The organism is Pseudomonas sp. JV449, assembly GCF_032424295.1.
Classification (GTDB): Bacteria; Pseudomonadota; Gammaproteobacteria; order Pseudomonadales; family Pseudomonadaceae; genus Aquipseudomonas; species Aquipseudomonas marginalis.
Genome location: NZ_VYKD01000001.1, coordinates 115344 through 230686 on the forward strand (window position 1 = coordinate 115344; position 115343 = coordinate 230686).

Below are 115343 nucleotides of genomic sequence, written 5' to 3' on the forward strand. Positions count from 1 at the left end.
TGCATGAACTGGCGCTCTTGATCAGGCAACGAAAAGCCCTGGAGCCCAAGCCTGGCCCATCAAAAGCCCCCCCGACACCCAAGCGCAAAGTCATCAAGACACGCTTTAACGGGGTGGTGGTGGGCGAGCCCCGTGAAGCCGAAAGCGGCCTGGTGGACGTCAAGGCCCCAGTGACGGGCAAACTCATCGCGACCTTTCACGAAAAAACCCCTGGGGTCTGGGTCGAACGCCAGAGCACACCCTCAAGCCCGCGTGAGCCCCAGGTGATCGACCTGGGTAGCAGCATCGACGCCGCCCAGAGCCTGCTGGATGAAGAGCCCGCCGCCACCGTGCGCACCCTGGGCCACGCGAAGAAAGCCGGGCGTATTCCGGTGGAAATCGAAGAGATGTTCCACCAGTACGCCGCACGCCTTGAACACGCAATGGCCACGATCGAAGAGGCGCTCACCCGGCTCAACCTCACGGAAAGCGACCGTCCGCCCGCCGCCGCCCTGAACCGCCGGCTCAATGACGCCGCACAACGGCTATACGAACTGGGCACAAGCACCCGCATCAGCATGACCAAACAACAACCACCCACGGCGGCACGGGTGGAGTGGCTGCACAGCCAAGGCCTGGTGAAAATCGCCAAAGTGGTCACGCGGCGGCGGCTCAAGGGCCCCGGCAAAAACTACCTTGACGAATACGAGGTGCGTGATCACCAGACCCATGCGGTGCTCTGGTATGCGCACTTTCACTATGAGTCTCCCCAGGCGGCGCTGGAGCACTACACCGCCGGCCACCTCAAGACCCGCGACCAGCAGAAGCTGGGGGGTGCTGTACACCGCACGGGCTTGAGCGACCGTGACCAGATCGCGATTTATCGCAGTGAAATCAGCCCGATCCTGGCCCGCTCGTTGTTTTTCCAGGCCTGACCGTCAATCGTGCTGCCAGGCCCTGCGCAACGTTGCCAGGGCCTCGGCAACGGCCGTCTCGGGTACGGCGGCAAACCCCAGCACCAGGCCGGCGCGCTGGTCTGCCGGAGTGGTGGAGTGCGCCAGCCAGTAACTGCTTAAACCATTGACTTCGACGCCCACGGCACGGGCCTGCTCAAGCAGCTGTTGCTCGCGGGCCAGGCTGTCCACGCGCACGGTCATGTGCAGCCCTGCGGCGATAACGGGCAACTCGCCCACCCCCGGCAGACCACGCGGCCACCCGGCGAGCAAGGCATTGCGCCGGCTCAATGCCGCGCGCCGCATCCGGCGGATATGCCGCTGGAAGTGCCCGGCCGCCATAAACTCGGCCATCACCGCCTGGGTACTGACTTCCGAGTGGCGCATATCCACCGCACGGCGCCGTGAGAAAGCATCAACCAGGCCTGGCGGCAATACCAGATAGCCCAGGCGCAAGGCCGGGAATGCGACTTTGCCGAAGGTACCGACGTACAGCACGCGGCCGCTGCGGTCCAGCGCGGCCAGCGGCGCCAGGGGTGCGCCGCTGTAGCGGTATTCGCCGTCATAGTCGTCCTCCACGATCCAACCGCCGGTGCGCTCGGCCCAGGCCAGCAACTCCAGGCGCCGCGCCAGGCTCATCACCACGCCCAGCGGATATTGGTGGGAGGGCGTGACATAGGCCAGGCGGCAATCACCCAAGGTATTCAGGACCTGGCAATCGATGCCGTCGCTGTCCACCGGCACGCCCTGCAGGTTGGCACCGGCCAGTGCGAACGCGTGCCCGGCGGCCCGATAGCCCGGGTTTTCCACCGCTACCCCATCGCCTGGCTCTACCAGCAGCTGTGCACAAAGGCTGATTGCCTGTTGTGCACCGCTGGTGATCACTATTTGCTCAGCCGTACATTGCATGCCCCGTGAGCTGCGCAGGTAAGCGGCGATCAGGCCGCGCAGGCGGCTGTCACCCGCCGGGTCGCCATAGCACAGCTGCGCCAGGTCCGGCTTGCGCCAGAACGCCCCGTTGAGCTTGGCCCAGACCTCGAAAGGGAACAGATCGAAGGCTGGCACGCCCACGCGAAATGCCTTGGGCGGCCCCGACGGCGGCTGTGGCAAATGGTTACTTTGCACGCGCCCCAAGGCCGGCCTGTGGATAACTTCGCCGTCGAGATCTTGCGGCAAATCCATCCACTTTGTGGATAAGGCTGGGGATAACCTTGTTGATAAGCCTGTGGATACTTTTGTGGATAGTTTTTTTGCCGTGGGCAATTGGGCGACATAGGTGCCATCACCCACACGGCCTTCGACAAACCCCTCGGCGTACAACTGATCGTAGGCGCGCACGACGCTGTTGCGGGAAATCAACAGCGCAGCGGCCAGGTCACGGCTGGCGGGCAGGCGCGTACCGCTGGCCAGGCGCCCATCCAGCACGCGCTGACGCAGGGCTTCATAAAGCTGGCGCGTCAGGCCTTGGCGCCGATCCAGCTCGATACCGGCAGGGTTGAAGGACAGCGGCGGCGAAATGGGCGACATCATATTGGACCTATGAAATTGGCCGAAGATGGCTCTTACAACGAACCATTAGCCTGCCTAGGATGCAGGCATTCGCCAAGGAAAATATTCATGTACACACCACGCGCTTTTGCCCTCGACGACTTGCCCGAAATACAGCAACTGATCCAGCACACACGCCTGGCGCAGTTGGTCACCTTTGGCAAGCAAGGCCTGCAGGCCAGCCACTTGCCGCTGCTGCTCAATCCCGACGAAGGCCCCAACGGCACGCTGTACGGGCACCTGGCCAAGGCCAATCGGCAGTGGCAAGACCTGCAAGACGGCAGCGAGGCTTTGGTGATCTTTGCCGGCGCCGAGGCCTATGTCAGCCCGGGGTTTTACCCGGCCAAGGCTGAGCACGGCAAAGTGGTGCCCACCTGGAATTACATCGCGGTGCATGCCTATGGCAAGGCCGAGGTGTTTACCGATGCCGAGCGCCTGCTAGGCGTGGTCAGCGCCCTCACTGACCGCCACGAGGGCAATCGCGCCCAGCCCTGGAAAGTCAGCGACGCCCCGGCTGATTACATTGACGGCATGCTCAAGGCCATCGTCGGCTTCAGCCTGCCGATCGAACGCCTGATCGGCAAACGCAAACTCAGCCAGAACCGCAGCGCGGCGGACATCGCCGGCGTGCGCGACGGCCTGGCCGCCAGCGCCGATATACGCGACCAGACCCTCGCGCGCTTTATTCCCCAAGGAGTTTCAGAATGAGCCAGATCGAGATCCGCCCGGTCACCGCAACCGACCACGCCGCCTGGCTGCCGCTGTGGCAGGCGTACTTGACGTTCTACAACACCGAACTGCCGGACGCCGTCAGCCAAAGCACCTGGCAGCGTCTGATCGATGCCCATGAGCCGACCCACTCCGCGCTGGCCTGGCAGGATGGCAAGGCGGTGGGCATGGTCAACTTCATCTACCATCGTTCCAACTGGAGCATCGAGAACTCCTGCTACCTGCAGGACCTGCTGGTGGACCCGGTCCAGCGCGGCACCGGTGTCGGCCGTAAACTGATCGAGTTCGTCTACGCCACTGCCAAGGCCGACGGCTGTTGCAAGGTGCACTGGCTGACCCACGAGACCAATACCACCGCGATCCAGCTCTACGAGCGCATCGCCGAACGCCCTGGCTTCATTCAATTTCGCAAAGGTCTTTAAGGAGCGCAGCATGTCCACTTCTCTCGCCGACTGGAAGGGCGCCCCGGCGCCCACCGCGCAACTGCTTGAAGGGCGCTTTATCCGCCTGGAAAAACTCGACCCGGCCCGCCACGCCGCTCAATTGTGGCAAGCCCTCGAAGGCCCCGGTGCCGACCCCAAGTTGTGGGATTACCTGCCTTACGGCCCGTTTGCCGAGCGCGCCGCGTTTGATGCGTGGTTGAACAACCATGCGACGAACAGCGACCCGTATTTCTTCAGCGTGGTCGACCGTGCGTCCGGCCAGGTGCAGGGCATCCTCAGCCTGATGTCCATCGTCCCGGCCCAGGGCCGTATCGAAATCGGCCATGTCACCTTCGGCGCGCCGATGCAGCGCTCACCCAAAAGCACCGAGGCGGTGTATCTCTTGGCCAAATACGCGTTCGAACAGGGCTACCGCCGCCTGGAGTGGAAGTGCAACAACGGCAATGCCCGCTCCAAGTATGCGGCTGAGCGGTTGGGGTTCAGTTTTGAAGGGGTGTTCCGCCAGCATATGGTGGTGAAGGGGCAGAACCGCGATACGGCGTGGTATTCGATCCTGGATTCGGAATGGCCGACGGTGGGTGCGGGGTTTGAGGCGTGGTTGTCGGAGGCGAACCAGGCAGGTTCCGGGCAGTTGAAGGGCCTGGCGGAGTGTCGCCGCCAGGCGCTTTAAGGCTTACCCCAGCTTCTGGGCCAGCACCGCAATGTGCTCCGGCCCGATCCCGCAGCACCCGCCCAAGTGGCTGGCACCGCGCTTTTTCCAGTCCGCCGCCCACTGCAGGTAGCCCGGTGGGTCGAGATCCTCGCGCAAGGGGTCCAGGCCGTCGTTGGCCGTGGCTTCCTTGGGCTGTGGCGGGAAGGCGTTGGCGTAGGCACCGATCTGAATCGCCACGCCCAACCGTTCGAAGGTTTGGCGTGCGGCATCGATCGCCGCGCCGATTACTTCCGGCTGGCTGCAATTGAACAGTAACACTTGCACACCCAACTGCGCCGCCGCTTCGGCCGCGTCCGCCACCGGTTCGCCGGAACGCAGGCGCGGTACTTCGTCGGTGTCTTCGTCTTTCAAGGTAAACGACAGCCAGAACGGCTTGCCATCCTTCGGCAGGCCCGCATGAATCGCCCGCGCTTCGACGATTGAGCTCTGGGTCTCCGCCAGCCACAGATCGACATGGGGTGCCAGGCCCTGCACCAGTGGCGTCAACAGCTCAGATACGCGCTGCGGCTCGAACAGATCAGGCCGATACGAACCAAACAGCGGCGGCAACGAGCCGGCCACACGCACGGCCTTGCCCGAAGCCTGCACCGCCCGTCTGGCCAATTCACCCGCCAGCGCCGCCAGGGCCTGGCCTTCGGCAGCAAAGCGCGCCTCGCCGATATGGAACGGCACCACCGCATAGCTGTTGCTGGTAATCACGTTGGCCCCACTGTCGATATAGGCCGCATGCACCGCCTCCACCGCCTGCGGTGCTTCGCTCAATGCCAGCGCCGACCACTCCGGCTGCCTGAAGGGCGCACCGCGGCGTTGCAGTTCACGGCCCATGCCGCCGTCCAGAATTACTGTGCTTACTGCGCCCATATGCTTTTTACTCATAAGCTTATGAAAATAACTCACTATGAGAGTCGTTCTTATAACTATTTAATACGTTCCGTTCGGTTCATAACAACCTCTTTTTTATTCAGGTGCCTCCTTGAAACTTAAACCGCTATTGGCCTTGGGCCTGACGATGCTTGCTGCCTCCACCCAAGCCTTTGGCGGCGCGACCCTGGACCGGGTTGAGAAGAAAAAAGAACTGGTGGGCGTGCTGATGGAAAGCTACCCGCCGTTCTCGTTCCTCAACGAGCAAAACCAGCTCGACGGCTTCGATGTCGATGTGGCCAAGGCTGTCGCGCAAAAGCTCGGTGTGAAACTACGCCTGGAAACGCCGTCGTGGGACGTGATCGCCGCCGGCCGCTGGAGCGGGCGCTATGACATCTGCATCTGCTCGATGACCCCGAGCAAGGCCCGCGCCGAAGTCTTCGACTTCCCGGTGGAGTATTACGCCTCCCCTGCCGTGATCGTGGTCAATGCCAAGGATGACAGCATCCACGGCGCCAAGGACCTGAGCGGCAAGAAAGTCGGCCTCACCAGCGCCTCCAGCTACGAGAGCTACCTGAACAAGAACCTGGTGATCGAAGGCGCCGAGGACACCCAGTTGCAGTACCCGTTCGAGAACGTGCAGATCGCCCCGTACGACACCGATAACGTCGCCTTCCAGGACCTCGGCCTGGGCGCAGGAGTGCGCCTGGATGCGATCCTGACCAACCTGGTCACGGCCCAACCGCGCCTGGACCAGGACAAACGCTTCAAACTCGCCGGCGCAGCGCTGTATGCCGAACCCAACTCGGTGGCCATCGAAAAAGGCGACGCCCAGTGGGACGCCAAGGTGCGTGAGGTGTTTGCCCAGTTGAAACAGGACGGCACCCTGAGCAAACTGTCGCAAAAATGGATCGGTGCCGATATCAGCCAATGAGTGTTCCCCCAAAACCTGCGCGCGCCCTGCTGGGCTTTCGCACGCGGCTTTACCTGACCTGGGCGGCGCTGTTCGCCCTGTTTGCCAGTTTCTTCCTGAGCTTTGACCTGAAGTTCTCGATCATTCTCGACAAGCTGCCCAACCTGGTCGGCCTGCACCTGGCACCCAATGGCTTCCTGCAAGGCGCAGCGCTGACGCTGTTCCTGTGCCTGTGTTCGATTGCCGCCTCGTCGGTGCTAGGCTTCGTCACCGCGCTCGGGCGCTTGTCCAAAAGTGCCGTGGCCTTTGGTATCGCCAGCTTCTACGCGTCGTTTTTCCGTGGCACGCCGTTGCTGATCCAGATCCTGCTGATCTATCTGGGCCTGCCGCAGCTGGGCCTGGTGCCGGGCGCCATCGTCGCGGGGATCATCGCGCTGTCGCTGAACTACGGCGCGTACCTGAGCGAGATCTTCCGCGCCGGCATCCTGGGCGTCCCTCAGGGGCAACGGGAAGCCGCATTGGCCCTGGGCATGCGCGACAGTGCGATCTTCTGGCACGTCACCCTGCCCCAGGCCATGCGCACCATCGTCCCGCCGGCGACCAACCAGTTCATCTCCATGCTCAAGGACTCGTCGCTGATCTCGGTGATGGGCGTGTGGGAAGTGATGTTCCTGGCGCAATCCTACGGGCGCTCCAGCTACCGTTATATCGAGATGCTCACCACCGCTGCGATCATTTACTGGGTGATGTCCCTCGGCCTGGAACTGATCCAGGCACGCATGGAGCGGCACTATGGCAAGGGATATGCGAGGCGAGAGTGAGGTCATTGAAGTCACTATCGCCCTCAGGCTTACTGCACCAATCGAGCTGAACTTTTATCGCATCGGACTAGAGACATCTCCCGCAAACACGCGGTGCTTGGCCTGACAGTTATCCCCCGGGTGCCCCGCTAAATTCCCCGCCTCATACATCAGGAGGTGGGTTTACATGCCACTCATTCAGAAACAACTCGTACTCGCCATCACGCTCGCGCTGGGGGCCACCTGTGCTCAGTACGCACAGGCCCGTGACGACATGGAACCCGACAGCGAGTGGTTCGAACAGATTGCGAAACATCACCAGAAAACTCATTTCGACCCGGCCACTCCCACCCCCGAAGATTTCTATTTCATCGACCGAGCCAACAGTCGTAACGGCCTGAGCGTTGCCCGCGTGCTGGACTCCGCAGTGGATGCCGCGCTGGCATCGGAGGAGTTGAGTGACTGGGAAAAGTACCAGCTTGAAAACTACGGGCTGTACTTGAGCAGCCTGGAGCCAGGTCGCTTGGGTACGCTGCTGGAGCAATTGGCCGGCAGCCAGAACGCCAACCTGGGCACGGCCACTCAAAACAGCATGAAACGCTTGCACGCCAGCCTGCTGACAGCCATACGCCAATTGGATAACCACACCGGTGAGGACGGCCGTGTCTGGCTCCAAGGCCTGGCCAGCAGCGGTGCCCTCGATGCCCAACACGGCAGCGCCGGCTTGAAACAAAGCAGCCAGGGCCTGTTGCTGGGTGCAGATGGAGCAATCGATGACGCCTGGCGGGTCGGTGTGGTGGGCGGCAAGTCTGGCAGCGACCTGAGCGCCCGGCATTTCAACGGTGAAGTGGACAGCTGGCACCTGGGCGCCTATGCGGTGCGCCAGGACGGTCCATGGGCTTTACGCCTGGGCGCGCTGTACAGCAGCCATTCCGGGCAGAACACGCGCAGTGTGGACTTCGACTTCATCGATTACCGCGAACGCCTCACGGGCAAGTACAAGGCCCAGAGCCAGAACGCATTCGCCGAACTGGGCCATCGGTTCGTCACCGACGGCTTGCATGCCGAACCGTTTGCCGGAATCGGCTTCCAGCGGTATCACCGTGACCGCTTCTCCGAGAAAGGTGGCCATAGCGCGTTGAACGTGGGCACCCAAACCCAGCAAAACCTCAGCAGCACCTTCGGCCTGCGCTTGAGCCGCGACATCGCAGTGGCCGACCGGATCACCCTCAAGCCGCACCTGAGCGCTCATTGGAAACACTTGTATGGCGACACCAACAGCCGCGTACGCCAATCCTTTGCCAGGGAAACCCGCGAGGACTTCAACAGCGCGTTCAGCATCGGCGGTACCTCGCTGGACCGAGATAATCTGGCCTTGCGCACGGGGCTGGACATGCGTCTTTCGGAGCACCAGACCCTGAGCATCGCGTACACCGCCGAAGTGGGCGACAACAGCCGCAACCATGGACTAATGGGCCAATGGCAAAGCGCGTTTTAAGACAGAAACTGAAGAACCTTCACACTCACACAGGTCTTGAAGGCTGACATTAAGCACCACTTTTTGCTCGCTACACTCCGGTCTCCTATACAAACGAGGCCGGAAATCATGATATCGACACTCTCGTTTTTCCCTCCCCTTGGTGCACTCTTCGCACAAAGCGCCAACGCCTTGGCCGAGGCTGCCACTCCGCCCGCCGCAGCACCCGAGCCACACACCGCGCCTCCAACCACTCCGCGCTCGTTCGGGCACCCCGCCCGCCAGGCCTCAAATGGCCAGCTCGGCACCAATATTGTCAAAGTCATCACCACGCCTAACTCCCCGCGCCGCGACGGGATGAATATCGACGAGATCGCGCGCCTCACCCAAACCCCGTCCAACCTTGATAAGTCACACATCATCAAAGCCGTCGACATCGTCAACAGCCCGGGCGTGCACATCAACTCACCGGGTCATGGCCTGAGCAGCTCCGGGCTCACCTCTGTCTGGCTGGAGAATCGAGGAAGCATCACGGCCCAATCCGGCACGGGTATGGCCCTGAAGGGAGAAAAGGCCGATGAGGTGATCAACCATGGCCTGATTGCAGGTGGCAATGGAGTCGCTCTGGACATGGGCGGCGGTGACGACCTGTTGGTTGTCAAAAATGGCAGCCGCTTCAAAGGCGAAGTCGATGGCGGCAGCGGTACCAACCAGGTGGTTCTCGATGACACCAAAGGCGGCACGTTCGAAGGTGCGACCCGAATGCAACACCTGTGGGTCGGCAAGGGCGCCTGGGAACTGACCGGTGCACTGCACGACAATCGGCACGGCAAGGTGTACGGCGATGCTGCCTTGACCAACCGCAGCGTTATCAAGGGGACCCTGGATATTGATGCGGGCGGCAGCTACTCCGGCGGCACCGTCGACTCCCTTAATGTCACGGGTACTCTGCTGCTCGATCCTGAAAATACACCACGGACCCGGATCTGGAAGGATCTGCACCTCAAACCAGGATCGACCATGGCGTTCAAAGTGGGCGCAGACCAAGCCCACTCCACGCTGAAAGTCGGCAATACGTTAACGCTGGATAACGCCACCCTGAAACTTGATGTACAGCCGGAAAGTGAAGCACTGCTCACGCGCCAGCTACGTATCGCGGATGCGGCATCCATCAAGGGAACATTCAGCGCCGTTACCAGCAACCTGACCACCCTGGAACCTGAACTGCTCTACAAACCTGAGGGTATTTTTGTCGGCTTCAAGCGCAAGCAGAGCGCCGCACCCTCCGCTGACCATTAAAAAATTGGCAAAAAAAAGGGGGGCACCTGCCCCCCCGAGGATTAAACGGTAGTGTCGAAGGCTGGATCAGCCTTCGATTTCAATCAGGATTTCGCCAGGGTTCACCCGGTCGCCCTTGGCCACGTGAACGGCGGACACCTTGCCGGCAATCGCAGCCTGCACTTCGGTTTCCATCTTCATCGCTTCGGTGATCAGCACGGCCTGGCCGGCCTTGACCACATCGCCTTCCTTGACCAGCACATCGACGATATTGCCTGGCATCGCCGTGCTGACATGCCCCGGCTCGCTGGCCTGCTTGCGCTTGCTGCCGCCACCGCCGACGAATTCGTTGAGCGGTTCGAACACCACTTCTTCCGGCATGCCATCGATGGACAGGTAGAAATGGCGCTTGCCTTCGGCTTTCACACCGACACCGGTGATGTCCACACGGTAGCTTTCGCCGTGCACGTCGATGACGAACTCGGTCGGCACGCCTTCACCACCGGCACGGGCCACGCCGCCGGCTTCAGGGATAGGCAGCAGCACCTCAGGCGTCAGGGTGCCGGCGTCGCGTTCCTCGAGGAACTTGCGCCCGATGTCCGGGAACATGGCGTAGGTCAGCACGTCTTCTTCGGACTTGGCCAGTGCGCCGATTTCGCCGCGCAGCTTGGTCATCTCCGGCTTGAGCAGGTCGGCCGGGCGCACGTCGATCACTTCTTCGCTGCCGATGGCCTGGCGACGCAACTTCTCGTTCACCGTGCCCGGCGCCTTGCCGTAGCCGCCTTGCAGGTACAGCTTCACTTCGTTGGTGATGGTCTTGTAGCGCTCACCGGCCAGCACGTTGAAGAACGCCTGGGTGCCGACGATCTGCGAAGTCGGGGTCACCAGCGGCGGGAAGCCGAGGTCTTCACGCACCCGTGGAATTTCAGCCAGCACTTCGCTCATGCGGTTCAGAGCGCCCTGCTCTTTCAACTGGTTGGCCAGGTTGGAAATCATCCCGCCCGGCACCTGGTTGACTTGCACACGGGTGTCGACGGCGGTGAATTCGCTTTCGAACTGGTGGTACTTCTTGCGCACGGCATAGAAGTACAGGCCGATCTCTTGCAGCAGCTCCAGGTCGAGACCGGTATCGAATTCGCTGCCTTTAAGGGCGGCGACCATAGACTCGGTGCCCGGGTGGCTGGTGCCCCAGGCGAAGCTGGAGATCGCGGTGTCGATATGATCGGCACCGTTTTCGATCGCCTTGAGTTGGCACATCGCGGCCAAACCGGCGGTGTCGTGGGAGTGGATAAAGATCGGCAGGCTCTGCTCGGCTTTCAGCGCCTTGACCAGTTCACCGGTGGCGTACGGCGTCAGCAGGCCGGCCATGTCCTTGATCGCGATCGAGTCGCACCCCATGGATTCCAGCTGCTTGGCCTGGGCCACGAAGGCCTCGACGGTGTGCACCGGGCTGGTGGTGTAGGCGATGGTGCCCTGGGCATGCTTGCCGGCGGCTTTGACCGCTTCGATGGCCACACGCAGGTTACGCACGTCGTTCATGGCGTCGAAGATGCGGAATACGTCGATACCGTTGACGGCAGCCTTGGCCACGAAGGCCTTGACCACGTCGTCGCTGTAATGGCGGTAGCCCAGCAGGTTCTGGCCGCGCAGGAGCATTTGCAGGCGCGTGTTAGGCAACGCGGCACGCAGTTTGCGCAGGCGCTCCCACGGGTCTTCCTTGAGGAAGCGTACGCAGGCGTCGAAGGTCGCGCCGCCCCAGACTTCCAGGGACCAGTAGCCGACTTTATCGAGCTTGTCGCAGATCGGCAGCATGTCGTCGGTGCGCATGCGGGTCGCCAGCAACGATTGGTGGGCGTCGCGCAGGATGGTGTCGGTTACGAAGATTTTTTTAGTCATTGGAATGTTCCTCACAGGCCTGCGTGGGCGGCGATGGCGGCGGCGATGGCCAGGGCCAGCTCTTCGGGTTTGCGCTTGATCGAGTAGTTGGTCAGCTCAGGGTGGCTTTCCACAAAACTGGTGTTGAACTGGCCGCTGCGGAATTCCGGGTTACGCAGGATTTCCTGGTAGTAGGCGGCCGTGGTCTTCACGCCTTGCAGGCGCATGTCGTCCAGGGCACGCAGGCCGCGGTCCATGGCTTCTTCCCAGGTCAATGCCCAGACCACCAGCTTCAGGCACATGGAGTCGTAGAACGGCGGGATGGTGTAGCCGGTGTAGATCGCCGTGTCGGTACGCACGCCGGGGCCGCCGGGCGCGTAGTAACGGGTGATCTTGCCGAAGCTTGGGAGGAAGTTGTTCTTCGGGTCTTCGGCGTTGATGCGGAACTGCAACGCAAAGCCACGGTGCTGGATGTCTTCCTGTTTGACCGACAACGGCAGGCCCGAGGCGATTCGGATCTGCTCGCGGACAATGTCGATCCCGGTGATTTCTTCGGTGATGGTGTGCTCCACCTGCACCCGGGTGTTCATCTCCATGAAGTACACCTCGCCCTCGGCGAGCAGGAACTCCACGGTGCCGGCGTTCTCGTAGCCCACGGCCTTGGCCGCGCGCACCGACAGGTCGCCGATGTAGGCGCGCTGTTCCGGGGTGAGCTGCGGGCTCGGGGCGATTTCGATGAGCTTCTGGTTACGGCGCTGGATCGAACAGTCGCGCTCGAACAGATGCACCACGTTGCCGAAGCTGTCACCGAGGATCTGCGCCTCGATGTGCTTGGGATTGACGATGCATTTTTCCAGGAACACTTCCGCCGAACCGAACGCCTTGGTAGCTTCGGAGATCACGCGGGGGAAGGCTTGTTCGAGTTCTTCACGGCTGTTGCAACGGCGGATACCGCGACCGCCACCACCGGAGGTGGCCTTGAGCATCACCGGGTAACCAATGCGGTCGCCTTCGGTGAGGGCCTCGGTGATGTCGGCGACGTTGCCTTCGGTGCCGGGCGTGACCGGCACACCGGCCTTGATCATGCTGCGGCGGGCTTCGGTCTTGTCGCCCATGCGGCGAATCACTTCAGCCGAAGGGCCGATGAATTTGATTCCCCGTTCGGCGCAGATGTCTGCCAACTCGGCGTTTTCCGACAGGAAGCCGTAGCCGGGGTGCAGCGCATCGCAACCGGTTTCCACCGCCAGGTTCACCAGCTTGCGCGGGTTCAGGTAGCCGGCCAGCGGCTCGGCACCAATGCTGTGGGCTTCGTCGGCACGCTTGACGTGCAACGCATGGCGGTCGGCGTCCGAGTAAACCGCGACCGAGCGAATGCCCATCTCGGCGCAGGCACGCACGATTCGTACGGCAATTTCACCACGGTTGGCGATCAGGATCTTTTTTATCACTTGGAAATTCCCTTGAGCCGATTGCTGCGTTCTTCGACCCGCTGGAGCCGGGTCGGCGCGTGACTAAATGTTTCAAGCCAGTCGCAGCCACACACTAAGCCCGTGGAGGGATTAACAAAAATCAATAATTATTGGGTCGCTCATAAGTAAAGACTTATAGTTGGCCGGTCGACCTGGGACGAGAGGATTTAAATAATGCGTAAGTCGCTGATGCGTATGACATTGCGTCAATTGCAGATCTTCAATGAAGTGTGCGACTTGCGCTCTTACAGCCGCGCGGCCGAGGAAATGTCTCTCACCCAACCGGCCGTGAGCCTGCAAATTCGCCAGCTCGAAGAGCTGGTCGGCCAGCCGCTGTTCGATTATGTCGGCAAGAAGCTCTACATGACCGAGGCTGCCGAAGCCCTGCAACGGGCCAGCCGGGATATTTTCGGGCGCCTGGAAAACCTCGATATGCAGCTGTCGGACATGCAGGGTTCGTTGCAGGGCCAGCTAAAGCTCGCGATTGAATCCAGCGCCAAGTACTTCGTGCCGCACCTGTTTGCCGCGTTCAAACGCCAGCATCCCGAGGTGCAACTGCACCTGACCGTGGTCAACCGCGCCCAGGTGATCCGCCGCCTCTCCGACAACCGCGACGACCTGGTGATCATGTCCATGGTGCCCCAGGACATGGGCCTGGAATTCCTGCCGTTCCTCAACAATCCGATCGTGGCCGTGGCGCCACCTGATCACCCCTTGAGCCTGCAAGGGCCGTTGCGTTTGCAGGACCTGGAACCCTACACGCTGTTGCTGCGCGAACCGGGCTCGGGCACGCGACTGGCCTGCGAGGAGTATTTCAAGGAGAAACGCGTGCACTTCACCCAGACGGTGGAAGTGGCCTCGGCCGAGGCGCAACGTGAATGCGTATGCGCCGGCCTGGGCGTGGCCTTGCTGACGCGCCATGCGGTCAATATGGAACTGGCCACCGGCGGGCTCAAGGAGCTGCCGGTGGAAGAACTGCCGCTGTACCGCAGCTGGTGCCTGGTGCAGGCCAAGGCCAAGCGCCTGTCACCGGTGGCCCATGCGTTCCTGGGCTTTATCCGCAGCGAACGGGTGCAGATCAGCGCGTTGGCTGAACGTTTCGCTGGGCAGCCGCGGGTGCCTGCCAGTGGAGTTCCGGGTAGTCACTGATGCTCTGCTGCAGCTGGCGCTGGTCGCAGCGGTCTTCGATTGCGCGACGGAACGCCATGCGGCGCTGGTCTTCCTGTTGACGACGGGTCTTGACGGAGCTGTTGCTGTCTTCGTAGGGCCGGGCCATTTGGAGTCTCCCAATGCGAGTACGGGGAGTACAGGATGGGTTGTAGCGATGACGGTTTAACGGCGCGGGGGTTACAGGACGATGAATCTTCCGAATAGATAAACAATCCAAATGTGGGAGGGGGCTTGCTCCCGATTACGGTACATCAGCCGATTTCTCTTGGACTGACCCACTGCTATCGGGAGCAAGCCCCCTCCCACATTTTGAGCGTGTATGGCCCTGGATCAGTCGTCGAGGGCTTTGACGGACTTGGGCGACAACCGCAGGCTGCGCAAGCTGCGCTTGACGCTCTTGAGGTGGTTGACCAGGCTCGGGCCCCGCGCCATGGCAACGCCCATCGCCAGCACGTCGATCACCACCAGGTGAGCGATACGCGACGTCAGCGGGGTGTAGATCTCGGTGTCTTCGTGCACATCGATCGCCAGGTTGACCGTGGACAGCTCCGCCAACGGCGTCTGGCTCGGGCACAAGGTAATCAATGTCGCACCGCTTTCACGCACCAGGTTGGCGGTGATCAGCAGGTCTTTGGAGCGGCCCGACTGGGAAATGCAGATCGCCACGTCGGTCGGTTTCAAGGTCACCGCCGACATCGCCTGCATGTGCGGGTCGCTGTAGGCCGCTGCGGTCAGCAGCAGGCGGAAAAATTTGTGCTGGGCGTCTGCCGCCACCGCACCGGACGCGCCGAAACCATAGAACTCCACACGCTGGGCCTGGGACATGGCGGTCACGGCCTTTTGCAGCTCTACCGGGTCAAGCTTCTCGCGCACCTCCATGAGCGTGTGCAAGGTGGTGTCGAAGATTTTCAGGCTGTAGTCGGCGACGGAATCGTCTTCGTGAATCGCAAACTGGCCGAAGCTCGCGCCGGCGGCCAGGCTCTGGGCCAGCTTGAGCTTCAAGTCCTGGAACCCGGAGCAACCGATGGCGCGGCAGAAGCGCACGATAGTCGGCTCGCTGATGCCCACGCTGTGGGCAAGGTCGGCCATGGAACTGTGCATCACGGCCGCAGGGTCAAGCAGCACGTGATCGGCAACCTTGAGTTCCGATTTGCGTAACAGGTGGCGCGACTGGGCGATATGTTGCAACAGGTTCAAAGGGCAGGACTCTTGTTATTGGCAGGGCCAGGGATGTAGCAAGCTTGTAGTTATACTACAAGAATTGCCGTTTTGCCCGCCCGATGCATCACTAAATCGCCCTGATGCCCTTTGAATCAGCGGGCAGCTGCCTTGTAGCCATAGGGGCGTACGGACTGTCTTCAGGGAAAATCTGCATTGTTGCGTAACAAATCTGCCAGCCCTTCGGCCTCCATCGGCCGACTGATCAGGTAGCCCTGCACCTCATCGCATCGTTCTGTACGCAGGAAATCCAGCTGCTGCTGATCTTCCACGCCTTCGGCCACCACTTTGAGCGCCAGTCCGTGCGCCATCGCAATGATCGCTCGGGTAATGGCGGCGTCTTCCCGCCCCTGACCGAGGCCGCGGATAAAGGTCTGGTCGATCTTTACGTAATCCACAGGGATACGCTTGAGGTAACTGAGGGATGAATAGCCGGTGCCAAAGTCGTCGATGGCCAGCTTCACGCCCAGGTCGCGCAGTTGCTGGAAGGTCGCGATGATGTGTTCAACACTGTCGAGCAACTGGCTCTCGGTCAGTTCCAGTTCGAGGTATTGCGGGTCCAGGCCGGTTTCTTCCAGTACCTGGCGCACCAGGCTGACCAGCTTGCCCTGGCGCAACTGGTGCACCGAGAGGTTCACCGACACGCGGATCGGTGCCAGCCCCTGGCGCTGCCACTCACAGGCTTGCCAGCAGGCCTCGCGCAGCACGAATTCGCCCAGCGGTACGATCAGGCCCGTTTCTTCGGCCAGGCCGATAAAGTCGCCTGGCGGCACCATGCCCCATTGCGGATGTTCCCAGCGGATCAACGCTTCGGCAGCGTTCAGCTTGCCGGTGGCCAGGCACAGTTTCGGCTGGTAGAACACCGTGAGCTGGCGCTCATCGATGGCTTTGCGCAGATGGTTTTCCAGCTGCAAACGCTCCAGGGTGCTGGCTTGCAGGCTGTCGGTGTAGAACTGGAAGTTATTGCCGCCCAAGTGCTTGGCGTGCTGCATGGCCATGTTCGATTGACTGACCAGCGCGGAAATTTCCCGCGCGTTATCCGGCAACAGGCTGATACCCATCGACGCACTCACCACCAACTCATGCCCTTCCACCGTCACCGGCACCCGCAGTTTGGCCAGCAGCCGTGTGGCCACCCGCGCCAGGCTCGACAGGTTGCCGTAGGCGTCGAACAGCACGGCGAACTCATCGCCGGACAAACGCGCGATGGTGTCAGCCTCGGGCAAGGCATTGATCAACCGACGGGCCATTTTTTGCAGCAACTGGTCGGCCACTTCATGGCCCAGGCTGTCATTGAGCAACTTGAAGCGGTCGAGGTTGATATGCAGCAACGCCAGGCTGCGCCCGCCCTGGCGTACACGCTGATGGGCCTCGCGCAGCCGTTCGCGGAACAGCGAGCGGTTGGCCAGGCCGGTCAACTCATCGTAGTGGGTGAGGTAGCGCATGCGCTCCTCGGATTCGCGCCGCGCCGATAGATCGGCGAAGAAGCCCACGATATGACTGACTTTTCCGCGAACATCGCGCACCACGTTCAGTTGCAGCCATTGCGGGTACAGTTCGCCATTCTTACGCGTTTCTACCAATTCGCCCTGCCAGGTCCCATGCGTGAGCAGCGCTTGGCGGATCACCGGGAAGTGGCGCCGCGCATCACGACTGCTGGGCAGCTCGACGACGTTGCGACCGAGCATGTCATCGATCTCAAAGCCAGTGACACGGCTGAAAGCCTGATTGACGGCGATTAATTTGTAGTCCGGATCAAGGATCACAATGCCTTCGCTGGCCGCCTCGAACACGGTCGAGGCCAGTCGCTGTTGCTCCTCCAGGGCTTTGCCGGCGCTGACGTCGCGGCGTGTGCCGAGCATTCGAATCACTCGCCCGCTCGGCGCGCGCTCTACGGCGCGACCACGGTCTTCGATCCATACCCAGTGACCATCGCCATGGCGCACGCGGTATTCCACCTGGTAATCCTCAGTGCGCCCTTTAAGGTGCTCCACCAGCGCCCGCTTGAGCAGCGGCAGGTCGTCGGGGTGCAGGCGCGGCTTGAGGTGGCCGAGCATGGCCGTGACGTACTCGGGCTCGAGGCCGAACAGCTCTTTGAGCTGGGTGTGATGAACCTCATCGGTTTGCAGGTTCCAGTCCCACAGGCCCAGCTCACTGGCTTGCAGGGCCATGGCCAGGCGCGCCTCGCTTTTATTCAGGGCCAGGCTGGCGGCGTCCAGTTCCTGGCTGCGTTGTGCCACGCGGTCCTGCAGGCCGATCTGCGCCTCACGTAGTTCCTGCTCAACCTGACGCCGCTGCTCGACTTCGCGCACCAGATCCTGATTCAGCTGCTCGCTGCGCTGCTGCGCCTGCTGCAGATGCTCGATCAATGCCTGGTTCTGGAAACGCCGCAGCAGCCCGCGCTGGATCAGGCGGTTGACCTGCCACGCCACCACGCTCAGGGACGCCAGCAGGATCAGGCCGAGCACACCCCAGCCCTGTTGCTGCGGGGCGCCATTCCAGAACAGATAGACAATCGCCGGCACCAGGCACGGCAAGGCAAAGGACAGGAACGCCGGAAAGCTCACTGCATAGGCGACGCTGGCTGACAGCGTCGCCGCACCGATCAGGCCGAACACCCAGGCCTGCTGCATGAAGCTGTCCACCGGCACCAGGGCGATGGCTGCGGTGGCCAGGGTCAGTCCGCTGACCGCCGAACCCAGCATGAACATGCGCCGCCAGATGGGTTGGGCCTGACGGCTGGGCATGGCCGAATCAAAGGCCGCCACCTGGATCACACGCATCGCCACCAGGGCCAGCAGCCACACCAGCCAGACGCTGTCCAGCAGGTATTGCCTGGGGTTCCACAGCAGCCAGGCGCAGACCAGGCCGTTGACCAGCATTAATAAGGTGGGCAGCAACGAGCCCTGATAGAGCAGGCGTGTGCGCTCGACCGCCATCTCGGTAGCGTAATGTTTGCGGATAACCTGCGCGGGCGCCGCCGAGGGGCCGAGCAGGTCGGTGCTGAGAGTCATAGGCAGTGTTCTTATAATGGTGAGCCCGAAACGTCGACGGAGCATACACAAGCAAGCGCTTGGGCCAAACTGCTCCAGATCATAAAAGTCACCCTGTGAACAGCCGCAAACCTTGGGGCCAGACCCCTTGAGCGAGGCACGGCGCGGGCTGTGGCCCATGACTTACCGGTCATCAGCCCTGCCAGAATGTTTGCCCGGCCGGGACCACGCGAGACGTTTTGCGTCGACCACCCGGCATTGGGATTTGCCCGAGCCCCCTTAGGCCCATAGAATGCGCCGATGCGCGATGATCTCTCTCTTTTGCTGAACTCCCTCAACGATGCCCAACGCCAGGCCGTAGCGGCCCCCGTTGGCCGTCAGTTGGTCCTGGCCGGTGCTGGCTCCGGTAAAACCCGAGTGCTGGTGCACCGTATCGCCTGGTTGATCCAGGTCGAGAACGCGTCCCCGCATTCGATCCTGTCGGTGACTTTCACCAACAAGGCCGCTGCCGAGATGCGCCACCGCATCGAGCAGTTGATGGGCATCAGCCCGGCCGGTATGTGGGTGGGCACCTTCCACGGCCTGGCGCACCGCCTGTTGCGGGCACACTGGCAGGAAGCGGGCCTGGCCCAGACCTTCCAGATCCTCGACAGCGATGACCAGCAACGCCTGGTCAAGCGCGTGATCCGTGAGCTGGGCCTCGACGAGCAGCGCTGGCCGGCGCGCCAGGCCCAGTGGTTTATCAACGGCCAGAAAGACGAAGGCCTGCGCCCGCAGCACATCCAGGCCAGCGGCGATTTGTTCCTGGCCACCATGCGCAGCATTTATGAAGCCTACGAGGCGGCCTGCGCCCGCGCTGGCGTTATCGACTTCTCCGAGCTGCTGCTGCGCGCCCTCGACCTGTGGCGCGACAATCCGGGTTTGCTGGCCCATTACCAGAAACGCTTCCGTCACATTCTGGTGGACGAGTTCCAGGACACCAACGCCGTGCAGTACGCCTGGTTGCGTCTGCTGGCCAAGGGCGGCGACAGCCTGATGGTGGTGGGCGACGACGACCAGTCGATCTACGGCTGGCGTGGCGCGAAAATCGAGAACATCTACCAGTATTCCGAGGACTTCCCGGACGCGGTCACCATCCGCCTGGAGCAGAACTACCGCTCCACCGCCGGCATCCTCAAGGCCGCCAACGCCTTGATCGCCAACAACACCGGGCGCCTGGGCAAAGAGCTGTGGACCGACGGCGGCGAAGGCGAGGCGATCAACCTGTATGCCGCGTTCAACGAGCACGATGAAGCGCGCTACGTGGTGGAAACCATCGAAAGCGCGCTGAAAACCGGCCTTGCCCGTAGCGATATTGCGATTCTGTACCGTTCCAACGCCCAATCGCGGGTGCTGGAAGAAGCCTTGCTGCGCGAGCGCATCCCGTACCGCATTTATGGCGGCCAGCGCTTCTTCGAGCGTGCGGAAATCAAGAACGCCATGGCATACCTGCGTTTGCTCGAAGGCCGTGGCAACGACGCGGCACTGGAGCGGGTGATCAATATCCCGGCCCGTGGCATCGGCGAGAAAACCGTCGAGGCGATTCGCGACCACGCGCGCCATGCCGATGTGTCGATGTGGGAGTCCATGCGCCTGCTCATTGCCAATAAAGGCCTGACGGGGCGTGCTGCCGGGGCGCTAGGGGTGTTTGTCGAGTTGATCGAGAACCTCGCGGCCAAGTGTTCGGAAATGCCCCTGCACCTGATGACCCAGACGGTGATCGAGCAATCCGGGCTGATTGCCTATCACGAAGCGGAAAAAGGCGAGAAAGGCCAGGCCCGGGTAGAAAACCTCGAGGAACTGGTCAGCGCCGCCCGCGCGTTCGAAAACACCGAGGAAGACGAAGAGCTGACTCCGCTCGCCGCCTTCCTCGGCCATGCGTCCCTGGAGGCCGGCGATACTCAGGCCGATGAGCATGAAGACAGCATCCAGTTGATGACCTTGCACAGCGCCAAGGGCCTGGAGTTTCCGTATGTGTTCCTGGTGGGCATGGAAGAAGGCCTGTTCCCCCACAAGATGAGCCTGGAAGAGCCCGGCCGTCTTGAAGAGGAACGCCGCCTGGCCTATGTGGGCATCACCCGCGCAATGCAGAACCTGGTGATGACCTACGCCGAGACCCGACGCCTGTACGGCAGCGAGACCTACAACAAGGTATCGCGCTTCGTACGTGAAGTGCCGAAGGGACTGATCCAGGAAGTGCGCCTGTCCAACAGCGTCAGCCGCCCGTTCGGCGGGGGCCAGCAGCAGAACTCCAGCAACATGTTCGCCGGTTCCGAGATTCCGGAAACCCCATTCAGCCTGGGCCAGCAGGTCAGGCATGCGATCTTCGGCGAAGGCGTGATCCTCAACTTCGAAGGCGCCGGAGCCCAGGCACGGGTGCAGGTGAACTTCGCCGAAGGCAGCAAATGGCTGATGATGGGCTACGCGAAGCTCGAAGCGGTCTGAAACATTTGCCAACATGAAGGTTATTGGCCCGCCCTTGTTTTTAACGAGCGCGGGCCAATATCTGTAATACGTCCTACAGACCATTCTGATTCGGTCTTACGCAAAAGCCCGAAACATTATGTCGCTAGCCACTGTCACTACACCTGTGCAACATGGCGCGCGTGCAATCCACAAATGGGAATTCCCTTTATGAAACGTTTTCTTAGCATCGCCATGGCGTTGTGCATCGGCCTGACGATGAGCCTCGACGCCAACGCCAAACGCTTCGGTGGCGGCAAAAGCTCGGGCGCGGCGCCGACTCACCAGACCAGCCAAATGGCTCCATCCGCCGGTGCCGGCGGTGCTGCCGCTACCGCAGGCGCAGCCGGGGCTGCCGGCGCCGCTGCCAAGGCCGGCGGTGCTTCGCGCTGGTTGGGCCCTCTGGCCGGTATCGCGGCCGGTGGCCTGCTCGCTTCCATGTTCATGGGCGGCGGCTTCCAGGGCATGCAGATCTTCGACATCCTGATCATGGCGGTCATCGCCTTCCTGGTCTTCCGTTTCATCGCCGCCCGTCGCCGCAAGCAGCAGGAGCAAATGGCTCCGGCCGGCGCGCCGATGCAGCGTGAAGTGTTCGAGCAGAAGCCAGCCATGGGTTCGATCTTCGGTGGTTCGGCAGCGCCTGCCGCAGCCCGCCCGGTGATCAACGCACCGGCGTGGTTCAACGAAGAGCGTTTCGTCGAAGCGGCCCGCAGCCACTTCCAGTCCCTGCAGCAGCACTGGGACGCCAACGAAATGGACAAGATCTCCGAGTTCGTGACCCCGCAACTGCTGGAGTTCCTCAAGCGCGAACGCGCCGACCTGGGCGACGGCTTCCAGTCGACCTATATCGACGACCTGCACGTGCAACTGGAAGGTGTGGATGATCGCGCCGACAAGACCATCGCAACGTTGACCTTCAGTGGCGTGTCGAAGACTTCGCGTTTCGACCAGGGTGAAGTGTTCAGCGAAAGCTGGAACATGGAACGTGCCCAAGGCGACAACCAGCCATGGCTGGTCGCCGGTATCCGCCAGAACGGCTGATACCCACGCGCTTGAGCAAGCCGTAACAAAACCCCGGACCTGTCCGGGGTTTTCTATTTCACGGTTGCACTTATGGCGAGCTACTGTATAAAACGCCCCTATAAACCGCGCCATCAGCAAGAGGATCCCGGCCGTGGAAGAAATCATCGAACAATTGCGTGAAGCCAATGAACCGGTTCCGGTTCCTCTGGAGTTGCCTGACGAAGATCAACTGGTGGAAATCGAGGAACAGCTGTTCATCGACATCCCGTTTGTCTTTCGTGAATTCCTGCTGACCGTCAGCGATGTGGTGTACGGCAGCCTGGAGCCGGTGACCGTCACCGACCCGCAATCCCACACCTACCTGCCGGACGTGGCTGCCAACGCCTGGGATGCCGGTGTTGACCGCAGCATGATCCCGATCTGCCAGGACGGTGACGATTACTACTGCGTCGAAGAAGACGGCACCGTGGTGCTGTGGTCCGGCGAAGAAGAACTCGTCACCGAAGAGACCTGGGAATCGGTGTGGCACTGGGCGCGGGACGTCTGGCTGGAAAGCTGAGACCTGACCCCCGTGGCGAACGGGCTTGCGGTGGTGAGCGGGCTTGTCCCGCGCCGGGCCGCATAGCGGCCCCCACTAGTGTTCCGGCGTATCCTTATGGTTATCCAGCGTCTCCAGCAAGGCGACCTGCATCCGCGTATGCACACGGATGAACCATCGCCAGAGCACGGCCGCCACCGCCGCCGTGACCACGGCAATCAGTACCAGCAACTTGTTGGTCGGCAGAATACTGGCCGACAAGGCTGCCAATAGCACAAAGATCACCAGCAGCGACAAAATCGGGATCAGCTCCGCAATCACCCGTCGCACCCGCTGGGTATGTCGCCCGGCCATTTCCGGCTTCACGCTCATCTCCGCCAGCAACATCGACAGCGCCTTGAGCTTGCGGTACGCCGCAATCAGGAACGGCAGCGACAACAGCAATGCCCCACCCCAGATCAACGCCTTCTGCCAGCTTGGATCACTGATCCAACCTTCCAGGTACCCACCAATGCGCACCGCGAAAAAGCTTCCGGCGAAGAAAATCGCGATCACCAGCGCCAGGTTCACGCCCACCTGCAGGATGATCTTGCGGATCATCGACGCCAGCATGGCGCCCTCGCCTTGCGGCTGAATACTGCGTAACCATTCGCCGTACATGCCAAACACCCGGCTCATACGCTTGGGCATCACGGCGGCGATCTTCAATGACAAAGGGTCGGCGCCGCGAATCAGGTACGGCGTGAGCAGCGTAGTGATCGCCGAAACGGCCACCGCCACCGGATACAGGAAGTCGCTGGTCACCTGCAAGGTCATGCCCAGCGCGGCGATAATGAAGGAAAACTCGCCAATTTGTGACAGCCCCATGCCTACCCGCAGTGAGGTACGACCATCATTGCCGGCGATAAAGGCACCCAGGCCGCAGGACAGCATCTTGCCCAGCACCACGGCCACGGTGATCACCGCGATCGGCCAGGCGTATTGCAGGAGGATCTGCGGGTCGATCATCAAGCCGATCGCCACGAAGAAGATCGCGCTGAACATGTCGCGAACCGGCTCGATCAGGCGCTCGATCTTAACCAATTGCCGGGATTCGGCCATGATCGCGCCGATCAGAAACGCCCCCAGCACCATGCTGTACTCCAGCTTGACCACCAGCAGGCAGAAACCGAAACACAGGCCCAGTACGGTGATCAGCAGCATTTCGTTGCTTTCGAATTTGGCCACGTAGGCCAACAGGCGCGGCACCAGCAAAATACCGATGACCAACGCGACGATCATGAACAGCGAGAGCTTGCCGACCGTGGAGAACACCTCGCCGGAGCTCACCGTACCGCTGACGGCGATGCTCGAGAGCAAGGCGATGATGCCGATGCCAAGGATGTCTTCCACAATCAGCACGCCAAAAATAAGTTGGGCGAAGCGCTGGTTTTTCATCTTCAGGTCATTGAGTGCCTTCACGATGATGGTGGTGGAGGAAATCGCCAGGATCGCGCCGAGGAACAGCGAGTCCATGGTGTTCCAGTCGAACCAGCGGCCAATCTCGTAGCCGATCCAGATCATCAGGATGATTTCCAGGAAGGCCGCGATAAACGCCGTGGCCCCCACCTTGAACAGCTTGCGCAGGCTGAACTCCAGGCCCAGGCAGAACATCAGGAAGATCACCCCCAGTTCGGCGAGGGTCTTGATGGTGTCTTCGTCGTGGATCAGTCCGAACGGCGGGGTGTGCGGGCCAATGATGAAGCCGGCGACGATGTACCCCAGCACCACGGGTTGCTTGAGGCGGTGAAACAGGACGGTGACCACCCCTGCCACCAGCATGATCACAGCCAAGTCCTGGATAAAGCTGATGGCGTGCATGGCGAGGGGCTCCTTGAGGGTACTGGCGCTTTTCCCACTTCCGCACGCGCCTTTGAAAAATCGCAAAATGCGGAAGGAAAAGTCTGCCTTTATAGTAAGAAATGCCCTGAGATGGGCTTTTGAAGGTTAACACCGCGACTTCCGCCGGAAAGCCGGTGCAATATATGGAAACAGATCGGTGAACGCGTGACGGCAAGCCGCCCACCGGCGTCCCGTAAGGGATGGCGCTGCAAAGATCCCAGCACCCGCAGAGGTGCCACCCAACCAATGCCTACAACCCGTGAGTGTGCTATGGAACCCGGAAACGCCCAGCTGTCGATGACGGTATTGATGACCCCTGACATGGCCAACTTCTCAGGCAATGTCCACGGCGGCACCTTGCTCAAGTACCTCGATGAAGTGGCCTACGCCTGCGCGAGCCGTTATGCCGGTCGCTATGTGGTGACGCTGTCGGTGGATCAGGTGATTTTTCGCGAACCGATCCATGTCGGCGAGCTGGTGACATTCCTTGCGTCGGTCAACTACACCGGCAATACGTCGATGGAAGTGGGCATCAAGGTGGTGACCGAGAACATCCGCGAGCGCTCGGTGCGTCATACCAACAGCTGCTTCTTCACCATGGTGGCCGTGGACGACCAGCGTAAACCCGCTGCCGTGCCACCGCTGCAACCCCATAACAGTGAAGACAAGCGCCGGTTCGTGCAGGCCCAGCAGCGCCGGCAGATCCGCCAGGAGCTTGAGAAGCGCTACCAGGAAATCAAGGCTGACGCGCTGTAAGTCCAACCAAAAAATGTGGGAGGTTTGCCCCCCTCTCACATTGGGTTCTGTGTACTTACAGGCTGATCGGCGTCGCCTCGAAACGTACGCGAGGATGGGCGATGCGGTCCTGGGCGCGGACCAGTTCCAGCTCGTAACTGGCGCAGGCCTGGGTTTCCAGCAGCACTTCGTGCACCGCCGCGGCCGTGAACTCAAAAGCCGCCAACAGGCTGTCGCCCAGCAACACCCGCGCCAGGAACAGCCCCGACGTCAGGTCGCCCACGCCCACCGGCTGGCGCGGGAACGCCAGCAGCGGCCGACGCAGGTGCCAGCTGCCCTCGGCAGTTACCAGCAGCATCTCGAAACCATCCGGCAACTTGCCCGGGTAATCCAGGTGCTTGACCAGCACCGCCTTCGGGCCACGGGCCAGCAATGCCTTGGCCATGCCCAGGCAGTCGAACAGCGATTGCGGCTTGCGCCCGGCAAAGCTGTCCAGTTCCAGTTGGTTGGGGCACAGGAAGTCGGCCATGGCCGCCGCTTCATCCAGCAGGAAATCGCTGACGTCCTGCGGCACGATGCAGCCCTTTTCCGGATGGCCCATCACCGGGTCGCACAGGTACAGGGCCTTGGGGTTGATGGCCTTGATGCGCGCCACACCGGTAAGAATCGCGCGGCCCTGATCCGCACTGCCCAGGTAGCCAGACAGAATCGCATCGCAGTTGCCCAGCTCGCCGATGGCGGCAATGCCTTCCACCAGCGCAGGAATCTGCTGCGGCGCCAGCACTTCGCCCGCCCACTGACCATACTGGGTATGGTTGGAGAACTGCACCGTGTTCAGCGGCCAGACGTTCACCCCGACCCGCTGCATGGGGAACACGGCGGCGCTGTTTCCGGCGTGGCCAAAGACCACATGAGACTGGATCGCAAGCAGATGAGGTGTGCGTTTCATGCAGGAGATTTCCGTAAAGCCATTGAAATTCTGGCCGCGCAGTATGCGACTAAACGCAGCCTGTACGACAGACCGACGACACAGTTAAGCTGCTCTCACTTTGTTGGAGTTTTTCGCATGCTGACCCTGGGAAACATCTTCGTGTTGATGCTGCTGGCGACCGGCGCCGCCTGGGTATGGCACAACCACGGCCTGCGAGAGCGGGCGTTGGCGCGGGTCAAGCAGCATTGCGCCAAGCTCGATATCGAATTGCTCGACGGCGCCGTGGCGTTGAAGCGCATCGGTTTTGTGAAGGATGCCAACGGTCGGCGGCGTCTGGCGCGTATCTACAATTTCGAGTTCACCGTCACGGGCGAGACCCGTCACAGCGGGACCATCACGCAATTCGGCGCCCACAGTGCGCAGATCGAACTGGCGCCCTACCCGTTCGAGGTCAAGGAAGCACTGCCCAGCGCCAATGTGATCGAGCTGAGCCAATGGCGCCAGGACCACGCCACCAAGAACCGTCAGTAACGGCAGGCGGCCAGTGCGATCTGCAACGCGGCCACGTCCTGTGGTGCGCTGAAGATCAGTTCGATACGTGAGTCGCGACGCCATTCGCTGGGTTGCCAGGCGAACCGGCTGTTATCCACAGCGTTGGCCGAGATCCACCCATCACGGCTGTGGATAACCAGTTTGGCGCGGCGCCACTCAAGGGATGTCAGCCACAGATGCAGACGCTCGGAATCGAATTGCTGGCTCGGGTGCCAGCGCCAACCGATACTCCAACCGCCCTCCTGGGCCTGGCTCAGGCAAATCGGCACGCTCGGATCACTCCAGATAGCCGGCAATTGAGCCAGCCCCTTGGGCACCACGAAGTTATCCACAGCCGCTTCAGCCTGCGCATTCAAGCCTGGCAGTTTGCCGAGTGGCACGTACGCCTGCTGCGTCCAATAAATGTTCCGATCGGGTAGCTGTCGTTCGACGGCCTCGCGTTGCGCAGCATCCAACCCCTCATCCTTGTTCAACACCAACAGCCCGGAACTGGCCAACGCTTCCTGCTGCGCTGGCGGCAAGGGTTTGCCCGCTGCCAGCGCCTGGGCATCCAGTACCAACACACAGGGCTGAACCGCCAGCACCTGCTGCCACGGCGCTTCGCGCAACTGCTTGAGCAACTGCGCAGGATGCCCCAGGCCCGAGGGTTCGATAAACAACCGATCCGGCTTGGCCTTACGCAGCAACCGGCCCAGGCCTACTTGGAACGGTGCGCCATTCACACAACAAAGGCAGCCACCGGCGACTTCACCCAGGGCAATGCCATCGTCATCCAGGGTCAGCAATGCAGCGTCCAGGCCGATCTGGCCGAACTCGTTGATCAACACCGCCCAGCGCTCGTTGGCCGGACGTTGGGCAAGCAGGTGCTTGATCAGGCTGGTCTTGCCGGCGCCCAAGGGCCCGGCAATCACGTGGGTGGGAATGTTCTGCAGCATGGGTGCCATCGTTCGGACCGTGTAGAGGGTTTGATCCTACGCGGTTACGCGAGCCAATCCAGCGTCAGAATCAATCGGCGCTCATTCGCTTTCAACGCCGGGGAGCGATGGATGAGGCCGTGGTTTTCGTTGCCGTGCCATTTGGTGCCTTTGAGCAGGGCCACTTCACCGCACTGGATCTGTTCGATGCGCTGGCGCGGTTCGGCGTCCGGTTGGCTGAGCTTGCGTCGGTCCATCACCCCTTCGCGCAACCACTGGCTACCGATGCCGGCATAGGTGGTGATCAGCCGTACCGGCACATGGTCAACGTGGAAACGCGGGCACATGGCTTTATCCAGCAGCCGCAGGCGCACACCGATGCGCTTGGCGCCGAGCAGGCACGCAAAGGCGCTGACCAGCCACGACACATCGGCGATAAAACCTTCGTAGCCTTCAAGATCGCGGCAGCTGGACGCCAGACCGCACAGGTTCGGCTCGGCGTCTTCGTTGTTGAGTTCGATCACCAAGGACTCGGCCAACGGCTCATTGAGCGCAACCAGCAAGGCGCCGAACTCGGCGATATGCAACGGCAATTGGCGCTGCCACAGCGCCAGGTTCACGCCGTCTTCGAGAATATCGGACAGCGCCAGCGGGGTTTCACCACAGGTCTGGCGAACCACCGGGCGCAAGGGGATAAGCGGTGCCAGCATCAGGCGGCCTCTTCATACCAGGGACCAAACGGATCAGCCAGCAGGCGCCAACCTTCGACACCCAGGGCCAGTTCTTCATCGGTGAGCAAGCACGCGTCCAACTCGGCACGCATCCGCGCAAAGTCGATGTTTTGTCCGATAAACACCAGTTCCTGACGGCAGTCGCCAGTACTGAGCTGCCAGTTGCCCATGATGGCGGCGACGCTTTCTTCGTCCTGGGGCCATTGGCTTTTCGGCACAAAGCGCCACCAGCGTCCGGCAAACCCATGGCGCATCAAGCCACCGGCCTGGGACCAACTGCCCGCATCCTGATGCTTGCTGGCCAGCCAGAAAAAGCCCTTGGAACGCAGCAATTTGCCGTTGACCCAAGGCCGGTCGATAAAGTCGAAGAAGCGTTGCGGGTGGAAGGGGCGACGTGCGCGATAGGCCGTGGAAGCGATGCCGTACTCTTCGGTTTCCGGCACGTGTTCACCCCGCAACTCCTGCAACCAGCCCGGCGCCTGCGCGGCGCGTTCGAAGTCGAAGCGGCCGGTGTTGAGGATCTTGTGCAGCGGCACTTCGCCCATGACCATCGGGATGATTTCCGCCTGGGCGTTGAGACGTTCAAGGATCGCCATCAGTTCCTCGCGCTCATGGCTGCTGATCAGGTCGATCTTGCTGATCAGGATCACGTCGGCGAATTCGATCTGCTCGATCAACAGGTCGGTGATCGAGCGTTCGTCCTCCTCTCCCAGGGTTTCGCCCCGTGAGGCGAGGCTTTCGGCAGCCTGGTAGTCGAGCAGGAAGTTCATGCCGTCGACCACGGTGACCATGGTGTCCAGGCGCGCGATATCGGCCAGGCTTTGCTCGTTTTCATCACGGAAGGTGAAGGTTTCAGCCACCGGCAACGGCTCGGAGATCCCGGTGGATTCGATCAGCAGGTAATCGAAGCGACCTTCCTTGGCGAGTTTTCCGACTTCTTCGAGCAAGTCTTCACGCAAGGTGCAGCAGATACAGCCGTTGCTCATCTCCACCAGTTTTTCTTCGGAACGGTTGAGGGTGACGTCACGCTGCACCTCGCTGCCGTCGATGTTGATTTCGCTCATGTCGTTGACGATCACCGCCACGCGCAGGTTTTCGCGGTTGCGCAGGACGTAGTTGAGCAGCGTGCTTTTACCGGCGCCGAGAAAGCCGGACAACACGGTAACGGGGAGACGATTGGGCATCAGGTAATCCTCATCAGGGTTGGCCGGTCAAATCGCCCGTTTATGGCGTTCGCGCAGCTCTTCACGTTCTTTGGCTTCGATACACAGGGTGGCGGTGGGGCGCAGCAGCAGGCGTTGCAGGCCGATGGGCTCGCCCGTTTCGCGGCACCAGCCGTATTCGCCGCGGGCCAGCAGTTCGAGGGCGTCGTCGATTTTGTCGAGGAGCTTCTTTTCCCGCTCCAGCAAGCGCAGTTGCCACTGGCGCTGTTCTTCGGCGCTGCCCACATCGGCAGGGTCGCTGTTGGGCTCCTGCTCGCGCAGCACCAGGAATTCGCCCTCGATGCGCGCTTGCAGTTCATGGCGCTGAATCAGCAACAGTTCGCGGAAAAAGCCCTGCTGGGCTTCATTCATGTAGTCGGCGGGCGGTTGGGCCAGCAGGTCTTGTTCGGTCATGGGGATCGGTTCACGGGTCAGGCTGTGTTTTTATGTTATAGTATAACAATACAAATAAGCCAATCCCCCTTGCTCGTTACGACGAAGGGCGCAATGCTTGAACACTTCCCAGTCCCGAGACACCCTATGAAATACCTGGTGTGCGCCCTGTTACTGGCAGTCGCGGGGCCTGCCTGTGCCGAAGCGCCAAGCTTGCTGGCCAAGTGCACGCGCAGCGCCAACCTGTTGGCCTGTGTGGACCCCCTGGGCAATGCCTACAGCGTGGCGACGGTGGGCACCACCACGTATTTGCGTGGTTTCGAGGTGATCGGGAAACGTTATTGGGCACAAACCAACAGCCGCTACGGGCAACTGACGTTCTTTACCGGTTTGGCGTCGGATGGAGAAGCATGGGTTGGCTACACGCGGCGCGTGGGCTGGACCACGATCAACCGGTTTTCCAGCTCCGGGGGCGCCACTGCCAAATTCACGTGCAGCCGAATTACCGGCTGTTAGGCCTGGGCATTCTTCTGTTCCTGAACCCAGGCCATGTAGCTGTTCATCGGCGGGTTCTTCTGGAAGTAATTTTTCAGGCCTTCGAACAAGCCATCCGCAACCGCCTGTTGATGGCGCGCCGTCACCAGGCGCTGGGCGTCCTGGGCATTGGAGATAAACCCGGTCTCCACCAGGATCGACGGCACATCCGGTGACTTGAGCACCGCGAACCCCGCCTGTTCCACACGCTTCTGATGCAGGCTGGTGATGCTTTGCAGGCTCCCCAGCACCGAGCTGCCCAGTTGCAGGCTGGAGGCGATGGTGGCGTTCATCGACATATCAAGAATCACCCCGGCCAGCATCGGGTCCTTATCCTTGAGATTGAGCAACGTGGTGGCGCCCAGCAAATCCGCGCCGTTTTCACGCTGGGCCATAAAGCGCGCCGTGGCCGAGGTCGCGCCGCCCTCCGACAGCGCATACACCGAGGCGCCCGAGGCAGTGAGCCGTGGCGCGGCATCGGCATGCACCGAGATGAACATATCGGCCTTGTGCTGACGGGCGATGTCCACGCGCTTGCGCAGCGGCACAAAGAAGTCGTCGTTACGCACCAGTTTCACGTCAAAACCCTTTTCGCGCTTCAAACGCTTGGCCAGCAGTTGGGCGATAGACAACACCACGTCTTTTTCGCGCTGGCCCTTGGACCCGACAGCGCCGGGGTCTTTGCCGCCGTGGCCGGGGTCGACCACCACGATAATGTCGCGCTTGGGGTGCGCCTTGTTCACCGCGGCCACCAAGGGCAACGCCTCAGCCGCGATTTGACGCGGTGCACGGGTGGCGCTGGTCAGGTCCAGCACCAGGCGATGGCCCTGCCCGTCCTGAGGCGGCAATACAAAGCTGTTGAGCTGCATCGGCGCGGCCAGGTCGAGCACGATGCGCGTATCCGCCTTGCCGAAATGCCCCGAGCGAATCGAGGTGATCCCGCTGTTCTTCAGCTCAAGTTGAGAAAAGTCACCACTGAGACCCGCGCCGCTCAGGTCGATGATCAGGCGTTCCGGAGCAGTCAGGGAGAAGGTCTTGTATTGCACTGGGCCGCTAAGGTCGAACACCAGGCGCAGCTTGTCGTCCGAACGCCATAGGCGTGCATTGCGGATCTGGGTCGCGTGGGCGGCGAACGGCAAAGCAAACAAAGGGCTGGCCAGGAGCAGGTTGAGGAGCTGACGTCTGTGCATGACAAATACCGCAAATAGAGGAGTGTCCGTACTCCACATGAGTGAAAAAAGGCCGGGGCAGAAAATTCATCGTCGACTCTATTGTTATACTATAACATGTCGAATTATTTCCAACGATGGACCTGCTTATGAATGCGCTGACTCTGCCGGATATTGCCGCGCAGGCTTCACGCCAAGCCTTGCCACTCGACTGGGTGGGCATGTGCGGCATCGCCCTGCCGATCCTCATTGACGGCCAACGCCTGAGCGCCAGCGCCGATGCCGGCGTCAGCCTGGACGATGGCACCGCTCGTGGCATTCATATGTCACGCCTGTACCTGGCACTGGAGATGCTCGAACAGCAGCCCGTTACGCCTGCACTTCTGCGCAATGTACTGCAGCGGTTTCTCGACAGTCATGAAGATTTATCTAAGAACGCCTACCTGCGTCTGCACACGAATTTACTGCTGAAACGCCCGGCGCTGGTCAGCCCATTGGCCGGCTGGAAGGGCTACCCGGTGAGCATCGAAGCGCGCCTGGAAAACCAGATGTTCCACGTGGAACTAAAAATTGACGTTACCTATTCTTCAACCTGCCCCTGTTCCGCCGCCCTCGCCAGGCAGTTGATTCAGCAGCAATTTCTCCAAGACTTCGGCAACACGCCGTTGCAGCATGAAGATGTGCTGACCTGGCTCGGCAGCGCTAACGGTATCGTCGCCACGCCCCACAGCCAGCGCAGCAGCGCGCAGTTGCACGTGCACCTGCAAGGCGAGCATCTGGCGCTGACGGAGCTGATCAATGCTGCCGAAGCCGCCCTCGGCACCGCCGTACAAACCGCCGTAAAACGCGCGGACGAACAAGCCTTTGCCTTGGCCAACGGGCAGAACCTGATGTTCTGCGAAGACGCCGCCCGCCGCCTTAACCTCGCCTTGAAACGCTCGGATGCGGTCAAAGCCTTTCACCTCAAAGTGATCCACGCCGAAAGCCTGCACGCGCACGATGCCGTGGCTGAAAGCCGCTGGACGAGAAACCCTGCATGATCACCTGCACTGCTTTGCGCTGGGGCGCCCCTGGCCAACCGCTGACACCCGCCGTGGATTTCACCCTGGAAAAAGGCAGCCTCACCGGCGTGATCGGCCCCAATGGCTGCGGCAAAAGCAGCCTGCTCAAAGTCATCGCCGGCCTGCAAAAACCGTTGGCGGGCAAAGTGACCGTGGATGTTCCACGCCGAGGTGGCCTGTCGTTCCTGCCCCAGCAACAGCACCTTGATCGTCAGTTCCCCATCAGCCTGCAAGAACTGGTCGCCGCCGGTTTCTGGGGCACGCGGCTCACCCCGCAACAACGCAGCCAGCGCCTGCAGAAGGTGCTGGAAGAATGGTGCCTCAGTGGCCTGGAACAGCGCCCATTGATGGCGTTGTCAGGCGGCCAACTACAACGCGCATTGCTCGCTCGCATGAGCCTTGCCGAGTCGCCAGTGTTACTGCTTGACGAGCCCCATGCCGCTCTGGACGAAGAAGGCCAGGCGCTGTGCTGGAGCCATATCCACGCCTGGCACGCCGAAGGCCGAACGTTGGTGGTGGTGTGCCATGACCTGGCTTCCGTACGCCAACACACCCAACAAGTGGTGCAGATCAAAAGCAGCGGCTGCGTGTTCGGTTTCAGCAAAGAGTTGATCCGCCCGCAGCCGCACATGCAGGTGGCCTGATGCACTTCACCGCCCACCTGTGGATGCCCTTCCTCGACTTCGTCTTCATGCGTCGCGCCCTGATCGGCGGTCTGGTGCTCGCCTGCAGCACCGCCCCGCTCGGCGTATTTCTGATCCTGCGCCGTATGAGCCTGATCGGTGACGCCGTCGCCCACGGCATATTGCCCGGCGCCGCACTGGGCTTCTGGTTCGCGGGCTTGAGCCTGCCCGCGTTGACCATCGGCGGCCTGGGCGCTGGCCTGGGCATGGCCGGCCTGTCGGCGTGGATCACCCGCCGCACCGGCCTGCGCGAAGACGCCAGCCTGGCGGCCATCTACCCCATCTCCCTCGCCGCCGGCGTGTTGATCCTGGGCCTTGCCGGCAAGCGCCTGGATTTGCTGCACCTGCTGTTCGGCTCTGCCCTGGCCGTCGACGAAACCACCCTGACCGGCATGCTCTGGGTCTCCGGGTTCAGCCTGATCGCCATGGCGCTGATCTACAAACCGCTGCTGCTGGACACCCTCGACCCGCTGTTCCTGCAAACCGTCAGCCGCCTTGGCCCCCTGGCCCACGGCTTGTTCCTGACCCTGGTGGTCCTGAACCTGGTGATTGGCTTCCAGGCCATCGGCGCCTTGATGGTGGTGGGTTTGATGATGTTGCCGGCCATCGCTTCACGCTTCTGGAGTCGGCGCCTGCCGGTGTTGATCGCGGTATCGGCGGTGCTGGGATGCCTGTCGGTGTGGTTGGGTTTGTTGCTGTCGTTCTACTTCTCGCTGCCCAGCGGCCCGGCGATTGTGCTGGTGGCTGGCGGTGGGTACCTGCTGTCCGTGGTCTTCGGTCCGGTGCACGGCTTGCTGCGCCGCCCGCCTTTGCTTACATCCCAATGAGGTGTTTCCCGATGCGCGCTCTACTCGTGCTGTTCAGTTTGCTGCTGCCGTTGTCGATGGCCCAGGCCGCCGACAAACTCCAGGTGGTTACCAGCTTCAGTATTCTCGATGACATCACCCACCAGATCGGTGGCGATCACATCCAGATCAGCAACATGGTCGGCCCCGACGCCGATGCCCATACCTACGAACCCTCCCCGGACGATGCCAAGGCGCTGCTCAAGGCCAAGCTGATCATCAAGAACGGCCTGGGCTTCGAGCCGTGGCTGGACCGCCTGGTCACCAGCACCGAAACCAAGGCCACGGTGGTCACCGCCAGCAAAGGTGTGATCTCCCACACCATGGAGGAAGACGGCGAAACCATCCCCGACCCGCACGCCTGGCACAACCTGGCCAACGCCGAAATCTATGTGAACAACATCACCAAGGCACTGGTGGCCGCCGACCCGGCCAACAAGGCCGACTACCTGCGCAACAGCCAGGCCTACCTGAAAGAAATCTACCGCCTGCTGGCCGAAGCCAAGACCAAGTTCGGCGCGCTGCCACCGGGTAACCGTCGCATCGTCACCTCCCATGACGCCTTCGGTTACCTGGGCCAGGCCTATGGCATCCAGTTCTTGGCGCCACAAGGCCTGTCCACCGAACGTGAACCTTCGGCCGCCGAAGTTGCCGCGCTGATCACCCAGATCCGCAAGGACAAGGTCAAGGCGGTGTTCATGGAAAACATCAAGGACTCGCGCCTGCTCAAGCAGATCGCCGATGAAAGCGGCGCGCAGATTGGCGGCACGCTGTACTCCGACGCCCTGGCTGCCGAAGGCCCGGCGAGCACCTTCACCGGGCTGTTCGAGTACAACCTCAACACCCTGTGCGCAGCGTTGAGCAGGCCGTGACCCTGAGCATGCTCGAACTGGAAGGGGCTGCCGTCGGCAGCCGCTTTCCACTCGCCGCCGTGCTCGACGCCCTGCCGTGGAACAGCGATGGCCTGATCGCCGCCATCGCCCAGCAACATGACAGCGGCGAAGTGCTGATGATGGCCTGGATGAATCGCCAGGCCCTCAACGAAACACTGGCTACCGGGCAGGTCTGCTATTGGTCGCGCTCGCGCCGACAGCTGTGGCGCAAAGGCGAAAGCTCCGGCCACAGGCAACAGTTGGTGGAAGCGCGCCTGGATTGTGACGGCGACGCGGTACTGCTGATCGTCGACCAGCAAGGCCCGGCCTGCCACACCGGCCGCCCCACCTGTTTCTACAACGCCATCGACGGCGCCTACGTTCACATCATGACGGAGCCAGTTGCATGATCCGCAAGAACCCTTCCGGTGATCTGCCGGTGATTGCCGAATCGGCCTACGTCGACAAGACCGCGATCATCTGCGGCAAGGTCATCATCGGCGAGAACGTGTTTGTCGGCCCCTACGCCGTGATCCGCGCCGACGAAGTCGACGCCGGCGGCGCCATGGACCCGATCACCATCGGCGCGAATTCCAACATCCAGGACGGCGTGGTCATCCACTCCAAGTCCGGCGCGGCGGTGACGATAGGCGAATTTACATCCATCGCCCACCGCTCCATCGTCCACGGCCCCTGCACCGTCGGCGACCGGGTGTTTATCGGTTTCAACAGCGTGCTGTTCAACTGCGCCGTCGGCGATGGCTGCGTGGTGCGCCATAACTCGGTGGTCGACGGCCGTGATTTGCCCGCCGCCTTCTACGTGCCCTCCACCACCCGCATCGGGCCGAATACCGACCTGTCGCAATTCCCGCCGGTGAGTGTCAGTGCCTCGGAGTTTTCCGAAGACGTGGCACGTACCAACGTCGACCTGGTACGCGGTTACAAAGCCCTGCAAAACGAGTTCTGAGCCATGAGCCGCCTGCTGATCCGCAACGCCCGCCTGGTGAACGAAGGCGAGGAATTCGACGCCGACGTGCTGGTCGCCCATGGCCGTATCGAAAAGATCGCCAGCAGCATCGGCGGGAACGCCGCGCCCGTGTCCATCGACGCCCACGGGCAGTGGCTGCTGCCGGGCATGATTGACGACCAGGTGCACTTTCGCGACCCCGGCGCGCCGGACAAGGGCAGCTTCTACAGCGAGTCCCGCGCAGCGGTAGCCGGCGGCATCACCAGCGTCATGGACATGCCCAACACCAACCCGGCCACGCTGAACCTGGAAGCCCTGGCCGATAAAAAGCGCCGCGCGGCCCTGCACTCGGTGGCCAACTACGGCTTTCACTTCGGGGTCAGCAACGACAACCTCGACACCGTCGCCGCCCTTGACCCGCGCGAAGTGGCCGGGGTCAAAGTGTTCATGGGCGCCTCCACCGGCAATATGCTGGTGGACGACCCACGGATCCTGGAACGGCTGTTTGCCGAAGTGCCGACCATTCTGCTGGCCCACTGCGAACACACGCCGAGCATCCAAGCCAACGAGCAGCGCATGCGTGAGCGCTTTGGTGACAGGATCCCCGCCGTCGCCCACCCGCTGATCCGCGATGCCGAAGCCTGCTATCGCTCATCCTCCTTCGCGGTGGAACTGGCCAAGCGTCACGGCACGCGCCTGCATGTACTGCACCTGACCAGCGCCCGCGAGTTGGCATTGTTCGAAGACAAACCCCTCGCACAAAAACGCATTACTGCTGAGGTCTGCGTGCATCACCTGCTGTTCGATGACCGTGACTATCACCGCCTCGGCCACCAGATCAAATGTAACCCGGCGATCAAGACCCGCGCCGACCGCGACGCCCTGCGCCTGGCCTTGCTGAGTGATCGTCTGGATGTGATTGGCACTGACCATGCGCCGCATACCTGGGCGCAAAAACAGTTGGGGTATCGTGAAGCGCCCGCGGGTCTGCCCCTGGTGCAACACGCGCTGCCGGCGTTGTTGGAATTGGTCGCCGATGGGCTGCTGCCCCTGGCCACCCTGGTGGCCAAGACCAGCCACCGTGTCGCCGACCTGTTTGCCATCCCCGACCGGGGTTACCTGCGCGAAGGGTATTGGGCCGACCTGGTGCTGATCAAACCGGAGCCCGAGGGAAAGCCGGTCAGGGATGAGCCGATTCTTGCCCGCTGCGGCTGGACACCGTTCGCCGAACGCAGCTTTCGCCACAGCGTGAGTACCACCCTGGTCTCCGGCCACCTGGCCTGGCACAACGGCCAGGTGGTCGACAGCTGCCAGGGTTTACCGCTGCATTTCCTAAGGTAGGCGCGAGCTTGCTCGCGAAGAGCGTTAACGATAACGCAGGGGACCTGACACCCGGTGGCGCTCTCCGGTTTTTCGCGAGCAAGCTCGCTCCTACAGGTTAAGCGCGAGGCTTGACCGTGCCGCAATCGGTGCCCAGCCATTGGGCGTGGGTATCCAGGCTGCCCTTCTGCTGAACGCCGGTGGCATTGAAGGTGCCGTTGACGGTGGTGGTGAATTCTTTCTGGCTCTGGAAGGTAGCGACGCCGGTGCCCTGGGCTTTGGGGCAACTGAAGCGGAATTTCCACTGGTTGCCGGTCTTGTCGGTCACTTCCTGCTTGCAGCCCGATTGGGGGTCGGTCAGGGGGATCGAATCAGAGGCGACTTGTGCCGGGGTGAGGCACACCTGCACGCCTTTGCCGGCCATGGTGATGCCTTGTTTTTCCAGCATGGCGCGCTGTTCGGGGGTCATCTGCTGCTTGAGCTGACCGAGGATCAGCGACAGGTCCGGCAGGTCCTGGTTATCGACTTTCATGTTGCTGGTGGTCAATTCCCACAAGCCCGGCGCCAGCATCTGCGCCTGCGCTGCCAGCGGCAACGACAAACCAACAACCATGGCCAAACCAAGCAGACGAGCATTCATCGGGTAACTCCTGGGCAATTGTGGGCGTTAGACGCCGCAAAAGTGCCAGTGTTGCACGGCAAATAAAATAGCGACATTCGCAGCCGTTCATGGTCTGTTAGGCATTGGATTGCCTGGAGTACCGTCGTCCATGGATTTCTTTGGCCCGCACCTGCTCGCCTACTTCATCGCCACGCTGCATTTTCTCGGGACTCTCGCCGCGATCCACGCGGTGCTGACCGTCAGGACCGCCCAAGGCTCGATCGCCTGGGCCCTGTCACTGATGTTCATGCCCTATCTCACCCTGATCCCCTACCTGATCTTTGGCCGCAGCACCTTCGACGCGTATATCCAGGCCCGTCGCCAGGCCAACCAGGAAATGCACACCGCGATCACCGAGCTGAACTGGCGCCCCTGGGTCGAGGAGGCTCTCGCTGCGCGCAACTCCAGCGCCTACGCCTCGTTACGCGCCATGCCCAAGCTGGGGCGCATGCCGTGCCTGGCAAACAATGAAGTGCGCTTGCTGATCAACGGCGAGGCCACTTTCAGTGCAATCTTCGACGCCATTCGCAGTGCCAAAACCGCCGTGCTGTTTCAGTTCTTCATCATTCATGACGATGAACTCGGCCGTCAGTTACAGGCGCTGTTGAAGGAAAAGGCCGCCCAAGGCGTGGGCATCTACGTGCTGTACGACCGCATCGGCAGCCACGCCCTGCCCCATCAGTACGTGCAATCGCTGCGCGACGCCGGGGTGCAGGTCAAGGCATTCGCCACCCGCAGCGGTTGGCTCAATCGTTTCCAGGTCAACTTCCGCAACCACCGCAAGATCGTGGTGGTGGACGGTGTCACCGGGTTTGTCGGTGGGCACAATGTGGGCGATGAATACCTGGGCAAAAAACCGCCATTGGCACCATGGCGCGATACCCATGTGCAAGTCACCGGCCCGGTGGTGGCGTGTTTGCAGGAGTCGTTTGCCGAGGACTGGTTCTGGGCCGCGCGCGAGCTGCCGCCGCTGATCCTGCCGGACGCCTACCCCGAAGACGGCGTGCTCTGCCAATTGCTCGCCAGCGGCCCGGCCGATCCGTATGAAACCTGTTCGCTGTTTTTCGTCGAGGCCATCCATGCGGCCACCGAGCGGGTGTGGATCACCAGCCCATATTTCATCCCCGACGAAGCGGTGTTCGCCGCCCTGCGCCTGGCGGTCCTGCGGGGCGTGGACGTGCGCCTGTTGCTGCCATCGCGGCCCGACCACCGCATCGTGTACGCCGCGTCCAGCCTGTATGCGATCGAAGCGGTGCGCGCCGGTGTCCGGGTGTTCCGCTATACGCCGGGTTTTTTGCATCAGAAGGTGGTGCTGGTGGACAACGAGATCAGCGCCATCGGCAGTGCGAACATGGACAACCGTTCATTCCGGCTGAATTTCGAAGTGATGTTGCTGACGGTCGACGAAGCCTTCGCCAAGCAGGTGGAACAGATGCTGCTGGACGACTTCGCCCAGGCCCATGAAGTGAGCCAGGAAGAAAGCCGCGAGACCCGCCGCCTGCAGCAACTGGGCATGCGGGTGGCGCGCTTGATCTCACCGATTCTCTAACGGCCAATGCGGTAAAAAATGTGGGAGGGAGCAAGCCCCCTCCCACAGTTGGATCTCCACTTTTCTGGAACATCAGCTCAGCGATAGATGTCTTCCCGCGTCCACGGCAGTTCATGGCTGCCATCCGCGTGAGGCTTCACCGCGAGGATCTGGTGCAGGTTGATCCAGCCCCGCGCAAACGCATAGGCACACCCGGCCAGGTACAGCCGCCAGATGCGTAACGCCTGCTCCGGCACCAGCTTCGCCGCCGCTTCCAGGTTGTCTTCCAGGCGCTCGCTCCAATGGTCCAGGGTGCGCGCGTAATGCAGGCGCAGGCTTTCGACGTCGACCACTTCCAGCCCGACTTCGCTGATCTCGGCGGTCATCATCGCCAAATGGGGTAGTTCGCCGTTGGGGAACACATAACGCTCGATAAACTCCCCGGCGCCACGGCCAACAGGCCGGCCGTCGGTGTGCTTGGCGGTAATGCCGTGGTTCATCACCAGGCCGCCTTCGCGCACGGCACCAAACAGGGTCTTGCAGTATTGCGCCAGGTTGGCGTGGCCGACGTGTTCGAACATGCCTACGCTCACCACTTTATCGAAACGACCATCCTGGGGCAGATCGCGGTAGTCGAGCAGTTGCAGGTCGATCTGGTCTTCCAGGCCCTCGGCTTTCACCCGCTCCTTGGCCAATGCCAGCTGTTCCTTGCTCAGGGTGATACCAAACACTTTCACCCCGAACTCACGCGCTGCGAAACGTGCCAGGCCGCCCCAGCCACAGCCTACGTCGAGCAGGTACTCGCCTGGCTGCAAGCGCAACTTGCGACACAGGTGGCGGAATTTGTCTTGCTGGGCCTGGTCGATGGATTCGCTGCCGGTTTCGAAATAACCGCAGGAGTACGCCATGTCCTGGTCCAGCCATAGCTGGTAGAACTCGTTGGACAGGTCGTAATGGTAGGAAATAGCCGCGGCGTCGGTGGCCTTGTCGTGGATCGAGCGCACCGGCAGACTCGCGCCGTCGTCCTCGACCAAGGCATGACTCAACTCATCACAGACCCGGATCACTTCGCTGATGGAACCTTCCAGCTCCAGTTTGCCCTCGACGAAGGCTTCACCCAACGAGTCGAGTGTGGGATGGGTCAGTTGGGGCACGACCGTGGGGTCCTTCACCACGATGGTCACACTGGGCTCGGGGCCCAAGTTGAATTCATGGCCATCCCAGAGTCGAAGACGCAGCGGCAGCTGAAGATTCTGTAAGGCCGGTGGAAGTTGCGCGAGCATGAGTAGTCCCCCCTTGTTTCAGACGTCTGGAATGAGGGTAGACCATCCCGAGAAAAAGTAGGAGGCTATCGATTTGATAGCGTTCTTCTATGGGGCCCGGCGCTGGAGCAAACCGTCCTGGATCCACTGTTTCAGCCATGTCACCGCTTGCAGTGGTGCACCCTCTCCATAAGTGACTGCCAGTTGCGCACACAGTTCTGCGAAGCGCCAACCGGTCGTCACCACCCCCGCCAGCGCAAACGCCTCGGCCGGTCCCAGGCTGCGATAACGGCACACATTCTGATCGCGCCATACCAGGCAGATCTGTGCGAAGTCCAAGGTGTGGCTGTCGGGGAAATCCGCGCCATCCTTGCTGGCACGCCAGATGGCCACGGTGTTGAAGTGGCAAAGCCGCTGCTGTACGGATGGTGTCAGGGAGACCTGCAAACCGGGCCAGTCCTCGGGCGGCAGCACCGCCATATCATCCTGGGTCAGCGGCTCACCCTGCGGCGCATCGAACGCCAGGGTGAAGGCCCACTCCAACTGGGCCAGTTCAACCAGCGGCGCACTTTGCTCGGCCACCAGGTGCTCGTGGATAAACGCCGGAAACCGCTCGCCCAACCAGCGCAGGCTGTAGTGGGCCGACGGATAACGACGCACATAGGCTTGCGTCAGCAGCGCAAACTCATCATCCCCCAACCAATACCGGATGGCGCTGAAGTCGTGCCGCAACACCTCCTGCAGCCGTGCCAGATAAGCGTTGTGATAGATCGCCAGGCCAGTGTCTACATCCAGCGTCGGTCCGCCCAATAACGTGGCGGCAAAGCCACTGTTGGCATCAGGCGTCTGCGCTGACAAGTGCTGTTCAAAGGCCAACTGCCAGTCGGTCAGGCGCATAACGACCTCCGGGCCAAGGCTGCGGCGCCCAGCTTCCGGGCCTTTTCCAGCTCGGTGAGCAGCGCTTGGAACGGCGGGAAATGGTCATCGCGCTCCAACAGCGTCGAGACCGGCCCCAAATGCTCCAGGGTCTGTTGATACAACGCCCACACCGGGTCGCACACCGGATGGTCGTGGGTATCGACCACGTAGTCGCCGTAATCCATATGCCCGGCCAGATGCAGCTGGCGGATGCTGTCGGGCGGCAGGTTGCGGATAAAGGTCCAGGCATCGAAGCCATGGTTGCGCGCACTGACATACACATTGTTAACGTCGAGCAGCAACTGGCAGCCCGACAGGTGGGCCAGGGCATTGAGGAATTCCCATTCGGTGAATTCATCCGCCTTGGCACGCACATAACTGGATACGTTTTCCAGCACCAGCGGGCGCTGCAACACATCCTGCACTTGGCGAACGCGAGCAGCTACGTAGTAGAGGCTTTCTTCGGTGTAAGGCAGGGGCAGCAGGTCATGCAACTGGTGCGCGCTGCCACGGCTCCAGCACAAATGATCGGAAATCCACGCGGGCTGGATACGCTCCGCGAGCTGCTTGAGGTGTTTCAGGTAGTCCATGTCGACGGGGTGGGGGCCGCCGATGGACAGGGACACACCGTGCATCACCAACGGGTAACGCTCGGCTATCGCATCCAGGTAGTACAAGGCTTTACCGCCCTGCACCAGATAGTTCTCGGAGATCACTTCGAACCAATCCACGGCCGGCGCTTGTTCAAGGATCTGCTGGTAGTACTCACTGCGTAAACCCAGGCCGTAACCCAGACTTGGAAGGGAAGCGGACATGGCTCACTCCTGGGAAAAGTGTCCGCAGCGGCGGGGGCTGCCGCTGCGGTTGCACTCGTTTGCCGGTTATTCGCCGACTTTGCCGCCCGCTGCGTCACAGGCGGCCTTGGTCATGGCCTTGAAGCCGTGGCCCTTGCACACCGCCTGGCCTTTGCAGGCGTTTTCAGCGGTTTTGCAGTCGTTCATGCCTTTGCAGGACGTCACGCCGTAGCAATGCACTTGCGCATCGGCGGCTTGTACCTGGGTCGCAACACCAGCAAACATGGTGGCGGCGGCCATCGCCAGGGCAGCACCAGCAGCAGCGGATTTAATCTTCATTCTCGTATTCCTCGTGATCGGTAGTGGCGTCGGTCTGAACGGATTGCCCAGTCTCGACACAGCACTAGAGTGAGGCCCCTTATCGGCGTTACAGCCGTATGCAAATATTTCTGAAATTAATCCTCAAGCTTCGACAGCGGCTCCTGAAACCGCAGCAAACGCCCGGCATTGCCCAGTACCAGCAAGGTGCTGAGGTTATGCAACACCGCCGCAATCATCGCCCCCGCAGCACCCAACCAGCCAAAGGCGGCAAACACCACGATGGCCAAGGTCCAGCCCAGGCCGATGACCACGTTGACCTGCAACGTACGCCGGCACTGGCGACTCAAGCGCACACAGGTGCCCAGGCGCCGTAGGTCGCTGCCGATCAACACCACATCCGCCGAGGCCAGCGCAATGTCCGCCCCACCCGCGCCCATGGCCACCCCAACCACGCCAGCCTTGAGCGCCAGGGAATCGTTGATCCCATCACCGACCACCATGGGCCGGAAGCCGCTGCCGATTTCCCCAAGCACGCGGTTGAGCTTGTCCTCGGGCAACGCCTGGGCTTCGACATCGCTGATGCCCACGTCCAGCGCCAGGCTGTCGGCCACGCTTTGACGGTCGCCAGTGAGCAGCAGTTGACGACCCAGGCCCAAATCCCGCAACTCTTGCAGGGCCTGGCGCGCCTCCGGCTTGACGCTGTCGGCCAGCAGCAGCCAGGCCAGGAACTGCCCGTTCAGAGCCAGCCCGGCAATCGGGCCGTCATGGTTCGGCACCGTCGTCGTGACAATACCCAATTGCTCGAACAACTCGGGACGGCCCAACGCCGCTTCGCCCTGCTCGGTCTGTGCCACAACGCCTAAGCCCTGGCGCTCGCGGATATCCGTGAGCGCCAGCATTTGCGCCTGAGTCGCCAAGCCCGCCAACGCACGGCTGACCGGGTGGCTACTGGCCGAACCGAGGCTGGCCGCAAGGTTGAGCAGCGCCTGGCGGTCGGTCGACGAGGTCTCGATGGACTGCAAACGCAGGGTGCCAAAAGTCAGGGTGCCGGTCTTGTCCACCACCAGCGAGGTCAGGTCCGCCAACTCTTCGAGGAACGCCGAGCTGCGAATCAGGATCCCATGCCGGGCCGCCACGGCGATCCCGGCAATCGCCGTCGCCGGTGCCGACAGCACCAGGGCGCATGGGCACGCCGCCACCAGCACCGCGAGCATCGCCTGGGCGTCATTGGTCACAAACCAGGTCACTGCCGCCAGCAGCAACACCAACACCATATAGCTGCCCGCGTAACGCTCCAGCAGCCGCGTGATCGGCGGCTTGGAACGTTCGGCGTTCTGCATCAGCGCGATGACTTTGCCCAGGGTCGACTCGTTGCCGGTGCGCGTCACTTGCAGGCGCAACAGGCCATCGAGGTTGATCGCCCCGCCAAACACCTGCACACCCACACTGGCTTCCAACGGTACCGACTCGCCGGTGATCGGCGCCGTGTCCAGGCTCGCCTGGCCCGACAGCACCACGCCATCGGCGGGCACCCGATCACCGGCACGCACCTCGACGATATCGCCGGTGCTCAGCGTTCCGTTATCCACTTCGATGATGCTGCCGTCGACCTGCACCCGCCGCGCATGGCTGCGGGTCAGTTTACCCAGGGCATGAATCGCCTCCTGGGAGCCGATCACGCTGCGCTCTTCCAATACGTGGCCGAAGATCATGATGATCGGCAGCAGCGCGGCGGTCAGCAGATCGCCGGTGGCCCAGGCGCCGAGCATCGCCAGGGCGATCAGTTGGTCGGTAATGCCATGCAGGCTGGGAAAACGCAGGCTGTACCAGGCCGAGCGCATCACCGGCACCGCCACCAGCAACGAGGCCACACCGAGCAGCAACTGGCTGACGCCCGTCTGGTCCGGCGCCAGCCAGCGCCATACCAGCCCCAGCATCAGCAAGCCAAGGGCGAGCATGGCCAGGGTCAATTGCCGGGCAGCGCTGCGCTGCTCGGCGGAGGTCAGCATGGGTGCGCTCATTGTTCGGCTCCCTGGATGATCAAGCGGGAGTCGTCTTTAGGATCGACCGTGGTCACCGAACCGGCCTGGCCGAGAATCTTCGGCATACGCTCGCGGTACAGGCGCAACAGCAAGCCCGGGTCTTTGACCTGGGCCAGGCTGGCGACCGTGGCCGTTTGCGCCTGGGCATTGGCCAGGCGTTCACTGGCCTGGGCGTGGGCGACCTGCACCAGGCGGTCGGCCTGCTGGTTGGCGCTCTGGGTGAGTTTTTCCGCTTCGGTCCGGGCGTTTGCCACGGCTTTGTCGGCTTGTTGACTGGCGGTGAGTACGGCGTTGAATGCGTTCACCGCCGGGCCCGGCAGGCTCGATTGCACATCGACCCGCGTCACCTCGATGCCCAGCCCCAGACCGGTGGCGGCCAACTCGGCCAGGCGCTTGTTGACGCCTTGCACCAAGTCACCCCGCAGCCGCTCGCGACGCTCGGCGGCGCCGTTGTCGGTACCGATCAATTCGGGGCGCGCCACCAGGATCGTGTCCAGATCGCGCGCCGCCGTCAGGACCACGGCGCTGCGGGTCACCAGGCGATCCAGGGCGGGCAGCACATGCGCGCCCTGCAACACAAAGGCGTAGGGTTCGGTGACCTTGTAGAACACCCGCACATCCAGCTGCACCACTCCGGCATCGCCGGTCAGCAGGTAGCCGGAGCCGGCCAGGGTATCGCTCAAGGGCGTGGCGAAACTGGCCACACGATCAGCCTGCACCGCCGCATCGGAACGTAACAGGTTCTCCACCCGACGCTCGATCACCCGGTCGGCCGCCGGCAATAACACCACCTGCTCGAACGGCTGCGGCCAGGCCAGCAGCAGCCCGGCATTCTGGATGCGGTCGAGGGCGCCGAAGTGCAGCACCACCGCACGGTTCTGCGGGTCGATCTGCCGCACATTGGAAAACGCCCATGCCAATGCGGCCAACACCGTCACCGCGTACAACGCCAGGAACGTCAGGCGCCCGGCCTGGATCCAGGGGCTGTCCGGGCTGTCACGCTCGGTCATGGCTGAACGTCCTTGGGCCCGTCCACCAACGCGCGAAAGGGCGCGGCGTCGGTGCGCAGGATGATTTTGGTGCCGGGGGTCACGACCGTGCCCAAGGTATCCAGGGAACGCAGCAAGTTATACAGCTGCGGATTGCCGGCGTAGGCACGCCCATAAATCTGCGCGGCTTCGACCCGTGACTGGGCTTCGATGTCGGCGGCTTTCACCGTGGCATCGGCCTGCACGATGCGCGCGTCACGCTCAGCCGCAGAGCGAATCTGCGCGGCCTCGCGCTTGCCCACGGCCGTGCGTTCGGTGGCGATGGTTTCGCGCTCGGCACGCATGCGGTCGACGGTGGCGGTGAGTGTGACCGACGGCAACGTCAGGCGCTCGATCCCCACCTGCGCCACGCGCACGCCATAGGTGGTGAGCAATTGTTGATCAATCTGCTGGCGCAGCTGCGCCTCGAAATCGGCAATGCGCACCTGGCTGGCCTCAGTGTTGATCAAGCTCGACAGGTCAAAGCTGGCCGCCGTGGTTTCCAGCGCCGAGCCGACGAAGGTCCGGATCTGCCGCGCCGCCTCATCCGGCTGGTTCTGCACGGCGCGCATAAAGCGCTGCACATTGTCGGCATCGCCCTGCACCTGCCACGCCACATAGGCCTGCACGATAATCCGCAGGCCGTCGCGCGTGCCCACATCCTGCAAGCCGCTGGAGGTGGTGCGCAGGCGCAAGTCCACCGGGATCGCCGCCTCGAACGGCGCCGGCCAACGCCAGCCCAGGCCCGGTTCCAGCAACACCCGCGACGGGTTGCCGAAGCGGGTAATCACCGTGGCCTCGCCGGAGCGCACCTGCACCAGGCTCGCCGCCGCCACCGCGAACAGCACCAGCAACACCGCCCAGGCCATACGCCGCCAAGGGAAAGGACCCGCCGCCTGTTCATCACCGTGATGATGGTGATGGTGGCCGTGGTGGTGACCATGATCGTGAGAATGAGCGCTCAACAGACAGACTCCTTATTGAACGGCTTTACGCGGCAGCGAAGGGTCGGCCGGCAAAGTAAAAGAACGCAGATCAATCGTCGGCGCGCCATCGGCGCCCAGGCGGTGATCCAGAATAAGCAGCTTGGCGTGGGCCAGACCCAGGCTGAGTTGGCCCAGGTACTGTTCCAGCACAAAGGCCCGACCGGCCGCGGCGTAGGCCTTTTGTTCGGCGGTAAAGCGCAGGTCGGCCGCTTGGGCACCGGCATTCACTTCGCGGGCGGTGGCCAAGGCCTGGTCGCGGGCGGTGCTGGCTTGCAGCAAGGCCTGGTTGGTGTGTTCGCTGGCGGCGCCGCGCTCGCGGGAGATCAGGGCCTGGGCGCCGATCTGCGCGGCTTGCACGCCGTGGTAGGCATTGGCGGCGCCGGCCGGTGGGTGGATGGCTTCCACGACAGTGGCGAGGATTTCCACACCGCTGTCGAGTGTCTGCAAATCCGCCTGCACGGCGCGGCCGATTTCGTCGGCCAGGCGCGTGCGTTGTTCGCCGAGCAATTCGTCGAGGGTACGCGAGGCAAAATCGTGTACCAGGATGCGGCTGGCGGTGCTGCGGATCAGGGTCGGCACATCCGCGCTGTTATAGGTGGCGGCGAGTGCGGCCTGGTCGGTGAGGCCGATGCGGTAAACGAAGCGCACATCCATATTGACGATCTGGAAGCTCTGCTTGTCGCCGCTGCTGCTGGCGATCACCTGGGATTTGTCATTCACATGGCTGGCATCCCACAGCCGATTGGCAACCAGCGGTGCCGGGCCTTCGGCAGGCGCCAACTCCGGTGCGGCGGCCTCGCTGACGCTGGTGGCCAACTCATGCACCACGCCGTTCTCGATGCTTAACACACGGCCCAAAGGCCACGGCAACCCGGCATGCAGGCCAGGGCCGAACACCTTGACGGGTTTGCCAAAGCGCTCATAAATCCCACGGCCTTGCAGGGGCACTTCATGCACACCGGTCAGCGCCCAGCCGACCGCCAGCACCACCAGCAACACCGGCAAAAACGCGCGGCGCATGTAGGTAAACGCCCAGATCTGGCGCAGGTCGATGCCGAAACGGTTGTGTAATTCGTGCTGCAACGCCAGCAGCGGTTGTGGCGGCCAGCGCAGCAACCCGGCGATGAAACTCTGCGCCATCAGGCGTGGTTCAAGGCGCGGCTGGCGCGGGCTGAACAGCGACAGCAGGCCTCTTAATAGAAACTCCACCGCCACCAGCGCCGGCAACAGCCCCACCAGCACCGCCAGGCGCAACGGCCAGACCGACTCGGCCCCGGCAAACAGCAGGCAAATGGCACTGACCACCAGGCAGATAATCGCCACCCGACTCAACTGCGCCAGTTGCGCGGCTTCCGGCCACTGGGCCGTGGTTTCCTGAGCCAGGCGCCGTTCGAACACCAACAAGCCAAACGCCAGGGCCAAGGCCAACGCAGCCCCCACGCTGGCCGCTTGGCCGACAGGCGCCGAGGGCAGGCCCAGGTTCCAGAATTCGATGATGCTGACCAGCGCCAGCAGCGACCAGCCGCCCAGCCACAAGACCGGGGCGCCGATCTGCCGGCCAAAGCGCCCCACAAGGCGTGCGTAACGACCCGTTTCTTCAACGGGTAATTCGATTGCCGGCCCTTCCAGCGCCTGGGCCCGCCAATCGGCCACCCACCACGCCGACTGCAGCCCTGCCACCAGCACCAGCAGGGCCGATGCGCAGTTGATCAACACCACCGGCCAGATCGACAACGGTGCAAACAGCGCGACAAACAACGCCTGCACCCAACCGACTACGGCCAGTACTGTCAGGCTGATACCGGCTTGCCGCAATCGGCGGGCATGGAACAGCCCTTGCTGAAAACGCGGCAGGCCTTCAACCGAAGCGCCGTCCGCCTCTAGATCCACTTGCATCCACTCACGCCCGCTTGTACACAATTCGTTACGATATAACACGTGGCGTGAAATTTTTGTTCGTTAAACAGGGTTTTTGAACATGGCAAAAATCTCCTGTGGAAGGGGGCTTGTTCCCGATGGCGGTGGGTCAGCCGGCATATGCATCAACAGGTAGACCGCCATCGGGGCAAGCCCCCTCCCACATTTGTCCCTCAGTGCTTTCCAGATCGTGACTAAACCCCCATAAACACGCGCCATCACTGGTATAGGCCATGAATAATCGGCACACTCCAGGCAGTTTTTCGCGGGCTCTCGGACAAGGAAGCGTCACCCCCATGATTTCGATCTATCAGCTCAAACCGCGGTTTCAGAACCTGCTGCGCCCACTCGTGCAGCGCCTCTATGACAATGGCACCACGGCCAACCAGATCACCGTGCTGGCCGGGGTTATTTCCCTGCTGGTCGGCCTGTTGATCGCCAGCTTCGCCCAACACCTGTGGCTGTTTGCGCTGATCCCGCTGTGGATGATCCTGCGCATGGCCCTCAACGCCATCGACGGCATGCTCGCCCGGGAGTTCGGCCAGCAGTCGCGCCTGGGTGCCTACCTCAATGAATTGTGCGACGTGATTGCCGACAGTGCGCTGATCCTGCCCTTCGCGCTGATCCCCGGCGTGAGCCTGGTGCCGGTGCTGCTGGTAGCGCTGCTGGCGGTGTTCAGCGAATACGCCGGGGTGCTGGGGCCGATGGTCGGCGCCTCACGACGCTATGACGGGCCGATGGGCAAGAGTGACCGCGCGTTTGTCCTCGGCGTGCTGGCCACTGGTGTGGCGCTGGGCTGGCTCGGCGCCGGTTGGATCGACACGGTGATGTGGCTGGTCGCCGCCCTGCTCGCCTACACCCTGGTCAACCGGGTGCGCCAGGGCTTGAAAGAAGAACAACCTATCTCCCCTTCTGCATAAGGATTTTGCAATGCGCGAACAGCAAGAGCACACCTTCAGTACCCATGACGGCGTCGAGCTTTTCTACCGTCATTGGCCGGCCAGCGCGCCGGCGGACGGCGAGCCGCGCAAGGCGATCCTGCTGTTCCATCGCGGCCATGAGCACTCGGGGCGTATCGCGCACCTGGTGGATGAACTGGACTTGCCGCAGTTCGACTTCTTCGCCTGGGACTCCCGCGGTCACGGCCAATCGCCCGGCGAACGCGGCGACAGCCCGAGCTTCGCCACCAGCGCCCGTGATGTGCAGACCTTCCGCGACCATATCGGCGCCACCTATGGCATCGAGGAAGAAGACTGTGCCGTGATTGCCCAAAGTGTCGGCGCGGTGATCGCAGCCACCTGGGTGCATGACTACGCGCCGAAAATCCGCGCCCTGGTGCTGGCGTCCCCGGCGTTCAAGGTCAAGCTGTACGTGCCCTTTGCCCGGCCGGGCCTGGCGCTCATGCGCAGGTTTCGCGGCAACTTCTTCGTCAACAGCTACGTCAAGGCCAAGTTCCTCAGCCATGACCCGGAGCGCGTGGCGTCCTACGACAGCGACCCGTTGATCACCAAGGCCATCTCGGTGAACGTGCTGCTGGGCCTGTACGAAGCCGCCGACCGGGTTGTCGCCGATGCCCAGGCGATCCAGGTGCCGACCCAACTGCTGGTCTCGGGCGCCGATTTTGTGGTGCACCGCAAACCCCAGCAGCAATTTTTCGACCGCCTTGGCAGCCTGAAAAAAGAACTGCATATCCTCCCCGGTTTTTTCCACGACACCCTCGGCGAGCGTGACCGCGCGGTGGCCGTGAGCAGCGCCAGGCGCTTTATCCTGCAGAACTTCGCACACCCGCTGGACCGTGCGTCCCTGCTGGACGCCGACAAACTGGGTGCCACCTGCGCCGAATCCGAATCCCTCGCTGCGCCCTTGCCGCGCAATTCCCTGCGCGACCTGTACTGGCGCCTGACCCGCGCCAGCATGGGCCTGGGCAAGAACCTGTCGGACGGCGTCAAGCTGGGCTTCGACACCGGCTTCGACTCCGGCAGCACCCTGGACTACGTGTACCGCAACACGCCCACCGGCAAAGGCAGGCTGGGCCGCATGATCGACACCAACTACCTCAACTCCATCGGCTGGCGCGGTATTCGCCAGCGCAAGCTGAACGTCGAGGAACTGCTGCGCCTGGCCATGGCCAAGCTGAGGGATGAACAGCGCGAAGTGCGCATCGTCGACATCGCCGCCGGCCACGGGCGCTACATTCTTGAAGCCTTGCAGGGCGTGTCGCCGCTGCCGGAATCGATCCTGCTGCGCGACTACAGCGACATCAACGTGCGCGACGGTGGCGCGCTGATTCGTGAGAAGGGCCTGGGAGACGTCGCGCAGTTCGTCAAAGGCGATGCGTTTGACCGCTTGGATTTGGCGGCACTGCAACCCAAGCCGACGCTGGCGGTGGTGTCCGGGCTGTATGAATTGTTTGCCGATAACGCCATGGTCGGCGGTTCGTTGGCCGGCCTGGCCGAAGCCGTGGAGCCCGGCGGTTACCTGGTCTACACCGGCCAGCCATGGCACCCGCAACTGGAACTGATCGCCCGCGCACTGACCAGCCATCGCCAGGGCCAGGCCTGGGTGATGCGCCGTCGCAGCCAGGCGGAAATGGACCAACTGGTAGAAGCCGCGGGCTTTCGCAAGATCACCCAACGTGTGGATGAGTGGGGCATCTTTACCGTGTCCCTGGCCCAGAAGATCTGACCATGCGCGAACCCGGTCTATTGAAACCAGCGGTGCTGTGGCTGCTGCTGTTGGCGCCGCTGTTTTTCAGCACCTACGGCTTCGCCACCTGGGTCACCAGCCAGCGCAGCGATGTCGGCACCCTGGTGTTCGGCTGGGAAATCCATATGCCGTTCTGGGCCTGGACCATCGTGCCCTATTGGTCCATCGACCTGCTTTACGGTTTCTCCCTGCTGCTGCCCAACAGCCGCCATGAGCTGAAACAACACGCGCTGCGCCTGCTGAGCGCGCAGGTCATCGCCGTGAGTTGCTTCCTGATCTGGCCGCTGCGCTTCACCTTCGAGCGGCCGGAACTGGATGGCGTGTTCGGCTGGCTGTTTGCCGTGCTGGCGGGTTTCGACAAACCGTTCAACCAGGCGCCCTCGCTGCATATCGCGCTGCTGGTGATCCTGTGGGTCATGTATCAGCGCCACACCCAAGGGTTATGGCGCTGGCTGGTGCATGGGTGGTTCGCCTTGATCGGTATTTCGGTGCTGACCACTTATCAACATCACTTTATCGACTTACCCACAGGCGCCCTCGCCGGCTGGATATGCGTGTGGCTGTGGCCGGTGGAACACCCCAGCCCCTTGCTGAATGCACGGCTGACCCGGGATTCGAAGCGCTGGCGCGTGGGCCTGCGCTACGGCCTGGGAGCCTTGGCACTGGCGATTCTGGCGTTTTCCCTGGGCGGCGGCTGGTTATGGCTGCTCTGGCCGGCGGTGTCCCTGGGCTTGATCAAGGCGAATTACCTGGTGCTCGGCGCGTCGGGCTTTCAGAAACGCAGCGATGGCCGGCTCACACCCGCGGCGCGCTGGCTGTATGCCCCCTACCTGGCCGGTGCGTGGATAAATTCGCGCCTGTGGACACGCAAACATCCACAGCCGGATCTGATTGTGGATAACGTGTAGCTTGGTCGGATTCCCAGTGCGAAAGAGCAGAATTCATTCAGCGCCATCGTCGACCTCTGTGCCGAATTGCCGATTAATCCACAGGGCCGCGCGTATCAAAGCATCCCGGTGCTGGACCTGATCGCCCCGACACCCGCCGACTGCCAGCAAGCCGCCGAGGCCATCGAGCGCCTGCGTGCAAGCGGCCCGGTGCTGGTGTGCTGCGCCCTCGGCTATTCGCGCAGTGCCACCGCCGTCGCCGCCTGGCTGCTGCACAGTGGGCGCGCTGCCACGGTGGACCAGGCGCTGGCTATTATTCGTACAGCGCGGGCCCATGTGGTCCTGCATCCCGCTCATCGTCAAGCGTTGGAGGGTTTGCCCCATGCCCGCTGATATGGAACTCCAGGTGGTCGCCAGCCTGCTGCGCCGTGGCCGTTCACTGGATCAGTTATCCACAGGCCTGACCGTGGCCGGGGTGTTATTCGGCCTGGCCCAGTTGCTGATGGCGAGTGTTTCAAGCATCTGCCTGCTGCTCAGCCTGTGGATGATTATCCTGGGGCTGCTGCAAAAGTACTGGGCGCTGCGGGTGGCCTTTGATGCCGACCTGTTCGCCCTGCTGGCCCGCGACATAGAGCGCACGGCGGACCTCGATCAAGCCCTGCAAACCCTTGGCCTGCAATCGCCCAAGCGGGCCGGCCGGCCCTGGGACGAGCGCCGTCGCGGCGCCCTCAAATTGCTGCGCAAACAAGCCTGGCTGCTGGGCGCGCAAGCGCTGCTCACCCTCGCCGTGATCCTCGCCAGCCCCTGGCTGCCTTTCGCCGCATAAGGAATCCCCATGTTCGAACCCGTGGTCGCCACGCTGATTACCTCCATGGCCCGCACCGTCACCGGCGCCCGCAGCCTGTGGCTGGGTTGCGCGCCAGTGCCGGTGCAACGTATCTATTTCGCCAACCACAGCAGCCACGGCGACTTCGTACTGCTGTGGGCCTCGCTGCCGCAGAACCTGCGCAAATTCACGCGCCCGGTGGCCGGCAGCGATTACTGGAATAAAAGCGCCCTGCGACGCTACATCATCAACCGCGTGTTCAATGGCGTGCTGATCGACCGCGAGCGCAAGGACCCTGTGGATAACCCCCTGCAGCCCATGCTCGCGGCGCTGGAAGGCGGCGACTCGCTGATCATCTTTCCCGAGGGCACGCGCAACCTGGAGGACGGCTTGCTGCCGTTCAAAAGCGGCATCTACCATCTGGCCAAAAGTTACCCACAGGCCGAATTGATCCCGGTGTGGATCGCCAACCTCAACCGGGTCATGCCCAAGGGCCGCGTGCTGCCGTTGCCTTTGCTGTGCACCACCAGCTTCGGCGCTCCCTTGCAATTGGAAGAAGGCGAAGACAAAGCCGCGTTCCTTGCCCGAACCCGCGACGCCCTGCTCGCCCTCGCCCCGGAGCATTCCTGAGATGGATAGCCAAACCCTGATGTTATTCGGCGGCATCGGCGCGATACTGGTGCTCGCCTCGCTGATCGGCCTGATCCTCAAACTGCGCACCCGTGGCACCCCCAATGCCGTGATCGACAACCTCAACGCCCGCATCAACGCCTGGTGGGTGATGGTGGTGGTCATCGGTATCGCCTTCTGGCTCGGTACCGGTGCGGTGATCCTGCTGTTCTACGCGGTGTCGTTCTACGCCCTGCGCGAATTCCTCACCCTCACGCCGACCCGGCGCAGCGACTACCCGGCCCTGGTGGCCGCGTTCTACCTGGCATTGCCGTTGCAATACCTGCTGATCTACTCGGACTGGTACGGGTTGTTCTCGATCTTTATCCCGGTGTACGTGTTCCTGCTGCTGCCGATCCTCGCCTCCCTGGGCGGCGACACCACGCACTTCCTCGAACGCGCCTCCAAAGTGCAATGGGGGCTGATGATCGCAGTGTTCTGCGTGTCGTTCGTGCCCGCCCTGCTGACCCTCGACATCCCCGGCTACGAAGGCCGCAACCTGCTGCTGATCGCCTACCTGGTGATCGTGGTGCAACTCTCGGACGTGCTGCAGTACGTGTGCGGCAAGCTGTTCGGCAAACACAAGATCGCGCCCAACCTGTCGCCATCCAAAACAGTGGAAGGCTTTGTCGGCGGGATTTTGCTGTCATCCCTGATCGGTGCGGCGCTGTGGTGGACCACGCCGTTCAACCCGTGGCAGTCGTTCCTGATCGCCTTGCTGATCAACCTGCTCGGCTTCGCTGGCGGCATCGTCATGTCGGCGATCAAGCGCGACCGGGGGGTGAAGGATTGGGGGCATATGATCGAAGGCCACGGCGGGATGCTGGATCGGCTGGATTCGGTGTGTTTTGCGGCGCCGATTTTCTTCCACCTCGTGCGCTACTGGTGGACCTGAACTTCTGAAAGCTAACAAATGGAATTGCTTTGTAAGCCTATAGGCAAACAGAATCCTGTATTTTGTTAGCTTATAGGCTTATTTTTTGTGCTTACTGTATGCCTATAGGCTAATATTTATTTCAATATTGATAGCCTATAGGCTTACAAAGGTCTTTCACCATGGGTACTTCCAACCTCTACAAACTGCGCCTTTCTCAAGTAGAACGCGCTATTGAACCCTTTAACACCGTTAAAGGCGCACCCGTTCCGCCAGGCGGATGGTTGCGGTCTATCAGAGAATCGTTGGGTCGCTCATTAAGAGCCCAGGCCGAAATGGCGGGCGTGTCTTCAGTGACGTTGACCAAGTCCGAGCGTTCCGAAGCTGAAGATCGGATATCGCTTGCACAGCTGAGAAAGCTAGCAGCAGCACTGGACTGTGAACTCGTGTACGGCCTGGTCCCCAAAAAGCCCCTGCATGAAGTCATCCGAGACCGAGCTGAACTCATGGCCAAGCAAGAAATCCTAGGCGTCGCACATTCCATGAGCCTCGAAGATCAACGTCCTTCTGATGCCTTCATCGAACGTCAGATTGATGAACGTCGCAAAGAATTGCTCGACGGTCCATGGACACGCCTATGGCAATAGAACTGGAACTTAAACCAGGTCAAACCCCGCTCGATCCGGACGAAGTCGCTGGGCTGAAACCGAGACACATCGCCACCCAAGGCGAATTGGATGAATGGGAGGCGCAAAACATCCTCAAAGCCTCGCGTTGGGTAGCTCGGCAAAAAAAGCTGGATGTGCTGAATGATCATTTCTGCCGCGAACTCCACGTGAAAATGTTCGACGACACTTGGAAGTGGGCCGGTACTTTCCGAAAATCAGATAAAAACATTGGCTGTGACTGGACACAGATTGCCGTCAACTTGCGTCAATTGCTCGACAACGTGGCTTACTGGCTGGAGCACAACATATTCCCGCCAGAAGAGATTGCCGTGCGCTTTCATCATCGACTTGTGTGGCTACACGCTTTCCCCAATGGCAACGGTAGACATGCTCGCCTCATGACCGATTGCCTGCTGAGGCAATGTGGTCTTGCTCTCTTCTCCTGGGGGCGCGGTAACCTGGTGATCGTGAACGAAGTTCGCCAACGCTACATCCAGGCGCTTCGCGCTGCCGACGCCAATGATTACGCGCTGCTGTTGGCATTCGTGCGCAGCTGACTCGGTAAACATCCCCGCCGTGCGGCGTATCGGTGTCATCTTTTGTATCAAAGACGCGTGTAAGATACGCCGCACTTAGCCAGGGATGCTCACCATGTTCGATTCGCTCAAAGCCATCAGCCGTCGTGTTGTCGGTGTGTTTCTGACTGTGGTGGGGGCCGTTTTCGGCCAATGGCATCCGCCGCTGTGGCTGCGCGCCATCGGCCGTGGCCTGGCGAACCTGGGTAACAAAGCCCGCGCTTATCCGCGCCAGGCCGGTGCCGGCGTATTGGGCCTGGTGCTGCTGGCGGCCGCTGGCTTCTACGGCTGGCACTGGTACTCCAACCTGCCGCAGCCCCATACCGTGGGCTATTCGCTGCACAAACCCAACCTGACGGACTACACCCAGCAACCGCCGGTTGTGGATAACTTGCAAGTGCGTTTTGCCGAATCGGTGGCCCCGCTGGCCGCCATTGGCAAGCCGGTCACCGAAGGCATCACCCTCAAACCCAATGTGGCCGGGAGCTGGCGTTGGTCCGACGACCGCACGCTGCTGTTCGTGCCGGAGAAAGACTGGCCCATCGAAGCGGGTTACACCCTTGATCTGGCCAGGAAAGGTTTGCTGGCCGATGGCGTACTGCTCAGTCAGTACAGCAGCCAGTTCTCCACCCAGCCGTTCCGCGCCACCCTGACACACAACGAGTTGTATCAAGACCCGTCGAACCCGACGATGAAACAACTGGTGGCGACCTTCCATTTTTCCCACCCGGTCGATGAAGACAGCCTGCGCAAGCGCGTTTCGGTCACCCTCGGCAAAGGCCTGGCCTACCGCGACGCCCAGTTGCCCAACCGCCCGGACATCAGCTTCGACGAGACCAGGCTGAACGCCTACGTGCGCTCCGCCGCCCTGGCCACACCGCTGGAAAGCACGCCGGTCAGCGCCAAGCTGGATGAAGGCATCAAGGCCCGCGACGGCGGCAACGCCAGCACCGCGCCGCTGGTGGCGGAAGTCACCGTGCCCGGCCGCTATCGCCTGACCTTTACCGGCGCCGAAGTGAGCTTTGTGGATAACGAACGCGGCGAGCCTGAGCCGGTGTTGATGTTCAGCAGCTCCAGTGCCGTGGCCGATGAGACCATTGCCGGTAAGGTCCAGGCCTGGCTGTTGCCGGAAAAGGCCCAGGACGACACCCGTCCCTATAACAGCAACGACATCGACGACGCCCTGCTGGCCCGCAGTACCAAGGTCACGCTGACCCACGTGCCCAGCGTCGAACCACTGAATACCCTGCATGCCTTCAAGTTCAAGGCCCCGGCCGGCCGTGCGCTGTATGTGCGCGTGCCCGCCAACCTGGAAGCCATCGGTGGCTACCTGGCGAAAAACCCTACGGCCTCGCTGATCAGCATGCCGGCTTATCCGCGCACCTTGCAGTTCCTCTCCGACGGCGCGTTGCTCAGCCTCAATGGCGAAAAACGCCTGGGTTTCATGGCCCGCGGTGTACCTGGCGCCCATGTGGAAATCGCGCGCTTGCTGCCCAACCAATTGCAGCACCTGGTGGACCAGAGCAGCGGCAGCTTTGCCCGGCCCAATTTCGGCAACGAGTACTTCGACCGCATGGTTGAACGCCAGTCCCTGGATATTGCGCTGTCGTCCTCGGACCCGGCGAAAACCGTCTATGACAACGTCGATCTGAGCCACTACCTCACCGCCAACGGAGGCCGTCGCGGCATTTTCGTGCTCAAGCTCAGCCCTCAGGATGAGCCGGCCGAGCGCACGTTCGACTATTCGCGCAGCACCACCTCTGACCTGCGCTTTATCGTGGTCACCGACCTCGGCATCATCGCCAAGCGCTCCAGCGATGGCAGCCATGACGTGTATGTGCAATCCATCGGTAACGGTTCGCCGGTGTCCGACGCCCAGGTCGACATCATTGGCCGCAACGGTCTGCCCGTGAGCAGCGGCCACACCGACGGCGAAGGCCACGTGCATTTCGCCAAGCTGGATGAACTGCGCCGTGAGAAAACGCCGCTGATGTATGTGGTCACTCGCGGCAACGACCAGTCGTTCCTGCCGATCGCCCGTCAGTCCCAGCAGCTGGATTTGTCGCGCTTCGACGTAGGCGGTTTGGAAGAAGACGGCGCGATTGATCGCCTCAGCGCCTACCTGTTCACCGACCGTGGCCTCTACCGCCCTGGCGAGACCGCGCACCTGGGCATGATCGTGCGCAGCGGCAACTGGAAAGGTGCCCTGCAAGGCCTGCCCGTGGAGCTGCAGATCACCGACCCGCGCGGCCTTGAAGTGATTCGCCAGCCGCTGAAGCTGTCCGCCAGCGGTTTTGAAACCTTTGATTTCCCCAGCAGCGAAGTCGCCCCCGCCGGTGACTACACCGCGACCTTGCAGTTGATTGGCCAGAAACAGACCCGCACCGACCTCGGCAGTGTCAGCTTCAAGGTCCGCGATTTCGAACCGGACCGCATGAAGGTCAGCCTGAGCCTGCACGACACCCCGGTACAGGGCTGGATTCCACCGGACCAAGTGGTGGCCAAGGTCACCGCGATGCACCTGTTCGGCGCCCCGGCGGCCGGCCGTCGCGTCACTGCGAAGATGTCCCTGAGCCCGACGCTCGCGGCATTCGAGCGTTACCCCGACTACCGTTTCCGCCTCAACGATTCCCTGGAAGAGGCCAGCACCGAAGACCTGGCCGAAACCACCGTCGACGACAACGGCCAGGCCGTACTCGACCTCAACCTGCAACGCTTCGCCAACAGCACCTATCGCTTGCAAGTGATGACCCAGGTCTTCGAGGCCGAAGGGGGCCGTAACGTGGCGGCGCAAAGTGCCTTGCTGGTGTCGTCCGCGCCCTACCTTGTGGGTGTGAAAAGTCAGGACTCGCTGTCGTACGTCGCCAAGGACGCCCCGCGCCAGGTGCAATGGCTGGCCGTCGCGCCAGACCTCACCCCGCTGGCGGTGGATGGCCTGACCAGCGAAGTGGTCGAGCACCGCTACGTGTCGGTACTGGTGAAACAGTCCAACGGCACCTACAAGTACGAGTCGCGCATCAAGAACATCAGCCAACCGGCCTCTCCGCTGGTGATGACCAAGGACGGCGCCAGGCAGGCCCTGAACACCGCCACCCCTGGCGATTTCACCCTGCAAGTGAAGGACGCCAACGGCAACCTGCTCAACCAGATCGACTACAGCGTGGCCGGACGCGGCAACACCTCGCGCTCCCTGGAGCGCAATGCCGAGCTGCAACTGCGCCTGGATAAACGCAGCTACGCCACCGGCGATGAGATCGCGATCAGCATCCGCGCGCCTTACACCGGTGCGGGGCTGATCACCATCGAGCGGGACAAGGTCTACACCCAGCAGTGGTTCAAGGCCGACAGTACCAACAGCGTGCAACATATCCGCGTGCCTGCGGGGCTTGAGGGCAATGCCTACGTCAACGTGCAGTTTGTGCGCGACATCGGCTCGTCCGAGGTCTACATGAGCCCGCTGTCCTACGGGGTGGTGCCGTTCAGCATCAACCTGGATGCGCGGCGCATGGCGTTGAAGGTCGAGGGCCCGGCGAAAATAGAGCCGGGACAGACCCTCGACATCAAGGTCAACGCCGACCGCCCCGGCCGTGCTGTGGTGTATGCAGTGGACGAAGGCATCTTGCAGGTAGCGCGCTACCAGACGCCGGACCCGCTGGGTTTCTTCTTCCAGAAACGTGCGCTGGAAGTCGGCACCAGTCAGATCCTTGACCTGATCCTGCCGGAATTCAGCCGCCTGCTCAGTGGGGCGGCGCCCGGTGGCGATACGGAAGGCGCCCTGGCTAATCACCTCAACCCGTTCAAGCGTAAACATCAGCCGCCAGTGGCCTGGTGGTCCGGGCTGGTGGACTTGCCCGCCGGTGAAACCGTGCTGCATTACCAGGTGCCGGACAGCTTCAACGGCAAGCTGCACCTGTTCGCGGTGGCTGTGGACGCCGACAGCGTGGGCGTCAGCGAGGCCAATACCGAGGTCCGTGGCCCGATTGTCATCACGCCGAACGTACCGGCTTTCGTGGCGCCGGGTGATGTGTTCAACGTCAGCGCCGGGGTATTCAGCAACCTCGAGGCGGCGGCGAACGTGAAGTTTGAAGTGCAGACCAGCGCCGGCCTGGTGGTGCAGGGCGACAAAGCCAGCACCTTGTCCCTGCAACCGCGCAAGGAGGGCACCGCCGAGTTCAAGATCAAGGTCGGCGAAACCCTCGGTTCGGCGGATTTTCGCTTTGTCGCCGTGTTGCCGGATGGCAAGCGGATCCAGGTGGCGGAAACCACTTCGATTCGCCCTCTGAGCGAGCATCGCGTGGCCCTGAGCCTGGGTCGTTTCGACAGCGCCAGCAAAGAGCTCAAGCCCACCCGTGAACTGTTCAGCCAGTTGCGCGATGTGCAACTGGGTGTGGCGGCCTCGCCGCTGGTATGGGCCAACGGCCTCAAGCATTACCTGGATGACTACGGCTATGCCTGCACCGAGCAACTGGTGTCCAAGGCCATGCCGGCGTTGATCTGGGGCGGTACCGCACCCGAGGCAGAACAGGCCTTCAGCAGCGCGGTGCGCATGTTGCGCCAGCGCCAGAACCAGGCAGGTGGTTTCGGTTTGTGGGCCGCCAACCCGGACGTAGCGCCCTACGCCAGCCTATATGCCACCGATTTCCTGATCGAAGCCAAGGAACGCGGGCTACCGGTGCCGGAAGACCTGCTGGTGCGCGCCAACAGCTATCTGACGGACCTGGCCAACGGCCCGAGCGAAGGCCTGTCTGAATTGCGCAACCGCGCCTACGCCAGTTACTTGTTGAGTCGTCAGGGGATTCTGGTGAGCGGCGCCTTGAGCGATATACGCGAACGCTACGAAAGCTACTTCAAGGACAGCTGGCAGAACGACTTGGGCGCCGCCTACTTGGCGGCCAGCTACAAACTGCTCAAGCAGGATCGCCAGGCCGACACCTTGTTCCGCAAGATCCCTTGGCGTTCGCTTGTGGATAAGTGGGACAGCGACGGCCTGTATTACGACCCGCTGGTCCACGATGCCGAGCACCTGCATCTGCTCGCTCGCCATTTCCCCGAGTTGCTGGACAATGTTCCTACCGCCCTGCTGGATAAACTCGGCAAGCGCCTCAACGAACAGCGCTACAACTCGCTGTCGGCGGCGCTGTTACTGCGGGCCTTGGACAACTACGGCCAGCGCGCGCAAAGCGATATGACCCTCAAGGCCACTGCCTGGCTGGGCGACAAGCAGCAACAATTGCTGGAAATGGCCGGCCAGCCACCCCGCGCGGCGGTACCGGGCGCCACGCAAAAACTGCTGATGGAAAAATCCGACGGCCCGGCGGCGTTCTACATGCTCAGCGAAGCCGGTTTCGATAAGGGTGCCAAGCTCAAGCCGATCAACAACGGGCTGGAGATCATCCACGAATACCTCGACCTCAAAGGCGAGCCGGTGAGCACAGTGGCGGTGGGCGATGAGTTCCTGGTGCGCTTGCGCCTGCGTGCCACCGACCGTGACCAGGTGCAGCAAGTGGCGGTGGTCGACCTGCTGCCCGGTGGCGTCGAGCCTGTGTATAACTTGCCGCCGGAGCCGGAAGCCGCCAGCAGCGAGGAAAGTGAAGGCGAAGCGTCCGAATACGTAGAAGAAAGCGAACAAGAAGCCGATGCCTGGCAAGCGCCCATCGGCGAAACCGAGCTGAGCAACTGGCAGCCGGACTATGTGGATGTGCGTGATGATCGGGTGGTGTTGTACGGCACGGCACTGCGCGACGTAGGCACCTTCGTCTATCGCGTGCGCGCCACCAACGCCGGCACGTTCAATACGCCACCGGCCTACGCCGAAGGCATGTACGAACCCACCCTGCAAGGGCGCGGCAAAGTAGGCCAGCTTGAAATTACCAAGCCTTAAACGCCTGGCGCCGCTGCTGGCAGCGGCGCTGGTGCTGGCGGGGCTGCGGCTGTGGCCCCACGCTCCGCTGGAACAGGCTGTTACGTCGTCACGGGTGGTGCTGGCCGATGACGGTTCGCTGCTGCGCATGACCCTGGCGGATGACGGCCAATACCGCTTATGGCTGCCGCTGGAGCGCATCTCGCCGTCACTGGTGGAGGCCTTGCTGCTCAAGGAAGACCGCAATTTCCATTGGCACCCGGGGATCAATCCCCCGGCGTTGCTGCGCGCGGCCCTGGCCACCTACAGCGGCGGCCAACGCCAGGGCGGCTCGACCTTGAGCATGCAACTGGCACGGCGCCTGTGGGATCTCAACACCCGTCAGGTACCCGGCAAATTGCAGCAGATGGCGTTGGCCTTGTGGCTGGAAGCGCGCTACAGCAAGCACGACATCCTCGAGGCGTACCTGAACCTGGCGCCCATGGGCGGCAATATCGAAGGCGCCGAAGCGGCCAGTCGCATCTACTTTGGCAAGGCGGCGGCGCAGTTGTCGTTGTCCGAAGCCTTGGCGCTGGCGGTGATTCCCCAGCAGCCAGGGCGGCGCGCACGCTTTGGGCCGTCACTGCAAAACGCGCGACTGCGCTTGATGAATGACTGGCGTGAAACTTATCCACAAGACCCGCGTAACGACAGTTTGCTCGACCTGCCCCTGGAAGCCCGCAACCGCCAGCAGATCCCGTTTCTGGCGCCGCATCTGAGCGAGCAGCTGTTGGCCTCCCAGCCCGGCAACGAACTCAACAGCACCCTCAACCTGCCCCTGCAGCAACTGCTCGAACGCCTGATCAGCGGCTTTATAGCCGAGCGGCGCAGCACCGGTGTGGAAAATGCCACGGCCATCCTGATCGACAGCCGCGACCAAAGCGTCAAGGCGCTGGTGGGCTCGGCGGATTACTTATCCACAGGCATCCACGGCCAGGTCAACGGCGTATTGTCACGCCGTTCTCCAGGGTCGACCCTCAAGCCGTTTCTCTACGGGCTGGCGCTGGATCAAGGGGTGATCCACCCCATGAGTATCCTCAAGGATTTGCCCAGTAACTTCGGCTACTTCCAGCCGGAAAATTTCGACGGCAGTTTTGTCGGGCCTCTGACCGCACGGGATGCATTGATCCGTAGCCGCAATATCCCGGCGGTGTGGTTGGCCAGCCAGGTGAAGTCGCCGTCGTTGTATGGTTTGTTGCAACGCGCGGGGATCAAGGGCCTGCGCGGTGAAAGCCATTACGGCCTGGCCCTGGCCCTCGGTGGCGGTGAGATGACACCCGAGGAACTGGCGCGGCTGTACGTGATGCTGGCGGGCGACGGCCATCTGCGGCCGTTGCGCTATCTGCAGGAGCAGCCCCAGGCCACCGGCCCGCAACTCCTCACCCCGCAGGCGGCCTTCATGGTGCGCGACATGCTGCGCCGCAACCCGCGACCGGATGGCCTGCCCGCGCGGCACTGGCGCACCGCCTGGAAAACCGGCACGTCCTGGGGGTTCCATGATGCGTGGAGCGCGGGCCTGGTCGGCCCTTACGTGCTGGTGGTGTGGGTGGGCAACTTCGATGGTCGCCCCAACCCGGCGTTTATCGGTGCCAAGACCGCCGCGCCGCTGTTCTTCCGTATCGCCGACGCCCTGCCCCTGGCCTTGCCCAACGTCGTGATCAAGGCCGACAAACCACCCGCCGGCCTGGTGCGCATCGACGTCTGCGCCGCCTCGGGCGAGTTGCCCAACCGCTGGTGCCCGCAAACCCGCAAGACCTGGTACATCCCCGGTGTTTCACCGATTCGCGTGTCCAACCTGCACCGCCCGGTACTGATCGACACCCGTACCGGCAAAGCCGCGTGCCCGCCGTTCGAGGCGCAATACACCCGCGAGGAAGTCTTCGAATTCTGGCCCAGCGACATACAACGCCTGTACCGCGCCGCCGGCCTGCCCCGCCGCACGCCACCCAACGTGCTGAAAAACTGCCAGCCCAGCCGCATCAGCGACCAGAGCGAAGCCCCGCAGATCCGTTCGCCGCTGACTCAAGTGAGTTATCAGTTGCGCCTGTCCGCCCCCCAGGAAAGCATCCCGCTGAACGCGAATGCGGCCAGCGATGCGGCGACGCTGTACTGGTTTGCTGATCAAACCTTGATCGGGCAGGGCCCGCCGCAAGCCACATTGAACTGGCGGCCGGGCAAGTCGGGGGAGTATCGGCTGCGGGTCAGTGATGATCAGGGACGCAGTGCGAGTCGGGGGTTGAGGGTGGAGTTTGTGCCTTAGGAGTGGCCATCACACTCTGCAAGCTCCACGTAGTTCGACTCCCCACCTCCTGTCGCCCCCGACAACCAACCCCACACGAAACTCAGCGTGGTACGCCCGGCAGCATCGACACCGATGACGCCCCGCGACCAGCCGGCCAGCAGCTCACCTTCCAGCGTCAGGCACTGATACAGCAGCTCGATAGCGTCCGGGCCTGTGACGCGGCCGACCTGCGTACCCAGGCGAATTCGGCCGCCTTGGTAGGTACCGGAAATGGCATCGCCCTCGACAAGGTAATGAAACACCGTACCCGCGCCGGACAGCCCGTGGGTGTTATTGGCGACGGTGAATCGGCGGTTGTGCAAACGCTCGTGGATTTGCGAGGGGGTGTTCATCGAAGGCGCGTCCTTTCGCGGGTACCTGGAGACCCGGGCGGGCCTCCAGGGTGGAGCGGGTTACTCCACCGTCACCGACTTCGCCAGGTTGCGCGGCTGGTCAACGTCGGTGCCTTTGAGCACGGCGACGTAGTACGACAGCAGTTGCAGCGGGATGGTGTAGAGGATCGGCGACAGGGTGTCGTGGATGTGCGGCATGTTGATGACGTGGGTGCCTTCGCCGTTGGTCATGCCGGCTTTTTCGTCGGCGAACACGATCAGTTGGCCGCCACGGGCGCGGACTTCCTGCAGGTTGGACTTGAGCTTCTCCAGCAGTTCGTTGTTCGGCGCTACGGTGACCACCGGCATGTCGTCGTCCACCAGGGCCAACGGGCCGTGCTTGAGCTCACCGGCCGGGTAGGCTTCGGCGTGGATGTACGAAATTTCCTTGAGCTTCAGCGAGCCTTCCATCGCCACCGGGTACTGCGCGCCACGGCCGAGGAACAGAGTGTGGTTCTTGTCGGCAAACAACTCGGCGACTTTTTCCACGGTGCTGTCCATGGCCAAGGCTTCGCCCAGGCGGGTCGGCAGGCGGCGCAGTTCTTCCACCAGGGTGGCTTCGACGCCAGCAGCCAAGGTGCCGCGAACCTGGCCCAGGGACAGGGTCAGCAGCAACAGGCCAACCAACTGGGTGGTGAACGCTTTGGTGGAGGCCACGCCGATTTCGCGACCGGCCTGGGTCAGCAGGGTCAGGTCGGACTCACGCACCAGGGAGCTGATGCTGACGTTGCAGATCGCCAGGCTGGCGAGGAAACCCAGTTCCTTGGCATTGCGCAGCGCGGCCAGGGTGTCGGCGGTTTCGCCGGACTGGGAGATGGTCACGAACAGGGTATCGGGCTGCACCACCACCTTGCGGTAGCGGAACTCACTGGCGACTTCGACCTGGCACGGGATGCCGGCCAGTTCTTCCAGCCAGTAACGGGCAACCATACCGGCGTGGTAGCTGGTGCCACAGGCCACGATCTGCACATTGCGCACTTTGGCGAACAGCTCGGCGGCCTGGGGGCCGAAGGCGTTGACCAGCACTTGCTTGTCGCCAAGGCGGCCTTCCAGGGTGCGTTGCACCACGGATGGCTGTTCGTGGATTTCCTTGAGCATGAAGTGGCGGAACTCGCCTTTGTCGGCGGCCTCGGCACCGTCGCGATATTGCACGGCTTCGCGTTCGACGGAATTACCGTTCACGTCCCAGATCGCCACGCTTTCACGGCGAATGTCAGCAATATCGCCCTCCTCCAGGTACATGAAGCGGTCGGTCACCTGGCGCAGGGCCAGTTGGTCGGAGGCGAGGAAGTTCTCTCCCAGGCCCAGGCCGATCACCAGCGGGCTGCCACTGCGGGCGGCAACCACGCGGTCCGGTTGGCTGGCGCTGACCACGGCCAGACCGTAGGCGCCGTGCAGTTCCTTGACCGTGGCCTTGAGGGCGGCGGTCAGGTCGCTGTGGTCCTTGAGCTTGTGGTTGAGCAGGTGGGCGATGACTTCGGTGTCGGTGTCCGAGGTGAACACGTAGCCCATGCTCTTGAGTTGTTCGCGCAGCACTTCGTGGTTTTCGATGATGCCGTTGTGCACCACCGCCAAGTCACCGGAGAAGTGCGGGTGGGCATTACGCTCGCACGGTGCGCCGTGGGTAGCCCAGCGGGTGTGGGCAATCCCCAGGCGACCTACCAGCGGCTCGCCGGCCAACGCCTGCTCCAACTCGCTGACCTTGCCTGGGCGGCGCATGCGCTCAAGCTTGCCCGCGTTGGTGAAGACGGCCACGCCCGCGCTGTCGTAGCCGCGGTATTCCAGGCGCTTGAGGCCTTCAAGCAGGATGGCCGTTACGTTACGTTCGGCGACTGCGCCAACAATTCCACACATGGTGCTTCTCCTAGATGATTGCCGCGCATATCAGCGTAATGCCGCGGGCTTGGATCTGGTCGCGGGCCTCAAGCGGCAGGCGATCATCGGTAATAAGGGTATGGACGCTGCTCCAGGGCAGTTCCAGGTTGGGAATCTTGCGGCCGATCTTGTCGGATTCGACCATCACCACCACTTCACGGGCGACCTCGGCCATCACACGGCTCAGGCCCAGTAATTCGTTGAAGGTGGTGGTGCCACGCTGCAGATCGATACCGTCGGCGCCGATGAACAGTTGATCAAAGTCGTAGGAACGCAACACCTGCTCGGCGACCTGGCCCTGGAACGAGTCCGAATGCGGGTCCCAGGTGCCGCCGGTCATCAACAGCACCGGTTCGTGTTCCAGTTCGCTCAAGGCGCTGGCCACGTGCAGGGAGTTGGTCATGACCACCAGGCCGGGCTGGTGGCCCAGTTCCGGGATCATGGCGGCGGTGGTGCTGCCGCTGTCGATGATGATGCGGGCGTGTTCACGCAAACGCATCACCGCAGCACGGGCGATCGCACGTTTGTAGGCCGAGACCGGTTGGGCGGGGTCGCCGACCAGTTCCTGAGGCATGGTGATCGCACCACCATAACGACGCAGCAACAGGCCGTTACTTTCGAGCGCGGCCAAGTCCTTGCGGATAGTGACTTCCGAGGTTTCGAAACGCTTGGCCAGTTCGTCCACGCTGACTTCGCCCTGTTCGTTGAGCAAGGTCAGGATGTTGTGGCGTCGTTGGGGTGTATTTCGTTTCGACATGGCGATGATAAGTTTCGTTTCGAAAGATAACGAAGGCAATCAAAACCTATTGAGAAGATATCGTCAAGCGTCGGAAACAGATTTTTCAAGCAACGCACGACAAATGTGGGAAGGGGCTTGCCCCCGATTGCAGGAGATCAGTCGACTAAAACATTGACTGAAAATCCGCCATCGGGGCAAGCCCCCTCCCACATTTGGATAGCGCTGCTGATGAGACTGTGGATAACTCAGGTCTTTTTGATTTTGACGGGGCGTTTCCAGCCGTCGATGTTACGTTGGCGTGCACGGGCCACGGCCAGTTGGGACTTATCCACATCCTGGTTGATGGTTGAGCCCGCGGCAGTGTTCGAACCATCGCCGATCGTCACAGGTGCAATCAGCGAATTATTCGAGCCGATGAATACGTCCTCGCCAATGGTGGTCTGGTACTTGTTGGCACCGTCGTAGTTGCAGGTGATCGCGCCAGCGCCGATGTTGCTGCGCGCACCGATCACCGCATCCCCCAGATAAGCCAGGTGACCGGCCTTTGCGTCGTCGCCCATTTGCGCGTTTTTCAGTTCGACGAAATTGCCGACGTGCGCCCTGGCGCCCATCACAGTGCCCGGACGCAACCGCGCAAACGGACCGGCATCGCTGCCCTCGCCCATTACGGCGCCGTCGATATGGCTGTTGGCCTTGATCACCACCCCCTTGCGCAGGGTGCTGTCCTTGATCACGCAGTTCGGGCCAATGACCACGTCGTCTTCGATGATCACGCGGCCTTCAAGGATCACGTTGATGTCGATCAGCACATCGCGGCCCACGGTGACCTCACCGCGGACGTCAAAACGCGCAGGGTCGCGCAGGGTCACGCCCTGGGCCATCAGGCGGCGGCCTTCACGCAGTTGGTAGTGACGCTCGAGCTCTGCAAGCTGCTTGCGATCATTGGCGCCCTGCACTTCCATCGGGTCGTGGGGCTGTTCGGTGGCGACCAGCAGACCATCACTCACGGCCATCTCGATCACGTCGGTGAGGTAGTACTCGCCCTGGGCGTTGTTGTTGGACAGGCGGCTCATCCAGTCGGCGAGCTTATTGGCAGGCACCGCAAGGATGCCGGTGTTGCCTTCGGTGATAGCCCGCTGGGCTTCACTGGCGTCCTTGTGCTCGACGATCGCCGCGACCTTGCCGTCGGCACCGCGCACGATGCGCCCGTAACCGGTGGGGTCATCCAGCTCAACGGTGAGCAGGCCCATCTGGCCGGGCGCCACATGCTTGAGCAGGCGTTGCAGGGTTTCCACTTCGATCAGCGGCACGTCACCGTAGAGGATCAGCACGGTGTCAGCGGTAATGAACGGCACAGCTTGCGCGGTGGCGTGGCCGGTGCCCAGTTGTTTGTCCTGTAATACGAAATTCAGGTCATCCGCCGCCAGGCGCTCGCGCACCACATCAGCACCGTGGCCGATCACCACGTGGATACGTTGTGGGTCCAATTGACGAGCGCTGTGGATAACATGCCCAAGCATGGAATTGCCCGCGACCGGGTGCAGCACCTTGGGCAAGGCCGAACGCATGCGGGTGCCCTGGCCTGCGGCGAGAATGACGATTTCAAGAGACATGAATGGCTACCAATCCTGGGCGGTCCGGCTTCAGACCAAAGATGTGTTTTGCTAAAAAAGAAAAAGGGTAGCCGAGGCTACCCTTTTTAATCAATCGCGCATAAGCGTCACGGCTTCGCCGCTTACTTCTTGCGGATCTGCTGGAGCGTGCGCAGCTGAGCTGCAGCCTCGGCCAGACGTACAGCAGCAGCGCTGTAGTCGAAGTCCGCACCCTTTTCGTTCAGGGCCTTCTCGGCAGCCTTGACGGCTTCCTGAGCGGAGGCTTCATCCAGGTCGCCAGCACGTTGCACGGTGTCGGCAAGTACCTTGACCATGTTCGGCTGAACCTCAAGGAAACCACCGGAGATGTAAAACACCTCCTTTTCCCCGCCTTGCTTGGTCAGAGTGATCGGACCTGGCTTCAAGCTGGTGATCAATGGCGCGTGGCCCATGGCAATACCCAGGTCACCGAGTTCGCCGTGTGCAATCACCATTTCTACCAGACCGGAGAAGATTTCCCCTTCCGCGCTGACGATATCGCAATGGACTGTCATAGCCATCTGATTGCCTCAACCTGATGAGCGCCCGTTTCCGGGCGCCTGGATTACAGTTTCTTGGCTTTCTCGATCGCTTCTTCGATGCCGCCGACCATGTAGAACGCTTGTTCTGGCAGGTGGTCGTAGTCACCGTTGAGGATGCCTTTGAAGCCAGCAATGGTGTCTTTCAGGGAAACGTATTTACCCGAAGCACCGGTGAAGACTTCAGCCACGAAGAACGGCTGCGACAAGAAGCGCTGGATCTTACGAGCACGGTTTACCAACTGCTTGTCGGCTTCCGACAGCTCGTCCATACCCAGGATCGCAATGATGTCCTTCAGTTCTTTGTAACGCTGCAGCACGTACTGAACGCCGCGAGCGGTGTCGTAGTGCTCCTGGCCGATCACGTTCGGGTCCAGCTGGCGCGAAGTCGAGTCGAGTGGATCGACCGCTGGGTAGATACCCAGGGAAGCGATGTCACGGGACAGAACGACGGTGGCGTCCAAGTGGGCGAAGGTGGTCGCAGGCGATGGGTCGGTCAAGTCATCCGCAGGTACGTATACCGCTTGGATCGAAGTGATCGAACCTTCCTTGGTCGAAGTGATACGTTCCTGCAGAACGCCCATCTCTTCAGCCAGGGTCGGCTGGTAACCTACTGCGGAAGGCATACGGCCCAGCAGTGCGGATACTTCAGTACCGGCCAGGGTGTAACGGTAGATGTTGTCGACGAACAGCAGAACGTCGTTACCTTCGTCACGGAACTTCTCGGCCATGGTCAGGCCAGTCAGTGCCACGCGCAGACGGTTTCCCGGCGGCTCGTTCATCTGACCGTAGACCAGTGCCACTTTGTCCAGAACGTTGGAGTCCTTCATCTCGTGGTAGAAGTCGTTACCCTCACGAGTACGCTCACCCACACCGGCGAACACGGAATAACCGCTGTGCTCGATGGCGATGTTACGGATCAGTTCCATCATGTTTACGGTCTTGCCTACACCGGCACCACCGAACAGACCGACTTTACCGCCCTTGGCGAACGGGCAAACCAGGTCGATAACCTTGATGCCGGTTTCCAGCAGGTCGTTGCCGCCAGCTTGTTCCGCGAACGAAGGTGCTGGACGGTGAATGCCCCAGCGCTCTTCAGTGTCGATCGGGCCAGCTTCGTCAATCGGGTTGCCCAGTACGTCCATGATCCGGCCCAGGGTCGCTTTACCGACCGGTACGGAGATGGCAGCGCCGGAGTCGATAACGTCCAGACCGCGCTTCAAGCCTTCGGTGGAACCCATCGCAATGGTACGAACTACGCCGTCGCCCAGCTGCTGCTGAACTTCCAGAGTAGTTTCCGCGCCTTGTACTTTCAGCGCGTTGTAGATGCTCGGTACGCTGTCGCGTGGAAATTCCACGTCGATAACGGCGCCGATGATTTGAACGATACGTCCGCTACTCATAGCTGGATCCTCTGAATATTTGAACCGTTAAACCGCGGCAGCGCCGCCGACGATTTCCGAGATCTCTTGGGTGATCGCAGCCTGACGCGCCTTGTTGTAGATCAGCTGCAAATCGCTGATCAGATCACCGGCGTTATCGGTAGCGTTTTTCATCGCGATCATCCGCGCCGCTTGTTCAGCTGCGTTGTTCTCGACCACCGCCTGGTACACCTGCGACTCCACGTAGCGCACCATCAAGCCGTCAAGCAGCTCTTTGGCGTCTGGTTCGTAGAGGTAGTCCCAGTGGTGCTTGAGTTCCTGATCCGGAGTCGCCACCAGTGGAATCAATTGCTCCACGGTTGGCTGCTGGGTCATGGTGTTGATGAACTTGTTGGATACCACGGAGAGGCGGTCAATCCGGCCTTCCAGGTACGCATCCAGCATCACCTTCACACTGCCGATCAAATCATTGATCGACGGCTCTTCACCCAGGTGGCTGATAGCTGCAACGACGTTACCGCCGAAGTTGCGGAAAAAGGCCGCACCCTTGCTACCAACAACACACAGATCGATCTCGACGCCGTTTTCGCGGTTTACCGCCATGTCCTTGACCAGGGCCTTGAACAGGTTGGTATTCAAACCACCGCACAAACCACGGTCACTGCTCACTACCACATAACCCACACGCTTGACGGCGCGTTCGATCATGAAAGGGTGGCGGTATTCCGGGTTGGCGTTGGCCAGATGCCCAATTACCTGGCGGATACGCTCCGCATAAGGACGGCTAGCAGCCATGCGCATTTGTGCCTTGCGCATTTTGCTGACCGCCACTTTTTCCATGGCGCTGGTAATTTTTTGCGTGCTTTTGATGCTCGCAATCTTACTGCGAATCTCTTTTGCGCCTGCCATGTAACACCTATCAGGTTAGCAAGCGGGAGCCTTGCGGCTCCCGCTGCGGCTTACCAGGTTTGGGTGGCCTTGAACTTCTCGATACCGGCTTTCATGCCAGCGTCGATATCGTCATTGAAGTCACCCTTCACGTTGATCTTCGCCATCAACTCGGCGTGATCGCGGTTGAAGTAAGCAATCAGCGCTTGTTCAAAGCTGCCGACCTTGGCGATTTCAACGTCGGTCAGGAACCCACGCTCAGCGGCATACAGCGACAACGCCATGTCAGCGATCGACATTGGGGCGTATTGCTTCTGCTTCATCAGCTCGGTAACGCGCTGACCATGCTCAAGTTGCTTACGGGTCGCTTCGTCCAGGTCAGAAGCGAACTGGGCGAATGCGGCCAGTTCACGGTACTGAGCCAGAGCGGTACGGATACCACCGGAGAGCTTCTTGATGATCTTGGTCTGAGCGGCACCACCCACACGGGATACCGAAACACCGGCGTTCACTGCAGGGCGGATGCCCGAGTTGAACATGGCCGATTCCAGGAAGATCTGACCGTCGGTGATGGAAATCACGTTGGTCGGAACGAACGCGGAAACGTCGCCAGCCTGGGTTTCGATGATCGGCAGTGCGGTCAGGGAACCGGTTTTGCCGGTCACTGCGCCGTTGGTGAACTTCTCTACGTACTCTTCCGAAACGCGGGATGCGCGCTCCAGCAGACGGGAGTGGAGATAGAACACGTCGCCTGGGTAGGCTTCACGGCCTGGTGGACGACGCAGCAGCAGGGAAATCTGGCGGTAAGCCACTGCTTGCTTGGACAGATCGTCATAAACGATCAGCGCGTCTTCACCGCGGTCGCGGAAGAATTCACCCATGGTGCAACCGGAGTACGGTGCCAGGAATTGCAGCGCAGGAGATTCCGAAGCACTGGCAGCCACGATGATCGTGTTGGCCAGGGCGCCGTTTTCTTCCAGCTTGCGAACGACGTTGGCGATGGTCGATTGCTTCTGACCGATCGCTACGTAGACGCAGAAAATGCCGCTGTTCTTCTGGTTGATGATCGCGTCGATCGCCAGAGCGGTTTTACCGATCTGACGGTCACCGATGATCAGCTCACGCTGGCCACGGCCGACTGGGATCATGGCATCGACAGCCTTGTAGCCAGTCTGTACAGGCTGGTCTACCGACTTACGCCAGATCACGCCTGGAGCAACTTTCTCGACCGCGTCGGTCTCGGTGTTGCCCAGTGGACCTTTACCGTCAACAGGGTTACCCAGTGCGTCGACTACGCGACCCAGCAATTCCTTACCAACCGGAACCTCCAGGATGCGGCCAGTGCACTTGGCGCTCATGCCTTCAGCCAGACTGGTGTACGCGCCCAATACAACGGCACCTACGGAGTCTTGCTCCAGGTTGAGGGCCATACCGTAGACGCCGCCCGGAAACTCGATCATCTCGCCGTACATAACGTCGGCCAGACCGTGAATCCGCACGATGCCGTCAGATACGCTGACGACAGTGCCTTCGTTACGGGCTTGGGAGGTCACATCGAGCTTGTCGATGCGGCCCTTGATAATTTCACTTATTTCGGAAGGATTGAGTTGCTGCATTGCTCTGCTGCCCCTTCAAACTCAAGATTTCAATGCTTCGGCAAGATTCGCGAGTTTGCCGCGAATCGAGCCATCGATAACCAGGTCGCCGGCGCGAATGACAACACCCCCAATAAGGGATGGGTCTTCCGCAACTTGCAGGCGCACTTCCCGGTCGAGTCGTGCACTGAGAACCTTGGCGAGTTTGTCTTGCTGTTCTTGGTTCAATGCAAAAGCACTGGTCACTTCAACGTCTATCGATTTCTCTTGCTCGGCCTTGTACAGGTCGAACAGAGCGGCAATCTCCGGCAAAAGCAGGAGACGGTCGTTTTCGGCGATGACATTGATGAAGTTCTGCACTTTCACATCAAACTTGTCGCCGCACACTTCAATAAAAGTGGCGGCCTTGTCTGCGCTCGTCAGTCGCGGGGCCTTGAGCACGCGCTGCATGGTGCCGTCTTGCGACACTGCTGCAGCCAGGCCGAGCATGGCTGACCAAGAGGCCAGCTGCTGGTGGGCCTGGGCGTGCTCGAAGGCTGCCTTAGCGTAAGGTCGGGCCAACGTGGTCAATTCTGCCATGATCGCCCTCGCTTAAATTTCAGCAGCCAGTTTGTTAACCAGCTCCGCGTGCGCGTTTTGATCGATTGTGGCACCCAGGATCTTCTCAGCACCGCCGACGGCCAGAGCACCCAGTTGGGCACGCAGCGCATCTTTGACACCGTTCAGTTCCTGCTCGATCTCGGCTTGAGCCTGAACCTTCACACGGTCAGCGTCGATACGGGCTTTTTCAACAGCCTCTTCAACAATCTGGTTACCGCGTTTCTTGGCTTGCTCAATGATTTCGGCTGCTTGAGCTTTCGCTTCGCGCAGTTGCTGACCCGCTTTATCTTGGGCCAACTCCAGGTCGCGAGCTGCTCGTGCGGCAGCGTCCAGTCCATCCGCGATCTTCTTTTGACGTTCGTGCAAAGCCGCGATGACCGGAGGCCATACGAACTTCATGCAGAAAACGACAAAAATCAAGAACGCTAAGGACTGACCAATAATGGTTGCATTAATGTTCACGCCAATACCTCGCTCATTCGTTGCACAACACACCAATCACTCGAAAAACGAGTGATTAACCGGCGAGTTGACCAACGAAGGGGTTCGCGAAGGTGAAGAACAGAGCGATACCAACGCCGATCATGGTCACGGCGTCGAGCAGGCCGGCAACGATGAACATTTTAACTTGCAGCATTGGAACCATTTCTGGCTGACGCGCTGCGCCTTCCAGGAACTTGCCGCCCAGCAGGCCGAAACCAATGGCAGTACCCAGGGCGCCCAGGCCGATCAACAGTGCAACAGCGATAGCGGTTAGACCAACTACAGTTTCCATCTTTCCTCCCGACTTTTACGTCGTATGGTTTAGGTTTTTTAGATTTTAAAGCGGTAAAACAAATCGTTTCATAGCCCTGGTGGGCCACCTTCCCGTTTCACCGGGAAGGACATCAGACTAGTCGAGACTGGCCTTAATGGTTCTCTTCGTGCGCCATCGACAGGTAGACGATGGTCAGCATCATGAAGATGAAGGCCTGCAGGGTGATGATCAGGATGTGGAACACAGCCCACGCCCACTGCAGAACAATGCCCAGGCCGCTAAGCCAGAGCAGGCCGCTGCCGAACATCACAGCGATCAGAATGAACACCAGCTCGCCGGCATACATGTTGCCGAACAGTCGCAGGGCCAGGGAGATCGGCTTGGCGATCAGGGTGACGAATTCCAGCAGGAAGTTCACCGGGATCAGCAGGGCTTGAACGAAGATGTTCTTGCTGCCGAACGGGTGCAGGGTCAGTTCGCCGATGAAGCCGCCGATGCCCTTGATCTTGATGCTGTAGAAAATGATCAACGCAAATACCGACAGGGCCATGCCCAGGGTAGCGTTCGGGTCAGTGGTCGATACGGCACGGAATGGAATGTGCGGGTCGCCGGAAATCGCCATGGCCAACTGAGGGATCCAGTCAACCGGGATCAGGTCGACGGCGTTCATCAGGAACACCCAGACGAAGATGGTCAGTGCCAACGGTGCAATCACCGGGCTACGGCCATGGAAGCTGTCTTTCACGCTGCCATCGACGAATTCGACCAGTACTTCAACGAAGTTCTGCAAAGCACCTGGCTGACCGGAAGTCGCCTTCTTTGCCGCCATGCGGAAAATCAGGACGAAGATCAGACCCAAAGCGACCGACCAGCCCAGAGTATCCAGGTGGAAAGCCCAGAAGCCCATTTCTTTGGCTTCTGCTGCGGAGTGGGCAAAGCCCCAGCCGCCGTTGGGAAGCTGACCGAAGGTCAGGTTCTGCAAGTGGTGCTGGATATAGCCCGAAGCGGTTGTTTCTGCCATGGTTGCCTCAAACGCCCTAAGGTTTCGAAAGTCTTGTTTTCATCAGCAGGGGAGCGAACCAGCTGACCAGTTGGGTCAACACGAAGACGCCGAATACAGCCAGCGGCGCCAATGGCTTCACACCTGCAAAGGTCAGTGCAAACAGCACTGCCGTCAAAATCAGTTTCCCCGCCTCGCCGGCATAAAAAGACCGGACGATAGCCTGGGCTGCTCGGGCGCCGGAAAACCGAAAGGCCCTGTGAGCAAAATACATATTGGGCAGCAAGGCTATCAGGCCTCCGCAAAGTCCTGAATATCCGGCTACGACTCCATGCCAGTACCAAAGCGCCAATGCGGCAATCAGCAAGATGACAAATTGAGCCAATAAAACCGGAAAAACAGCCAAGCGATGGAAGGGCAACGTGTTTGGCGTGCGGGTTTCCATCACTCTTGCTCCTCAATAGTCGGCTGCCGGAAATCAATAACTTGGCATAATTTGTGCCGACAAAATGCGCGCAGAGTATAGGGGCGGTTCTGCCCCTATTCAACTGCCGGGTAGTGATTTCCGATCACGCGCTACATAAGCAAATGTTTCAGCGGATGTGGGCAAGGACGCCCTGAAGCTCATCAAGGGAGTTATATCCGATGACCAATTGCCCTTTGCCTTTCTTGCCGTGGCGAATTTGTACCGCAGAGCCCAGGCGCTCGGCCAGGCGCTGCTCGAGACGCGCGATATCCGGATCAGGTTTGGCCGTTTCGACCGGTGCAGGTTTGCCGCTGAGCCACTGGCGAACCAGGGCCTCGGTCTGACGAACGGTGAGCCCTCGTGCGACAACGTGTCGCGCCCCTTCAACCTGTTGATTTTCCGGCAAACCGAGCAAAGCACGGGCGTGGCCCATCTCGAGGTCGCCATGGGACAACATGGTCTTGATGACTTCCGGCAGCGCGATCAGGCGCAGCAAGTTGGACACGGTGACACGGGATTTACCCACGGCCTCGGCGACCTGTTGCTGGGTCAGCTGGAATTCCTGCTGCAAACGCTGCAAGGCGATCGCTTCCTCGATCGGATTGAGGTCTTCACGCTGGATATTCTCGATCAACGCCATGGCGATGGCGGTTTCATCCGTTACATCGCGCACCATCGCCGGGATGGTGTCCTTGCCTGCCTGCTGGCTGGCGCGCCAGCGGCGTTCACCGGCAATGATTTCAAAGCGGCCGCCGCCGATCGGGCGCACCACAATCGGCTGCATCACGCCCTGGGCCTTGATCGAATTGGCCAGTTCCTCCAGCGCCTGGGGGTCCATGTCCCGGCGTGGCTGGTATTTGCCGCGCTGGATCAGGTCCAGGGGCAGGTGCTGCAGCTCGCGTTCGTCAGCCTGCACCGCTTGTTCTTCAAGCGATGTGACGGTCGGACCACTCAGCAGTGCATCCAGTCCACGTCCGAGACCTCGTTTCTTGACGGCCATGGGGATTCCTTAAGTTGGCTGGGCTGCAGCGGTGCGTGAGTTGCGGCGTTGACGACGAACCATCTCGCCGGCCAATGCCAGGTAGGCAATGGCACCACGGGATGATTTGTCGTACGCCAGCGCGGGCATGCCATAGCTTGGCGCTTCGGCCAGGCGGATGTTGCGTGGAATCACGGTGTCGTACAGCTGGTCGCCAAAGTGTTCCTTGAGCTGCGCCGACACATCGTTCATCAGGCTCAGGCGCGGATCGAACATGGTCCGCAGCAGGCCTTCGATCTGCAGGTTCGGGTTGAGCAGCTCGGCGATACGCTTGATGTTATCCACAAGGTCGCTCAACCCTTCCAGCGCGTAGTACTCGCACTGCATGGGGATAATCACCCCATCGGCAGCCACCAATGCGTTAAGCGTGAGCATCGACAGCGACGGTGGGCAGTCGATCAAAATGTAGTCGTAATTCTCGCGGATCGGTGCCAACGCGCTGCGCAGACGGCTTTCCTTCATCTGCATTTCCAGCAGCACCACTTCCGCCGCAGTCAAATCGCGGTTGGCCGGCAGCAGTTGATAACCGCCATGCTCGGAGTAGTGCATGGCCTGGGCCAGGTCGCACTCGCCAATCAGCAAGTCGTAGACCGAGTTTTCCAAGCCGTGTTTATCCACACCGCTACCCATGGTGGCGTTGCCCTGTGGATCGAGATCGATCAACAGCACCCGGCGCTTGGTGGCGACCAGGGATGCTGCGAGGTTGATGCAGGTGGTGGTTTTGCCCACGCCACCTTTCTGGTTCGCTATCGCGAATACCTTAGCCATTCTTGCTTGTGTTCCCAATCATGCCGTGCGGCGCAGTATCAGCAGATGGCGTTGGCCTTGGCAACCGGGTACGGCCAAGGCATGTTCGCTATCGAGGTGGAAGTCTGCCGGCAATGCTAACAGCTCATCGCTTGGATGGACGCCCTTCATTGCCAGCCAGCGGGTGTCGCGGTCGCCCAGGTGACGGGTCCAGTTGCTGAAGTTCTCCATGCTGCTGAACGCCCGGGAAACAATTCCGTTGAACGGCAGTTCAGGCGTGAAGGCTTCGACGCGACTGTGGATAACTTGCAGGTTATCCAGCTTGAGTTCGAGCTTGACCTGGGTCAGGAAGCGGGTTTTCTTGCCGTTGCTGTCCAGGCAGGTCACTTGCGATTCAGGAAACAGGATAGCCAGTGGGATGCCAGGCATACCGCCACCACTGCCGACATCGAGCCAACGACCGTTTTCGATAAACGGCATCACGCTCAGACTGTCGAGCAAGTGACGGGAAACCATTTCGTCGGGATCACGCACAGCCGTCAGGTTGTAAGCCTTGTTCCATTTGATCAACAGGGCCAGGTAACCCAGCAGCAAATCGTGCTGGGCCTCGGTCAAGTCCACGCCCAATTGGCGCGCACCTGTGGATAACTCTTCGGCGTGTTGCGAGGTGACCAACGAACTCAAGCGCTTTGCTCCAACTGACGGCCCGCGCCGCGTTTTTTCAAATGAATCATCAACAGCGAAATAGCTGCAGGGGTGACGCCCGGGATACGTGAAGCCTGGCCGAGGGTCTCGGGGCGAGTTATCCCCAGCTTGCTTTGGATTTCTTTCGACAATCCGGAAATACCGGTGTAGTCGATATCCACAGGCAGCCTGGTGTCTTCACTGGCGCGCAGACGAGCGATCTCGTCCTGCTGGCGGTCAATGTAACCGGCGTACTTGGTCTTGATTTCGACCTGCTCGGCAACCTGTGGATCATCGGCGCCGCCGCCGGTCACTTCGACCAGACCGGCGTAGTCGATTTCCGGACGGGACAGCAGGTTCAGCAGGTTGTATTCATGAGTCAGCGGCGTGCCGAATTTTTCCGCAATCGCGTCGCCCTGCTCGGTCCCGGGGCGAACCCAGGTACTTTTCAGGCGCTGCTCTTCAAGCTCGATGCTTTCGCGTTTTTTGCAGAAGGCCGCCCAGCGCGCATCGTCGACCAGCCCCAGTTCACGGCCTTTTTCGGTCAGGCGCAGGTCGGCGTTGTCTTCCCGCAGGATCAGGCGGTATTCCGCTCGGGAAGTGAACATCCGATACGGTTCCTGGGTTCCCAGGGTAATCAGGTCGTCGACCAACACGCCGATATACGCTTCATCGCGACGCGGGCACCAGCTGTCTTTGCCTTGTGCACGCAATGCGGCGTTGGTCCCGGCCAGCAAACCCTGGGCGCCGGCTTCTTCGTAGCCGGTGGTGCCGTTGATTTGCCCAGCGAAGAACAGACCGCCGATAACCTTGGTTTCCAGGCTGTACTTCAAATCACGCGGGTCGAAGTAGTCGTATTCGATGGCGTAGCCCGGACGCACGATGTGTGCGTTTTCCATGCCGCGAATCGATTGCACGATCTGGATTTGCACATCGAACGGCAGGGAAGTGGAAATCCCGTTCGGGTACAGCTCATGGGTAGTCAGGCCTTCGGGCTCGATGAACACCTGATGGCTTTCCTTGTCGGCAAAGCGGTGGATCTTGTCTTCGATCGACGGGCAGTAACGTGGGCCAATACCTTCGATCACCCCGGAGTACATCGGCGAACGGTCGAGGTTCGCGGCAATGATTTCGTGAGTGCGCGCATTGGTATGGGTAATCCAGCAGCTCACCTGTTTGGGGTGTTGCTCCTTGGAACCCATGAACGACATTACCGGAATCGGTGTATCGCCAGCTTGTTCAGTCATCACCGAGAAATCCACGGAACGCCCGTCGATACGCGGTGGGGTCCCGGTTTTCAGGCGACCCACGCGCAGCGGCAATTCGCGCAGGCGTTTTGCCAGGGCAATCGACGGCGGATCACCGGCGCGGCCACCCGAATAGTTCTGCATGCCGATGTGGATAAGTCCGCCGAGGAACGTACCGGTGGTCAACACCACGGATTCTGCGAAGAAACGCAGGCCCATTTGGGTGACAACACCGCGAACCACGTCCTGTTCGACGATCAAGTCATCGGCGGCTTGTTGAAATATCCACAGGTTGGGCTGGTTTTCCAGGGTTTCGCGGACCGCGGCTTTGTACAGGATGCGGTCTGCCTGGGCCCGAGTGGCACGCACGGCCGGGCCTTTGCGGCTGTTGAGCACGCGAAATTGAATACCACCCTTGTCGGTAGCCTCGGCCATCACGCCACCAAGGGCGTCGATTTCCTTGACCAGATGGCTTTTGCCGATCCCACCAATGGCGGGGTTGCAACTCATGGCGCCGAGGGTTTCCACGTTATGCGTCAGCAACAGGGTTTTTACGCCCATGCGTGCTGACGCCAGTGCTGCCTCGGTACCGGCATGACCGCCGCCGATGACGATCACTTCAAAACGGGAAGGGAAATCCACCACGCACCTCGTGCCTGCTTATGTAGGTAATCAGGAATTGTTTGTTGAAAGGGTTTTGGAGCTTTGGCGGCAAGTATAGGGACTTCGCCCTTCCTAAAGAACCCTTTGCACAAAATTTAACCAGCTGTGGATGAATCACAGACAATAGAAATTAAAAGAGAGAAATTTATTAAATCTTTGTTTTTATGTTTATTTCTACTGGGCACCGTTTCTGTGGATAGATCTCTACAGGCCTTTATTTACAATGTGTACAGCGATTCAAAAGTCTGTGGTCATGTGCCAATGAGGCCCTTGGATAAGTGCTTTAAGCCTGTGGATTAAACAGGTGGTTATCCACAGATGGGTTTTTACTCAGGTTTCGAGCCCTGTTATCAACTGGGCCCACGGGCGGTTATTCACAGGGCTTAATCCACAGAAATCCGTGCAATCGTGTGAATTTCGCCCACGACGAAGCCAACCGAATCTTTCTATTCGGGGGTGAGCACGTCAAAAAGAGATCTATTGTGAGAAAACAGCCAGGCAGTTAATAATAGCGATTATCATTAACTTAGCTTGTCATGCCCTATGTCCCCTTCTTCACACACGGCTGCGGTTCAGAACATCTACGAGCAGCACCACTCCTGGTTGCACGGGTGGCTCAAAGGTAAGTTGCATAACGCCTGCGATGCAGCCGATGTGGCGCACGATACGTTCGTGCGCATTCTGGGTGGGCGGCATGCGGCGCAGATCGTTGAACCGCGTGACTACCTGGCGACCATCGCCAGGGGCCTGGTGATTGACCGTTATCGCCGGCATGCCATCGAACAGGCCTACAAGCAAACCTTGGCCGAACGGCCTGAAGCCACGGCCATCAATGAAGAAGACAAAGCCATCATCATCGAGACGCTGGTGGCTGTGGATAAAGCCCTGTCCGGACTCGGTGAGCGAGCGCGACGGATCTTCCTGTTGTCGCAGATCGAGGGGCTGACTTATCAACAGATCGCCGATGAACTGCAGGTGTCGCTGACCACGGTGAAGAAGCACATGATCCGTGCATTGACTGAATGCTCGCTGATCATGGCCAGCCTGTAATGGCCGCCCCCGATCGCAAGACCTTCGAGGCCGCTGCTCACTGGTATGTACAGTTTCAATCCCAAACGCCTACGGCTGCTGAACGCCTTGCCTGGCAACAATGGCTCAGCGGCGATCCGTCCCATCAGGCGGCGTGGAACCAGATGGAGCAATTGCAGCGCAGTCTCGGCGCCCTGCCCCAGGATTTCACCCGCCGGGCATTGTCGGCCACGCAACAACGTCGTCAGGTATTGAAGTGGATGCTGGTAATGGGCGGTACCGGGTGCCTGGGCTGGAATGTCCAGCAACACACCTCCCTGGGCAATGTATGGGCCGACTACCGGACGTCTGTGGGTGAACGCCGGCGTATCGCATTGGCTGACGGCACGCGGATTGATCTGAATACCAGCACCGCGATTGACGTGATATTCGACGGGCGCCAACGTTTGATCCGGCTGCGTGAAGGTGAAGTACTTATCCACACCGGCAAGTTGGGCGGGCACACGCCCTTTTATGTCGAAACCCGCCAAGGCCGAGTCCAGGCACTGGGTACTCGGTTTACAGTGCGCCAGCTGCCAGATTCCACGCGTGTCGGTGTTCTGAAGGATCGCGTGAGTGTGTCCCCTGGTGACCGGCCCAACCATGCTCGACTGCTCGGTGCCGGTGAAAGCGCTGACTTTGATCGTCAAAACATAGGGCTTGACCACACGTATAGCGGATCCCAGGCAGCCTGGGTCGATGGGCAGCTGATCGTATTGGATGCTCGCCTCGGGGATGTGATCGAAGACCTTTCCCGCTACCGTGCCGGTGTCCTGAAATGCGACTTGGCTAGTGCACACCTACGTGTTTCCGGGACTTTCCGCCTGGATTCCACCGATGCGGTACTGGCGAATCTGCAGGCAACCTTGCCCATTCAGGTGAAATACTTCACTCGCTATTGGGTTTCGGTGGAGCGAATCGCCTGATCGCAAAAAATATCCTCACAAGGGGTTATCTTTTTTTTACCTGGCACGGCCCTAAAGGTAATAACGACGCCACCTTCAGGGCTTACCCACCTATGCGCCTTCGCACCAAGCTCCGCCAGCGACTTTCCTACCACGGTATGACGTGCAGCCTACTGCTCGGCACGGCAGCCACAGCCGGTGTTTTGCTATCCAGTGACGCCATGGCCGCCAGCGCGGTGCAGCATTACGTCATTGCGGCCGGTCCCCTGGACAATGCCTTGAGCCAATTTGCCGCCAGGGCGAATGTGATTCTGTCTTTCTCGCCCCAGCAAACCGCGCGCTTGAATACAACCGGGCTGGAAGGTGACTATTCGGTTGAGCAAGGCTTTGCATTGTTGCTGCAGAACTCGGGGTTACAAGCGGTAGTCCAGGCGCCTGGCAGCTATGTCCTGCAGGCCATTCCTACAGGGCAACTCACGCTCGCGCCCACCACGGTCAGCACTTATCAACAGGCTGGGTTCAATCAGGAGATTGCCGGGGATGTGGGCTACAAAGCGCAAAACAGCCGTATCGGTACCAAGACCAGCACACCTCTGTCGGAAACACCGCGTTCGGTATCGGTCGTCACCGGCCAGCGCATCAAGGACCAGAAGTCGCAGACCCTGACTGAAGTATTGGGCTATGTGCCAGGTATTTTCGCGCCACCCTTTGCTGCTGGCGACGGTCTCGCGGGTGACTTGTTCTTCATCCGCGGTTTCAATGCCACGGATTACGGCTACGGCCTGCTGCGAGATGGCCTGCGCGTACAAGGCAATCGGTACGACACCACCAGTGAGCCTTATGGCCTGGAGCGGGTCGAAATCTTCCGTGGGCCCTCTTCCCTGCTATACGGTGAAAACGCGCCTGGCGGCTTAGTGAACCTGGTGAGCAAACATCCGACTGCCACGCCGCAGGGTGAAGTGCAGCTCGGTTATGGCTCGAATAATCGGCGTCAGTTGGGTGTGGATATCTCTGGTCCACTCAACGATAGCGGCAATATCCTTGGCCGGGTGGTAATGCTCGGCCGCAAGTCTGATACGCAGACTGACCATGTTCCTGATGATCGCCTGTACATCGCGCCTTCATTGACCCTGAATTTCGACGACTTCAACACGCTCACTCTGTTGGCCAATTACCAAAAGGACCACACCAATCTCGAACTCGGCCTACCCGCCGCGGGGACCTTGCTTACAAATCCGAACGGAAAGCTGTCCAAGCACACCATGCTCGGCGACCCGGACTGGAATACGTTCGAACGTGAAGCCTGGAGCAGCGGCTACGAATTCAGCCACAGCTTCAATGATGAGTGGCAGTTCCGCCAGAACTCGCGGTACATGCAATCGCGCATCAACCGTCATGAAACCTGGCCGGGCACATTGAACAATGGCGGTTTCGGCACCCAACTGAACATGACGGCCTACGACCGCTACAACAAATCGATGGTCTACTCCCTGGATAACCAGTTGGAAGGCAAATTCCAGGTCGGGGACCTGGAAAATACGGTGCTGTTCGGCGCCAGTTATGACCGCACCTCGTTCAACCAGGATTGGGACGCAGGCTTCGCCGGCACCATCAATGTGTATAACCCCGTGTACCTGCGTGAGCCGCTTACCCCGGTGGCTGTGCAAAACACCTTGCTTGAGCAGCAGATGAAGGGTGTTTATGCACAAATCCAGAGCAAGTATGACCACTGGTTGTTCCTGCTGGGTGGCCGCCAGGACTGGGTCGACAGTGATTTCCGCGACAAGGTCAACAAGGCCAGCAATACCGGCTCCGAAGACCGCAAGTTTACCTACCAGGGCGGGGTGATGTACCAGTTCGACAACGGCCTGACGCCGTACGTCAGCTACTCCACCGCATTTGTGCCTGTACAGCAGATCTCCAACGCCGGTTCACCGTTGAAGCCGATCACCAGCAGTCAGTACGAAGTGGGTGTGAAGTACGAACCGGTCGGCTGGGATACAGCGATGACCCTGTCGGTGTATGACTTGCGCAAGGAAGATGACACCTACCTCGACGCCACCACCAACAGCTACCGCCAGGTGGGCGAAAGCCGGGCTAAAGGTGCTGAGGTCGAGGTGAACAGCAACATCACGCCCAACCTGAATGTGACCGCAGCCTACACCTACACTGACGCTCGTATTACCAAGGACTCGGCTACCTCGCTGGTCGAGGGGCATCAGATGACGGGGGTTCCGCGCAACCAGGCCTCGATGTGGGGCAAGTACCGCTTCCTCGATGGCCAACTCAAGGGCCTGTCCCTGGGCGGCGGTGTGCGCTATTTCGACAGTACGTTTTCTTACACCCAGCCAAGCCTGTACGGAAAGCTGGATGCTGGGAGCGTCACTCTGGTGGACGCAGCCGTCGGCTATCAGATCGACAAGCACTGGTCAGTGGACGTGAACGCCAAGAACCTGTTCGACAAGGAGTATGTTTCTGGCTGCAACGACGCGGGCCGCTGCTACTGGGGTGACAGTCGTACACTGCTTGGGACTGTTTCGTACAACTGGTGATGGATGATGGCCTGAAGAATCAAAATGCTCTTCAGGCCGCTATCGCTGGCAAGCCTGCTCCTACTTGCCGATACAGAAGCTGGAGAAGATCCGTCCCAACAAATCATCGGAGCTGAATGCGCCGGTGATTTCTCCCAACAGCTGCTGCGCCTGGCGAAGATCCTCAGCCAGCAGCTCCCCCGCCCCCGCCAAGGTCAACTGCGCCCGGCCGTGCTCCAATGCCGCGCTTGCATGGCGCAGCGCCTCCAGGTGCCTGCGGCGCGCACTGAAGCTGCTTTCCGACGTCTGCTCGTAACCCATGCAAGCCTTGAGATGCTCACGCAGCAATTCCAGGCCCTCCCCCGCAGACTTGGCGCTCAGGCTGATAGTGACGTGGCCATCAGCGCTGGTTTCCATCGCAATGGCTTCACCCGTCAGGTCGGCTTTGTTACGAATCAAGGTGACTTTGGCCGGGTCCGGCCGTTGCTCGAGGAATTCCGGCCACAATGCAAAAGGATCCACAGCCTCCGGCGCGGTGGCGTCCACCACCAGCAGTACCCGGTCCGCTTCGCCGATGGCTTTGAGCGCGCGTTCCACGCCGATCTTTTCAACCTGGTCATCGGTATCGCGTAAACCGGCGGTGTCGACGACGTGCAACGGCATGCCATCGATGTGGATATGTTCGCGCAGGATATCCCGGGTGGTGCCGGCGATCTCGGTGACAATGGCTGCTTCACGCCCCGCCAGCGCATTGAGCAGGCTGGATTTGCCGGCATTGGGACGCCCAGCGATCACGACGGTCATCCCGTCTCGCAGCAACGCGCCTTGCCCGGCTTCCCGCAGGACTGTGGATAACTCATCACGGACCTTATCCAGCATCGCCAATACATGGCCATCGGCAAGGAAGTCGATTTCCTCTTCAGGAAAATCAATCGCCGCCTCGACGTAGATGCGCAGGCTGATCAACTGTTCGGTCAAGTTATGCACACGCAGGGAAAAAGCGCCCTGCAGAGAGCGCAGCGCATTGCGTGCAGCTTGCGCAGAACTGGCCTCGATCAAATCGGCAATCGCCTCGGCCTGTGCCAGGTCGAGCTTGTCGTTGAGGAATGCCCGCTCACTGAACTCACCCGGGCGAGCCAGGCGGCAACCCAACTGCAGGCAGCGTTGCAGCAACATATCCAGAACGACCGGGCCGCCGTGCCCCTGCAATTCCAGTACGTCTTCACCCGTGAAGGAGTTGGGTCCCGGGAAATACAGGGCCAGGCCTTCGTCCAATACTTCCTCACCAGAGCCGAGGAAGGGGCCGTAATGGGCATAGCGCGGCTTCAACTCACGCCCGCTGATGGCCTTCGCGGCAATCCCGGCGAGCGGTCCGGAAATACGAACGATACCGACACCGCCGCGACCCTGAGCGGTAGCGACAGCAGCGATGGTTTCACGAGGAGCGCTCATCAGCAGGTTCCAGAATAAAAGTGACGGAAAGCAAAACGCCCCACTAGGGGGCGTCTTGAGTGGTTATCCACAGAGTAAATTACGCCTCGGCTTTTTTGGTAGCCGCTTCGATTTTACGTGTGATGTACCACTGTTGAGAGATCGACAACACGTTGTTGACCACCCAGTACAGAACCAGGCCAGCCGGGAACCACAGGAAGAAGAAGGTGAAGATGATTGGCATCATTTTCATCACCTTGGCCTGCATCGGATCCGGCGGCGTCGGGTTCAGGCGCTGCTGGATAAACATGGTCGCGCCCATGATGATCGGCAGGATAAAGAACGGGTCTTTGATCGACAGGTCAGTTATCCACAGCATGAACGGTGCCTGGCGCATTTCCACGCTTTCCAGGAGTACCCAGTACAGCGACAGGAATACCGGCATCTGTACCAGAATCGGCAAGCATCCACCCAGCGGGTTGATCTTCTCTTTCTTGTACAGCTCCATCATGGCCTGCGACATTTTCTGCCGGTCATCGCCATGTTGTTCTTTCAGCGCGGCCAGTTTAGGCGCCACGGCACGCATACGCGCCATCGACTTGTAGCTGGCGGCCGACAGTGGGAAGAAGATCCCCTTGATCAGCATGGTCAGGAAGATGATCGACCAGCCCCAGTTACCGACGATGCTGTGGATATGTTGCAGCAGCCAGAAGATCGGCTGGGCAATGAACCACAGGATGCCGTAGTCCACAGTCAGTTCCAGACCTGGGGACAACTCTTTCAGCACCGCCTGGCTTTTCGGGCCGGCGTACAGGGTAGCGCTGGTTTCAGCCTTGGCACCTGGAGCCACGGTCAACGCCGGGCCGGTGTAGCCAATGATGTAGTTGCCTTTGCTGTCCTTGCGCGCCAGTACTGCATTGTTCTGGCCGGGCTGAGGAATCCACGCGGTCACAAAGTAGTGTTGCAGCCAGGCTACCCAGCCACCGTTCACGTTATAGGTGATCGGCGCCTTGGTTTTGTCTTCGGCCACTTTATCCATGTCTTTCATGGATACTTTTTTGTACGGCTCCGAACTTGTCCACAGGGCAGCGCCCAGGTAAGTCGCGGTACCCGTCGCAGTGCTGGACGATGGATCGGAACTGGCGTCACGCTTGAGCTGCGCAAACATTGCGCCGGTCCAAGGCTGGGCGCTCTGGTTGTCGATCAAATAGGTGACAACGATGTCGTACAGGCCGCGCTTGAGTGTGAAGCGCTTGATGTAGTTGACGCCGTCCTTGCTGAACTTCAAGTCCACGACCAGTTGGTCTTGGCCATCTGCCAGTTGATAGCTCTTCTTCTCCGCAGAGAAAATCGGACGACCGGTTGCACTCGCATCAGGGCCGTTGGTACCGATCAGGCCACTTTGTGCCTGGTAAACACGTTCGCCACCGTTATCGAACAACTGGAATGGGATTTCCGGGTGATCCTGACGACGCGGATACAGCGGAAGTGTCAGCTTGGCAACATCGCCACCTTGCGGGTCGATAGCCAGGTCCAACACATCCGTCTTGATCTGGATGAGGTCGGTGCTTGCGGCAACTGCAACTTCGGCAGGTGCTTTTGTTTCGCCCGCTGCCCGTGGAATGTCATCACTGGCGGCAGTATTGGTGCCACTTACTGTATCGGGAAGCCCCGCTGGAACAGCATTGGCAGCAACATTCTGAGTCGGCAGGGCAGCCTGGCCATAGTCCTGGTTCCACTTAAGGACCATGACGTAGGACACGATTGCCAGGGCGACGATCAGGATCGTGCGTTTAATATCCATGATTACTCGGCCATCGAAGAAGAACGGGAGGTAGGGATAGGTGGAACCGGGTCATAACCACCGGGATTCCACGGATGACAGCGACCTAAACGACGAAAGGTCAGCCAGCCACCGCGCAGAAGACCATGATTTTCTATGGCCTCTAACGCGTAGCAGGAACAACTGGGGTAGAAACGACAGTGGCTGGCCATCAGAGGACTAATGGCATAGCGATAAAACTGGATCGGAACGAGTGCCAGTTTACGCATCGGTGCTGTCTACCCCTACAGTTTCGGTGCTGACTGCTGGTGCTGGTTTGTTGGTACGCGCCAGACGTTTCCAGAGCTTGCCGAAATGCTGAATCAATTCGGGGTTTTCTACATCCCCCAAGCCTTTGCGCGCGACGATAACAATATCCCAACCAACCAGAGTGTCCTGGTGGAGGCGAAACGATTCGCGCATCAGACGCTTGAGGCGATTGCGCTCAACGGAGAGCTTTACGCTCTTCTTGCCGATCACTAACCCGAGACGGGGGTGATCAAGATCGTTGTTACGCGCAAGGAGCAGGAGATTTTTCCCCGGAACCTTGCCGGTGGGGGAGTCAAAGACTGCCTTGAAGTGCCGGGGGGTTAGCAGACGCTTTTCCCGACTGAAGTCCTGACTCACCACCAGTACCGGATTATCAAACTGCCAGACGCGCACGACCTTTGGCGCGGCGACGCGACAGGACAGCACGGCCGTTCTTGGTAGCCATGCGAGCACGGAAGCCGTGGGTACGGGCGCGTTTGATGGTGCTTGGTTGGAAAGTACGTTTCATGGCGTTGTTACCTGGTTCGTCCACAACGGGCCGGAATGGCCCCCGTTTTAAGAGACCGGCGATTCTAGAGAAAGCAAGCCTCTAGGTCAATTTCCAACCAGCTTTTCCTTCAATTAGATCTTTACGGGCCTCCAGACCTTTTCTTTCCGTTCTGCTTCCATGAGCAATGCCATAGATATAAAAATAAAGAAGGAAGTTATTTAAAGCTTTTCTGTAAAGCTTATAAAAGCTAGGCAGGCCATCCTCTGTGGATAACTGCCTTAAGGCCATATTCCACGTGCTGTACAGAGAATGACAACATGGGGGAGAAGCGGTGCTCTGCCTGTGCTGCGCTGTCGGATAAGCTGTGTGTGGAATGGCATGTTATCCACAGGTCAGTTACCCACAGACTTTCGACCCCACTTGTACAACGAGCTCAGGCCCGCTTATCCACAGAGCTTATGCACAGACCATCTGTCGCATTTTTTGCAGTTAAGGCATTGATTTTGGCTGGCCTGTGAGCAACCTACATGTGGATAAGTGGGCTGCTGGCCGCTACAATGGCGGCTGTTTTTGCCTCACCGGCTTTCAACTTAGGGGATATCCGTGTCAGTGGAACTTTGGCAGCAGTGCGTGGAGCTTTTGCGCGATGAGCTGCCTGCCCAGCAATTCAACACCTGGATCCGCCCGCTACAGGTCGAAGCCGAAGGCGACGAGTTGCGTATCTATGCGCCCAATCGTTTTGTTCTCGACTGGGTCAACGAGAAGTACCTGAGCCGCGTTCTCGAATTGCTGGATGAACACGGCAATGGCCTTGCGCCCGTGCTCTCCTTATTAATAGGCAGCAAACGCAGCTCGGCACCCCGTGCTGCACCGAATGCTCCGCTCGCAGCCAGTGCCTCGCAGGCTCAAGCCCCTGTGGCGCCTGTTAATAACTCGCCAGCGCCGGTTGCCCAGACGCCTTCGAAATCCTCGTCGCAGAACAACGCGCCTATCAATGAAGAGCCGTCCCGCGACAGCTTCGATCCGATGGCGGGTGCCAGTTCCCAGCAGGCTCCGGTCCGCGCCGAGCAGCGCACGGTGCAGGTCGAAGGTGCGCTCAAGCACACCAGCTACCTGAACCGCACGTTCACCTTTGAGAACTTCGTCGAAGGTAAATCCAACCAGCTGGCCCGCGCGGCCGCCTGGCAGGTCGCCGATAACCCCAAGCATGGTTACAACCCGCTCTTCCTTTATGGCGGCGTTGGCTTGGGTAAGACCCACTTGATGCACGCTGTGGGTAACCACCTATTAAAGAAGAACCCGAATGCCAAGGTTGTGTACCTGCACTCGGAGCGTTTCGTGGCAGATATGGTCAAGGCCCTGCAGCTCAATGCGATCAACGAGTTCAAGCGGTTCTACCGCTCCGTTGATGCATTGCTGATCGATGACATTCAATTCTTCGCGCGCAAGGAGCGTTCCCAGGAAGAGTTTTTCCACACCTTCAACGCCCTGCTCGAAGGCGGCCAACAGGTCATCCTGACCAGTGACCGTTACCCGAAGGAAATCGAAGGCCTGGAAGAACGCTTGAAGTCGCGCTTTGGTTGGGGCCTTACCGTTGCGGTAGAGCCGCCGGAGCTGGAAACCCGCGTAGCGATCCTGATGAAAAAGGCCGATCAGGCGAAAGTCGATCTGCCCCACGACGCCGCGTTTTTCATCGCCCAACGCATCCGTTCCAACGTGCGTGAGCTGGAAGGTGCGCTCAAGCGTGTCATCGCGCACTCTCACTTCATGGGCCGGGACATCACCATCGAGCTGATTCGCGAATCCCTGAAAGACTTGCTGGCATTGCAGGACAAACTGGTGAGTGTGGATAACATCCAGCGCACGGTGGCCGAGTACTACAAGATCAAGATTTCCGACTTGCTGTCCAAGCGCCGTTCGCGCTCGGTGGCTCGTCCTCGTCAGGTGGCCATGGCACTCTCCAAGGAGTTGACCAACCATAGCCTGCCGGAAATCGGAGACGTGTTTGGCGGCCGCGACCACACCACGGTCTTGCACGCGTGCCGCAAGATCAACGAACTTAAGGAATCCGACGCGGATATTCGCGAGGACTACAAGAACCTGCTGCGTACACTGACTACTTGATGACACCAGCGCAGCTTATTAAGGCAAGGGACTAGACCATGCATTTCACCATTCAACGCGAAGCCCTGTTGAAACCCCTGCAACTGGTCGCAGGCGTCGTCGAGCGCCGACAGACCTTGCCGGTGCTCTCCAACGTATTGCTGGTGGTCGAAGGCCAGCAATTGTCCCTGACCGGTACCGACCTGGAAGTCGAGCTGGTCGGTCGCGTGCAACTGGAAGAACCCGCTGAACCTGGCGAGATTACAGTACCCGCGCGCAAGCTGATGGACATCTGCAAAAGCCTGCCGAACGACGCGCTGATCGACATCAAGGTTGATGAGCAGAAGTTGGTGGTCAAGGCGGGTCGCAGTCGTTTCACGCTGTCTACTTTGCCGGCCAATGATTTCCCGACTGTGGAAGAGGGCCCAGGCTCACTGACCTGCAGCCTGGAGCAAAGCAAACTGCGCCGTCTGATTGAGCGCACCAGCTTCGCCATGGCCCAGCAGGACGTACGTTACTACCTCAACGGCATGCTGCTGGAGGTGTCGGAAGGCATCATTCGCGCCGTGGCCACTGACGGTCACCGTCTGGCGATGTGCTCGATGCGCGCCGATATCGGTCAACCTGACCGTCACCAGGTGATCGTGCCGCGTAAGGGTATTCTCGAACTGGCGCGCCTGCTCACCGAGCCGGATGGCAATGTCAGCATCGTGCTGGGTCAGCACCATATCCGCGCGACCACCGGCGAGTTCACCTTCACCTCCAAGCTGGTCGACGGCAAGTTCCCGGATTACGAGCGCGTTCTGCCTAAAGGCGGCGACAAGCTGGTGATCGGTGATCGCCAGGCCCTGCGTGAAGCGTTCAGCCGTACTGCGATCCTGTCCAACGAGAAGTACCGGGGCATTCGTCTGCAACTGGCCAACGGTCAGTTGAAAATCCAGGCCAATAACCCGGAGCAGGAAGAAGCGGAAGAGGAAGTGGGCGTCGATTACAACGGCGGCACTTTGGAAATCGGCTTCAACGTGAGCTACTTGCTGGACGTGCTGGGTGTGATGACCACCGAACAGGTTCGCCTCATCCTGTCCGACTCCAACAGCAGCGCCCTGGTGCAGGAATCCGATAATGACGACTCGGCTTACGTCGTTATGCCGATGCGCCTGTAATCATGCCCAGCAGAAGCTAGATGTCCCTTAGTCGCGTCTCGGTCACCGCGGTGCGCAATTTGCACCCGGTGACCTTCTCCCCCTCCCCCCGCATCAATATCCTCCACGGCGCCAACGGCAGTGGCAAAACCAGCGTGCTGGAAGCCATCCACTTGCTAGGGCTTGCCCGTTCCTTTCGCAGTGCCCGCTTGTTGCCGGTGATTCAGTACGAACAACTGGCCTGCACGGTATTTGGCCAAGTCGAACTGGCAGAAGGTGGGCACAGCAGCCTGGGGATTTCTCGTGATCGCGGCGGTGAGTTCCAGATTCGCATCGACGGGCAAAACGCTCGCAGTGCTGCGCAACTGGCAGAGATCCTGCCGTTGCAACTGATCAATCCTGACAGCTTCCGCTTGTTGGAAGGCGCGCCAAAGATCCGCAGGCAGTTTCTCGACTGGGGAGTGTTCCACGTGGAACCGCGATTCATGGCCACGTGGCAGCGCCTGCAGAAGGCCCTGCGGCAGCGGAACTCATGGCTGCGGCATGGTACACTTGACGCCGCTTCGCAAGCGGCCTGGGACCGGGAACTGTGCCTGGCCAGCGATGAAATAGATGAATACCGCCGCGCCTATATCAAAGCCTTGAAACCAGTCTTTGAGCAGACCTTGAGTGAGTTGTTGGATCTCGAGGGGCTGACGCTGAGTTACTACCGTGGCTGGGACAAAGACCGTGAGCTGAGTGCAGTGCTCGCGACGTCCCAGCAGCGGGATCAGCAAATTGGCCATACCCAGGCCGGACCCCAACGGGCAGATTTGCGTCTTAGATTAGGCGCACATAATGCTGCGGATATCTTGTCCCGCGGCCAGCAGAAGTTGGTGGTGTGTGCACTGCGGATCGCCCAGGGGCATCTGGTTAGCCAAGCCCGACGTGGTCAGTGTATTTATCTGGTGGATGACTTGCCGTCTGAACTCGACGAGCAACACCGCCGTGCGTTATGCCGCTTGTTGGAAGACTTACGCTGCCAGGTGTTTATCACCTGTGTAGACCACGAATTATTGAGGGAAGGCTGGCAGACGGAAACGCCAGTCGCTTTGTTCCACGTGGAACAAGGCCGTATCACCCAGACCCACGACCATCGGGAGTGAAGGCATGAGCGAAGAAAACACGTACGACTCGACCAGCATTAAAGTGCTGAAAGGTTTGGATGCCGTACGCAAACGTCCCGGTATGTACATTGGCGACACTGATGACGGTAGCGGTCTGCACCACATGGTGTTCGAGGTGGTCGACAACTCCATCGACGAAGCTTTGGCCGGTCACTGCGACGACATCAGCATCATCATCCATCCGGACGAATCCATTACTGTGCGCGACAACGGTCGCGGCATCCCGGTAGATGTGCACAAAGAAGAAGGTGTTTCGGCGGCAGAGGTCATCATGACCGTGCTCCACGCCGGCGGTAAGTTCGACGACAACTCCTATAAAGTCTCCGGTGGTCTGCACGGTGTGGGTGTGTCGGTGGTGAACGCTCTTTCCGAAGAGCTGATCCTGACCGTTCGCCGCAGTGGCAAGATCTGGGAGCAGACCTACGTCCACGGTGTGCCACAGGAGCCGATGAAAATCGTTGGTGACAGTGAAAGCACCGGTACCCAGATCCATTTCAAGCCATCGGCTGATACCTTCAAGAACATCCACTTCAGCTGGGACATCCTGGCCAAGCGGATTCGTGAATTGTCCTTCCTCAACTCCGGTGTCGGCATCGTCCTCAAGGATGAGCGCAGCGGCAAGGAAGAGCTGTTCAAATACGAAGGCGGCTTGCGTGCGTTCGTTGAATACCTGAACACCAACAAGACTGCGGTCAACCAGGTGTTCCACTTCAACATCCAGCGTGAAGACGGCATCGGCGTTGAAATCGCCCTGCAATGGAACGACAGCTTCAACGAGAACCTGTTGTGCTTCACCAACAACATTCCACAGCGTGACGGTGGTACTCACTTGGTGGGTTTCCGTTCGGCGCTGACACGTAACCTGAACACCTATATCGAAGCCGAAGGCCTGGCGAAGAAGCATAAGGTCGCCACCACCGGTGACGATGCCCGTGAAGGCCTGACCGCAATCATCTCGGTGAAAGTGCCGGACCCTAAGTTCAGCTCCCAGACCAAAGACAAGCTGGTGTCTTCCGAAGTGAAAACTGCGGTTGAACAAGAGATGGGTAAGTACTTCTCCGACTTCCTGCTGGAAAACCCGAACGAAGCCAAGCTGGTTGTCGGCAAGATGATCGATGCCGCGCGTGCCCGTGAAGCGGCGCGTAAAGCCCGTGAGATGACCCGCCGTAAAGGTGCGCTGGATATTGCCGGCTTGCCAGGCAAACTGGCTGACTGCCAGGAGAAGGACCCTGCCCTCTCCGAACTGTACCTGGTGGAAGGTGACTCTGCTGGCGGTTCCGCCAAGCAGGGTCGTAACCGTCGCACCCAGGCCATCCTGCCGTTGAAGGGTAAGATCCTCAACGTGGAGAAGGCTCGTTTCGACAAGATGATTTCCTCCCAGGAAGTCGGCACCTTGATCACGGCACTGGGCTGCGGTATTGGCCGAGACGAGTACAACATCGACAAGCTGCGCTATCACAACATCATCATCATGACCGATGCTGACGTCGACGGTTCGCACATCCGTACCCTGCTGCTGACATTCTTCTTCCGTCAGTTGCCGGAGCTGATCGAGCGTGGCTACATCTACATCGCCCAGCCGCCGTTGTACAAAGTGAAGAAAGGCAAGCAAGAACAGTACATCAAAGACGACGACGCCATGGAAGAGTACATGACGCAGTCGGCCCTGGAAGATGCCAGCCTGCACTTGAACGACGAAGCCCCGGGGATCTCCGGTGAGGCGCTGGAGCGTCTGGTTAACGACTTCCGTATGGTGATGAAGACACTCAAGCGCCTGTCGCGCCTGTACCCACAGGAATTAACCGAGCACTTCATCTACCTGCCGTCCGTAAGCCTGGAGCAGTTGGGCGACCACGCACACATGCAGGAATGGCTGGCCCAGTACGAAGTGCGCCTACGCACTGTCGAAAAATCCGGCCTGGTGTACAAAGCCAGCCTGCGTGAAGACCGTGAACGTAACGTCTGGCTGCCAGAGGTCGAATTGATCTCCCACGGCCTGTCGAACTACGTCACCTTCAACCGCGACTTCTTCGGCAGCAACGACTACAAGACCGTTGTGACCCTCGGCGCGCAACTGAGCACCCTGCTGGACGACGGTGCTTATATTCAGCGTGGCGAGCGTAAGAAAGCGGTCAAGGAGTTCAAGGAAGCCCTGGACTGGTTGATGGCGGAAAGCACCAAGCGCCATACGATCCAGCGATACAAAGGTCTGGGCGAAATGAACCCGGATCAACTGTGGGAAACCACCATGGACCCAGCCCAGCGCCGTATGCTGCGCGTAACCATCGAAGATGCCATTGGCGCAGACCAGATCTTCAACACCCTGATGGGTGATGCGGTCGAACCTCGCCGTGACTTCATCGAGAGCAATGCCCTGGCAGTGTCTAACCTGGATTTCTGATCCAGGCACGACGCGCAAAATAAAAAAGGCCAACGTTATGCGTTGGCCTTTTTTATTGCGTGGAAATCATCTTCCGCAAAATGCTCCACGTGGAACATCGTGTTTTTTATCCATGAGAAGAAGCCGCCGCCACACTCTCCAATCGATACCCATACCCATAGATCGTCAACAACTGCCAACCTCTATCAGCGGTAAGCCCGAGCTTGTTGCGTAGCCGATAGATATGCGTATCCAGCGGCCGCGAGGACACCATTTCTTCATGGGTCCAGAACCGCTCATAAAGATACTCACGCGACAGCGGCCGAGCCAGATTGGCGAACAAGCAGCTCGCCAGGCGGTATTCGCGCTCGGTAAGGTTGATCGGTTTGCCTGCGCGTGTGACGGTCAACTCTGCATCGTCGAAGGTCAGGTCGTTGAAACTCTGCACTTCAGGGGTTGCCGATCTCTGCAGGCCATGCCGACGTAGAACGGCTGTCACTCGTGCCTTCAGTTCGTTAGGACGAAAGGGTTTGCTGACGTAGTCGTCGGCCCCGCTGTTCAATGCGCTGACGATATCGCTTTCGGCATCACGGCTGGTGAGCATGATGACTGCCGGTGGCGACTCCATGTGTTCACGGGTCCAGCGCAGTAAGGCAATACCGGTGATGTCGGGCAGTTGCCAGTCGAGTATCAGCAGGTCGAAGGTCTCCCGACGCAACTGACGCAGCAGGTCTTCGCCGCGCTCGAAGCAATGCAGTGCCCAGGGTTGTTCGGCGGTGCTGGGGATTTGTCGCAGTGTCTGTTCCACCCGTCGCAATTCAGCGGGTTCGTCATCCAGTATTGCGACACGCATGGGTGGGTCCTTTCTTCTCGAAGAGTACGGCAGTCGTATTGAAGGGCACGTACTGCGCAGATGCCGGTCAATGAATCTGAAGAATTGTGCTCAGGTTCGTCGACCCCTTGGATCTCTCGGTACGCTGGGATCAATAAGCGAATACGCCATTGAAAGCTCTCCATACCTATGTGGGAAAGATACCGGCTCCAGGCGTTAAGGAAAAGGATCAGCCGACGCGTGCGCTGTCGTAAACTCCTGCGCCCCGATAGTGGATGCCCTTTGGAGTTCCCGCCGTTATGAACATCCAGCAGGAATTTTTTTCCACCGCGTCGAAAATGAGCTTCACTGGGCTCAACGCGTCGTTCTATCACGTACGTGTGTCGGCTTACGCCGTGCAACGCCTGAGGAGGAATCGGGGGTCTATGCCATCTTCTATCGCACGCCAACAACTCAGGCGCGTTGATCCATGACGCTCTGGGGAAAGGCCGAAAAGCGCCAACCCACCCATGCCCAGCGCCTGTTCCACGGTCTGGTACGTGAGTGGTTATGGATCGGTTTGCTGCTGTTGCCAATCACTGCCTACCTCTCGATGAGTCCTGGCCTGGCCTTGAACAACCCGCTATACGACAGCCTTCGACGTCTGGCGCCCCTGCCGGTGGATCCGCGCATCCTGCTGGTGACCATCGATGACCCTAGCCTGAAGAAACTCGGCCAGTGGCCCTGGCCGCGTAGTGTGCACGCCGACCTGATCGATCGCCTGAGCGCGGCGCAGCCGGCCGGTATCCTGTTTGATGTGATCTTCAGCGAGCCCGGTAACCCGGTCAATGACAAGCGCCTGGCCGACGCGGTGTGCAACGCCGGCAACGTATTGTTGCCCTTGGCTCGTGACGATTCGGCCAGCTACAGCCAGTCTGGGGCACAAATGCTGTCACTGCTCAAATGTGCCAAGGGTGTCGGGCATATCAATGTGGAGGCGGATAGCGATGGCGTGGTCCGCAGGCTGTATATGCGGGAGGGGCCAGCCGGTGCCACGGCGCTTCAGTTAGCGTGGCTGGCTTTCGCGATGAGTGGGCAATCGGCCGAGATGCCCGGGGAACCTCTGCCATCGATCACCCAGGATTGGCACCGGGAGCATGCGGTCCGTATCCCGTTTATTGCTGCCGACACCCATTTCCCGAGCGTGTCTTATGTCAGCGTATTACGTGGTGAGGTCCCTCCCGAGCGGTTGCGGGGCCGTCTGATTCTGGTGGGGGCGACAGCGTCGGGTATGGGCGATCGCTTTGTCACACCGCTCTCTCCTATGGCCGGCACCACAGCGGGTGTGGAGATCCAGGCCAATGTGCTCAATGGCTTGCTGCAAGATCGAAGTATTGTGGACTTGCCCGGCTGGCTGGCCGCACTGATCGCAACGTCCCTGGTGGCGATGTTGCTGGGCCTGCTGCTCTACCGCCCACGCTATGCGCTGTGGATGACCCTGGGGTGCATGTGCATGGCCTTGGTGGGTTCAGCGGCCTTGTTGCGCCTGGGCTACTGGTGGTCGCCTGCGGCCTGCTTGATCGGTTTGCTGCTCAGCTATCTGATCTGGAACTGGCGGCGTCTCAGCGTGATCCTGGCCTACTTCGGCTGGGAATTGACGCGCCTGGATAACGAACCCAAAGTCTTGCCCGAGCGCCGCCGTGCACCCGCCAATAAGGGTGACGTATTGCAGGGCCGTATCTTTGCCTTGGAGCAAGCCGTCAGTCGTACGCGGGACACCCGACGGTTTATGGCCGATGGATTGGAATGCCTGCCGGTGGCGACGTTGATCACAGACACCCAGGGTAATGTCCTGTTGGCCAACCGCATCGCCCGGGAAGTGTTCGGCAATGACTTGATCAACCATAACCTTCTGGAGCAACTGGCCGACCTGGGTTATCCACCGCTGCACAATGGCGTACGCCCCCCCCTCTCGACACTGGAACTCGTTGAGTTTCGTGATATCCATCAACGCAGCCTGCGCATGGAACTTGCCCCCTTGCTGCCGGCCGAAGGGGATGTCGCGCTTGGCTGGCTGTTGAGCCTTACTGATCTGAGCAAGGAACGCGAGGCCCAGCAGCATCGGGAAACCATGCTGCGTTTCCTCTCTCACGACTTGCGTGCACCCCACTCGGCGATCCTCGCCCTGTTGGATGTGCACGGCAGTGAGTCGCCGATATTTGCCCAGATAGAGCAACAAGTACGCCGCGCCTTGAGCCTGACCGAATCATTTGTGCAACTGGCGAGGGCTGAGGCCGATGGCTACCAGTTCGAGCCTACGCTGTTCGCCATGCTGGTAATGGATGCCTTTGATCAAGTGGCCGTGATCGCCCAGCTCAAGGGGATTCACCTGGTCCACGATCTGGACGAGGCCGACGAAGGGATGGTGTCAGCCGATCAATCGCTGCTCACCCGCGCATTGTTCAATGTGCTGGAGAACGCGATCAAATATTCCCCGTCCGGTACCACTGTCCGGCTGCGACACAGCAGCGCGCAAGGCTGGTTGGAATGCCGCATCAGCGACCAGGGCCCAGGGATAGCCGCCGAGGATTTGCCTGAACTGTTCAGCCAGTACAAACGCTTTGACTCGGCCCAAGGCAGCGAAGGGCTGGGGTTGGGACTGAGCATGGTCAAGGCGGTGGTGGAGCGTCATGGGGGCCGTATCGAGTGTGAAAGCACCGTGGGCAAAGGCACCTCTTTCAGCCTGCAGCTGCCCTTGCTGGACGACGGCTAAAACGTACCTTTGTGCTGTGCATAAAAAACCGGTCTCAAGGACCGGTTTTTTAATGCGGAAAAAACTTATGCACGTTTTTTGCGGTTTTGATGGATTTGGAAATATCTAACTAAATCAACTTATTAGGACCAAAAAAAGCCAATTCGCCAACAAAGCGTACACAGGTTATCCACAGATGCTCATACCACCGGCGTCTCCACCACAATCGGCTCCGGCGGCAGGGAACCCATGGCCCGCTGCTGCGCTTCATTCCATGCCTGGGCACGGTCATTCAGCGCGGCAATGGCGCGTGGGCCTTCCCCTTCTGCGTACATTGGCTCGCCTATCACCACAGTGATGGTGCCCGCGCGTTTTGCCCAGCCCGCCTTCGGCCAGAACTTGCCAGCGTTATGCGCAATCGGCAGCACCGGCAGGTTGGCGTTGACTGCCAATGCGGTACCGCCGCGAGAGAACTTGCCTACTGTCCCAAAGGGTACCCGCGTACCTTCCGGGAAGATCAGCACCCACACGCCATCCTTGAGCAGTTCATCGCCCTTCTTGGCGACGTGCTTGAGCGCCGCCTTGGGGTTGTCACGGTCGATGGCGATCGGGCGCAACATGGCCATGGCCCAGCCGAAGAACGGCACGTACAACAGCTCGCGCTTGAGCACCTGGCTCAATGGCGAGAAGTAAGCCGAGAGGAAGAAGGTCTCCCAGGTGCTCTGGTGGTTCGACAGAATCACACACGGCTGGTCCGGTACGTTTTCAGCGCCCTTGATCTCGAAGCGAATGTTCAGGAACACCTTGGTCAGCCACAACGCGCAGCGGCACCAATAGACGTTGATAAAGCGATAGCGCGCCTTGAACGGCAGGAACGGCGCAATAAAAAAGCTCAGGGTGCACCAGAGAAACGAACTGGTGCCCAGCAGCAGGTAAAAGAAAAAGGTTCTGATGGCCTGCAAAATCGACATGGCGGCATTTACCGTTGCGGGACATGGCCCGCCTGTTAAAAGCGCACTCCCGAACAGTCCTTGGCCAGGAAGTCGAGGGCGGCTAGTTGTTGATAAGTTCTGCGGCAACCGCCGCCAGATCGTCAAAAATCAAGGTGCCTACCGGCAGGTTTTTCGCCTGGGTCTTTTCGCCTTTCCCGGTCTTTACCAAAACTGGCTGAGAGTCGACGGCTTTGGCCGCCTCCAGGTCACCGAGGCTGTCCCCGACGAACCATATCCCAGCCAAGGGCACCTTGTAATGTTCTGCAATGATTTTCAACATGCCAGGCTTGGGTTTGCGGCAATCGCAGCCCTCATCCGGCCCGTGAGGGCAATACACCACCAGCCCCACTTCCCCGCCCTGCTCCGCCACCAGGGTGCGCAAGCGTGCGTGCATGGCGTCCAGGGTGGCGATGTCGTAATAGCCGCGGGCGATGCCGGACTGGTTGGTGGCGATGGCCACCGTCCAGCCGGCTTTGCTCAACTGCGCGATGGCCTCGATCGAACCGGGCAGTGGAATCCATTCCGCCACCGACTTGATGTAAGCGTCGGAGTCGTAGTTGATCACCCCGTCCCGATCGAGAATCAGCAGTTTCAACATGGTCAGCTCAGCGTCGAAATGTCAGCGATGTTGACGAACAGGCCACGCAGACGCGCCAGCATGGCGTAGCGGTTTTTCCGCACGCCGGCATCTTCGGCATTGATCATCACCGCTTCGAAGAACGCATCCACCGGCTCACGCAAGGTCGCCAGGCGTGCCAGGGCTTCGGCGTAATTGCGTTCGGCGATCAGCGGCTTCACCGCGTTCTCTGCCTTGGCAATGGCTGAGTTCAGCGAGAACTCCTTGGCGTCGGCAAACAGGCCTGGGTCGACATCGGCGTTGCCCAGGCCTTCGGCCTTGCCCAGCAGGTTCGACACTCGCTTGTTCACAGCGGCCAGGGCGTCGGCTTCCGGCAGCTTACGGAACGCCTGTACGGCTTGTACGCGCTGATCGAAGTCCAGTGCCGAACCCGGTTGCAGGGCACGTACCGACAGGTAGACGGAAACGTCCACGCCTTCGTCTTCATAACGCGCACGCAGGCGGTCGAACACGAACTCCAGCACTTGCTCGGCCAGGCCGGCTTGCTTGACCTTGCCACCGAACTGGCCGACCGCGAACACCACGGCCTGGGTCAGGTCGAGGTCGAGCTTCTTGTCGATCAGGATACGCAGCACGCCGAGGGCCGCGCGACGCAGGGCATACGGGTCTTTGCTACCGGTAGGCAGCATGCCGATACCGAAGATACCGACGAGGGTATCCAGCTTGTCGGCGATGGCCACGGCCGCACCGGTCAGGGTGGTCGGCAGCTCGGCGCCGGCGCCACGCGGCATGTACTGCTCGTTCAGCGCCAGCGCGACATCGTCCGCCTCGCCATCGTTGAGGGCGTAGTAGTAACCGGCAACGCCCTGCATCTCCGGGAACTCGCCGACCATTTCGGTGGCCAGGTCGCACTTGGACAGCAAGCCTGCACGCGCAGCCCAGGCGGCATCACCGCCGATGCGTGGGGCAATGTAGGCCGCCAGCTTGGAAACGCGCACGGCCTTGTCGTAGACGCTGCCGAGTTTTTCCTGGAATACCACGTTCTGCAGGCGCAGGTTGAAGTCTTCGAGTTTCTGCTTCTTGTCTTGCTTGAAGAAGAACTCGGCGTCAGTCAGGCGCGGACGCACGACTTTCTCGTTACCGGCGATGATCTGCTGCGGGTCCTTGCTTTCGATGTTGGCCACGGTGATAAAGCGCGGCAGCAACTTGCCGTCCACGTCCAGCAGGCAGAAATACTTCTGGTTGTCCTGCATGGTGGTGATCAGCGCTTCCTGCGGCACATCGAGGAAACGTTCTTCGAACGAGCACACCAGCGGCACCGGCCATTCAACCAGCGCGGTCACTTCGTCGAGCAGGCTTGGCGGCACGATGGCGGTGCCTTCCTGCAGGCGGGCGAGTTCTTCGGTGCGCTTGCTGATCAGCTCGCGACGCTCGTTGGCATCGGCCAGCACGTAGGCAGCACGCAGATCGGCGGCATAGTTAGCCGGCGAAGTGATGCGCACCGCTTGTGGATGGTGGAAGCGATGGCCACGGGAATCACGGCCAGCTTTCTGGGCGAGGAGGGTGCAATCGATGACCTGGTCACCGAGCAGCATCACCAGCCACTGGGTCGGGCGTACGAACTCTTCCTTGCGCGCGCCCCAGCGCATGCGCTTGGGAATCGGCAGGTCGTTCAGGGAGTCTTCGACGATGGTCGGCAACAGGCTGGCGGTGGGCTTGCCTGTGATGACCTGGCTGAAACGCAGTTTCGGACCGCTCTGGTCGATCTCGCTCAGCTCCACACCGCACTTCTTGGCGAAGCCCAGTGCGGCTTGGGTCGGGTTGCCTTCGGCGTCGAAAGCCGCCTGGCGTGGCGGGCCGTCGAGGTTGATGCTGCGGTCCGGCTGCTGGGTTTCCAGCGCGGTCAGCAACACGGCCAGGCGGCGCGGCGCGGCGTAGACTTTCTTCGCTTCAAACTTCAGGCCGGCGCTCTGCAGGCCTTTTTCGATACCGGCCAGGAACGCATCGGCCAGGGTATTGAGTGCCTTGGGTGGCAGCTCTTCGGTGCCCAGTTCAACCAGGAAATCTTGAGCACTCATTGTGCAGCCTCCAGCTTAGCCAACACTTCATCACGCAGGTCCGGGGTGGCCATCGGGAAGCCCAGCTTGGCGCGAGCCAGCAGGTAGGCTTGGGCGACGGAACGCGCCAGGGTGCGTACACGCAGGATGTATTGCTGGCGCGCGGTTACCGAGATGGCACGGCGGGCGTCCAGCAGGTTGAAGGTATGGGAGGCCTTCAACACCATTTCATAGCTCGGCAACGGCAGCGGCTGGTCGAGTTCGATCAGGCGCTTGGCTTCGCTTTCATAGAAGTCGAACAGTTCGAACAGCTTGTCGACGTTGGCGTGTTCGAAGTTGTAGGTCGATTGCTCCACTTCGTTCTGGTGGAACACATCGCCATAGGTCACTTTGCCGAACGGGCCGTCAGCCCACACCAGGTCGTAGACCGAATCCACGCCCTGCAGGTACATGGCCAGGCGCTCGAGGCCGTAGGTGATCTCGCCGGTCACCGGGTAGCACTCGATGCCACCGGCCTGTTGGAAGTAGGTGAACTGGGTGACTTCCATGCCATTGAGCCAGACTTCCCAGCCCAGGCCCCAGGCGCCGAGGGTGGGCGACTCCCAGTTGTCTTCGACGAAACGGATGTCGTGCACCAGCGGGTCGAGGCCCACGTGCTTGAGCGAGCCCAGGTACAGTTCCTGGAAGTTGTCCGGGTTCGGCTTCAGGACTACCTGGAACTGATAGTAGTGCTGCAGACGGTTCGGGTTTTCGCCGTAGCGGCCGTCAGTCGGGCGACGACTGGGCTGCACATAAGCGGCGTTCCAGGTTTCCGGGCCGATGGCCCGCAGGAATGTAGCGGTGTGGAAAGTGCCGGCGCCTACTTCCATATCGTAGGGCTGAAGTACCACACAACCTTGCTCGGCCCAGTATTGCTGGAGGGCGAGGATCAAGTCTTGGAAGGTACGCACGGCTGGCGTAGGCTGGCTCACGAAATTCACCTGTTACTTGGGCTGCGATTTAAAGAGCGGGAGTATACCCGATTCGGCCGCGCCACCATCCCCTGGAGCCTTATGCCACGCTGCTTTTGGTGTTCTGAAGATCCGCTGTACATGGCTTATCACGATCAGGAGTGGGGAACGCCGCTGCGCGATGCGCAGGGTTTGTTCGAGTTGCTTTTGCTCGAAGGGTTCCAGGCGGGCCTGTCCTGGATCACCGTTTTACGCAAACGCGAGCATTATCGAAAGGTCTTGTTTGGTTTTGATGCCCGGCGTCTGGCACAGCTGACCGATGCCGAGATCGAAGCGCTGATGCTTGACCCTGGCATTGTGCGTAACCGCCTCAAGCTCAACGCCACCCGGCGCAACGCCGCAGCCTGGCTGGCGCTTGAAGATCCGGTGGGGTGGCTCTGGTCGTTTGTCGGCGGCGTGCCCAAGGTCAACCATTTCAAGGACCGCAGCGAAGTGCCTGCGATTACGCCGGAGGCTGAAGCCATGAGCAAAGCACTCAAGAAAGCCGGCTTCACCTTTGTCGGCCCGACCATCTGTTACGCGTTCATGCAGGCCTCGGGCATGGTCATGGACCACACCCAGGACTGCGACCGTTACGCGGACTTGGCCAACGCCGGTTAGAATGGCGGCTTTGCGCACCACACACGATCAGGAGTGACCTGTGGAAAAGTTTAAAGGCGCCTTGCTGGTAGGCGCTCTTCGGTTGTTTGCCCTATTGCCCTGGCGCGCGGTTCAAGCGGTCGGCACGGCCATCGGCTGGATCATGTGGAAAACCCCTAACCGCTCCCGTGACACGGTGCGGATCAACCTATCTAAATGCTTCCCGGACATGGACCCCGCCGCGCGCGAGCGCCTGGTTGGCCAGAGCCTGAAGGACATCGGCAAGTCCCTTACCGAAAGCGCCTGCGCCTGGATCTGGCCGGCCCAGCGCTCCATCGACCTGGTGCGTGAAGTCGAAGGCCTTGAGGTGCTGCACGAAGCCCTGGCCTCGGGCAAAGGTGTGGTCGGCATCACCAGCCACCTGGGCAACTGGGAGGTGTTGAACCACTTCTATTGCAGCCAGTGCAAACCGATCATTTTTTACCGCCCGCCCAAGCTCAAGGCGGTGGACGAGTTGCTGCGCAAGCAGCGCGTACAACTGGGTAACCGCGTGGCGGCGTCCACCAAGGAAGGCATCCTCAGTGTGATCAAGGAAGTGCGCAAGGGCGGCCAGGTAGGTATTCCGGCCGACCCGGAGCCGGCCGAGTCCGCAGGGATCTTCGTGCCGTTCTTCGCCACCCAGGCGCTCACCAGCAAGTTCGTGCCGAACATGCTCGCCGGCCACAAGGCCGTGGGGGTGTTCCTGCATGCGCTGCGGCTGCCGGACGGTTCGGGCTACAAAGTGATCCTGGAAGTGGCGCCGGAAGACATGTACAGCACCGACACCGCCACCTCCTGCGCGGCGATGAGCAAAGTGGTGGAGCGTTATGTCGGCGCCTACCCGAGCCAGTACATGTGGAGCATGAAGCGCTTCAAGAAACGCCCGCCGGGTGAAGAGCGGTGGTACTGACCCACTGCTGACTAAATGTGGGAGGGGGCTTGCCCCGATAGCGGTGGTTCAGTCAACTATGCATTGGCTGACACACTGCTATCGGGAGCAAGCCCCCTCCCACATTTTCGATCTGCTTAGCTTTGGCGGTCGAGTTTCTTCAGGAACACCGTCATTTCTTTCTCGGCCTGCTTGTCGCCATGGGCCTGGGCCGCTTCGATGCCCTTCTCCCACGCCTGTCGCGCCGCGGCGTTATCACCCTGCCCCAGCTGCGCCTTGCCCAACAACTTCCACGCCGCCGAATACTTCGGATCGAACTCGACGCATTTGTGCAAATGCTCCGCCGCCTTGGCATTGTCCTTCAGGTCCAGATAACCCTTGCCCAGCCCAAAGCGCAGCAGGGAATTATCCACACCCTTGGCGAGCATTTTTTCCAGGGATTCGAGCATGTCGGTCACTCCGGTTGATCAGAAAAAGCTCAATCCCACGTGGAACAGCTTCTCCACATCGCGGATATGTTTTTTATCCACCAGGAACAGGATCACGTGGTCACCCGTGGCGATCACCGTGTCGTCGTGGGCGATGATCACTTCCTCATCACGAATGATTGCGCCAATGGTGGTGCCCGGCGGCAGGCCTATATCGCGGATGGCCTTGCCGATCACTTTGCTCGACTTCGAATCACCGTGGGCAATCGCCTCGATGGCCTCCGCCGCCCCCCGGCGCAGGGAGTGCACGCTGACGATATCGCCCCGGCGCACGTGGGCAAGCAAGGTGCCGATGGTGGCCAGTTGCGGGCTGATGGCGATGTCGATATCGCCGCCCTGGATCAGGTCGACATAGGCCGGGTTGTTGATGATGGTCATGACCTTCTTGGCCCCCAGCCGCTTGGCCAGCAAGGACGACATGATGTTGGCCTCGTCATCGTTGGTCAGGGCCAGGAAGATATCCGCGTCGGCGATGTTTTCTTCCATCAGCAGGTCGCGGTCCGAGGCACTGCCTTGCAGTACGACCGTGCTGTCCAGGGTGTCGGACAAATGCCGGCAGCGTGCCGGGCTCATCTCGATGATTTTCACCTGGTAGCGACTCTCGATCGCTTCGGCCAGGCGCTCGCCAATCTGCCCGCCGCCGGCGATGACGATGCGTTTGTAGCTCTCATCGAGCCGACGCATTTCACTCATGACGGCACGAATATTCGCTTTGGCAGCGATGAAGAATACTTCGTCATCGGCCTCGATCACCGTATCGCCCTGGGGCAGGATCGGCCGGTCACGTCGGAAAATCGCGGCTACGCGGGTTTCCACATTCGGCATGTGTTCACGCAGTTGACGCAATTGCTGACCCACCAGCGGTCCACCGTAGTAGGCCTTCACCGCCACCAGTTGCGCCTTGCCGCCGGCGAAGTCGATCACCTGCAAGGCGCCCGGGATTTCGATCAGGCGCTTGATGTAGTGGGTGACGACCTGTTCCGGGCTGATCAGAACGTCCACGGGGATGGCGTCGTTATCGAACAGGCCGGCGCGGGTCAGGTAGGCGGCTTCACGCACCCGGGCGATCTTGGTCGGGGTGTGGAACAGGGTGTGGGCGACCTGGCAGGCGACCATATTGGTCTCGTCGCTGTTGGTGACCGCGACCAGCATGTCGGCGTCGTCGGCACCCGCCTGACGCAGCACGGTGGGAAACGACGCCCGGCCTTGTACGGTGCGGATATCCAGGCGGTCGCCCAGGTTGCGCAGGCGCTCGGCATCGGTGTCGACCACGGTGATGTCATTGGCTTCACTGGCCAAATGTTCGGCCAGTGTGCCGCCAACCTGCCCTGCTCCAAGGATGATGATTTTCATCCGGTCACTCCCTTAAACCCGTTCAGCCGCGTGCGGCGGCGATCTTGATCAGTTTGGCGTAGTAGAAACCATCATGCCCGCCTTCCTGCGCGAGTAACTGGCGGCCATGGGGCTGCTTGATACCGGCTGCCGTGGCGAGGTCCAGTTCCCGCGCGCCGCTGGTGCGGGCGAGAAAGGCTTCGATCACCTCGGTATTTTCGGTGGGCAAGGTGGAGCAGGTGGCGTAAAGCAGGATGCCGCCGACTTCGAGGGTCGGCCACAGTGCGTCGAGCAGTTCGCCTTGCAGCACCGCCAGGGCGGTGATGTCGTCGGGTTGGCGGGTGAGCTTGATGTCCGGGTGACGGCGGATCACACCGGTGGCGGAACACGGCGCGTCAAGCAGGATGCGTTGGAACGGTTTGCCGTCCCACCAGGTGGCGGTGTCGCGGCCGTCGGCAGCGATCAGCTCGGCGCTGAGGCCCAGGCGTGCGAGATTCTCCCGTACACGCACCAGACGCTTGGCTTCCAGATCGACCGCCACTACACCGGCCAGGTCCTTTTCAACTTCGAGGATGTGACACGTCTTACCGCCTGGAGCACAGCAGGCGTCCAGTACACGCTGACCGGGAGCCAGGTCGAGCAGGTCGGCGGCCAGTTGCGCGGCTTCGTCCTGCACACTGATCCAGCCTTCGGCGAAGCCCGGCAGGCTGCGCACGTCGGTGGCCGCTTCCAGCACAATGCCGTCGCTGCTGTACGCGCAGGGCGTAGCGTTAATACCTGCGCTCGTCAGCAAGTGCAGATACGCATCACGGCGGTGATGGCGGCGGTTGACCCGCAGGATCATCGGCGGGTGCGCGTTGTTGGCCGCGCAAATGGCTTCCCATTGCTCGGGCCAGAAGGCCTTCAGGGATTTTTGCAGCCAGCGCGGGTGAGCGGTGCGCACCACCGGGTCATGTTCCAACTCGGCCAGCAGCGCTTCGCTTTCGCGCTGGGCGCGGCGCAGTACCGCGTTGAGCAGGGCCTTGGCCCAGGTTTTTTTCAGCTTGTCGGCGCAACCGACGGTTTCACCGATGGCGGCGTGGGCCGGCACGCGGGTGTAGAGCAGCTGATAGAGACCGACCAGCAGCAGCGCCTCGACATCAGCATCGGCCGCCTTGAACGGTTTTTGCAGCAGCTTGGCTGCCAGCGCCGACAACCGTGGTTGCCAGCGGGCGGTGCCGAAGGCCAGGTCCTGGGTGAAACCACGATCGCGGTCTTCGACCTTGTCCAACTGCGTGGGCAGCGAACTGTTCAGCGAAGCCTTGCCGTTGAGTACGGCGGCCAGGGCCTTGGCGGCGGCCAGACGTGGGTTCATTGGGTTGCCACCCCGAGGATCGTGCCCAGGGAAAATTTCTCACGGCGACTGTTGTACAAATCGCTGAAACTAAGCGCCTTGCCACCGGGCAATTGCAGACGGGTCAGGCACAGCGCCTGTTCGCCGCAAGCGACCAGCAGCCCCTCCTTGCTGGCACCGATGATTTCACCGGGTGTGCCTTTGCTGTCGGCCAAGGTCGCGGCCAACACTTTCAAGGCCTCGCCATTGAGGGTGCTGTGGCAGATCGGCCACGGGTTGAAGGCACGCACCAGGCGTTCCAGCTCCACAGCCGGGCGGCTCCAGTCGATGCGGGCTTCGTCCTTGTTCAGCTTGTGGGCGTAGGTGGCCAGGCTGTCGTCCTGCACCTCACCTTGCAGGGTGCCAGCGGCGAGACCGGCAATGGCCTGGATCACGGCGGGCGGGCCCATTTCGGCGAGGCGGTCGTGCAGGCTGCCACCGGTGTCTGCGGCCGTGATCGGGGTGGTGACTTTGAGCAGCATCGGGCCGGTGTCCAAACCCGCCTCCATGCGCATCACCGTCACGCCGCTTTCGCTGTCGCCTGCCTCCACGGCACGTTGGATCGGCGCCGCACCGCGCCAGCGTGGCAGCAGTGAGGCGTGGCTGTTGATACAGCCTAGGCGTGGAATATCCAGCACGACCTGGGGCAGGATCAAACCGTAGGCCACCACCACCAGCAAGTCCGGTTGCAGCGCCGCCAGTTCAGCCTGGGCCTCGGCGTTGCGCAGGGTCGGCGGTTGCAGCACGGGGATGTTGTGCTCAAGCGCCAACTGCTTGACCGGGCTTGGCATCAGTTTTTGCCCGCGACCGGCCGGGCGATCCGGCTGGGTGTACACCGCGACGATGTCATAAGGGCTGGCAAGCAGGGCCTTGAGGTGTTCGGCGGCAAATTCAGGCGTGCCGGCAAAAACAATGCGCAATGGCTCGGTCATGGGAGGTCTCGGTTAAAAGCAGTCACAAAAGAAAAAGGCTTGCCGCAGCAAGCCTTTGGAAGGAGGGCATCAAGCTTGCTGGCGATGCTTTTTTTCCAGCTTCTTCTTGATCCGGTCGCGTTTGAGCGTGGACAGGTAATCGACAAACAGCTTGCCGTTGAGGTGGTCGCATTCGTGCTGGATGCACACGGCCAGCAGGCCTTCGGCAATCAGTTCGAACGGCTTGCCATCGCGGTCGAGGGCCTTGATCTTCACGCGCAGCGGGCGCTCGACGTTCTCGTAGAACTCCGGTACCGAGAGGCAGCCTTCCTGGTATTCGCCCATCTCGTCGGTCAACGGTTCGAACTCGGGGTTGATATACACCCGTGGTTCGCTGCGATCTTCCGACAGGTCCATGACCACGACGCGCAGATGCACGTTGACCTGGGTGGCGGCGAGGCCGATACCAGGCGCTTCATACATTGTTTCAAACATGTCATCGACCAGCTGACGAACCTTGTCGTCCACTACGGCCACCGGCTTGGCGATTGTGCGCAGGCGCGAGTCGGGGAATTCGAGGATGTTCAAAATAGCCATAAGCGTAATTGCTGCACATGTGAGGTAAAGGCAAATCGGCGGTGGGAATGGACCCATACGGCCGGTGTGAAACGCCCGAAAGCCGCGAAGGCCCTGGCATTTCACGCGAACGCACATAATAAAGGAGATTCACCCCATGAGGAAATCGCTACTTATCCCCCCGTTTCGAGACTGCCCCTCGACCGTAATAAATAGCCTCCTAAATAAGTTACCAACAGAGTTATCCACAGCTTGTTCCGGTCAAGGATGATCAGATGCTTTCGAAAAACTGCAATGAAATTTCCCCTTCAGAACTGGAAGCCCGCCTACGCCTGCACAGGCTGCCGGAGGTAGGCCCGAAGCGTTTTCGGTTGTTGATCGAAGCGTTCGGCAGCGCTTCAAAGGCCATCGGTGCCCCGGCCAGCGCGTGGCGCTCCTTGGGGTTGTCACCCATCAGCGCCGATGCCCGCCGTAGCCATGAGATCCGCGACGGTGCCAGTCAGGCGTTGGCCTGGTTGGAACGTCCGGACCAGCATTTGCTGATGTGGGACCAACCTGAGTACCCGGCACTGCTCGCCCAGATAGATGACGCCCCGCCGCTTTTATTTGTCGCCGGCGACCCCGGGATCCTGGAAAAACCGCAACTGGCGATGGTCGGCAGCCGCCGTGCATCCCGCCCCGGCATGGACACGGCCGCTGCATTTTCCCGCAGCCTGGCGAGCGCCGGTTTTGTCATCACCAGTGGCCTTGCGCTGGGTATCGACGGTGCGGCCCATCAAGCCGCTTTGGATGTGGGGGGGCATACAATCGGCGTACTCGGCACGGGCCTGGAAAATCTTTATCCACAGCGCCATCGACGGCTTGCGGCGGCGATGATTGCCCAAGGCAGCGCAGTGGTTTCCGAGTTTCCGCTGGACGCCGCGCCCCAGGCCGGTAACTTCCCCCGGCGCAACCGCATCATCAGCGGCCTGTCCCTGGGCGTGCTGGTGGTGGAGGCCAGCATGGCCAGCGGCTCGCTGATCACTGCCAAGCTCGCGGCCGAGCAAGGGCGCGAGGTGTATGCAATCCCGGGCTCCATCCATCATCCCGGGGCCAAGGGGTGTCACCAGTTGATCCGTGATGGTGCGATGCTGGTGGAAACCATTGAACACATCCTCGAAGGCTTGCGTGGTTGGCAGGCATTGTCGCGCCCGGCGCCGATGCCTGTGATACATCCGTTGGTGGCGCTGTTGCACGCGGCGCCCCATACCAGCGAAGCCCTGGCGCTGGTCAGTGGGCGGCCGTTGGCCCAGGTATTGGCGACCCTCACGGAGTTGGAACTTGAAGGCCTGGTGATCTGCGAAAGCGGGCGCTGGCTTGCGCGTGGCCAGCTTTTGTAGCGGCCAGCTTTTTGGAACTAGGTTTTGTAAAGAAGATCGGTAAACTGCCCAGAGCTTTAGTCCGGAGAGTGAACAATGGTCAACAGGTGGCGTGTGCTGGAAGCCGCACGAGAAATTCGCGCAGGCGCGGTGATTGCCTATCCAACCGAAGCGGTCTGGGGCCTGGGTTGCGATCCATGGAACGAAGAGGCGGTGGATCGGCTGCTGGCGATCAAGAACCGTTCGGTGGACAAGGGCCTGATCCTGGTGGCAGACAATATTCGCCAATTCGACTTTCTGTTCGAAGACTTCCCGGATACCTGGATCGAACGCATGGCCAGCACCTGGCCCGGACCGAATACGTGGCTGGTGCCGCATCAGGATTTGTTGCCGGAATGGGTCACCGGTGTGCACGACACGGTGGCGCTACGGGTGAGCGATCATCCGCTGGTACGGGACTTGTGCGCGCTGGTGGGACCGTTGATTTCCACCTCAGCCAACCCCCAGGGCCGCCCGGCGGCGCGCACGCGCATTCGTGTGGAGCAGTACTTTCGCGGGCAGGTGGATCTGGTTCTGGGTGGTGCCCTGGGTGGGCGCAAGAACCCGAGCCTGATTCGCGATTTGGCAACGGGTGAGGTGGTGCGGCCTTCCTGAGACCGCGTCGCGCCTATCGGGGGGCAAGTGGAATCGTTGCACCGCCCCCGAAGAGGCCCTCAAGGCAACAGAATGGTCGACCCAGTGGTACGCCGCCCCGACAACTCCGTCTGTGCCTTCGCCGCGTCCGCCAGCGAATACCGCTGGTTGATATCAATGCGCACCTTGCCGCTCTTGATCATCGAAAACAGATCATCCGCCATCACCTGCAAGTTCGCCGGATTGTTGGCGTAGGTCGCCAGGGTCGGCCGTGTCACGTACAGCGAGCCTTTGGCCGCGAGTATCCCCAGGTTCACCCCATCCACCGCGCCCGACGCGTTGCCAAAGCTCACCACCAGGCCACGTGGCGCCACGCTGTCCAATGAGGTCAGCCAGGTGTCTTTGCCGACGCCGTCGTAGACCACAGGCACCTTTTTGCCGTCGGTCAATTCCAGCACGCGCTGTGCGACATTTTCCTTGCTGTAGTCGATGGTTTCCCACGCGCCGAGAGATTTGGCCAGGGCGGCTTTTTCTGGCGAGCTCACGGTACCGATCAGCTTCACGCCCAGTGCCTTGGCCCATTGGCAGGCCAGGGAGCCCACGCCACCGGCGGCGGCGTGGAACAGGATGGTCTCGCCACCTTTGAGCTCATAGGTCTGGCGCAGCAGGTATTGCACGGTCAGGCCCTTGAGCATGGCGCCGGCGGCTTGTTCGAAGCTGATGTCGTCCGGCAGGTGTACCAGGTTGGCGGCAGGCAGCACGTGCAATTCGCTGTAGGCCCCGAGTGGGCCGCTGCCGTAGGCCACGCGGTCGCCGACTTTAAATTGCGTGACTTCGCTGCCCACCGCATCAACCACCCCGGCGCCTTCTGCGCCCAGCCCCGATGGCAGGGCCGGCGGCGCGTAAAGGCCACTGCGGAAATAGGTATCGATGAAATTCAGGCCAATCGCCTCGTTACGCACTCGAACCTGCTGCGGGCCCGGCTCTGCCGGTGTGTAGTCCACATATTCAAGTACGTCGGGGCCGCCATGGGCGCTGAACTGGATACGTTTGGCCATCTGCACTTCTCCTGAGGTCGAATTCGCGTAGCCCCCTATCGGACTCCTAAGCTTGATCTTCGTCAACTGTGGCGCTCCTAAGTGCAGTGCTATGTGCAGTGCTATCTAAGCGCAGTGGTATCCTGTGCGCCCATTTGCCGCCGACGCCCTGTGGCTTCGCGTAGCTTTGCCCGATTCAAGGTGATGTCATGACTACTCGCACCGAGGCTGTCAAAGCCTACCTGCTCGACCTGCAAGACCGCATTTGCAGCGCCCTGGAAACCTTCGAGACGGACACTCGCTTTATCGAAGACGCCTGGACCCGGCCTGCCGGCGGCGGCGGTCGCACCCGTGTGATCGAGAACGGCTCGGTCATCGAAAAGGGCGGCGTTAACTTTTCCCACGTGTTCGGCAGCGGCCTCCCACCGTCAGCCAGTGCGCATCGCCCCGAGCTGGCCGGTCGCGGGTTTGAAGCCCTGGGCGTGTCGCTGGTGATTCATCCGCACAACCCACACGTGCCGACGTCCCACGCCAACGTGCGTTTTTTCATCGCCGAAAAAGAAGGCGAAGAGCCGGTGTGGTGGTTCGGTGGCGGCTTCGACCTCACGCCCTACTACGGCAACGAAGAAGACTGCATTCACTGGCATCGCGTGGCCGAGCAGGCCTGCGCGCCGTTTGGCCCGGACGTTTACTCGCGCTACAAGGCCTGGTGCGATACCTACTTCCACATCAAGCACCGCAACGAGCCCCGTGGTATCGGCGGCCTGTTCTTCGACGACTTGAACGAGTGGGACTTCGACACCTGCTTCGCCTTCATCCGCGCCATCGGCGACGCCTACATCGACGCCTACCTGCCGATCGTGCAACGTCGCAAAGCCAGCGCGTATACCGAACAGCAACGCCAGTTCCAGGAATTGCGTCGCGGCCGCTACGTTGAATTCAACCTGGTCTACGACCGTGGCACCCTGTTCGGCCTGCAATCGGGCGGGCGTACCGAGTCGATCCTGATGTCGCTGCCGCCCCAGGTGCGCTGGAGCTACGACTGGAAAGCCGAGGCCGGCAGCGAAGAAGCACGCCTAACCGACTACTTCCTGCAAGACCGCGATTGGCTGGGCATCGCCGCGCCTAAGGCGGCTGTTTGATGGATCGTTATGTGGTGTTCGGCAACCCCATCGGCCACAGCAAGTCGCCGCTGATTCACCGTATGTTCGCCGAGCAGACTGGCGAACAACTGGACTACAGCACCTTGCTCGCGCCGCTGGAGGATTTCACCGGCTGTGCCCGTGAGTTTTTCCAACAGGGCCGAGGTGCCAACGTCACCGTGCCGTTCAAGGAAGACGCCTATCGCCTGGCCAACAGCCTCACCGAACGCGCCCAGCGCGCCGGGGCGGTGAACACCTTGAGCAAACTCGCTGACGGTACGTTGCTCGGCGACAACACCGACGGCGCCGGCCTGGTGCGTGACCTGACGGTAAACGCCGGCTTGAATCTGCAAGGCAGACGCATCCTGTTGCTGGGCGCGGGTGGCGCGGTAAGGGGCGCGTTGGAGCCGTTGCTGGCTGAACGTCCCGCTTCGTTGATCATCGCCAACCGTACCGTGGAAAAAGCCGAATTGCTCGCCGAGCTGTTCGACGACCTGGGCCCGGTGTCCGCCAGTGGTTTCGACTGGCTGCGTGAGCCGGTGGACGTGATCATCAATGCCACGTCCGCCAGCCTGTCAGGCGATGTACCGCCGATTGCCGGCAGCCTGATCGAACCGGGCAAGACGTTTTGCTACGACATGATGTACGCCAAGGAACCGACTGCGTTCTGCCGTTGGGCCAGTGAGCAAGGCGCAGCCGTGGCGATGGATGGCCTGGGCATGCTGGTGGAGCAGGCGGCCGAAGCGTTCTTTCTGTGGCGTGGTGTTCGTCCGGATTCGGCGCCGGTGTTGGCTGAACTGCGCCGGCAGTTGGCGCAGTAATCAATCTTCAAACTGGATGGGGCATTTATCGGCCCCCTCCAGTTTTTTCAACTCGTCCACCACCTGCGGCCTGGCGCGGCGCAATGTCAGGCTACGGCCCAGCCCGCTTAAACGACGCGCCTCCTGGTGCAGCATCTCCACCCCGGAATAGTCGATAAAGTTGATCTGCTGCGCCTCGATCACCACCCGTTCACCCTGCAAGCTTTGCAGGCGTACTTGCAGGTAATGGCTGGCGCCAAAGAAGATCGACCCACCGACGCGCAACACATCCTCTTCCCCATCACGCCATTGCTGTACCCGTG

At 60.8% G+C, this 115343-nt stretch carries 103 protein-coding genes and 1 pseudogene (2 of these 104 cut by a window edge); 47 read left to right on the top strand and 57 right to left on the bottom strand.

Annotation, left to right across the window (positions count from 1 at the left end):
* Positions 1–914 carry the 3' end of a dermonecrotic toxin domain-containing protein gene (locus F6S08_RS00495; RefSeq protein WP_315871146.1) on the top strand. Its footprint begins 3700 nt before the window's first position, so the window shows 914 of its 4614 coding nt (coding positions 3701–4614); its start codon lies beyond the left edge, outside the window; it ends in the stop codon at positions 912–914.
* 3 nt (positions 915–917) lie between these two features.
* On the opposite strand, the gene F6S08_RS00500 is transcribed toward F6S08_RS00495, so the two are convergent.
* On the bottom strand, positions 918–2459 hold the full coding sequence (locus F6S08_RS00500; RefSeq protein ID WP_065926885.1) for a PLP-dependent aminotransferase family protein: 1542 nt from the start codon (positions 2457–2459) through the stop codon (positions 918–920).
* A 90-nt stretch (positions 2460–2549) separates the two neighbouring features.
* On the opposite strand from F6S08_RS00500, the gene F6S08_RS00505 reads away from it, so the two are divergent.
* From F6S08_RS00505 to F6S08_RS00515, 3 genes are read left to right on the top strand one after another with little or no spacing between them, the layout of a single operon-like run.
* On the top strand, positions 2550–3188 hold the full coding sequence (locus tag F6S08_RS00505) for an FMN-binding negative transcriptional regulator (RefSeq protein ID WP_065926759.1): 639 nt from the start codon (positions 2550–2552) through the stop codon (positions 3186–3188).
* Positions 3185–3631 carry a GNAT family N-acetyltransferase gene (locus tag F6S08_RS00510; RefSeq protein WP_065926760.1) on the top strand — a complete coding sequence of 149 codons (447 nt, stop codon included), beginning with the start codon at positions 3185–3187 and terminating at the stop codon, positions 3629–3631. The genes F6S08_RS00505 and F6S08_RS00510 overlap by 4 nt, the downstream gene beginning before the upstream one ends.
* A 10-nt stretch (positions 3632–3641) precedes the next feature.
* On the top strand, positions 3642–4322 hold the full coding sequence (locus F6S08_RS00515; protein ID WP_315871147.1) for a GNAT family protein: 681 nt from the start codon (positions 3642–3644) through the stop codon (positions 4320–4322).
* Positions 4323–4325: 3 nt separating this feature from the next.
* Here the strand turns inward: F6S08_RS00515 and F6S08_RS00520 are convergent, their stop codons facing one another.
* A complete protein-coding gene (locus F6S08_RS00520) occupies positions 4326–5225 on the bottom strand; it encodes a homocysteine S-methyltransferase family protein (protein WP_027608227.1) in 900 nt (299 codons plus the stop codon).
* Between the two features lie 112 nt (positions 5226–5337).
* Here F6S08_RS00520 and F6S08_RS00525 point away from each other — a divergent pair, with 112 nt between their 5' ends.
* From F6S08_RS00525 to F6S08_RS00540, 4 genes are all read left to right on the top strand, one after another.
* The gene (locus tag F6S08_RS00525) at positions 5338–6159 is read left to right on the top strand and encodes an ABC transporter substrate-binding protein (RefSeq protein WP_065926762.1); all 822 of its coding nucleotides are present in this window, start codon (positions 5338–5340) and stop codon (positions 6157–6159) included.
* Between the two features lie 29 nt (positions 6160–6188).
* Positions 6189–6959: an amino acid ABC transporter permease gene (locus F6S08_RS00530; protein WP_074848264.1), complete on the top strand. Its 771-nt coding sequence runs from the start codon at positions 6189–6191 to the stop codon at positions 6957–6959.
* Between the two features lie 166 nt (positions 6960–7125).
* Positions 7126–8436 carry an autotransporter domain-containing protein gene (locus F6S08_RS00535; protein ID WP_065926764.1) on the top strand — a complete coding sequence of 437 codons (1311 nt, stop codon included), beginning with the start codon at positions 7126–7128 and terminating at the stop codon, positions 8434–8436.
* A gap of 108 nt (positions 8437–8544) precedes the next feature.
* Positions 8545–9714 (top strand): hypothetical protein, encoded by a 1170-nt coding sequence (locus F6S08_RS00540; protein WP_315871148.1) that lies wholly within the window; start codon positions 8545–8547, stop codon positions 9712–9714.
* 66 nt (positions 9715–9780) lie between these two features.
* Here the strand turns inward: F6S08_RS00540 and oadA are convergent, their stop codons facing one another.
* Positions 9781–11589 (bottom strand): sodium-extruding oxaloacetate decarboxylase subunit alpha, encoded by a 1809-nt coding sequence (gene oadA / locus F6S08_RS00545; protein WP_065926766.1) that lies wholly within the window; start codon positions 11587–11589, stop codon positions 9781–9783.
* A gap of 11 nt (positions 11590–11600) precedes the next feature.
* Complete coding sequence (locus F6S08_RS00550; RefSeq protein WP_027608221.1) at positions 11601–13016, bottom strand: acetyl-CoA carboxylase biotin carboxylase subunit; 1416 nt, start codon at positions 13014–13016, stop codon at positions 11601–11603.
* 195 nt (positions 13017–13211) lie between these two features.
* Here F6S08_RS00550 and F6S08_RS00555 point away from each other — a divergent pair, with 195 nt between their 5' ends.
* Positions 13212–14186: a LysR family transcriptional regulator gene (locus F6S08_RS00555; protein WP_027608220.1), complete on the top strand. Its 975-nt coding sequence runs from the start codon at positions 13212–13214 to the stop codon at positions 14184–14186.
* On the opposite strand, the gene F6S08_RS00560 is transcribed toward F6S08_RS00555, so the two are convergent.
* From F6S08_RS00560 to F6S08_RS00570, 3 genes are all read right to left on the bottom strand, one after another.
* The gene (locus F6S08_RS00560) at positions 14116–14313 is read right to left on the bottom strand and encodes a PA3496 family putative envelope integrity protein (RefSeq protein WP_074848013.1); all 198 of its coding nucleotides are present in this window, start codon (positions 14311–14313) and stop codon (positions 14116–14118) included. The genes F6S08_RS00555 and F6S08_RS00560 overlap by 71 nt on opposite strands.
* A gap of 224 nt (positions 14314–14537) precedes the next feature.
* Positions 14538–15404: a transcriptional regulator HexR gene (hexR, locus tag F6S08_RS00565; protein WP_010168370.1), complete on the bottom strand. Its 867-nt coding sequence runs from the start codon at positions 15402–15404 to the stop codon at positions 14538–14540.
* A gap of 161 nt (positions 15405–15565) precedes the next feature.
* Positions 15566–18439 (bottom strand): EAL domain-containing protein, encoded by a 2874-nt coding sequence (locus F6S08_RS00570; protein ID WP_065946480.1) that lies wholly within the window; start codon positions 18437–18439, stop codon positions 15566–15568.
* A gap of 279 nt (positions 18440–18718) precedes the next feature.
* On the opposite strand from F6S08_RS00570, the gene uvrD reads away from it, so the two are divergent.
* From uvrD to F6S08_RS00585, 3 genes are all read left to right on the top strand, one after another.
* A complete protein-coding gene (gene uvrD / locus F6S08_RS00575) occupies positions 18719–20902 on the top strand; it encodes a DNA helicase II (protein WP_065926768.1) in 2184 nt (727 codons plus the stop codon).
* Between the two features lie 189 nt (positions 20903–21091).
* Positions 21092–21961 (top strand): Tim44 domain-containing protein, encoded by an 870-nt coding sequence (locus F6S08_RS00580; protein ID WP_074848015.1) that lies wholly within the window; start codon positions 21092–21094, stop codon positions 21959–21961.
* Positions 21962–22094: 133 nt separating this feature from the next.
* Positions 22095–22502, top strand: coding sequence for an SMI1/KNR4 family protein (locus F6S08_RS00585; protein WP_017739032.1), 408 nt, complete (start codon positions 22095–22097; stop codon positions 22500–22502).
* Between the two features lie 75 nt (positions 22503–22577).
* Here the strand turns inward: F6S08_RS00585 and F6S08_RS00590 are convergent, their stop codons facing one another.
* On the bottom strand, positions 22578–24341 hold the full coding sequence (locus F6S08_RS00590) for a cation:proton antiporter (protein ID WP_053127534.1): 1764 nt from the start codon (positions 24339–24341) through the stop codon (positions 22578–22580).
* Between the two features lie 291 nt (positions 24342–24632).
* On the opposite strand from F6S08_RS00590, the gene F6S08_RS00595 reads away from it, so the two are divergent.
* Positions 24633–25118: an acyl-CoA thioesterase gene (locus tag F6S08_RS00595; RefSeq protein ID WP_003177014.1), complete on the top strand. Its 486-nt coding sequence runs from the start codon at positions 24633–24635 to the stop codon at positions 25116–25118.
* 55 nt (positions 25119–25173) lie between these two features.
* Here F6S08_RS00595 and pdxY read toward each other — a convergent pair whose 3' ends face one another.
* Positions 25174–26046, bottom strand: coding sequence for a pyridoxal kinase PdxY (gene pdxY, locus F6S08_RS00600; protein WP_065926771.1), 873 nt, complete (start codon positions 26044–26046; stop codon positions 25174–25176).
* A 117-nt stretch (positions 26047–26163) separates the two neighbouring features.
* Here pdxY and F6S08_RS00605 point away from each other — a divergent pair, with 117 nt between their 5' ends.
* Entirely contained in the window at positions 26164–26559 is a 396-nt protein-coding gene (locus F6S08_RS00605) for a DUF3301 domain-containing protein (RefSeq protein ID WP_065926772.1), read from the top strand.
* Here the strand turns inward: F6S08_RS00605 and F6S08_RS00610 are convergent.
* Genes F6S08_RS00610 through dksA form a run of 4 tightly spaced genes read right to left on the bottom strand, consistent with a single transcriptional unit; the run spans position 26553 to position 29841 of the window.
* On the bottom strand, positions 26553–27515 hold the full coding sequence (locus F6S08_RS00610; protein ID WP_065926773.1) for a CobW family GTP-binding protein: 963 nt from the start codon (positions 27513–27515) through the stop codon (positions 26553–26555). The genes F6S08_RS00605 and F6S08_RS00610 overlap by 7 nt on opposite strands.
* A 44-nt stretch (positions 27516–27559) precedes the next feature.
* Entirely contained in the window at positions 27560–28204 is a 645-nt protein-coding gene (locus tag F6S08_RS00615; protein ID WP_137211737.1) for a DUF1826 domain-containing protein, read from the bottom strand.
* Complete coding sequence (gene zigA, locus F6S08_RS00620; protein WP_065926775.1) at positions 28204–29409, bottom strand: zinc metallochaperone GTPase ZigA; 1206 nt, start codon at positions 29407–29409, stop codon at positions 28204–28206. The genes F6S08_RS00615 and zigA overlap by 1 nt, the downstream gene beginning before the upstream one ends.
* Before the next feature lie 27 nt (positions 29410–29436).
* Positions 29437–29841 carry an RNA polymerase-binding protein DksA gene (gene dksA / locus F6S08_RS00625; RefSeq protein ID WP_315871149.1) on the bottom strand — a complete coding sequence of 135 codons (405 nt, stop codon included), beginning with the start codon at positions 29839–29841 and terminating at the stop codon, positions 29437–29439.
* Positions 29842–29967: 126 nt separating this feature from the next.
* Between dksA and F6S08_RS00630 the strand changes: the two genes are divergently transcribed.
* Positions 29968–30336, top strand: a complete 369-nt coding sequence (locus F6S08_RS00630) for a glutamine synthetase (RefSeq protein WP_065926777.1) — start codon at positions 29968–29970, stop codon at positions 30334–30336.
* On the opposite strand, the gene F6S08_RS00635 is transcribed toward F6S08_RS00630, so the two are convergent.
* The gene (locus F6S08_RS00635; RefSeq protein WP_315871150.1) at positions 30333–31544 is read right to left on the bottom strand and encodes an N-acetylmuramoyl-L-alanine amidase; all 1212 of its coding nucleotides are present in this window, start codon (positions 31542–31544) and stop codon (positions 30333–30335) included. The genes F6S08_RS00630 and F6S08_RS00635 overlap by 4 nt on opposite strands.
* Positions 31545–31672: 128 nt before the next feature.
* On the opposite strand from F6S08_RS00635, the gene folE2 reads away from it, so the two are divergent.
* Genes folE2 through F6S08_RS00670 form a run of 7 tightly spaced genes read left to right on the top strand, consistent with a single transcriptional unit; the run spans position 31673 to position 37292 of the window.
* Positions 31673–32563 (top strand): GTP cyclohydrolase FolE2, encoded by an 891-nt coding sequence (gene folE2, locus F6S08_RS00640; protein WP_065926778.1) that lies wholly within the window; start codon positions 31673–31675, stop codon positions 32561–32563.
* Positions 32560–33228: a metal ABC transporter ATP-binding protein gene (locus tag F6S08_RS00645; protein WP_315871151.1), complete on the top strand. Its 669-nt coding sequence runs from the start codon at positions 32560–32562 to the stop codon at positions 33226–33228. Before folE2 ends, F6S08_RS00645 begins: the two co-directional genes overlap by 4 nt.
* Positions 33228–34094, top strand: a complete 867-nt coding sequence (locus tag F6S08_RS00650; RefSeq protein ID WP_065926780.1) for a metal ABC transporter permease — start codon at positions 33228–33230, stop codon at positions 34092–34094. Before F6S08_RS00645 ends, F6S08_RS00650 begins: the two co-directional genes overlap by 1 nt.
* An 11-nt stretch (positions 34095–34105) precedes the next feature.
* Complete coding sequence (locus F6S08_RS00655; protein ID WP_065926781.1) at positions 34106–34984, top strand: metal ABC transporter substrate-binding protein; 879 nt, start codon at positions 34106–34108, stop codon at positions 34982–34984.
* Positions 34981–35394 carry a phosphoribosyl-AMP cyclohydrolase gene (hisI, locus tag F6S08_RS00660; RefSeq protein WP_315871152.1) on the top strand — a complete coding sequence of 138 codons (414 nt, stop codon included), beginning with the start codon at positions 34981–34983 and terminating at the stop codon, positions 35392–35394. The genes F6S08_RS00655 and hisI overlap by 4 nt, the downstream gene beginning before the upstream one ends.
* Positions 35391–35951 (top strand): DapH/DapD/GlmU-related protein, encoded by a 561-nt coding sequence (locus tag F6S08_RS00665; RefSeq protein WP_027608202.1) that lies wholly within the window; start codon positions 35391–35393, stop codon positions 35949–35951. The genes hisI and F6S08_RS00665 overlap by 4 nt, the downstream gene beginning before the upstream one ends.
* 3 nt (positions 35952–35954) lie before the next feature.
* Positions 35955–37292, top strand: coding sequence for a dihydroorotase (locus F6S08_RS00670; RefSeq protein ID WP_137211739.1), 1338 nt, complete (start codon positions 35955–35957; stop codon positions 37290–37292).
* Positions 37293–37389: 97 nt separating this feature from the next.
* Here the strand turns inward: F6S08_RS00670 and F6S08_RS00680 are convergent, their stop codons facing one another.
* Positions 37390–37911 carry a DUF3617 domain-containing protein gene (locus F6S08_RS00680; protein ID WP_027608200.1) on the bottom strand — a complete coding sequence of 174 codons (522 nt, stop codon included), beginning with the start codon at positions 37909–37911 and terminating at the stop codon, positions 37390–37392.
* 130 nt (positions 37912–38041) lie between these two features.
* On the opposite strand from F6S08_RS00680, the gene cls reads away from it, so the two are divergent.
* Positions 38042–39481 carry a cardiolipin synthase gene (gene cls, locus F6S08_RS00685; RefSeq protein WP_065926783.1) on the top strand — a complete coding sequence of 480 codons (1440 nt, stop codon included), beginning with the start codon at positions 38042–38044 and terminating at the stop codon, positions 39479–39481.
* 77 nt (positions 39482–39558) lie between these two features.
* On the opposite strand, the gene cfaB is transcribed toward cls, so the two are convergent.
* The 8 genes from cfaB to F6S08_RS00725 all read right to left on the bottom strand — a co-directional run bounded on the left by cfaB (position 39559) and on the right by F6S08_RS00725 (position 48707).
* Positions 39559–40743, bottom strand: a complete 1185-nt coding sequence (cfaB, locus tag F6S08_RS00690; protein ID WP_065926784.1) for a C17 cyclopropane fatty acid synthase CfaB — start codon at positions 40741–40743, stop codon at positions 39559–39561.
* 87 nt (positions 40744–40830) lie between these two features.
* A complete protein-coding gene (locus tag F6S08_RS00695) occupies positions 40831–41619 on the bottom strand; it encodes a DNA-binding domain-containing protein (protein ID WP_315871153.1) in 789 nt (262 codons plus the stop codon).
* Positions 41610–42455 (bottom strand): DUF692 domain-containing protein, encoded by an 846-nt coding sequence (locus F6S08_RS00700; protein WP_315871154.1) that lies wholly within the window; start codon positions 42453–42455, stop codon positions 41610–41612. Before F6S08_RS00700 ends, F6S08_RS00695 begins: the two co-directional genes overlap by 10 nt.
* Positions 42456–42521: 66 nt before the next feature.
* A complete protein-coding gene (locus F6S08_RS00705) occupies positions 42522–42773 on the bottom strand; it encodes a membrane protein (protein WP_027608195.1) in 252 nt (83 codons plus the stop codon).
* 116 nt (positions 42774–42889) lie between these two features.
* Complete coding sequence (locus F6S08_RS00710) at positions 42890–44776, bottom strand: cation-translocating P-type ATPase (protein ID WP_065926787.1); 1887 nt, start codon at positions 44774–44776, stop codon at positions 42890–42892.
* On the bottom strand, positions 44773–45807 hold the full coding sequence (locus F6S08_RS00715) for a protease modulator HflK (protein ID WP_315335404.1): 1035 nt from the start codon (positions 45805–45807) through the stop codon (positions 44773–44775). The genes F6S08_RS00710 and F6S08_RS00715 overlap by 4 nt, the downstream gene beginning before the upstream one ends.
* Complete coding sequence (gene hflC / locus F6S08_RS00720) at positions 45804–46793, bottom strand: protease modulator HflC (protein ID WP_161985718.1); 990 nt, start codon at positions 46791–46793, stop codon at positions 45804–45806. Before hflC ends, F6S08_RS00715 begins: the two co-directional genes overlap by 4 nt.
* Positions 46794–46802: 9 nt before the next feature.
* Positions 46803–48707 (bottom strand): protease modulator HflK, encoded by a 1905-nt coding sequence (locus tag F6S08_RS00725; RefSeq protein ID WP_315871155.1) that lies wholly within the window; start codon positions 48705–48707, stop codon positions 46803–46805.
* A gap of 317 nt (positions 48708–49024) precedes the next feature.
* On the opposite strand from F6S08_RS00725, the gene F6S08_RS00730 reads away from it, so the two are divergent.
* The 10 genes and pseudogenes from F6S08_RS00730 to pbpC all read left to right on the top strand — a co-directional run bounded on the left by F6S08_RS00730 (position 49025) and on the right by pbpC (position 64092).
* Positions 49025–49648, top strand: a complete 624-nt coding sequence (locus F6S08_RS00730; RefSeq protein ID WP_065926791.1) for a CDP-alcohol phosphatidyltransferase family protein — start codon at positions 49025–49027, stop codon at positions 49646–49648.
* 10 nt (positions 49649–49658) lie between these two features.
* Complete coding sequence (locus tag F6S08_RS00735; protein ID WP_065946440.1) at positions 49659–51413, top strand: bifunctional alpha/beta hydrolase/class I SAM-dependent methyltransferase; 1755 nt, start codon at positions 49659–49661, stop codon at positions 51411–51413.
* Positions 51414–51415: 2 nt separating this feature from the next.
* Positions 51416–52714, top strand: a pseudogene (locus F6S08_RS00740) (phosphatase PAP2/dual specificity phosphatase family protein).
* Positions 52704–53147: a hypothetical protein gene (locus F6S08_RS00745; protein ID WP_137211743.1), complete on the top strand. Its 444-nt coding sequence runs from the start codon at positions 52704–52706 to the stop codon at positions 53145–53147. Before F6S08_RS00740 ends, F6S08_RS00745 begins: the two are co-directional and overlap by 11 nt.
* Before the next feature lie 9 nt (positions 53148–53156).
* Positions 53157–53777 (top strand): lysophospholipid acyltransferase family protein, encoded by a 621-nt coding sequence (locus tag F6S08_RS00750; RefSeq protein ID WP_027608186.1) that lies wholly within the window; start codon positions 53157–53159, stop codon positions 53775–53777.
* A gap of 1 nt (position 53778) precedes the next feature.
* Positions 53779–54711, top strand: a complete 933-nt coding sequence (locus F6S08_RS00755; protein ID WP_032885177.1) for a phosphatidate cytidylyltransferase — start codon at positions 53779–53781, stop codon at positions 54709–54711.
* A gap of 161 nt (positions 54712–54872) precedes the next feature.
* On the top strand, positions 54873–55337 hold the full coding sequence (locus F6S08_RS00760; RefSeq protein WP_065926795.1) for a helix-turn-helix domain-containing protein: 465 nt from the start codon (positions 54873–54875) through the stop codon (positions 55335–55337).
* The gene (locus tag F6S08_RS00765; RefSeq protein WP_315871156.1) at positions 55328–55915 is read left to right on the top strand and encodes a mobile mystery protein B; all 588 of its coding nucleotides are present in this window, start codon (positions 55328–55330) and stop codon (positions 55913–55915) included. The genes F6S08_RS00760 and F6S08_RS00765 overlap by 10 nt, the downstream gene beginning before the upstream one ends.
* A gap of 94 nt (positions 55916–56009) precedes the next feature.
* Positions 56010–61814, top strand: coding sequence for an alpha-2-macroglobulin (locus tag F6S08_RS00770; RefSeq protein ID WP_315871157.1), 5805 nt, complete (start codon positions 56010–56012; stop codon positions 61812–61814).
* Positions 61795–64092 (top strand): penicillin-binding protein 1C, encoded by a 2298-nt coding sequence (gene pbpC, locus F6S08_RS00775; RefSeq protein WP_315871158.1) that lies wholly within the window; start codon positions 61795–61797, stop codon positions 64090–64092. Before F6S08_RS00770 ends, pbpC begins: the two co-directional genes overlap by 20 nt.
* Here pbpC and F6S08_RS00780 read toward each other — a convergent pair.
* The 17 genes from F6S08_RS00780 to mnmG all read right to left on the bottom strand — a co-directional run bounded on the left by F6S08_RS00780 (position 64089) and on the right by mnmG (position 80336).
* Positions 64089–64466 carry a hypothetical protein gene (locus F6S08_RS00780; RefSeq protein WP_315871159.1) on the bottom strand — a complete coding sequence of 126 codons (378 nt, stop codon included), beginning with the start codon at positions 64464–64466 and terminating at the stop codon, positions 64089–64091. The genes pbpC and F6S08_RS00780 overlap by 4 nt on opposite strands.
* A gap of 60 nt (positions 64467–64526) precedes the next feature.
* Positions 64527–66359 (bottom strand): glutamine--fructose-6-phosphate transaminase (isomerizing), encoded by a 1833-nt coding sequence (gene glmS / locus F6S08_RS00785; RefSeq protein WP_065926800.1) that lies wholly within the window; start codon positions 66357–66359, stop codon positions 64527–64529.
* Between the two features lie 10 nt (positions 66360–66369).
* A complete protein-coding gene (locus tag F6S08_RS00790) occupies positions 66370–67137 on the bottom strand; it encodes a DeoR/GlpR family DNA-binding transcription regulator (RefSeq protein ID WP_027608178.1) in 768 nt (255 codons plus the stop codon).
* Positions 67138–67364: 227 nt separating this feature from the next.
* On the bottom strand, positions 67365–68732 hold the full coding sequence (glmU, locus tag F6S08_RS00795; RefSeq protein ID WP_065926801.1) for a bifunctional UDP-N-acetylglucosamine diphosphorylase/glucosamine-1-phosphate N-acetyltransferase GlmU: 1368 nt from the start codon (positions 68730–68732) through the stop codon (positions 67365–67367).
* 122 nt (positions 68733–68854) lie between these two features.
* On the bottom strand, positions 68855–69271 hold the full coding sequence (locus F6S08_RS00800) for a F0F1 ATP synthase subunit epsilon (RefSeq protein ID WP_003177061.1): 417 nt from the start codon (positions 69269–69271) through the stop codon (positions 68855–68857).
* Between the two features lie 44 nt (positions 69272–69315).
* The gene (atpD, locus tag F6S08_RS00805; protein ID WP_003177062.1) at positions 69316–70692 is read right to left on the bottom strand and encodes a F0F1 ATP synthase subunit beta; all 1377 of its coding nucleotides are present in this window, start codon (positions 70690–70692) and stop codon (positions 69316–69318) included.
* A 27-nt stretch (positions 70693–70719) separates the two neighbouring features.
* Positions 70720–71580 carry a F0F1 ATP synthase subunit gamma gene (gene atpG, locus F6S08_RS00810; RefSeq protein WP_003195829.1) on the bottom strand — a complete coding sequence of 287 codons (861 nt, stop codon included), beginning with the start codon at positions 71578–71580 and terminating at the stop codon, positions 70720–70722.
* A gap of 50 nt (positions 71581–71630) precedes the next feature.
* Positions 71631–73175, bottom strand: a complete 1545-nt coding sequence (atpA, locus tag F6S08_RS00815; RefSeq protein ID WP_003177064.1) for a F0F1 ATP synthase subunit alpha — start codon at positions 73173–73175, stop codon at positions 71631–71633.
* Between the two features lie 21 nt (positions 73176–73196).
* Complete coding sequence (locus F6S08_RS00820) at positions 73197–73733, bottom strand: F0F1 ATP synthase subunit delta (RefSeq protein ID WP_065926802.1); 537 nt, start codon at positions 73731–73733, stop codon at positions 73197–73199.
* Between the two features lie 12 nt (positions 73734–73745).
* Positions 73746–74216 carry a F0F1 ATP synthase subunit B gene (locus F6S08_RS00825; RefSeq protein WP_008439543.1) on the bottom strand — a complete coding sequence of 157 codons (471 nt, stop codon included), beginning with the start codon at positions 74214–74216 and terminating at the stop codon, positions 73746–73748.
* A gap of 55 nt (positions 74217–74271) precedes the next feature.
* Positions 74272–74529: a F0F1 ATP synthase subunit C gene (gene atpE / locus F6S08_RS00830; protein WP_002555987.1), complete on the bottom strand. Its 258-nt coding sequence runs from the start codon at positions 74527–74529 to the stop codon at positions 74272–74274.
* A gap of 133 nt (positions 74530–74662) precedes the next feature.
* Positions 74663–75532, bottom strand: coding sequence for a F0F1 ATP synthase subunit A (gene atpB, locus F6S08_RS00835; RefSeq protein WP_017736231.1), 870 nt, complete (start codon positions 75530–75532; stop codon positions 74663–74665).
* Positions 75533–75548: 16 nt separating this feature from the next.
* Positions 75549–75956, bottom strand: coding sequence for a F0F1 ATP synthase subunit I (locus tag F6S08_RS00840; protein ID WP_010565865.1), 408 nt, complete (start codon positions 75954–75956; stop codon positions 75549–75551).
* 148 nt (positions 75957–76104) lie between these two features.
* Positions 76105–76977: a ParB/RepB/Spo0J family partition protein gene (locus tag F6S08_RS00845; protein WP_027608174.1), complete on the bottom strand. Its 873-nt coding sequence runs from the start codon at positions 76975–76977 to the stop codon at positions 76105–76107.
* A 9-nt stretch (positions 76978–76986) separates the two neighbouring features.
* Complete coding sequence (locus tag F6S08_RS00850; protein WP_016978715.1) at positions 76987–77784, bottom strand: ParA family protein; 798 nt, start codon at positions 77782–77784, stop codon at positions 76987–76989.
* An 18-nt stretch (positions 77785–77802) separates the two neighbouring features.
* Positions 77803–78447, bottom strand: coding sequence for a 16S rRNA (guanine(527)-N(7))-methyltransferase RsmG (rsmG, locus tag F6S08_RS00855; protein ID WP_065926803.1), 645 nt, complete (start codon positions 78445–78447; stop codon positions 77803–77805).
* Positions 78444–80336: a tRNA uridine-5-carboxymethylaminomethyl(34) synthesis enzyme MnmG gene (mnmG, locus tag F6S08_RS00860; protein WP_027608172.1), complete on the bottom strand. Its 1893-nt coding sequence runs from the start codon at positions 80334–80336 to the stop codon at positions 78444–78446. Before mnmG ends, rsmG begins: the two co-directional genes overlap by 4 nt.
* A 564-nt stretch (positions 80337–80900) precedes the next feature.
* On the opposite strand from mnmG, the gene F6S08_RS00865 reads away from it, so the two are divergent.
* The 3 genes from F6S08_RS00865 to F6S08_RS00875 all read left to right on the top strand — a co-directional run bounded on the left by F6S08_RS00865 (position 80901) and on the right by F6S08_RS00875 (position 84882).
* Entirely contained in the window at positions 80901–81407 is a 507-nt protein-coding gene (locus F6S08_RS00865) for a sigma-70 family RNA polymerase sigma factor (RefSeq protein WP_065926804.1), read from the top strand.
* Positions 81407–82351, top strand: a complete 945-nt coding sequence (locus F6S08_RS00870) for a FecR domain-containing protein (RefSeq protein ID WP_315871160.1) — start codon at positions 81407–81409, stop codon at positions 82349–82351. Before F6S08_RS00865 ends, F6S08_RS00870 begins: the two co-directional genes overlap by 1 nt.
* 92 nt (positions 82352–82443) lie before the next feature.
* Positions 82444–84882 (top strand): TonB-dependent siderophore receptor, encoded by a 2439-nt coding sequence (locus tag F6S08_RS00875; RefSeq protein WP_315871161.1) that lies wholly within the window; start codon positions 82444–82446, stop codon positions 84880–84882.
* Between the two features lie 60 nt (positions 84883–84942).
* Here F6S08_RS00875 and mnmE read toward each other — a convergent pair whose 3' ends face one another.
* From mnmE to rpmH, 5 genes are all read right to left on the bottom strand, one after another.
* The gene (mnmE, locus tag F6S08_RS00880; RefSeq protein ID WP_074848076.1) at positions 84943–86313 is read right to left on the bottom strand and encodes a tRNA uridine-5-carboxymethylaminomethyl(34) synthesis GTPase MnmE; all 1371 of its coding nucleotides are present in this window, start codon (positions 86311–86313) and stop codon (positions 84943–84945) included.
* A gap of 79 nt (positions 86314–86392) precedes the next feature.
* A complete protein-coding gene (gene yidC, locus F6S08_RS00885; protein WP_065926808.1) occupies positions 86393–88096 on the bottom strand; it encodes a membrane protein insertase YidC in 1704 nt (567 codons plus the stop codon).
* Between the two features lie 2 nt (positions 88097–88098).
* Positions 88099–88344, bottom strand: a complete 246-nt coding sequence (yidD, locus tag F6S08_RS00890) for a membrane protein insertion efficiency factor YidD (RefSeq protein ID WP_010207715.1) — start codon at positions 88342–88344, stop codon at positions 88099–88101.
* The gene (rnpA, locus tag F6S08_RS00895; RefSeq protein ID WP_053128141.1) at positions 88337–88741 is read right to left on the bottom strand and encodes a ribonuclease P protein component; all 405 of its coding nucleotides are present in this window, start codon (positions 88739–88741) and stop codon (positions 88337–88339) included. Before rnpA ends, yidD begins: the two co-directional genes overlap by 8 nt.
* Before the next feature lie 16 nt (positions 88742–88757).
* Complete coding sequence (gene rpmH / locus F6S08_RS00900; RefSeq protein WP_003213577.1) at positions 88758–88892, bottom strand: 50S ribosomal protein L34; 135 nt, start codon at positions 88890–88892, stop codon at positions 88758–88760.
* A 585-nt stretch (positions 88893–89477) separates the two neighbouring features.
* On the opposite strand from rpmH, the gene dnaA reads away from it, so the two are divergent.
* Genes dnaA through gyrB form a run of 4 tightly spaced genes read left to right on the top strand, consistent with a single transcriptional unit; the run spans position 89478 to position 95686 of the window.
* Positions 89478–90998, top strand: coding sequence for a chromosomal replication initiator protein DnaA (gene dnaA, locus F6S08_RS00905; protein ID WP_065926809.1), 1521 nt, complete (start codon positions 89478–89480; stop codon positions 90996–90998).
* Between the two features lie 38 nt (positions 90999–91036).
* On the top strand, positions 91037–92140 hold the full coding sequence (gene dnaN / locus F6S08_RS00910; protein WP_065926810.1) for a DNA polymerase III subunit beta: 1104 nt from the start codon (positions 91037–91039) through the stop codon (positions 92138–92140).
* A 20-nt stretch (positions 92141–92160) separates the two neighbouring features.
* On the top strand, positions 92161–93264 hold the full coding sequence (recF, locus tag F6S08_RS00915; protein ID WP_315871162.1) for a DNA replication/repair protein RecF: 1104 nt from the start codon (positions 92161–92163) through the stop codon (positions 93262–93264).
* 4 nt (positions 93265–93268) lie between these two features.
* On the top strand, positions 93269–95686 hold the full coding sequence (gene gyrB / locus F6S08_RS00920; RefSeq protein ID WP_065926811.1) for a DNA topoisomerase (ATP-hydrolyzing) subunit B: 2418 nt from the start codon (positions 93269–93271) through the stop codon (positions 95684–95686).
* Between the two features lie 106 nt (positions 95687–95792).
* On the opposite strand, the gene F6S08_RS00925 is transcribed toward gyrB, so the two are convergent.
* The gene (locus F6S08_RS00925) at positions 95793–96518 is read right to left on the bottom strand and encodes a response regulator transcription factor (protein WP_065926812.1); all 726 of its coding nucleotides are present in this window, start codon (positions 96516–96518) and stop codon (positions 95793–95795) included.
* A 448-nt stretch (positions 96519–96966) separates the two neighbouring features.
* On the opposite strand from F6S08_RS00925, the gene F6S08_RS00930 reads away from it, so the two are divergent.
* On the top strand, positions 96967–99249 hold the full coding sequence (locus F6S08_RS00930; protein ID WP_074848081.1) for a CHASE2 domain-containing protein: 2283 nt from the start codon (positions 96967–96969) through the stop codon (positions 99247–99249).
* A 179-nt stretch (positions 99250–99428) separates the two neighbouring features.
* Here F6S08_RS00930 and F6S08_RS00935 read toward each other — a convergent pair whose 3' ends face one another.
* The 4 genes from F6S08_RS00935 to glyQ all read right to left on the bottom strand — a co-directional run bounded on the left by F6S08_RS00935 (position 99429) and on the right by glyQ (position 103825).
* The gene (locus tag F6S08_RS00935; protein ID WP_065926814.1) at positions 99429–100199 is read right to left on the bottom strand and encodes a lysophospholipid acyltransferase family protein; all 771 of its coding nucleotides are present in this window, start codon (positions 100197–100199) and stop codon (positions 99429–99431) included.
* A gap of 82 nt (positions 100200–100281) precedes the next feature.
* Positions 100282–100818 carry a D-glycero-beta-D-manno-heptose 1,7-bisphosphate 7-phosphatase gene (gmhB, locus tag F6S08_RS00940; RefSeq protein WP_162494271.1) on the bottom strand — a complete coding sequence of 179 codons (537 nt, stop codon included), beginning with the start codon at positions 100816–100818 and terminating at the stop codon, positions 100282–100284.
* A 2-nt stretch (positions 100819–100820) separates the two neighbouring features.
* Positions 100821–102875 carry a glycine--tRNA ligase subunit beta gene (gene glyS / locus F6S08_RS00945; RefSeq protein ID WP_065926815.1) on the bottom strand — a complete coding sequence of 685 codons (2055 nt, stop codon included), beginning with the start codon at positions 102873–102875 and terminating at the stop codon, positions 100821–100823.
* Entirely contained in the window at positions 102872–103825 is a 954-nt protein-coding gene (gene glyQ / locus F6S08_RS00950; protein WP_003187265.1) for a glycine--tRNA ligase subunit alpha, read from the bottom strand. The genes glyS and glyQ overlap by 4 nt, the downstream gene beginning before the upstream one ends.
* 81 nt (positions 103826–103906) lie before the next feature.
* Here glyQ and F6S08_RS00955 point away from each other — a divergent pair, with 81 nt between their 5' ends.
* Together F6S08_RS00955 and F6S08_RS00960 are read left to right on the top strand one after the other, a co-directional pair.
* On the top strand, positions 103907–104464 hold the full coding sequence (locus F6S08_RS00955) for a DNA-3-methyladenine glycosylase I (protein WP_065926816.1): 558 nt from the start codon (positions 103907–103909) through the stop codon (positions 104462–104464).
* A 40-nt stretch (positions 104465–104504) separates the two neighbouring features.
* Positions 104505–105392: a lysophospholipid acyltransferase gene (locus F6S08_RS00960; RefSeq protein ID WP_315871163.1), complete on the top strand. Its 888-nt coding sequence runs from the start codon at positions 104505–104507 to the stop codon at positions 105390–105392.
* Between the two features lie 116 nt (positions 105393–105508).
* On the opposite strand, the gene F6S08_RS00965 is transcribed toward F6S08_RS00960, so the two are convergent.
* The 5 genes from F6S08_RS00965 to def form a co-directional block, all read right to left on the bottom strand.
* The gene (locus F6S08_RS00965) at positions 105509–105820 is read right to left on the bottom strand and encodes a tetratricopeptide repeat protein (protein WP_065926817.1); all 312 of its coding nucleotides are present in this window, start codon (positions 105818–105820) and stop codon (positions 105509–105511) included.
* Between the two features lie 18 nt (positions 105821–105838).
* Positions 105839–107212, bottom strand: a complete 1374-nt coding sequence (gene trkA, locus F6S08_RS00970) for a Trk system potassium transporter TrkA (protein ID WP_027608153.1) — start codon at positions 107210–107212, stop codon at positions 105839–105841.
* Between the two features lie 22 nt (positions 107213–107234).
* Positions 107235–108545, bottom strand: coding sequence for a 16S rRNA (cytosine(967)-C(5))-methyltransferase RsmB (gene rsmB / locus F6S08_RS00975; protein WP_315871164.1), 1311 nt, complete (start codon positions 108543–108545; stop codon positions 107235–107237).
* Positions 108542–109495, bottom strand: a complete 954-nt coding sequence (fmt, locus tag F6S08_RS00980) for a methionyl-tRNA formyltransferase (RefSeq protein WP_065946450.1) — start codon at positions 109493–109495, stop codon at positions 108542–108544. The genes rsmB and fmt overlap by 4 nt, the downstream gene beginning before the upstream one ends.
* 69 nt (positions 109496–109564) lie before the next feature.
* Positions 109565–110071: a peptide deformylase gene (def, locus tag F6S08_RS00985; protein WP_005783383.1), complete on the bottom strand. Its 507-nt coding sequence runs from the start codon at positions 110069–110071 to the stop codon at positions 109565–109567.
* Between the two features lie 254 nt (positions 110072–110325).
* On the opposite strand from def, the gene dprA reads away from it, so the two are divergent.
* Both dprA and F6S08_RS00995 read left to right on the top strand, forming a co-directional pair.
* A complete protein-coding gene (gene dprA / locus F6S08_RS00990; RefSeq protein ID WP_065926820.1) occupies positions 110326–111429 on the top strand; it encodes a DNA-processing protein DprA in 1104 nt (367 codons plus the stop codon).
* A 75-nt stretch (positions 111430–111504) separates the two neighbouring features.
* Positions 111505–112062: an L-threonylcarbamoyladenylate synthase gene (locus F6S08_RS00995; RefSeq protein WP_027608149.1), complete on the top strand. Its 558-nt coding sequence runs from the start codon at positions 111505–111507 to the stop codon at positions 112060–112062.
* Between the two features lie 59 nt (positions 112063–112121).
* Here the strand turns inward: F6S08_RS00995 and F6S08_RS01000 are convergent, their stop codons facing one another.
* Complete coding sequence (locus F6S08_RS01000) at positions 112122–113099, bottom strand: quinone oxidoreductase family protein (RefSeq protein WP_065926821.1); 978 nt, start codon at positions 113097–113099, stop codon at positions 112122–112124.
* Between the two features lie 188 nt (positions 113100–113287).
* Between F6S08_RS01000 and hemF the strand changes: the two genes are divergently transcribed.
* Both hemF and aroE read left to right on the top strand, forming a co-directional pair.
* The gene (hemF, locus tag F6S08_RS01005; protein ID WP_315871165.1) at positions 113288–114220 is read left to right on the top strand and encodes an oxygen-dependent coproporphyrinogen oxidase; all 933 of its coding nucleotides are present in this window, start codon (positions 113288–113290) and stop codon (positions 114218–114220) included.
* On the top strand, positions 114220–115041 hold the full coding sequence (gene aroE / locus F6S08_RS01010) for a shikimate dehydrogenase (protein ID WP_253492701.1): 822 nt from the start codon (positions 114220–114222) through the stop codon (positions 115039–115041). The genes hemF and aroE overlap by 1 nt, the downstream gene beginning before the upstream one ends.
* Here aroE and F6S08_RS01015 read toward each other — a convergent pair whose 3' ends face one another.
* Positions 115042–115343: the 3' portion of a SulP family inorganic anion transporter gene (locus F6S08_RS01015; protein ID WP_137211757.1), read on the bottom strand. The gene runs 1267 nt beyond the window's last position; 302 of the gene's 1569 nt are visible here — the last part of the coding sequence; its start codon lies beyond the right edge, outside the window — the gene reads right to left on this strand; its stop codon occupies positions 115042–115044.

Bases quoted from the DNA above. Each gene is read 5' to 3' on its own strand.
- mnmE (WP_074848076.1), bottom strand. From the start codon at position 86,313: ATGAGCGCTCCTCGTGAAACCATCGCTGCTGTCGCTACCGCTCAGGGT.
- glmU (WP_065926801.1), bottom strand. From the start codon at position 68,732: ATGTCTCTTGAAATCGTCATTCTCGCCGCAGGCCAGGGCACCCGCATG.
- F6S08_RS00800 (WP_003177061.1), bottom strand. From the start codon at position 69,271: ATGGCTATGACAGTCCATTGCGATATCGTCAGCGCGGAAGGGGAAATC.
- cfaB (WP_065926784.1), bottom strand. From the start codon at position 40,743: ATGCTCGCGCAACTTCCACCGGCCTTACAGAATCTTCAGCTGCCGCTG.
- F6S08_RS00680 (WP_027608200.1), bottom strand. From the start codon at position 37,911: ATGAATGCTCGTCTGCTTGGTTTGGCCATGGTTGTTGGTTTGTCGTTG.
- glyS (WP_065926815.1), bottom strand. From the start codon at position 102,875: ATGAGTGCTCAAGATTTCCTGGTTGAACTGGGCACCGAAGAGCTGCCA.
- F6S08_RS00735 (WP_065946440.1), top strand. From the start codon at position 49,659: ATGCGCGAACAGCAAGAGCACACCTTCAGTACCCATGACGGCGTCGAG.
- atpB (WP_017736231.1), bottom strand. From the start codon at position 75,532: ATGGCAGAAACAACCGCTTCGGGCTATATCCAGCACCACTTGCAGAAC.
- F6S08_RS00925 (WP_065926812.1), bottom strand. From the start codon at position 96,518: ATGCGTGTCGCAATACTGGATGACGAACCCGCTGAATTGCGACGGGTG.
- recF (WP_315871162.1), top strand. From the start codon at position 92,161: ATGTCCCTTAGTCGCGTCTCGGTCACCGCGGTGCGCAATTTGCACCCG.
- F6S08_RS00650 (WP_065926780.1), top strand. From the start codon at position 33,228: ATGCACTTCACCGCCCACCTGTGGATGCCCTTCCTCGACTTCGTCTTC.
- F6S08_RS00505 (WP_065926759.1), top strand. From the start codon at position 2,550: ATGTACACACCACGCGCTTTTGCCCTCGACGACTTGCCCGAAATACAG.
- F6S08_RS00595 (WP_003177014.1), top strand. From the start codon at position 24,633: ATGGAACCCGGAAACGCCCAGCTGTCGATGACGGTATTGATGACCCCT.
- uvrD (WP_065926768.1), top strand. From the start codon at position 18,719: ATGCGCGATGATCTCTCTCTTTTGCTGAACTCCCTCAACGATGCCCAA.
- aroE (WP_253492701.1), top strand. From the start codon at position 114,220: ATGGATCGTTATGTGGTGTTCGGCAACCCCATCGGCCACAGCAAGTCG.
- gyrB (WP_065926811.1), top strand. From the start codon at position 93,269: ATGAGCGAAGAAAACACGTACGACTCGACCAGCATTAAAGTGCTGAAA.
- F6S08_RS00865 (WP_065926804.1), top strand. From the start codon at position 80,901: ATGTCCCCTTCTTCACACACGGCTGCGGTTCAGAACATCTACGAGCAG.
- atpA (WP_003177064.1), bottom strand. From the start codon at position 73,175: ATGCAGCAACTCAATCCTTCCGAAATAAGTGAAATTATCAAGGGCCGC.
- F6S08_RS00590 (WP_053127534.1), bottom strand. From the start codon at position 24,341: ATGCACGCCATCAGCTTTATCCAGGACTTGGCTGTGATCATGCTGGTG.
- dnaN (WP_065926810.1), top strand. From the start codon at position 91,037: ATGCATTTCACCATTCAACGCGAAGCCCTGTTGAAACCCCTGCAACTG.
- F6S08_RS00840 (WP_010565865.1), bottom strand. From the start codon at position 75,956: ATGGAAACCCGCACGCCAAACACGTTGCCCTTCCATCGCTTGGCTGTT.
- pdxY (WP_065926771.1), bottom strand. From the start codon at position 26,046: ATGAAACGCACACCTCATCTGCTTGCGATCCAGTCTCATGTGGTCTTT.
- atpE (WP_002555987.1), bottom strand. From the start codon at position 74,529: ATGGAAACTGTAGTTGGTCTAACCGCTATCGCTGTTGCACTGTTGATC.
- F6S08_RS00745 (WP_137211743.1), top strand. From the start codon at position 52,704: ATGCCCGCTGATATGGAACTCCAGGTGGTCGCCAGCCTGCTGCGCCGT.
- dprA (WP_065926820.1), top strand. From the start codon at position 110,326: ATGCTTTCGAAAAACTGCAATGAAATTTCCCCTTCAGAACTGGAAGCC.
- F6S08_RS00670 (WP_137211739.1), top strand. From the start codon at position 35,955: ATGAGCCGCCTGCTGATCCGCAACGCCCGCCTGGTGAACGAAGGCGAG.
- dksA (WP_315871149.1), bottom strand. From the start codon at position 29,841: ATGACCGAACAAGACCTGCTGGCCCAACCGCCCGCCGACTACATGAAT.
- F6S08_RS00665 (WP_027608202.1), top strand. From the start codon at position 35,391: ATGATCCGCAAGAACCCTTCCGGTGATCTGCCGGTGATTGCCGAATCG.
- F6S08_RS00930 (WP_074848081.1), top strand. From the start codon at position 96,967: ATGACGCTCTGGGGAAAGGCCGAAAAGCGCCAACCCACCCATGCCCAG.
- yidC (WP_065926808.1), bottom strand. From the start codon at position 88,096: ATGGATATTAAACGCACGATCCTGATCGTCGCCCTGGCAATCGTGTCC.
- F6S08_RS00605 (WP_065926772.1), top strand. From the start codon at position 26,164: ATGCTGACCCTGGGAAACATCTTCGTGTTGATGCTGCTGGCGACCGGC.
- atpD (WP_003177062.1), bottom strand. From the start codon at position 70,692: ATGAGTAGCGGACGTATCGTTCAAATCATCGGCGCCGTTATCGACGTG.
- F6S08_RS00630 (WP_065926777.1), top strand. From the start codon at position 29,968: ATGAAATACCTGGTGTGCGCCCTGTTACTGGCAGTCGCGGGGCCTGCC.
- rsmB (WP_315871164.1), bottom strand. From the start codon at position 108,545: ATGAACCCACGTCTGGCCGCCGCCAAGGCCCTGGCCGCCGTACTCAAC.
- cls (WP_065926783.1), top strand. From the start codon at position 38,042: ATGGATTTCTTTGGCCCGCACCTGCTCGCCTACTTCATCGCCACGCTG.
- F6S08_RS00875 (WP_315871161.1), top strand. From the start codon at position 82,444: ATGCGCCTTCGCACCAAGCTCCGCCAGCGACTTTCCTACCACGGTATG.
- atpG (WP_003195829.1), bottom strand. From the start codon at position 71,580: ATGGCAGGCGCAAAAGAGATTCGCAGTAAGATTGCGAGCATCAAAAGC.
- F6S08_RS00765 (WP_315871156.1), top strand. From the start codon at position 55,328: ATGGCAATAGAACTGGAACTTAAACCAGGTCAAACCCCGCTCGATCCG.
- F6S08_RS00655 (WP_065926781.1), top strand. From the start codon at position 34,106: ATGCGCGCTCTACTCGTGCTGTTCAGTTTGCTGCTGCCGTTGTCGATG.
- F6S08_RS00645 (WP_315871151.1), top strand. From the start codon at position 32,560: ATGATCACCTGCACTGCTTTGCGCTGGGGCGCCCCTGGCCAACCGCTG.
- F6S08_RS00635 (WP_315871150.1), bottom strand. From the start codon at position 31,544: ATGCACAGACGTCAGCTCCTCAACCTGCTCCTGGCCAGCCCTTTGTTT.
- F6S08_RS00955 (WP_065926816.1), top strand. From the start codon at position 103,907: ATGCCACGCTGCTTTTGGTGTTCTGAAGATCCGCTGTACATGGCTTAT.
- F6S08_RS00725 (WP_315871155.1), bottom strand. From the start codon at position 48,707: ATGCAAGTGGATCTAGAGGCGGACGGCGCTTCGGTTGAAGGCCTGCCG.
- oadA (WP_065926766.1), bottom strand. From the start codon at position 11,589: ATGACTAAAAAAATCTTCGTAACCGACACCATCCTGCGCGACGCCCAC.
- F6S08_RS00515 (WP_315871147.1), top strand. From the start codon at position 3,642: ATGTCCACTTCTCTCGCCGACTGGAAGGGCGCCCCGGCGCCCACCGCG.
- fmt (WP_065946450.1), bottom strand. From the start codon at position 109,495: ATGACCGAGCCATTGCGCATTGTTTTTGCCGGCACGCCTGAATTTGCC.
- F6S08_RS00870 (WP_315871160.1), top strand. From the start codon at position 81,407: ATGGCCGCCCCCGATCGCAAGACCTTCGAGGCCGCTGCTCACTGGTAT.
- F6S08_RS00520 (WP_027608227.1), bottom strand. From the start codon at position 5,225: ATGGGCGCAGTAAGCACAGTAATTCTGGACGGCGGCATGGGCCGTGAA.
- F6S08_RS00845 (WP_027608174.1), bottom strand. From the start codon at position 76,977: ATGGCCGTCAAGAAACGAGGTCTCGGACGTGGACTGGATGCACTGCTG.
- F6S08_RS00750 (WP_027608186.1), top strand. From the start codon at position 53,157: ATGTTCGAACCCGTGGTCGCCACGCTGATTACCTCCATGGCCCGCACC.
- F6S08_RS00755 (WP_032885177.1), top strand. From the start codon at position 53,779: ATGGATAGCCAAACCCTGATGTTATTCGGCGGCATCGGCGCGATACTG.
- F6S08_RS00710 (WP_065926787.1), bottom strand. From the start codon at position 44,776: ATGAGCGCACCCATGCTGACCTCCGCCGAGCAGCGCAGCGCTGCCCGG.
- F6S08_RS00535 (WP_065926764.1), top strand. From the start codon at position 7,126: ATGCCACTCATTCAGAAACAACTCGTACTCGCCATCACGCTCGCGCTG.
- F6S08_RS00555 (WP_027608220.1), top strand. From the start codon at position 13,212: ATGCGTAAGTCGCTGATGCGTATGACATTGCGTCAATTGCAGATCTTC.
- F6S08_RS00965 (WP_065926817.1), bottom strand. From the start codon at position 105,820: ATGCTCGAATCCCTGGAAAAAATGCTCGCCAAGGGTGTGGATAATTCC.
- F6S08_RS00820 (WP_065926802.1), bottom strand. From the start codon at position 73,733: ATGGCAGAATTGACCACGTTGGCCCGACCTTACGCTAAGGCAGCCTTC.
- F6S08_RS00700 (WP_315871154.1), bottom strand. From the start codon at position 42,455: ATGTCCGCTTCCCTTCCAAGTCTGGGTTACGGCCTGGGTTTACGCAGT.
- F6S08_RS00500 (WP_065926885.1), bottom strand. From the start codon at position 2,459: ATGTCGCCCATTTCGCCGCCGCTGTCCTTCAACCCTGCCGGTATCGAG.
- gmhB (WP_162494271.1), bottom strand. From the start codon at position 100,818: ATGTTGAAACTGCTGATTCTCGATCGGGACGGGGTGATCAACTACGAC.
- hemF (WP_315871165.1), top strand. From the start codon at position 113,288: ATGACTACTCGCACCGAGGCTGTCAAAGCCTACCTGCTCGACCTGCAA.
- F6S08_RS00560 (WP_074848013.1), bottom strand. From the start codon at position 14,313: ATGGCCCGGCCCTACGAAGACAGCAACAGCTCCGTCAAGACCCGTCGT.
- folE2 (WP_065926778.1), top strand. From the start codon at position 31,673: ATGAATGCGCTGACTCTGCCGGATATTGCCGCGCAGGCTTCACGCCAA.
- trkA (WP_027608153.1), bottom strand. From the start codon at position 107,212: ATGAAAATCATCATCCTTGGAGCAGGGCAGGTTGGCGGCACACTGGCC.
- F6S08_RS00850 (WP_016978715.1), bottom strand. From the start codon at position 77,784: ATGGCTAAGGTATTCGCGATAGCGAACCAGAAAGGTGGCGTGGGCAAA.
- F6S08_RS00510 (WP_065926760.1), top strand. From the start codon at position 3,185: ATGAGCCAGATCGAGATCCGCCCGGTCACCGCAACCGACCACGCCGCC.
- def (WP_005783383.1), bottom strand. From the start codon at position 110,071: ATGGCTATTTTGAACATCCTCGAATTCCCCGACTCGCGCCTGCGCACA.
- F6S08_RS00760 (WP_065926795.1), top strand. From the start codon at position 54,873: ATGGGTACTTCCAACCTCTACAAACTGCGCCTTTCTCAAGTAGAACGC.
- F6S08_RS00995 (WP_027608149.1), top strand. From the start codon at position 111,505: ATGGTCAACAGGTGGCGTGTGCTGGAAGCCGCACGAGAAATTCGCGCA.
- rpmH (WP_003213577.1), bottom strand. From the start codon at position 88,892: ATGAAACGTACTTTCCAACCAAGCACCATCAAACGCGCCCGTACCCAC.
- yidD (WP_010207715.1), bottom strand. From the start codon at position 88,344: ATGCGTAAACTGGCACTCGTTCCGATCCAGTTTTATCGCTATGCCATT.
- F6S08_RS00570 (WP_065946480.1), bottom strand. From the start codon at position 18,439: ATGACTCTCAGCACCGACCTGCTCGGCCCCTCGGCGGCGCCCGCGCAG.
- F6S08_RS00935 (WP_065926814.1), bottom strand. From the start codon at position 100,199: ATGTCGATTTTGCAGGCCATCAGAACCTTTTTCTTTTACCTGCTGCTG.
- F6S08_RS00790 (WP_027608178.1), bottom strand. From the start codon at position 67,137: ATGTCGAAACGAAATACACCCCAACGACGCCACAACATCCTGACCTTG.
- glmS (WP_065926800.1), bottom strand. From the start codon at position 66,359: ATGTGTGGAATTGTTGGCGCAGTCGCCGAACGTAACGTAACGGCCATC.
- F6S08_RS00715 (WP_315335404.1), bottom strand. From the start codon at position 45,807: ATGACCGAGCGTGACAGCCCGGACAGCCCCTGGATCCAGGCCGGGCGC.
- F6S08_RS00730 (WP_065926791.1), top strand. From the start codon at position 49,025: ATGATTTCGATCTATCAGCTCAAACCGCGGTTTCAGAACCTGCTGCGC.
- F6S08_RS00615 (WP_137211737.1), bottom strand. From the start codon at position 28,204: ATGCTGGCACCGCTTATCCCCTTGCGCCCGGTGGTTCGCCAGACCTGT.
- F6S08_RS00580 (WP_074848015.1), top strand. From the start codon at position 21,092: ATGAAACGTTTTCTTAGCATCGCCATGGCGTTGTGCATCGGCCTGACG.
- F6S08_RS00780 (WP_315871159.1), bottom strand. From the start codon at position 64,466: ATGAACACCCCCTCGCAAATCCACGAGCGTTTGCACAACCGCCGATTC.
- F6S08_RS00770 (WP_315871157.1), top strand. From the start codon at position 56,010: ATGTTCGATTCGCTCAAAGCCATCAGCCGTCGTGTTGTCGGTGTGTTT.
- F6S08_RS00695 (WP_315871153.1), bottom strand. From the start codon at position 41,619: ATGCGCCTGACCGACTGGCAGTTGGCCTTTGAACAGCACTTGTCAGCG.
- F6S08_RS00610 (WP_065926773.1), bottom strand. From the start codon at position 27,515: ATGCTGCAGAACATTCCCACCCACGTGATTGCCGGGCCCTTGGGCGCC.
- zigA (WP_065926775.1), bottom strand. From the start codon at position 29,409: ATGCCCAATCGTCTCCCCGTTACCGTGTTGTCCGGCTTTCTCGGCGCC.
- F6S08_RS01000 (WP_065926821.1), bottom strand. From the start codon at position 113,099: ATGGCCAAACGTATCCAGTTCAGCGCCCATGGCGGCCCCGACGTACTT.
- F6S08_RS00705 (WP_027608195.1), bottom strand. From the start codon at position 42,773: ATGAAGATTAAATCCGCTGCTGCTGGTGCTGCCCTGGCGATGGCCGCC.
- F6S08_RS00540 (WP_315871148.1), top strand. From the start codon at position 8,545: ATGATATCGACACTCTCGTTTTTCCCTCCCCTTGGTGCACTCTTCGCA.